108 protein-coding genes (2 of these 108 cut by a window edge) are annotated in these 110,645 nt (G+C 69.9%); 64 read left to right on the top strand and 44 right to left on the bottom strand.

Annotated elements, in window-relative coordinates; all coding sequences use genetic code 11:
* The 6 genes from ACOACQ_RS03245 to phaZ form a co-directional block, all read left to right on the top strand.
* Positions 1-249: the end of a long-chain-fatty-acid--CoA ligase gene (locus tag ACOACQ_RS03245; RefSeq protein ID WP_420287609.1), read on the top strand. 1,296 nt of this gene lie to the left of the window's left edge; the window shows 249 of its 1,545 coding nt (coding positions 1,297-1,545); its start codon lies beyond the left edge, outside the window; its stop codon occupies positions 247-249.
* Between the two features lie 154 nt (positions 250-403).
* The gene (locus ACOACQ_RS03240) at positions 404-1,162 is read left to right on the top strand and encodes an SDR family oxidoreductase (protein WP_378596954.1); all 759 of its coding nucleotides are present in this window, start codon (positions 404-406) and stop codon (positions 1,160-1,162) included.
* Positions 1,159-1,944, top strand: coding sequence for an SDR family oxidoreductase (locus ACOACQ_RS03235; RefSeq protein WP_378596953.1), 786 nt, complete (start codon positions 1,159-1,161; stop codon positions 1,942-1,944). The genes ACOACQ_RS03240 and ACOACQ_RS03235 overlap by 4 nt, the downstream gene beginning before the upstream one ends.
* Positions 1,941-2,927, top strand: coding sequence for an NADPH:quinone oxidoreductase family protein (locus ACOACQ_RS03230; protein ID WP_378596951.1), 987 nt, complete (start codon positions 1,941-1,943; stop codon positions 2,925-2,927). Before ACOACQ_RS03235 ends, ACOACQ_RS03230 begins: the two co-directional genes overlap by 4 nt.
* Positions 2,928-3,219: 292 nt before the next feature.
* Positions 3,220-4,911, top strand: coding sequence for a PHA/PHB synthase family protein (locus tag ACOACQ_RS03225; protein WP_378596949.1), 1,692 nt, complete (start codon positions 3,220-3,222; stop codon positions 4,909-4,911).
* A gap of 13 nt (positions 4,912-4,924) precedes the next feature.
* Positions 4,925-5,758, top strand: coding sequence for a poly(3-hydroxyalkanoate) depolymerase (gene phaZ, locus ACOACQ_RS03220; RefSeq protein ID WP_378596948.1), 834 nt, complete (start codon positions 4,925-4,927; stop codon positions 5,756-5,758).
* On the opposite strand, the gene ACOACQ_RS03215 is transcribed toward phaZ, so the two are convergent.
* Both ACOACQ_RS03215 and ACOACQ_RS03210 read right to left on the bottom strand, forming a co-directional pair.
* Positions 5,751-6,602, bottom strand: a complete 852-nt coding sequence (locus ACOACQ_RS03215; RefSeq protein WP_378596946.1) for an alpha/beta fold hydrolase — start codon at positions 6,600-6,602, stop codon at positions 5,751-5,753. The two genes, phaZ and ACOACQ_RS03215, sit on opposite strands and share 8 nt — an antisense overlap.
* Complete coding sequence (locus ACOACQ_RS03210; protein WP_378596945.1) at positions 6,599-7,609, bottom strand: NADP-dependent oxidoreductase; 1,011 nt, start codon at positions 7,607-7,609, stop codon at positions 6,599-6,601. Before ACOACQ_RS03210 ends, ACOACQ_RS03215 begins: the two co-directional genes overlap by 4 nt.
* A 53-nt stretch (positions 7,610-7,662) precedes the next feature.
* On the opposite strand from ACOACQ_RS03210, the gene ACOACQ_RS03205 reads away from it, so the two are divergent.
* A complete protein-coding gene (locus tag ACOACQ_RS03205) occupies positions 7,663-8,580 on the top strand; it encodes an SDR family oxidoreductase (RefSeq protein WP_378596944.1) in 918 nt (305 codons plus the stop codon).
* Here the strand turns inward: ACOACQ_RS03205 and ACOACQ_RS03200 are convergent.
* Positions 8,504-9,235, bottom strand: a complete 732-nt coding sequence (locus tag ACOACQ_RS03200; protein ID WP_378596943.1) for a TetR/AcrR family transcriptional regulator — start codon at positions 9,233-9,235, stop codon at positions 8,504-8,506. The genes ACOACQ_RS03205 and ACOACQ_RS03200 overlap by 77 nt on opposite strands.
* A 128-nt stretch (positions 9,236-9,363) precedes the next feature.
* On the opposite strand from ACOACQ_RS03200, the gene ACOACQ_RS03195 reads away from it, so the two are divergent.
* The 5 genes from ACOACQ_RS03195 to ACOACQ_RS03175 all read left to right on the top strand — a co-directional run bounded on the left by ACOACQ_RS03195 (position 9,364) and on the right by ACOACQ_RS03175 (position 14,009).
* Complete coding sequence (locus tag ACOACQ_RS03195; RefSeq protein ID WP_378596942.1) at positions 9,364-10,341, top strand: enoyl-CoA hydratase/isomerase family protein; 978 nt, start codon at positions 9,364-9,366, stop codon at positions 10,339-10,341.
* A complete protein-coding gene (locus ACOACQ_RS03190) occupies positions 10,341-11,246 on the top strand; it encodes an alpha/beta hydrolase (protein ID WP_378596941.1) in 906 nt (301 codons plus the stop codon). The genes ACOACQ_RS03195 and ACOACQ_RS03190 overlap by 1 nt, the downstream gene beginning before the upstream one ends.
* Before the next feature lie 48 nt (positions 11,247-11,294).
* On the top strand, positions 11,295-12,755 hold the full coding sequence (locus tag ACOACQ_RS03185) for a class I adenylate-forming enzyme family protein (RefSeq protein WP_378596940.1): 1,461 nt from the start codon (positions 11,295-11,297) through the stop codon (positions 12,753-12,755).
* Positions 12,745-13,413 carry a TetR/AcrR family transcriptional regulator gene (locus ACOACQ_RS03180; RefSeq protein WP_420287608.1) on the top strand — a complete coding sequence of 223 codons (669 nt, stop codon included), beginning with the start codon at positions 12,745-12,747 and terminating at the stop codon, positions 13,411-13,413. The genes ACOACQ_RS03185 and ACOACQ_RS03180 overlap by 11 nt, the downstream gene beginning before the upstream one ends.
* A gap of 248 nt (positions 13,414-13,661) precedes the next feature.
* Positions 13,662-14,009 (top strand): Rieske (2Fe-2S) protein, encoded by a 348-nt coding sequence (locus tag ACOACQ_RS03175; RefSeq protein WP_378596939.1) that lies wholly within the window; start codon positions 13,662-13,664, stop codon positions 14,007-14,009.
* 310 nt (positions 14,010-14,319) lie between these two features.
* On the opposite strand, the gene ACOACQ_RS03170 is transcribed toward ACOACQ_RS03175, so the two are convergent.
* Complete coding sequence (locus ACOACQ_RS03170; protein WP_378596938.1) at positions 14,320-17,301, bottom strand: ATP-binding protein; 2,982 nt, start codon at positions 17,299-17,301, stop codon at positions 14,320-14,322.
* Between the two features lie 29 nt (positions 17,302-17,330).
* Complete coding sequence (locus ACOACQ_RS03165) at positions 17,331-18,404, bottom strand: class I SAM-dependent methyltransferase (RefSeq protein ID WP_420287607.1); 1,074 nt, start codon at positions 18,402-18,404, stop codon at positions 17,331-17,333.
* Positions 18,405-18,543: 139 nt separating this feature from the next.
* Here ACOACQ_RS03165 and ACOACQ_RS03160 point away from each other — a divergent pair, with 139 nt between their 5' ends.
* Positions 18,544-18,969 carry a nuclear transport factor 2 family protein gene (locus tag ACOACQ_RS03160; RefSeq protein WP_378596936.1) on the top strand — a complete coding sequence of 142 codons (426 nt, stop codon included), beginning with the start codon at positions 18,544-18,546 and terminating at the stop codon, positions 18,967-18,969.
* Complete coding sequence (locus tag ACOACQ_RS03155) at positions 18,966-19,817, top strand: alpha/beta fold hydrolase (RefSeq protein WP_378596935.1); 852 nt, start codon at positions 18,966-18,968, stop codon at positions 19,815-19,817. Before ACOACQ_RS03160 ends, ACOACQ_RS03155 begins: the two co-directional genes overlap by 4 nt.
* 43 nt (positions 19,818-19,860) lie before the next feature.
* Here the strand turns inward: ACOACQ_RS03155 and ACOACQ_RS03150 are convergent, their stop codons facing one another.
* The gene (locus ACOACQ_RS03150) at positions 19,861-20,706 is read right to left on the bottom strand and encodes a LysR family transcriptional regulator (protein ID WP_378596934.1); all 846 of its coding nucleotides are present in this window, start codon (positions 20,704-20,706) and stop codon (positions 19,861-19,863) included.
* Between the two features lie 128 nt (positions 20,707-20,834).
* On the opposite strand from ACOACQ_RS03150, the gene ACOACQ_RS03145 reads away from it, so the two are divergent.
* From ACOACQ_RS03145 to ACOACQ_RS03090, 12 genes are all read left to right on the top strand, one after another.
* Positions 20,835-22,190 (top strand): LLM class flavin-dependent oxidoreductase, encoded by a 1,356-nt coding sequence (locus ACOACQ_RS03145; RefSeq protein WP_420287606.1) that lies wholly within the window; start codon positions 20,835-20,837, stop codon positions 22,188-22,190.
* Positions 22,191-22,267: 77 nt separating this feature from the next.
* Positions 22,268-23,818 carry an ABC transporter substrate-binding protein gene (locus ACOACQ_RS03140; RefSeq protein WP_378596932.1) on the top strand — a complete coding sequence of 517 codons (1,551 nt, stop codon included), beginning with the start codon at positions 22,268-22,270 and terminating at the stop codon, positions 23,816-23,818.
* Positions 23,815-24,870: an ABC transporter permease gene (locus ACOACQ_RS03135; RefSeq protein ID WP_378596931.1), complete on the top strand. Its 1,056-nt coding sequence runs from the start codon at positions 23,815-23,817 to the stop codon at positions 24,868-24,870. The genes ACOACQ_RS03140 and ACOACQ_RS03135 overlap by 4 nt, the downstream gene beginning before the upstream one ends.
* Positions 24,867-25,760 carry an ABC transporter permease gene (locus tag ACOACQ_RS03130; protein WP_378596930.1) on the top strand — a complete coding sequence of 298 codons (894 nt, stop codon included), beginning with the start codon at positions 24,867-24,869 and terminating at the stop codon, positions 25,758-25,760. The genes ACOACQ_RS03135 and ACOACQ_RS03130 overlap by 4 nt, the downstream gene beginning before the upstream one ends.
* Positions 25,744-26,784 carry an ABC transporter ATP-binding protein gene (locus tag ACOACQ_RS03125; protein ID WP_420287605.1) on the top strand — a complete coding sequence of 347 codons (1,041 nt, stop codon included), beginning with the start codon at positions 25,744-25,746 and terminating at the stop codon, positions 26,782-26,784. The genes ACOACQ_RS03130 and ACOACQ_RS03125 overlap by 17 nt, the downstream gene beginning before the upstream one ends.
* A complete protein-coding gene (locus tag ACOACQ_RS03120) occupies positions 26,781-27,857 on the top strand; it encodes an ABC transporter ATP-binding protein (RefSeq protein WP_420287604.1) in 1,077 nt (358 codons plus the stop codon). Before ACOACQ_RS03125 ends, ACOACQ_RS03120 begins: the two co-directional genes overlap by 4 nt.
* Positions 27,854-29,005 carry an LLM class flavin-dependent oxidoreductase gene (locus tag ACOACQ_RS03115; RefSeq protein ID WP_378596927.1) on the top strand — a complete coding sequence of 384 codons (1,152 nt, stop codon included), beginning with the start codon at positions 27,854-27,856 and terminating at the stop codon, positions 29,003-29,005. Before ACOACQ_RS03120 ends, ACOACQ_RS03115 begins: the two co-directional genes overlap by 4 nt.
* A 3-nt stretch (positions 29,006-29,008) precedes the next feature.
* Positions 29,009-30,157 (top strand): CaiB/BaiF CoA transferase family protein, encoded by a 1,149-nt coding sequence (locus tag ACOACQ_RS03110; protein ID WP_420287603.1) that lies wholly within the window; start codon positions 29,009-29,011, stop codon positions 30,155-30,157.
* Complete coding sequence (locus ACOACQ_RS03105) at positions 30,154-30,777, top strand: enoyl-CoA hydratase-related protein (protein ID WP_420287602.1); 624 nt, start codon at positions 30,154-30,156, stop codon at positions 30,775-30,777. Before ACOACQ_RS03110 ends, ACOACQ_RS03105 begins: the two co-directional genes overlap by 4 nt.
* Positions 30,774-31,367 carry a hypothetical protein gene (locus ACOACQ_RS03100; protein ID WP_420287601.1) on the top strand — a complete coding sequence of 198 codons (594 nt, stop codon included), beginning with the start codon at positions 30,774-30,776 and terminating at the stop codon, positions 31,365-31,367. The genes ACOACQ_RS03105 and ACOACQ_RS03100 overlap by 4 nt, the downstream gene beginning before the upstream one ends.
* A 13-nt stretch (positions 31,368-31,380) precedes the next feature.
* Positions 31,381-32,097, top strand: coding sequence for an alpha/beta hydrolase (locus ACOACQ_RS03095; RefSeq protein ID WP_420287600.1), 717 nt, complete (start codon positions 31,381-31,383; stop codon positions 32,095-32,097).
* Positions 32,094-32,630, top strand: a complete 537-nt coding sequence (locus tag ACOACQ_RS03090) for a flavin reductase family protein (RefSeq protein ID WP_420287599.1) — start codon at positions 32,094-32,096, stop codon at positions 32,628-32,630. Before ACOACQ_RS03095 ends, ACOACQ_RS03090 begins: the two co-directional genes overlap by 4 nt.
* A gap of 33 nt (positions 32,631-32,663) precedes the next feature.
* Here ACOACQ_RS03090 and ACOACQ_RS03085 read toward each other — a convergent pair whose 3' ends face one another.
* From ACOACQ_RS03085 to ACOACQ_RS03070, 4 genes are all read right to left on the bottom strand, one after another.
* Entirely contained in the window at positions 32,664-34,184 is a 1,521-nt protein-coding gene (locus tag ACOACQ_RS03085) for an FAD-dependent oxidoreductase (RefSeq protein ID WP_420287598.1), read from the bottom strand.
* Between the two features lie 143 nt (positions 34,185-34,327).
* Positions 34,328-34,516, bottom strand: coding sequence for a CsbD family protein (locus tag ACOACQ_RS03080; protein WP_378597066.1), 189 nt, complete (start codon positions 34,514-34,516; stop codon positions 34,328-34,330).
* A gap of 76 nt (positions 34,517-34,592) precedes the next feature.
* Complete coding sequence (locus ACOACQ_RS03075; protein WP_378597065.1) at positions 34,593-34,799, bottom strand: CDGSH iron-sulfur domain-containing protein; 207 nt, start codon at positions 34,797-34,799, stop codon at positions 34,593-34,595.
* A complete protein-coding gene (locus tag ACOACQ_RS03070; protein ID WP_420287597.1) occupies positions 34,796-35,752 on the bottom strand; it encodes an iron-containing redox enzyme family protein in 957 nt (318 codons plus the stop codon). The genes ACOACQ_RS03075 and ACOACQ_RS03070 overlap by 4 nt, the downstream gene beginning before the upstream one ends.
* A gap of 143 nt (positions 35,753-35,895) precedes the next feature.
* Between ACOACQ_RS03070 and ACOACQ_RS03065 the strand changes: the two genes are divergently transcribed.
* Positions 35,896-36,177 (top strand): hypothetical protein, encoded by a 282-nt coding sequence (locus ACOACQ_RS03065; protein ID WP_378597063.1) that lies wholly within the window; start codon positions 35,896-35,898, stop codon positions 36,175-36,177.
* Positions 36,178-36,186: 9 nt separating this feature from the next.
* Here the strand turns inward: ACOACQ_RS03065 and ACOACQ_RS03060 are convergent, their stop codons facing one another.
* The 5 genes from ACOACQ_RS03060 to ACOACQ_RS03040 all read right to left on the bottom strand — a co-directional run bounded on the left by ACOACQ_RS03060 (position 36,187) and on the right by ACOACQ_RS03040 (position 42,897).
* Positions 36,187-36,648, bottom strand: a complete 462-nt coding sequence (locus tag ACOACQ_RS03060) for a DUF6328 family protein (protein ID WP_420287596.1) — start codon at positions 36,646-36,648, stop codon at positions 36,187-36,189.
* Positions 36,649-36,691: 43 nt separating this feature from the next.
* Positions 36,692-37,912: an NAD(P)/FAD-dependent oxidoreductase gene (locus ACOACQ_RS03055; RefSeq protein WP_420287595.1), complete on the bottom strand. Its 1,221-nt coding sequence runs from the start codon at positions 37,910-37,912 to the stop codon at positions 36,692-36,694.
* A gap of 89 nt (positions 37,913-38,001) precedes the next feature.
* Complete coding sequence (locus ACOACQ_RS03050) at positions 38,002-39,612, bottom strand: LuxR C-terminal-related transcriptional regulator (protein ID WP_420287594.1); 1,611 nt, start codon at positions 39,610-39,612, stop codon at positions 38,002-38,004.
* A gap of 7 nt (positions 39,613-39,619) precedes the next feature.
* Complete coding sequence (locus ACOACQ_RS03045) at positions 39,620-42,211, bottom strand: DUF4153 domain-containing protein (RefSeq protein WP_420287593.1); 2,592 nt, start codon at positions 42,209-42,211, stop codon at positions 39,620-39,622.
* A gap of 2 nt (positions 42,212-42,213) precedes the next feature.
* Positions 42,214-42,897, bottom strand: coding sequence for a response regulator (locus tag ACOACQ_RS03040; RefSeq protein ID WP_378598023.1), 684 nt, complete (start codon positions 42,895-42,897; stop codon positions 42,214-42,216).
* Between the two features lie 128 nt (positions 42,898-43,025).
* Between ACOACQ_RS03040 and ACOACQ_RS03035 the strand changes: the two genes are divergently transcribed.
* Both ACOACQ_RS03035 and ACOACQ_RS03030 read left to right on the top strand, forming a co-directional pair.
* Positions 43,026-43,661: a phosphoribosyltransferase gene (locus ACOACQ_RS03035; RefSeq protein WP_420287592.1), complete on the top strand. Its 636-nt coding sequence runs from the start codon at positions 43,026-43,028 to the stop codon at positions 43,659-43,661.
* 23 nt (positions 43,662-43,684) lie between these two features.
* Entirely contained in the window at positions 43,685-44,833 is a 1,149-nt protein-coding gene (locus ACOACQ_RS03030; protein ID WP_420287591.1) for an AGE family epimerase/isomerase, read from the top strand.
* Here the strand turns inward: ACOACQ_RS03030 and ACOACQ_RS03025 are convergent.
* From ACOACQ_RS03025 to ACOACQ_RS03015, 3 genes are all read right to left on the bottom strand, one after another.
* Positions 44,815-45,171 (bottom strand): cupin domain-containing protein, encoded by a 357-nt coding sequence (locus ACOACQ_RS03025; protein ID WP_420287590.1) that lies wholly within the window; start codon positions 45,169-45,171, stop codon positions 44,815-44,817. The two genes, ACOACQ_RS03030 and ACOACQ_RS03025, sit on opposite strands and share 19 nt — an antisense overlap.
* Before the next feature lie 213 nt (positions 45,172-45,384).
* A complete protein-coding gene (locus ACOACQ_RS03020; protein WP_420287589.1) occupies positions 45,385-46,593 on the bottom strand; it encodes a serine hydrolase domain-containing protein in 1,209 nt (402 codons plus the stop codon).
* A 63-nt stretch (positions 46,594-46,656) separates the two neighbouring features.
* Entirely contained in the window at positions 46,657-47,697 is a 1,041-nt protein-coding gene (locus tag ACOACQ_RS03015) for a TIGR03617 family F420-dependent LLM class oxidoreductase (protein WP_420287588.1), read from the bottom strand.
* Positions 47,698-47,724: 27 nt separating this feature from the next.
* On the opposite strand from ACOACQ_RS03015, the gene ACOACQ_RS03010 reads away from it, so the two are divergent.
* The gene (locus tag ACOACQ_RS03010) at positions 47,725-48,321 is read left to right on the top strand and encodes a TetR/AcrR family transcriptional regulator (RefSeq protein WP_378606103.1); all 597 of its coding nucleotides are present in this window, start codon (positions 47,725-47,727) and stop codon (positions 48,319-48,321) included.
* On the opposite strand, the gene ACOACQ_RS03005 is transcribed toward ACOACQ_RS03010, so the two are convergent.
* The 7 genes from ACOACQ_RS03005 to ACOACQ_RS02975 form a co-directional block, all read right to left on the bottom strand.
* A complete protein-coding gene (locus tag ACOACQ_RS03005) occupies positions 48,311-49,321 on the bottom strand; it encodes an AraC family transcriptional regulator (RefSeq protein WP_420287587.1) in 1,011 nt (336 codons plus the stop codon). The two genes, ACOACQ_RS03010 and ACOACQ_RS03005, sit on opposite strands and share 11 nt — an antisense overlap.
* A 168-nt stretch (positions 49,322-49,489) precedes the next feature.
* Positions 49,490-50,362 (bottom strand): short-chain dehydrogenase/reductase, encoded by an 873-nt coding sequence (locus tag ACOACQ_RS03000; RefSeq protein WP_420287586.1) that lies wholly within the window; start codon positions 50,360-50,362, stop codon positions 49,490-49,492.
* Positions 50,359-51,297: an alpha/beta hydrolase gene (locus ACOACQ_RS02995; protein WP_378596055.1), complete on the bottom strand. Its 939-nt coding sequence runs from the start codon at positions 51,295-51,297 to the stop codon at positions 50,359-50,361. Before ACOACQ_RS02995 ends, ACOACQ_RS03000 begins: the two co-directional genes overlap by 4 nt.
* Before the next feature lies 1 nt (position 51,298).
* Positions 51,299-52,780: a flavin-containing monooxygenase gene (locus ACOACQ_RS02990; protein ID WP_420287585.1), complete on the bottom strand. Its 1,482-nt coding sequence runs from the start codon at positions 52,778-52,780 to the stop codon at positions 51,299-51,301.
* Between the two features lie 83 nt (positions 52,781-52,863).
* Complete coding sequence (locus tag ACOACQ_RS02985) at positions 52,864-53,136, bottom strand: DUF4242 domain-containing protein (RefSeq protein WP_378602733.1); 273 nt, start codon at positions 53,134-53,136, stop codon at positions 52,864-52,866.
* Positions 53,137-53,239: 103 nt separating this feature from the next.
* Positions 53,240-54,832 carry a LuxR C-terminal-related transcriptional regulator gene (locus tag ACOACQ_RS02980; RefSeq protein WP_420287584.1) on the bottom strand — a complete coding sequence of 531 codons (1,593 nt, stop codon included), beginning with the start codon at positions 54,830-54,832 and terminating at the stop codon, positions 53,240-53,242.
* Positions 54,833-54,917: 85 nt separating this feature from the next.
* Positions 54,918-55,499 (bottom strand): hypothetical protein, encoded by a 582-nt coding sequence (locus ACOACQ_RS02975; RefSeq protein ID WP_378602727.1) that lies wholly within the window; start codon positions 55,497-55,499, stop codon positions 54,918-54,920.
* A 307-nt stretch (positions 55,500-55,806) separates the two neighbouring features.
* Between ACOACQ_RS02975 and ACOACQ_RS02970 the strand changes: the two genes are divergently transcribed.
* Positions 55,807-57,870 carry a neutral/alkaline non-lysosomal ceramidase N-terminal domain-containing protein gene (locus ACOACQ_RS02970; protein WP_378602724.1) on the top strand — a complete coding sequence of 688 codons (2,064 nt, stop codon included), beginning with the start codon at positions 55,807-55,809 and terminating at the stop codon, positions 57,868-57,870.
* 65 nt (positions 57,871-57,935) lie between these two features.
* Here ACOACQ_RS02970 and ACOACQ_RS02965 read toward each other — a convergent pair whose 3' ends face one another.
* From ACOACQ_RS02965 to ACOACQ_RS02955, 3 genes are all read right to left on the bottom strand, one after another.
* A complete protein-coding gene (locus ACOACQ_RS02965; protein ID WP_378602721.1) occupies positions 57,936-59,570 on the bottom strand; it encodes a GMC oxidoreductase in 1,635 nt (544 codons plus the stop codon).
* 173 nt (positions 59,571-59,743) lie between these two features.
* Positions 59,744-60,370, bottom strand: coding sequence for a class I SAM-dependent methyltransferase (locus ACOACQ_RS02960; protein WP_378602718.1), 627 nt, complete (start codon positions 60,368-60,370; stop codon positions 59,744-59,746).
* Between the two features lies 1 nt (position 60,371).
* On the bottom strand, positions 60,372-62,546 hold the full coding sequence (locus ACOACQ_RS02955) for a molybdopterin-dependent oxidoreductase (RefSeq protein WP_378602715.1): 2,175 nt from the start codon (positions 62,544-62,546) through the stop codon (positions 60,372-60,374).
* Positions 62,547-62,628: 82 nt separating this feature from the next.
* On the opposite strand from ACOACQ_RS02955, the gene ACOACQ_RS02950 reads away from it, so the two are divergent.
* Entirely contained in the window at positions 62,629-63,027 is a 399-nt protein-coding gene (locus ACOACQ_RS02950) for a low affinity iron permease family protein (RefSeq protein WP_378602712.1), read from the top strand.
* Between the two features lie 3 nt (positions 63,028-63,030).
* On the opposite strand, the gene ACOACQ_RS02945 is transcribed toward ACOACQ_RS02950, so the two are convergent.
* Both ACOACQ_RS02945 and ACOACQ_RS02940 read right to left on the bottom strand, forming a co-directional pair.
* Positions 63,031-64,542, bottom strand: a complete 1,512-nt coding sequence (locus tag ACOACQ_RS02945) for a glycerol-3-phosphate dehydrogenase/oxidase (protein WP_378602709.1) — start codon at positions 64,540-64,542, stop codon at positions 63,031-63,033.
* Positions 64,539-65,132 (bottom strand): TetR/AcrR family transcriptional regulator, encoded by a 594-nt coding sequence (locus ACOACQ_RS02940; protein ID WP_378602706.1) that lies wholly within the window; start codon positions 65,130-65,132, stop codon positions 64,539-64,541. The genes ACOACQ_RS02945 and ACOACQ_RS02940 overlap by 4 nt, the downstream gene beginning before the upstream one ends.
* A 17-nt stretch (positions 65,133-65,149) precedes the next feature.
* On the opposite strand from ACOACQ_RS02940, the gene ACOACQ_RS02935 reads away from it, so the two are divergent.
* Genes ACOACQ_RS02935 through trhA form a run of 3 tightly spaced genes read left to right on the top strand, consistent with a single transcriptional unit; the run spans position 65,150 to position 68,315 of the window.
* Positions 65,150-66,712: an FAD-binding oxidoreductase gene (locus tag ACOACQ_RS02935; protein ID WP_378602703.1), complete on the top strand. Its 1,563-nt coding sequence runs from the start codon at positions 65,150-65,152 to the stop codon at positions 66,710-66,712.
* Positions 66,709-67,608 carry a diacylglycerol kinase family protein gene (locus ACOACQ_RS02930; RefSeq protein ID WP_420287583.1) on the top strand — a complete coding sequence of 300 codons (900 nt, stop codon included), beginning with the start codon at positions 66,709-66,711 and terminating at the stop codon, positions 67,606-67,608. Before ACOACQ_RS02935 ends, ACOACQ_RS02930 begins: the two co-directional genes overlap by 4 nt.
* Positions 67,605-68,315, top strand: coding sequence for a PAQR family membrane homeostasis protein TrhA (trhA, locus tag ACOACQ_RS02925; protein ID WP_378602697.1), 711 nt, complete (start codon positions 67,605-67,607; stop codon positions 68,313-68,315). The genes ACOACQ_RS02930 and trhA overlap by 4 nt, the downstream gene beginning before the upstream one ends.
* A 6-nt stretch (positions 68,316-68,321) precedes the next feature.
* Here the strand turns inward: trhA and ACOACQ_RS02920 are convergent, their stop codons facing one another.
* Positions 68,322-69,623: a lipase family protein gene (locus tag ACOACQ_RS02920; protein ID WP_420287582.1), complete on the bottom strand. Its 1,302-nt coding sequence runs from the start codon at positions 69,621-69,623 to the stop codon at positions 68,322-68,324.
* 161 nt (positions 69,624-69,784) lie between these two features.
* On the opposite strand from ACOACQ_RS02920, the gene ACOACQ_RS02915 reads away from it, so the two are divergent.
* Positions 69,785-70,285 (top strand): hypothetical protein, encoded by a 501-nt coding sequence (locus tag ACOACQ_RS02915; RefSeq protein WP_420287581.1) that lies wholly within the window; start codon positions 69,785-69,787, stop codon positions 70,283-70,285.
* A 21-nt stretch (positions 70,286-70,306) separates the two neighbouring features.
* On the opposite strand, the gene ACOACQ_RS02910 is transcribed toward ACOACQ_RS02915, so the two are convergent.
* Both ACOACQ_RS02910 and ACOACQ_RS02905 read right to left on the bottom strand, forming a co-directional pair.
* On the bottom strand, positions 70,307-70,930 hold the full coding sequence (locus ACOACQ_RS02910; protein ID WP_420287580.1) for a TetR/AcrR family transcriptional regulator: 624 nt from the start codon (positions 70,928-70,930) through the stop codon (positions 70,307-70,309).
* A gap of 15 nt (positions 70,931-70,945) precedes the next feature.
* Positions 70,946-71,803 (bottom strand): enoyl-CoA hydratase-related protein, encoded by an 858-nt coding sequence (locus ACOACQ_RS02905; protein ID WP_420287579.1) that lies wholly within the window; start codon positions 71,801-71,803, stop codon positions 70,946-70,948.
* A gap of 94 nt (positions 71,804-71,897) precedes the next feature.
* Between ACOACQ_RS02905 and ACOACQ_RS02900 the strand changes: the two genes are divergently transcribed.
* From ACOACQ_RS02900 to ACOACQ_RS02890, 3 genes are all read left to right on the top strand, one after another.
* Positions 71,898-73,025 carry an acyl-CoA dehydrogenase family protein gene (locus tag ACOACQ_RS02900; protein WP_378602237.1) on the top strand — a complete coding sequence of 376 codons (1,128 nt, stop codon included), beginning with the start codon at positions 71,898-71,900 and terminating at the stop codon, positions 73,023-73,025.
* Between the two features lie 62 nt (positions 73,026-73,087).
* Positions 73,088-74,620 (top strand): acyl-CoA synthetase, encoded by a 1,533-nt coding sequence (locus ACOACQ_RS02895; RefSeq protein ID WP_420287578.1) that lies wholly within the window; start codon positions 73,088-73,090, stop codon positions 74,618-74,620.
* Positions 74,617-76,083, top strand: coding sequence for an aldehyde dehydrogenase family protein (locus tag ACOACQ_RS02890; protein WP_420287577.1), 1,467 nt, complete (start codon positions 74,617-74,619; stop codon positions 76,081-76,083). The genes ACOACQ_RS02895 and ACOACQ_RS02890 overlap by 4 nt, the downstream gene beginning before the upstream one ends.
* Here ACOACQ_RS02890 and ACOACQ_RS02885 read toward each other — a convergent pair.
* On the bottom strand, positions 76,061-76,675 hold the full coding sequence (locus ACOACQ_RS02885; RefSeq protein ID WP_378602249.1) for a TetR/AcrR family transcriptional regulator: 615 nt from the start codon (positions 76,673-76,675) through the stop codon (positions 76,061-76,063). The genes ACOACQ_RS02890 and ACOACQ_RS02885 overlap by 23 nt on opposite strands.
* Before the next feature lie 83 nt (positions 76,676-76,758).
* On the opposite strand from ACOACQ_RS02885, the gene ACOACQ_RS02880 reads away from it, so the two are divergent.
* The 11 genes from ACOACQ_RS02880 (at position 76,759) to ACOACQ_RS02830 (ending at position 88,029) form a co-directional block, all read left to right on the top strand.
* Positions 76,759-77,649 carry a metal-dependent hydrolase gene (locus ACOACQ_RS02880; protein ID WP_378602252.1) on the top strand — a complete coding sequence of 297 codons (891 nt, stop codon included), beginning with the start codon at positions 76,759-76,761 and terminating at the stop codon, positions 77,647-77,649.
* Positions 77,646-78,713 (top strand): PDR/VanB family oxidoreductase, encoded by a 1,068-nt coding sequence (locus ACOACQ_RS02875; protein WP_420287576.1) that lies wholly within the window; start codon positions 77,646-77,648, stop codon positions 78,711-78,713. Before ACOACQ_RS02880 ends, ACOACQ_RS02875 begins: the two co-directional genes overlap by 4 nt.
* Positions 78,714-78,733: 20 nt before the next feature.
* The gene (locus ACOACQ_RS02870) at positions 78,734-80,221 is read left to right on the top strand and encodes a flavin-containing monooxygenase (RefSeq protein ID WP_420287575.1); all 1,488 of its coding nucleotides are present in this window, start codon (positions 78,734-78,736) and stop codon (positions 80,219-80,221) included.
* Positions 80,218-81,072 carry a short-chain dehydrogenase/reductase gene (locus tag ACOACQ_RS02865; protein WP_378602261.1) on the top strand — a complete coding sequence of 285 codons (855 nt, stop codon included), beginning with the start codon at positions 80,218-80,220 and terminating at the stop codon, positions 81,070-81,072. Before ACOACQ_RS02870 ends, ACOACQ_RS02865 begins: the two co-directional genes overlap by 4 nt.
* Positions 81,069-82,064 carry an alpha/beta hydrolase gene (locus ACOACQ_RS02860; protein WP_420287574.1) on the top strand — a complete coding sequence of 332 codons (996 nt, stop codon included), beginning with the start codon at positions 81,069-81,071 and terminating at the stop codon, positions 82,062-82,064. The genes ACOACQ_RS02865 and ACOACQ_RS02860 overlap by 4 nt, the downstream gene beginning before the upstream one ends.
* Positions 82,061-82,546: an SRPBCC family protein gene (locus ACOACQ_RS02855; RefSeq protein WP_378596784.1), complete on the top strand. Its 486-nt coding sequence runs from the start codon at positions 82,061-82,063 to the stop codon at positions 82,544-82,546. The genes ACOACQ_RS02860 and ACOACQ_RS02855 overlap by 4 nt, the downstream gene beginning before the upstream one ends.
* Before the next feature lie 19 nt (positions 82,547-82,565).
* Positions 82,566-83,591 carry an AraC family transcriptional regulator gene (locus ACOACQ_RS02850; RefSeq protein WP_420287573.1) on the top strand — a complete coding sequence of 342 codons (1,026 nt, stop codon included), beginning with the start codon at positions 82,566-82,568 and terminating at the stop codon, positions 83,589-83,591.
* 38 nt (positions 83,592-83,629) lie between these two features.
* Positions 83,630-84,772, top strand: coding sequence for a hypothetical protein (locus ACOACQ_RS02845; RefSeq protein ID WP_420287572.1), 1,143 nt, complete (start codon positions 83,630-83,632; stop codon positions 84,770-84,772).
* Complete coding sequence (locus ACOACQ_RS02840) at positions 84,769-85,602, top strand: SDR family oxidoreductase (RefSeq protein ID WP_420287571.1); 834 nt, start codon at positions 84,769-84,771, stop codon at positions 85,600-85,602. Before ACOACQ_RS02845 ends, ACOACQ_RS02840 begins: the two co-directional genes overlap by 4 nt.
* Positions 85,599-86,561 (top strand): NAD-dependent epimerase/dehydratase family protein, encoded by a 963-nt coding sequence (locus ACOACQ_RS02835; protein ID WP_420287570.1) that lies wholly within the window; start codon positions 85,599-85,601, stop codon positions 86,559-86,561. Before ACOACQ_RS02840 ends, ACOACQ_RS02835 begins: the two co-directional genes overlap by 4 nt.
* A 166-nt stretch (positions 86,562-86,727) precedes the next feature.
* Positions 86,728-88,029, top strand: coding sequence for an HNH endonuclease signature motif containing protein (locus tag ACOACQ_RS02830; RefSeq protein ID WP_420287864.1), 1,302 nt, complete (start codon positions 86,728-86,730; stop codon positions 88,027-88,029).
* A 22-nt stretch (positions 88,030-88,051) separates the two neighbouring features.
* Here ACOACQ_RS02830 and ACOACQ_RS02825 read toward each other — a convergent pair whose 3' ends face one another.
* The 3 genes from ACOACQ_RS02825 to ACOACQ_RS02815 all read right to left on the bottom strand — a co-directional run bounded on the left by ACOACQ_RS02825 (position 88,052) and on the right by ACOACQ_RS02815 (position 90,255).
* Positions 88,052-88,390 (bottom strand): hypothetical protein, encoded by a 339-nt coding sequence (locus tag ACOACQ_RS02825; protein ID WP_420287569.1) that lies wholly within the window; start codon positions 88,388-88,390, stop codon positions 88,052-88,054.
* 714 nt (positions 88,391-89,104) lie between these two features.
* Complete coding sequence (locus tag ACOACQ_RS02820; protein ID WP_420287568.1) at positions 89,105-89,644, bottom strand: DinB family protein; 540 nt, start codon at positions 89,642-89,644, stop codon at positions 89,105-89,107.
* Positions 89,645-89,679: 35 nt separating this feature from the next.
* The gene (locus ACOACQ_RS02815; RefSeq protein WP_420287567.1) at positions 89,680-90,255 is read right to left on the bottom strand and encodes a TetR/AcrR family transcriptional regulator; all 576 of its coding nucleotides are present in this window, start codon (positions 90,253-90,255) and stop codon (positions 89,680-89,682) included.
* A gap of 39 nt (positions 90,256-90,294) precedes the next feature.
* On the opposite strand from ACOACQ_RS02815, the gene ACOACQ_RS02810 reads away from it, so the two are divergent.
* The 6 genes from ACOACQ_RS02810 to ACOACQ_RS02785 are packed head-to-tail and all read left to right on the top strand — an operon-like array spanning position 90,295 to position 96,153.
* Positions 90,295-91,554, top strand: a complete 1,260-nt coding sequence (locus ACOACQ_RS02810) for an acyl-CoA dehydrogenase family protein (protein ID WP_420287566.1) — start codon at positions 90,295-90,297, stop codon at positions 91,552-91,554.
* Positions 91,551-92,882: a hypothetical protein gene (locus tag ACOACQ_RS02805; protein WP_420287565.1), complete on the top strand. Its 1,332-nt coding sequence runs from the start codon at positions 91,551-91,553 to the stop codon at positions 92,880-92,882. Before ACOACQ_RS02810 ends, ACOACQ_RS02805 begins: the two co-directional genes overlap by 4 nt.
* Positions 92,879-93,664: an SDR family NAD(P)-dependent oxidoreductase gene (locus tag ACOACQ_RS02800; RefSeq protein ID WP_420287564.1), complete on the top strand. Its 786-nt coding sequence runs from the start codon at positions 92,879-92,881 to the stop codon at positions 93,662-93,664. Before ACOACQ_RS02805 ends, ACOACQ_RS02800 begins: the two co-directional genes overlap by 4 nt.
* Positions 93,661-94,410: an SDR family oxidoreductase gene (locus ACOACQ_RS02795; RefSeq protein ID WP_420287563.1), complete on the top strand. Its 750-nt coding sequence runs from the start codon at positions 93,661-93,663 to the stop codon at positions 94,408-94,410. The genes ACOACQ_RS02800 and ACOACQ_RS02795 overlap by 4 nt, the downstream gene beginning before the upstream one ends.
* 7 nt (positions 94,411-94,417) lie before the next feature.
* Entirely contained in the window at positions 94,418-95,464 is a 1,047-nt protein-coding gene (locus ACOACQ_RS02790; RefSeq protein ID WP_378602795.1) for a phosphotransferase family protein, read from the top strand.
* Complete coding sequence (locus ACOACQ_RS02785; protein WP_420287562.1) at positions 95,464-96,153, top strand: histidine phosphatase family protein; 690 nt, start codon at positions 95,464-95,466, stop codon at positions 96,151-96,153. Before ACOACQ_RS02790 ends, ACOACQ_RS02785 begins: the two co-directional genes overlap by 1 nt.
* Here ACOACQ_RS02785 and ACOACQ_RS02780 read toward each other — a convergent pair.
* Positions 96,150-96,947: a hypothetical protein gene (locus ACOACQ_RS02780; protein ID WP_378602801.1), complete on the bottom strand. Its 798-nt coding sequence runs from the start codon at positions 96,945-96,947 to the stop codon at positions 96,150-96,152. The genes ACOACQ_RS02785 and ACOACQ_RS02780 overlap by 4 nt on opposite strands.
* A 78-nt stretch (positions 96,948-97,025) precedes the next feature.
* Between ACOACQ_RS02780 and ACOACQ_RS02775 the strand changes: the two genes are divergently transcribed.
* On the top strand, positions 97,026-98,315 hold the full coding sequence (locus ACOACQ_RS02775) for a serine hydrolase domain-containing protein (protein WP_420287561.1): 1,290 nt from the start codon (positions 97,026-97,028) through the stop codon (positions 98,313-98,315).
* Here the strand turns inward: ACOACQ_RS02775 and ACOACQ_RS02770 are convergent.
* Together ACOACQ_RS02770 and ACOACQ_RS02765 are read right to left on the bottom strand one after the other, a co-directional pair.
* Complete coding sequence (locus ACOACQ_RS02770; RefSeq protein WP_378602807.1) at positions 98,240-98,959, bottom strand: lysoplasmalogenase; 720 nt, start codon at positions 98,957-98,959, stop codon at positions 98,240-98,242. The genes ACOACQ_RS02775 and ACOACQ_RS02770 overlap by 76 nt on opposite strands.
* Positions 98,960-98,968: 9 nt before the next feature.
* On the bottom strand, positions 98,969-100,123 hold the full coding sequence (locus tag ACOACQ_RS02765; protein WP_420287560.1) for a PucR family transcriptional regulator: 1,155 nt from the start codon (positions 100,121-100,123) through the stop codon (positions 98,969-98,971).
* An 82-nt stretch (positions 100,124-100,205) separates the two neighbouring features.
* Here ACOACQ_RS02765 and ACOACQ_RS02760 point away from each other — a divergent pair, with 82 nt between their 5' ends.
* From ACOACQ_RS02760 to ACOACQ_RS02745, 4 genes are all read left to right on the top strand, one after another.
* Positions 100,206-101,132: a proline dehydrogenase family protein gene (locus tag ACOACQ_RS02760; RefSeq protein WP_420287559.1), complete on the top strand. Its 927-nt coding sequence runs from the start codon at positions 100,206-100,208 to the stop codon at positions 101,130-101,132.
* A 21-nt stretch (positions 101,133-101,153) separates the two neighbouring features.
* Positions 101,154-102,794 carry an L-glutamate gamma-semialdehyde dehydrogenase gene (gene pruA / locus ACOACQ_RS02755; protein WP_420287558.1) on the top strand — a complete coding sequence of 547 codons (1,641 nt, stop codon included), beginning with the start codon at positions 101,154-101,156 and terminating at the stop codon, positions 102,792-102,794.
* 22 nt (positions 102,795-102,816) lie between these two features.
* Positions 102,817-103,863 (top strand): alpha/beta fold hydrolase, encoded by a 1,047-nt coding sequence (locus ACOACQ_RS02750; protein ID WP_420287557.1) that lies wholly within the window; start codon positions 102,817-102,819, stop codon positions 103,861-103,863.
* A gap of 135 nt (positions 103,864-103,998) precedes the next feature.
* The gene (locus ACOACQ_RS02745) at positions 103,999-104,364 is read left to right on the top strand and encodes a hypothetical protein (RefSeq protein WP_378604997.1); all 366 of its coding nucleotides are present in this window, start codon (positions 103,999-104,001) and stop codon (positions 104,362-104,364) included.
* A gap of 2 nt (positions 104,365-104,366) precedes the next feature.
* Here ACOACQ_RS02745 and ACOACQ_RS02740 read toward each other — a convergent pair whose 3' ends face one another.
* Positions 104,367-105,704 (bottom strand): FAD-dependent oxidoreductase, encoded by a 1,338-nt coding sequence (locus ACOACQ_RS02740; protein ID WP_420287556.1) that lies wholly within the window; start codon positions 105,702-105,704, stop codon positions 104,367-104,369.
* Positions 105,705-105,780: 76 nt separating this feature from the next.
* Between ACOACQ_RS02740 and ACOACQ_RS02735 the strand changes: the two genes are divergently transcribed.
* Positions 105,781-106,707 (top strand): LysR family transcriptional regulator, encoded by a 927-nt coding sequence (locus tag ACOACQ_RS02735; RefSeq protein WP_420287555.1) that lies wholly within the window; start codon positions 105,781-105,783, stop codon positions 106,705-106,707.
* Positions 106,708-106,746: 39 nt separating this feature from the next.
* On the opposite strand, the gene ACOACQ_RS02730 is transcribed toward ACOACQ_RS02735, so the two are convergent.
* Both ACOACQ_RS02730 and ACOACQ_RS02725 read right to left on the bottom strand, forming a co-directional pair.
* On the bottom strand, positions 106,747-107,769 hold the full coding sequence (locus ACOACQ_RS02730) for a hypothetical protein (protein ID WP_420287554.1): 1,023 nt from the start codon (positions 107,767-107,769) through the stop codon (positions 106,747-106,749).
* A gap of 132 nt (positions 107,770-107,901) precedes the next feature.
* Positions 107,902-108,798, bottom strand: coding sequence for a phenylalanine 4-monooxygenase (locus ACOACQ_RS02725; protein ID WP_378604985.1), 897 nt, complete (start codon positions 108,796-108,798; stop codon positions 107,902-107,904).
* A 91-nt stretch (positions 108,799-108,889) separates the two neighbouring features.
* Here ACOACQ_RS02725 and ACOACQ_RS02720 point away from each other — a divergent pair, with 91 nt between their 5' ends.
* Both ACOACQ_RS02720 and ACOACQ_RS02715 read left to right on the top strand, forming a co-directional pair.
* Complete coding sequence (locus tag ACOACQ_RS02720; protein WP_420287553.1) at positions 108,890-109,321, top strand: Lrp/AsnC family transcriptional regulator; 432 nt, start codon at positions 108,890-108,892, stop codon at positions 109,319-109,321.
* A gap of 9 nt (positions 109,322-109,330) precedes the next feature.
* Positions 109,331-110,098 (top strand): SDR family NAD(P)-dependent oxidoreductase, encoded by a 768-nt coding sequence (locus ACOACQ_RS02715; RefSeq protein ID WP_420287552.1) that lies wholly within the window; start codon positions 109,331-109,333, stop codon positions 110,096-110,098.
* Here the strand turns inward: ACOACQ_RS02715 and ACOACQ_RS02710 are convergent.
* Positions 110,095-110,645, bottom strand: the 3' portion of a protein-coding gene (locus ACOACQ_RS02710) for an alpha/beta hydrolase (protein WP_420287551.1). The gene runs 499 nt beyond the window's last position; only the last 551 of its 1,050 coding nucleotides appear in the window; its start codon lies beyond the right edge, outside the window; the stop codon is at positions 110,095-110,097. The genes ACOACQ_RS02715 and ACOACQ_RS02710 overlap by 4 nt on opposite strands.

The following is a 110,645-nucleotide window of genomic DNA, read 5'->3' as shown; positions in this document are numbered from 1 at the left end:
ATCGAAGAGGTCCTGATGACCCACCCCGACGTCTCCCTTGCCGCCGTCATTGGCATCCCGCACGTCAGCCACGGCGAAGAGGTCAAGGCCGTCGTTATCCGCAGCGAGGGCGCAACCATCACCGAGGACGAACTCGTCGCCTGGGGGAGGGAGCAGATGGCCGGCTACAAGTACCCCCGCATCATCGACTTCGTCGACGCTCTCCCCATGACTGCGACCGGCAAGATCCTCAAACGCGAATTGGTGTGAAACCTGAGAACGGACCCGGGCGCGGCACACGGTCCGGGTTGAACGGGTCCGTGTCGGTTTCGGCATTGCTGGCCGAGCCAACCACTGACCGTGAGGGCGTGGCCATGGTCCTCGAGCGGCTCAGCTGATCCGAACACGATGAGAAGGAGAGACCATGAGCCAGAGGCTCCAGGGCAAGACCGCCATCGTCACCGGCGCCAGCCGGGGCATCGGCCTCGCGATCGCCGAACGACTGGTCGCCGAGGGCGCCAAGGTCGCCATCACAGCCCGCAACAAGGAGGCCCTCGATGAGGCCGTCGCCAACCTGGGCGGGCCCGAGCACGCCCTGGGCGTGGCCGGGAAGGCCGACGACGTCGAGCACCAGGCCGAGACGGTCCGCCAGGCCATCGAGATCTTCGGCAGCGCCGACCTGCTGGTGAACAACACCGGCATCAACTCCGCCTACGGCCCGATGGTCGAGCTCGACCTCGGCGCGGCGCGCAAGACCGTGGAGGTGAACTGCATCGCGGCCCTGTCGTGGGTGCAGCAGGTCCATCGGGCCTGGATGAAGGAGCACGGCGGCGCCGTCGTCAACGTCTCCTCGGTCGCCGGGATCCGGCCGGCACCGGGCATCGGGTTCTACGGTGCAAGCAAGGCGATGCTGATCTCGATCACCGAGCTACTGGCTGTCGAGCTGGGCCCGGACATCCGGGTCAACGCGGTGGCGCCGGCCGTGGTGAAGACGAAGTTCGCCACCGCGCTCTACGAAGGGCGCGAGGAGAAGCTCGCCACGCAATATCCGCTCAAGCGGCTCGGCGTGCCCGAGGACATCGGCAGCGTCGTGGCCTTCCTGCTCTCGCAGGACGCGGCCTGGATGACCGGCCAGACCGTCGTCGTCGACGGCGGCGTCACGCTCACCGGCGGCGTCGAATGAGCATCGTCGCGGGACGCGGGATCGTCGTCACCGGTGCCGAGGGCGGCATTGGTCGGGCGCTGGCCGCACGGCTGGTCGCGGAGGGCGCCCGGGTGGTCGTCAACGACCTCGACCCGGAGCGCACGAAGGCGACGGCCGACGAGATCGGAGCGCACCCGTTGCCCGGGGACGCTGCGTCCGAGGCGGGCGTCGCCACCCTCGTGGAGGGCGCCCGCGCACACCTCGGCCAGATCGACGCCTGGTTCGCCAACGCGGGGGTGGTCCACGGCCCAGGGCTGGAGGCCTCCGAGGACGAGTGGGCGTCGAGCTGGGAGATCAACACGATGGCGCACGTGCGGGCGGCCCGGCTGCTGGTGCCCGATTGGCTCGAGCGCGGTGGCGGACGCTTCGTTGCGACCGCGTCCGCGGCAGGGCTGCTCACGGCGCTGGGCAGCGCACCGTACTCAGTCACCAAGCACGGTGCGGTCGCGTTCGCGGAGTGGCTCTCAGCGACGTACCGACACCGCGGCATCGTCGTGCACGCGATCTGCCCCCAGGGGGTGCAGACCGACATGTTGAACAACAGCGGCGCGATGAGGGAACTGCTTGTCGCCAACGGTGCGCTCACGCCCGAGGACGTCGCCGAGGCGACCTGGCAGGCGATGCAGACGGACCGCTTCCTGGTGCTCCCGCACCCGGAGGTCGCCAACTACTACGCGGCCCGAGCCACCCAGCCCGACCGCTGGCTCGTAGGCATGAACAAGCTCCAGCAGCAGCTCGAGCAGACGGAGGTGCAGGTATGAGGGCCTGGCAGGTAACGGAGCTCGGTGAGCCCAAGGAGGCCATGCGACTGGTCGACGTCGACGATCCGCAGCCTGGTGCCGGACAACTGGTGGTGAAGGTGCTGGCGTCCCCGGCGAACTTCCCCGACGTCCTCATGTGCCGCGGGACCTACCAGGTCAAGCCGGATCTGCCGTTCACGCCTGGGGTCGAGCTGTGCGGGGAGGTGGTCGCGCTCGGTGACCGCGTCACAGGCTTCAATGTCGGCGACCGGGTGCTGGGCGGTGCGGTGCTGCCGTACGGCGGCTTCGGCGAGCTGGCCGTCATGGATGCGGCCACCACGTTCCCCGCGCCCGAGGCGCTCGACAACGCGCAGGCAGCCTCCCTCTACATCGGCTACCAGACCGGATGGTTCGGCCTTCACCGCCGGGCGGCACTCCAGCCGGGGGAGACACTGCTCGTGCACGCCGCTGCCGGCGGTGTCGGAAGTGCAGCCGTCCAGCTCGGCAAGGCAGCCGGCGCCAAGGTGATCGGCGTTGTCGGCGGTGCGGACAAGGCCAAGGTGGCCTACGCGCTCGGCGCGGACGTCGTGGTCGATCGACGCGAGCAGGACTTCATCGACGTGGTCAAGGCCGAGACCGGTGGCCGCGGGGTCGACGTGATCTACGACCCGGTCGGTGGTGACACCTACCAGCGCTCGACCAAGTGCATTGCGTTCGAGGGCCGGATCCTGGTGGTCGGGTTCGCCGGTGGCGAGATCCAGTCCGCCGCACTGAACCACGCACTGGTCAAGAACTACTCGATCGTGGGGCTGCACTGGGGCCTCTACAACCGGTTTGACCCTCCCGCGGTCACCGAGTGCCACCGCGACCTGACGCGGCTCGCCGCTGAGGGCGCCGTGGCCCCGCTTGTCAGCGAGCGGCTCGCGCTGGAGTCCGTCGCCGACGGCGTCCAGCGGCTTGCCGACGGCGCAACCGTTGGCCGCGTGGTCTACGACACGGAGTAGGGACATGACCGCGACCCGCCTGGTCGATGGCGTGGTCTTCGACTACCGGGGCGCTGACCATCCCCGTGCATGCACCGCCAGGGCTCGACCTCGAGCGGCTCGGATCGTGGTTCGCGGGGATCCCGGGCGGGCAACCGGCTGCAGGCGTCCCTGATCGCCGGCTGCGCTGTCAGCCGGATCCGCACCAACCTGCCGCGCACTCTGCTTGCGATTACAATAACGAAGTTATAGAATCGCTCGGGCGACGGTCTTCGCGAACGCGCACTTCATTCGGCTACGAGGGGATCATCCGATGACCGCAGAAACGTCCTCTTCTCTCACTGACGCTGGTCCACCGGTCGGCGCCCTGTTCGTCGACGCTGCGCTGGGTCCGGCCGCTGGTTTCACCCCGGACAGGTCAACTGCCAAGTGGGTGGGCTCCCTCGCCCGGCAACCGCGGGCCGTGGGGCGCAGGCTTGGCGGGCTGGGGGGAGAGGCGCGCCGGATCGTGGCCGGCACGTCGACGCTCTCGCCAGAGCGCGGGGACCGGAGGTTTCGGGACATCGCGTGGACCGAGAACCCCTTCCTGAAGCGGCTGGTCCAGCTCTACCTGGCTGGCGGGCAGACCCTGGACCAGCTCGTCGACGACGCCGACCTCGACCTGCGCGACAGCAAGAGGGTCCGGTTCCTGCTGGAAAACATCGTGGAGGCAGTCGCGCCGAGCAATTTGCCACTGGTCAACCCGGCGTCCGCGAAGGCAGCCATCGACACCGGCGGCCTAAGCCTGGTGCGCGGCGGCAAGCAGTTCTTGAAGGATCTCTCGAGCTCGCCGCGCATCCCAGAGATGGTGGACAGCAGCGGTTTCGTTGTCGGTGAGAACATCGCGGCAACGCCCGGTGCTGTGGTGTTCCGCAACGAGGTTCTCGAGCTCATCCAGTACCAGCCGCAGGCGGAACAGGTGTACGACGTACCCGTACTCGTCGTGCCCCCCACCATCAACAAGTTCTATGCAATCGACCTTGCGCCTGGACGCAGCCTTGTGGAGTTCGGAGCACAACAGGGCCGACAACTCTTCGTCATCTCCTGGCGCAACCCGGATTCCCGGCACGCCGGCTGGAACTTCGACACCTACGTCCGGGCCATCCTGGATGCGTTCGACGCCGTCGAGGAGATCACCGGCAGCACGAAGACAATGCTCGGCGGCATCTGTTCGGGAGGCATCCTGGCCACCATCACCGCCGCGTACCTCGCCGCGACCGACCAACAAGACCGGCTGGCCGGGTTGTGCCTGGCGGTCACGGTGATCGACAACGCCGGGACCGGCACCGTGGCAGCCTTGGTCGACCCAAGGATCGCCGCCAAGGCCAAGGCGAGATCGGCCAGCAAGGGCTACCTCGACGGGCGGGCCCTGGCCGAGGTCTTTGCCTGGCTGCGACCGGGGGACCTGGTCTGGAACTACTGGGTGAACAACTACCTCCTCGGAAACCGGCCGCCGGCCATGGATCTCTTGTTCTGGAACTCCGACACCACCCGCATGGCCGCGGGGCTGCATGCGGACTTCATCGACATGGCTGTCGACAATCAGCTGACCCAACCCGGCGCGGTCGCCGTCCTCGGGGTACCGATCGACCTTCGCGCGATCACGGTCGACTCCTACATCGTGGCCGGTGTCACCGACCACATCACGCCCTGGGAGAGCTGCTACCGCACCACACAGCTGCTCGGAGGAAAGACGAAGTTCGTGTTGTCGACCAGCGGGCACGTCGCGGCAATGGTGAATCCGCCGGGCAACCCCAAGTCGACGTACCGCACCAACGACGAGAACGTCGACGACTCAGACACGTGGCTGGCTCGGGCGGAGACCCATCAAGGCACGTGGTGGACCGATCTCTCCGTCTGGCTCGACGCTCGATGTGGCGAGCTGATGCCTGCGCCCGACCGGCTCGGAACAGCTGGGCTGCCGCCGCTGGCCGACGCGCCGGGCACCTACGTCCTCGAGAAGTAGGGGAGGGCTACGCGTGAGTGAGAACGCGTTTCAGGTAACGGTGCTGGGGCATTCAGTACGTGTGTCGGTGCGGCCCGGCACCGAGCCTGGTCGGCCGCCGCTGGTGCTGTGCAACGGCATCGGCGCCAGGCTCGAGCTCCTACAGCCCTTCGTCGACCAGATCGACCCCCGCATCGAGGTCGTCAGATTCGACGTACCCGGCGTCGGTGAATCTCCACCAGCACGTGTTCCCTACACCTTTGCCGGACTGGCCTGGCTGCTCGGGAGGGTGCTCAGCCGGATGGGATACGACACCTTCGACGTTCTCGGCATCTCCTGGGGCGGCGGGCTGGCCCAGCAGGTTGCATTCCAGCACCCGCACCGATGTCGGAGAGCTGTGCTGGTCAGCACCGCCACGGGTTCGCTGATGGTGCCCGCCAACCCCTGGGTGTTGCGCAAGATGATCACGCCTCGCCGTTACCGAGACCCGGAATACGCAACGTCCGTCGCGGCCGAGCTCTATGGCGGTCGGCTCAGGGACGAGCCCGCCTTGGCTCGGCTGCTGCTGCACGACCAAGCCGGCGTCTCGCGTCGCGGCTATCTGATGCAGCTGCTGGCGGGAGCGGGTTGGACCAGCCTGCCCGCTCTCCCGTTCATCCGTCAGCCGGTCCTGATCCTGGCCGGAAGCGACGACCCCATCATCCCGTTGGTCAATGCTCGCATCATGCATCGGCTACTGCCGCACAGCGTGCTGCATGTGTACGACGACGGTCACCTCGGCCTCGTCACCAAGGCCGACGAGCTTGCCCCGCTGGTCTCGGACTTCGTGATGCGCCTGCCGACTGACCAGCCTTCGTCCGTTAGCTGAGGAACTCCAGCACCTGTGAGACGAACTGCTCGTGGTACTGGAACACGCCGCCATGGCCGGAGTCGGGGTAGATCCTCAGCGAAGCGTTCGGCAGACGGTGGGCCAGGTCGAACGAAGCTCGCGTGGGGAGCATCCGGTCGTCCTCCCCGTTGGCAACGAGCACCGGATGTTCGATCGCAGCGAGGTCCATCGGAGCCTGGCGTCCCCAGCGGTGAATCGCAACGAGCTGCGCGGCGACTCCTCGCAGCGACGTCGGCCGGACGCGGTCTGCGGTGCGCTCGTTGAGCCGCTGCATGTATCCCGCCGCGGCTGCCTTGCCGTTGGCCGATCTGGTGAAGAAGAGGTACGGCTTCGGGTCGCTGAGGGTAATCGCGCCCTGGAGAGTGTCTGAAATCAGCCTTCGGGAGAACTTTCCGACGCGCGCGCTGCCTGCTGCGCCGGTGCCAGCGAGCACCATCCTGCGCACCACGGTGGGCTCCTCCGTGACGATCACCTGCGAGATGAATCCGCCCAGGGAGAACCCCATCAGGTCGACCTGCTCCAGGCCAAGGGCCCGAATGAACGCGATGGCATCGTCCGCCATCGCCGACACCGTTGTGGGCGTGCGGCCACCGGATCCACCGACACCGCGATTGTCGAAGACGATCACACGTCGCTCGGCGGCGATCCCGTCGATGACGCGCGGGTCCCAGTCGTCGATGACTGCCGTGAAGTGGTGCAGGAAGACCAGCGGCACGCCAGTGCTCGGCCCGAACTCGCGGTAGGCGAACGGAGTTCCGCCGACCGCGATCGTCAGGGTCGGCGACGTGACGGCATCTTTCACCTGCGTGGTGCTCCGGCTCATCGGGTGTCCCCGTCCATCGTGATGACGACCTTGCCGCGGGCCTTCCCCTGCTCGACGTAGGCGAGTGCCTCGACGGTCTGGTCAAAGGAGAAGGTCCGCTCGTCGAGGACCGGGCGGAGATGGCCGGCCTCGTACAGGGCGGCGAGTTCACTGAGCTGTGTGCCGCTCGCCTGCATGAAGAAGAACGAGTAGCGAACCCCGAGCTTCCGCGCCTGTTTGCGCACCTTGCGACTCATGACAGACATGACCGGGCGCAGGATGGGCTGGCCCAACTGCTGGGCGAACGTGGGATCGGGTGGGCCGACCACGCTGATCGCCAGGCCGCCGGGCCTAAGGACGGTCAGCGACTTCTCCAGGTTGGCACCGCCGAGGGAGTCGAGTACGACGTCGAAGCCGGACAGCACCTCGGCGAAGTCGGTCTGGGTGAAGTCGACGACCTCGTCGGCGCCGAGCTCGCGCACGCGGTCTACGTCGTTGGTGTGCGCCGTTGTGGCGACGTACGCGCCCAGGTGCTTGGCGAGCTGGACCACCGTCGACCCGAGACCGCCGGCACCCGCATGCACGAGCACCCTCTGACCGGGCTTGACCTGGGCGAGGTCGACGAGCGTCTGCCAGGCGGCGAGGGCGACCAGCGGGACAGCGGCGGCCTCGTGGAGGGTCAGCGAGGCCGGCTTGAGGGCGGCGTCGTCCTGGTCGATCGCGATGTACTCGGCGAAGGTTCCGATCCGGAGGTCGCGCGGCCTGGCGTAAACCTCGTCACCGGAGCTGAGGTTTCGGACACCGGCGCCGACCTTGGTCACCACGCCCGAGACGTCGTGACCCAGCACGAACGGTTTCTTGTACTTGATCAGCTGCTTGAACTCCCCGTTACGGACCATCTTGTCCAGGGGGTTGATGCTCGCCGCGCTCACCTTGACCAGCACGTCGTTGTCGCCCACGGTGGGGAGCGGGACGTCGGCGGCATGAAGGCCGTCCTTGCCGTACTTCTTGACCACGAATGCCTTCATGTCAGCCTGCTTTCTCGGATGCCCTACGGGAAGAGTGCGGCTCGGTGCCGCTCTTGTCCCTCAACTATAACCAAGTTATAGTCTATTCCATGAAACATGATTTGTCTGGTCACAAGCTTCTGGTCACGGGTGCGGCAAGAGGAATTGGCGCGGAGGTCGCGCGCCTTGCGGTTGCCCGCGGCGCACGGGTTGCGTTGATCGGGCTCGAGCCCGATCGGCTGAAGGCGCTTGCCGACGAGCTTGGTGCCGCAGCGACGTGGTGCGAGGCTGATGTCCGCGATGGGAAGTCGGTTCAGTTCGCGATCGATGAGAGCGCCGAGGCGATGGGCGGCATCGACCTCGTGGTGGCCAATGCTGGGGTGGTGGCCTACGGGACCGTGCGACAGGCCGATGACGCGGTGTTCGAGAGGGTCATCGACGTCAACCTCACCGGGACCTTCCGGACGCTGAAGTACGCGACGCCGCATCTCGAGAGCAGCGGTGGTCACGTGATGGTGGTCGCCTCAGCACTCTCGTTTCTGGCCCTGCCCTCGATGTCGTCGTACGCCGCAAGCAAGGCGGGCGTCGAGATGCTCACGCTGGCCTACCGCCAGGAAGTGGCGCACCTCGGTGTCACGGTCGGCCTGGTGCATCCGTCGTGGATTGAGACCGACCTGGTCAAGGGCGCGGAGCAAGACATCCCCTCCTTCGTTCAGCTACGGAAGGAACTGCCCTATCCGGGGAACGTCACGACCAGCGTCGACAAGGCTGCGGGTGCGATCGTCGACGGGCTGGTGAGTCGGCGAGCCCGGGTCTACGTCCCGCGTGCGGTCGGTGCCGCGAGTTGGGCGAAGGCTGCCATCAGCTCACCGGTGGCATGGCCCTGGGCGAAACGCTTCGCCGGCAAGTGGGTGCCTACCCTCGAGCGCGAGATCGCGGCCCTCGGGCGGAATGAGCAGCTCGTGCCGCCGGCCCCGAGCCCCGGCGACTGAGCACCAGGGCAGCCTCGTGCGACGCGCGGGCCCGTTCCTGATCGTCGCCGAGGCCCACACACAACGTCACTCCCATCGGGAGCATCACCTGCGTCACCGGGTCGTCGAAATCAGTGAAGTGGTCACCGAGCTCGAGCGTGACGTAACCGTGCACGAAGCTCCACAGCGCGGCGGCGACCACCTTGGGATCCAGCGCCTCGACCCGACCGGAATCCACGAGCCTGGAGCACGCTTCAGTCAGATGCGCGTAGGCGGCCTGGAACGCCGGCGAATGTCCACTTCGACGAACGTCCTTGTCGGGGGTGGGGCGGTACGTCGCGCGGGTCGACAGTCCGAACATCAGGTCGTACAAGTGCGGGTTCGTTCGGGCGAACTCGCGGGTGGTCAGGGCCATGGAGAACAGATCCGCGATCGGATCGTCTGTGATCGGCACCTTGGAGAGCGCCGTCTCCATCTCGAAGTAGCCGTGGTCGACGACGGCCCGGATCAGCTCGGGGACGCCGCCGAAGTGGCTGTAGACCACCATCGTCGACATGCCCGCCTCGGACGCGACGGTGCGTGCCTTGATGGCCGAGGGACCCTGCTCCGCGAGCAGCTTGATCGTGGCTTGCACGAGGCGTCCCGGTACGCCCCCCGGCGTCGGTTCTTCGGACATGGCTCCCATGCTTGCACCCGGCGTCGCGGATCACGTTGAGGCGGTGCAGGGGAGGGGGTTGCCAGATTGCGATAACTTCGTTATATTTGCCCGAAGGAACCATCCATACCTCACCCAAGGGACCAGTCATGGCACAGGAAGTCAGGGGAAACCTCGAGATCGAGGACCGCGGAGCCGTACTGGTTGCGCGAATCGACGGCGGCCCCCTTGGGCTGTTCGGCAACGACATCGCCGAGCAACTCGACGCGCTCGTGGACCGCGCCGACCGCGACCCGAACGTTCACGCAGTGGTCTTCACCGGCACACACCCGGAGCGCTTCGTCAGCCACGCCGAGGTTCGCTGGCTACAGGAGGGCGGGGCAAAGGTCCCCTCGGTCGGCCTGAAGGGCGCATCGGCGCTCGCGCACACGGCCAAGGGCATCAACCGCGCGGGTGGGCTGCAGTCCCTCCTCGGCAAGACCCCGCTGTGGCCCGCTGTCCAGCTCGAGCGCCTCCACAGGACGTTCCTGAAGATGAACCGCAGTGGCGTCATCTTCGTCGCAGCCCTCAACGGTTCGGCTCTGGGTTTGGGCGCGGAGTTCGCCTGGGCGAACGACCTACGAGTCATGGCCGACGGTGACTACTTCATCGGCCAGCCAGAGGTCCTCCTGGGCATCATGCCCGGGGGTGGCGGAACACAGCGGCTGACCCGATTGGTCGGCACGCACCAGTCCCTGGTCGCGATCCTCGAGGGCAAGCCGTTCACGCCGGAGCAGGCGCTGGCCAACGGTGCAGTCGACGACGTCGTCGCCCAGGACGAGGTGCTCGAGCGCGCTGTGGAGCTTGCGAGCCATTTCGGCCGGCGTACGAAGGAATCGGTCGGGGGCATCAAGCGGGCGGTCTACTTCGGCGGCTCGATGTCACTGACCGACGGCCTGCACGTCGAGAGCGCCGAGTTCCTCACCACCGCGCTGTCCAAAGTGGGCCAGCAATTGATGCTCGACTACATGGCCACCACCGAAGCGACGAGCGAACTGCCGCTCTATTCCCCAGGCATCTACGAAGAAGCGCTTGAAGCGGGCGCCGTGCCCGGCATGCGCGCGAGCAAGGAGAAGGTGAACCGCTGATGGCGAAGACCAAGCCCTACACACGTCACGATGTCTCATTCACCTCGGGCGACGCGACCTGCGCGGCCTGGCTCTACCTCCCGACAGGCGTGGCATCACCGCCCGTAGTCATCCTCGGCCATGGCCTTGGCGCCACTCGTGAGATGCGCCTCGACGCGTTCGCGGAGCGCTTTGCGAAGGCCGGCATCGCTGCCTTCGCGTTTACCTACCGGCACTTCGGTGACAGTGGCGGCCAGCCGCGCCAGCTGTTGTCGATCAAGCGTCAGCTCGCCGACTGGGACGCCGCAATCGCGCACGTCAAGGGTCGCGACGACCTGGACGGCCAGCGTGTTGCCGTGTGGGGCAGCTCCTTCGGCGGTGGCCACGCCATCACTGTCGCCTCACGCCACCCTGAGCTGCTCGCGGCCGTGTCCCAGTGCCCCTTCACCGACGGCCTCGCATCGGCACGAGTATTGGGTCCCAGAGCTTCCCTGAAGCTCCTGCCCTTCGTCGCCCGCGATCTGGCGGCCAAGGCACGAGGCGCGGATCCGGTCACTCTCCCGTTGGCGGGCACTCCCGGCTCGGTGGCCCTGATGAACGCGCCCGACGCCCTCCCCGGCTACCAGGCCTTGATCCCACCCGGCACGGACTTCGTCAACGCGGCGGCCGCGCGGGTGGTCCCGACGATCACGGCGTACCGCCCGGGCCGCTCGGCGAAGAAGGTGGCCATGCCGATCCTCTTCTGTGTCAGCAACCACGACACCGTCACGCCACCCGAGCAGACACTTCGCTACGCGCGCACCGCCCCCCGCGGGGAGATCAAGACCTACGAGGCCGGCCACTTCGCCTTCTACCTGGGCGAGCCGTTCGAGCAGCTGGTCACTGACCAGATCGAGTTCCTGACCCGCCACCTCCAGCTGCCCTGATCCGACTACCCCGATCCACCTACCTCCCGAAAGGCAGGTTTGCTTGCCATGGAGTTCGTCACTCTTCCGGACCGTCGTGCCGCTCTGGATCCATCCGGACCCGCCGTTGCGGACGGCTCCGGATCCCTCACGAACAGCGATCTGCTGGACGGAGTGCTTGCAGTCGCTCGTCGGCTCAACGAGTTCGGCATCGGCGCCGGTGACGTTGTCGCGCTCAAGCTCAACAATCGGATCGATTTCGTGCTGTTGCTCTTTGCGGCTTGGCGGTTGGGCGCGACCATCACGCCGATCAACCCGAGCCTGACTGCGGTCGAGGTCCAGCGGCAGCTCGATGACTCCGGTGCCCGACTCCTCATCGTTGAAGAGGAGGACACGACATCGAAGATGGACGTGCCTGTCCTCCCTGTGGGTGACATGTACGACCCCATCGGGGCCGATCCCACCCCTCACGTGGACCCCGCGGCCCTGGCGCTGCTGATCTACACCTCTGGCACGACCGGGGTTCCGAAGGGGGTCATGCTCGACCACGCCAATCTCGATGCCATGACGGAAATGGGCCGGCAGGCGCTCGAGGTCGGTCCCGAGGACCGGTGCCTGCTGATTCTGCCGTTGTTCCATGTCAACGGCATCGTGGTCAGCGTCCTCACTTCGCTCCTCGCCGGCGCCAGTGTCGTCATCGCCGACCGGTTCAGACCGGACACCTTCTTCGAGACCATCGAGCGCGAGCGGCCGACCTTCTTCAGTGCGGTGCCGACCATCTACAGTTTGCTGGCGGCGCTGCCGGAGGAGGTGAAGCGGGACACTTCGTCGGTTCGTTTCGGTGTCTGTGGCGCAGCGCCCGCCTCGGCAGAGCTCCTTGCCCGCTTCGAGAGCCGGTTCGGGTTTCCGCTCATCGAGGGCTATGGACTCTCCGAGGGCACCTGCGGATCAGCGATCAACCCCGTTTCAGGTGTGCGGAAGGCGGGCACCGTGGGCCTTCCGTTCCCGGGGCAGGAGCTCCGCATCTTCGACGGTGCCGGCAACGGGGTTCCGCAAGGCGAGAACGGGGAGGTGGTCGTCCGTGGGCCCAACGTCATGCGTGGCTACCTCGGACGTCCCGACGACACAGCCGCCGTGGTCATCGACGGATGGCTCCACACCGGGGACGTCGGGCACCTCGACACCGACGGCTACCTGACCCTCGTCGGACGATCCAAGGAAATGATCATCCGCGGTGGCGAGAACATCTACCCCAAGGAGATCGAGGACGTGCTCGCCTCGGATCCCGCGGTGCTCGAGGCTGCCGTCATCGGCGTACCCGACGAGACCTGGGGCGAGATCGTCGTGGCGTTCGTACAGGCCCGACCCGGTGCGACGATCGACCTCAAGGCACTCAAGGCGCGATGTGCCGAAAGCCTCAGCGGATACAAGCGACCCAAGACGATCAACATCCTCGAGACGCTTCCCAAGAACGCTGTCGGCAAGCTCGACAAGAAGTCGTTGCGGGACGCCCGTGCACTTGTCGACTGACGTTCCGACCCGGCTGGTCGACGCGACGATCCGCCTTCTAGCCGAGGAAGGCCCCTCGGCCATCAAGGCCAGAACGGTGGCGTCGGCAAGCGGCTTGTCGACCATGGTTGTCTACAGCCACTTCGGCGGCGTACCTGAGTTGCTCAATGCCGTCATCGACGACGGGTTCAGGCGGCTCGCGGAGGAGTTCTCACGCGTTGCGGTCACCGACGATCCGCTAGCCGACCTCTGCACGATGGCACTGACGACTCGACAGATCGCTCGCGCGAACCCGCACCTCTACGACCTCATGTTCGGGCTGTCGAAACGGGCGACCTATCGGCCGATCAAGGACCACTGCGCGTCACCCAGCGGGAGTTCGGCAGCCTTCCTCGGGGCCCACGACCACGTGGTGGCGGCGTGCGCTCGGCTGATCGAGGCAGAACGGGTTGACCACCACGACCCGAAGGTGTTGGCCGGGCAGCTCTGGAGCATGGTCCATGGCTTCGTGACGCTTGAGCTCTCCGACCACTTCGTGGCCTTCGACGACCCGGTTGGCTCGGTGCTTCTGCCCCTGGGCACGGGGCTCGCAGTCGGACTCGGCGACAACCCCGCACGCGCGCTTGCGTCGCACGAGCTGGCCGCGCGGCGTTTCGACGAGACCCAAGGAGAGAAGTGAAGGAAGCCGTCGTCGCGGAGCGTTACGGCAGGGGCCAAGGGAAAGTGGCCATCACTACGACCGAACCACCGACACCAGCGACCTGGTACTACTCGATGTCGGCACCCTCGACACAGTCGCCAACATCCACCTACCCACCCGCGGGCCGCACGGCTTCCAAGGGAACTGGGTTCCGTCCGCCTGACCGCTATCGGGCTGCCGCTTCGCAGCCAAGTCTTTGACCGACATCACGACGAGAAGAGGACATCATGACCAGAGTCGGACCCGCAGACGAGTTGATGCCGGGGAGTCTCACACGCGCTGGGAAGTACGCCGTAGGCAACAACGGCGACTACTTCGCCGTATCGCGCAAGTGCAGGCACCTGGGAGGGGACCTCGACGAAGGAAACATCGACGCCGACGGCTGCGTCGTCTGCCCGTGGCACGCGGCTAAGTACGACGTGCAGACCGGCCGGATGGTTCGAGGCCCCCAAGGCATCTTCGCCAAGATCCCCGGCCTCGGCGCGCTGTTCAAGGCCCTGACAAGGGTCGTGCCGCTCGGTCGGGCAACCGTCGAAGTCCGCGAAGGCGACCTCCACGTCGTCGAGAATGCCTGATAGCTACGCCCGTCGCCGGACTCGCCACGTCATCGAAAGTACATCGCCTGCGACCTTCCGGAGAATTGTCTTGTAGGCCAGTTGTAGGCAAAGTCGGCATGGATGCGCTGGGACGTCGGTGGACGTGCGTGGAACCGAAATGTGCCTCTGACCTGCGGGTATACTGAAAGTTCAGCGTGGAGCGAGGGCCGGAATCACCTGTAGGTATAACTCATAACCCAGAGGTCGCAGGTTCAAATCCTGCCCCCGCTACAAAGTTCAGGCCCGGAATCCACGGATTCCGGGCCTGAAAGCATTCACGAGGATCCGCTCAGCCGGGCCGGTAGGCGCACCACGCGCCGGTCTGCACCGCGCCGGCAAGGTGGTCACCGAGTTCGGGATCCAGGTCAGTGACGCGGCGTACGGCATCACGGATCCGGGACGTGACCGCCTTCCTGGCGCGCTCGGCGTCGTCACCGAGCCGCCGGTCACGACCGCCGAGGCCGACTGCGGCCGCGAGCTCGTCGACCAGCGCCGCCCGCTCGTCCCGGGCGCGCTCGGCGCGGCCGAGGTCGCCCGCGACAGCCGCGTCGTCGATCTCCTCTTCGAGCTCCTCGAGTCGTCGCCGGTAGGAGGCCTTCGCCTGGGCATCGAGGACCGGATCGGCCCCCGATGTCGGCCGCCCCGACATGAGCTCGGTGGCGGCGACGTCCTGGCCGCGCCGCCCGACCAGGCAGGCGAGGTCGCGGATGCCCTTGCTGTCCGGGAGGTGAGCGGACCGACCCTGCCAGGTCAGGGTCCACACCTCGCCGGAGCGGACGAACCGCGGGATGTCTGAGCTCGCGACCTCGATCGACTCGCGGAGGCCGGCGGCGTGCTGCTGCCAGCGAGGCGCGCCGAGCGCGGCCGCCATGGTTGCCGCGGCGTCGTAGTGGCGGCGCGCCGCGTCGGCATCGTCGAGCGCCAGCGCCAGGTGGCCGAGGTAGAGGTCGACCGGTCCCCAGAACGACGCGCACCCGCCGACGACGACGTTCGTTCCGGCGTACGGCAACAGCTGCAGATAGGAGCGTTCGGCCTCCGTGGTGTGCCCGCCGACCGCCAGCGCCTCGGCCGCGAGCGCCTCGAACTCGAGGTCGTACTTGTCCACGGGGAGGACGTCGAGGGACAGGGTCTGCGCGATCCGGCGCGCCTCCTCGGGATCGCCCTCGGTCCGCAGCACCGCCGCGGTGAAGGCGTCGCGCATCGGGATCAGGTCGATCTGGTTCATCGTCTCCAGGAGGGCCAGTCGTTCCCCGGTGAAGAGCGACAGGGGCCACTGCAGGGTGCCGTGGACACCGGCCGCGTCCGGGATCCCGATCCGCGTGCCGAGTGCGTACGCCGCCGCGCTCGCCTCACGCGCCTCGTCGACCGCGCCGGTGATCAGCCGTAGCGTCGCCGAGCGGCTCAGGGCCTCCCAGCGGCCGCGCGCGTGCCCGAGGTACTCCTCCTCGCGGCAGTAGTGCGCGAGCTCGACGAGGCCCCGCCGGTCGTTGGTCTCCAGCAGGCACGCGGCCCGAAGGACGCGTGCCTGGGCCGCCAGCTCGGTGTCGCCCGCCGCGACGGCGGCCTCGGCCATCTCGGCCACGACGGGCAGTCGGGCCCCCGCGGTGCCGGCGTTCCACATGGCGTCGTGCAGCGCGAGCAGGCAGGTCGCGAGCACCCGGGGGTTGTCGGTGAGCTCGCGCGCGGCGCGGACGGCCGCCTCGGCCGTGTGCTGCCACTCCTCGGCCGGCCCGTTCGCGTGCCTGTGCTCGCGGGCGAGGGCCGCGAGCAGGAGTGCCCGTTCGGGGGTCCCGCTCTCCACCGCCTCGGTGGCCTCCTCGAGGAGCCCCACCTGGGTGTCGTGGTCGCCGCGCGCGCCGACCTGGTGCAGCCCCAGCGCGGCGGCGGTCAGCGCGTCGACGTCACCCACGGCCCGCGCGCCCGCAGCCGCCGTCAGGAACGACCCGCGCGCGGCGGGGTCGCCCGCCCGCAGCTCCGCCTCCGCCACGGAGAGGAGCAACCGGGGGTCGGGGCCTGCAGAGAGCTCGAGCGCCCGACGGTGGAGCCGGACGGCCTCCTCGTGACCGAGCCGGGTCGTGGCTTCGGCAGCGGCGCGCGAGAGCCAGGCAACGGCGAGCTGCGCACGGTGATCGTCGTGGGCGGTCGGCGTCTCGGGCACCGCGGCAGCGAGGTGGGCCGCGATCCGCCCGGCCGGTGCGGCGCCGTCGGCGGCTGTCAGCTCGATCCACGCCTCGGCCACCGTGCCGTGCCGGGCGCGGCGGTCCTCCGCCGTCAGCTCCGCGAGCACCGCCTCCCGATAGAGGTCGTGGACGAACGGGCGGTCGGGCTCCGGGCCTTCCTCGACCAGCACCCGGGCCATTCGTGCCTCGGTGAGGAGCCTCGCGATCTCAGGTCCCGGCACGCCCGTCGCCCGATGGAGCAGAGCCGGATCGGTCGTGTCCGCCACCGCGACCACGCCGAGCAGCTCGCGGCAGGTTCCGGTCAGGGGCGTCAGCCGCTGGCGGAGTGTCTCGGTCACCGTGGCCGGGAGGGCGCGGCTGTCGGTCGCGCCGGTGCCACGCGCGACCATCAACCGCGCGAGCTCCCTCACGAAGAGCGGGTTGCCGGCCGTCCGCGACCGGAGGACATCGGCGTCGAGCTGCCCCGGGGCCGTCCCGGTGATCGTCGTGACGAGTCCGGTGACGGCCTCGGAGTCGAGGCCGCCGAGCGTGATGCCCTCGGCGTTCGCAGCAAGGCGATCGAGCGTCGCCGGGGCCTCGACGTCGCGGTAGGTGCCGATGATGAGCAAACGCTGCCCGCCGATCTGACGGGCCGCGACGTCGAGCAGCTCCAGCGACGGCTGGTCGGCCCAGTGGAGGTCGTCGAGGACCATGACCGCGCCGGTCTCACCGGCGAGGGTGGCGAGCGCGCCGATCACGCTTTCGTGCAGTTCGAACCGGGCTGTCGCGTCGTCGGCGGCGACGACTCCGCTGCCACCCTCGAGCAGGGTCAGGGCCCGGTGCGCGTCCTCGTCCAGCGCCCGCACCACCTGCGACCACGGCCAGTACGCCGGAGCGCCGCCGCCCGGGGGACAGGACGTCCAGATGACCCGCGCCCCGCGGCCGCGGGCGATCGCGCCCACCTCCCGGACCAGGGCGGTCTTGCCGATGCCCGGGTCACCGGTCACGAGCAGCAGCCGACCGGCACCGGCGAGCGCCTCGTCGAGAGCGCCGACGGCGACAGCCAGCGCCGGTTCGCGGCCGACCAGCCGACCACCCATGCTCGCGGCCATGTCACGCATTCTGCTCCGTTGCGGCCCGCTCAGGGGCGCAGTTGGAGGAGCAGGTTCATCGGCGCCTCGACGTCGAGCCGCGTCACCCTCGCGAAGCCCGCGGCGGCGGCTGTCTCGCGCAGCTTCACCTCGCCGGCCACGGTCCCCAGTGGGTGCCCTTCCTGCGCGACGCCATTGGGGGTGCAGACGGTGGTGGAGACCGAGTACCAGAGCCGGCCGACCGGCGTCAGGTTGTCCTCGAGCGAATCGCCGGCAGCAGGCTCGATCAGCAGGACGGAGCCCTCGGGGCTGAGTGCCTCGCGGGCGTGCACCAGGGCCCCGACGGGGTCGCCCAGGTCGTGCAGGCTGTCGACGAACGTGATCAGGTCGTACGCCGTACCGGGGTAGTCCTTCGCGGTCGCCACCTCGGCGTGGACCCGGTCGCCGACCCCCGCGTCGGTCGCGGTGCTCCTGGACCGGGCGATCGACGCGTCGTGGTAGTCGAAGCCGTAGACGGTCGCGCCGGGGTAGAGCCGGGCGAGCGCGGTGGCCATGCCGCCGTACCCGCAGCCGACGTCCGCGACCTTGCCGCCAGCAGCGAGGAGCGCGTCGCCGCCGTCCATCGCGGCCAGCCAGGCGGGCAGGAACGGGATGACGCTCGCGTCGCTGATGCCCGCCATCGCCTCCCAGTGCTCGGGAGACCGCTCGTGCCAGCCGAAGCCCTGCCCGGTGGCGAACCGGTCCCGGAACCTGGCCAGGTCTGCGCCCATCACGGCCATGCCCTCGCCGAACGCCGAGAACAGCGCCGTCGTGGCGTCGTCGGTGAGCACCGCAGCGACGGCGCCGGGCAGCGTGAAGGTCCCGGTGTTCGCGTCGTACTCGACATAGCCGGCCGCGGCCTGGGCGGCGAGCCACTCCCGGGTGTAGGGCTCGACCGTGCCCATCCGGTCCGCCAGCTCCGACGGCGTGACCGGCCCCGCCGCGGCCATCGCCTTCCAGGCGCCCGAGCTGATGCCGAGGAGCACCGTCGTCACGCCGATCGCGGCGGCGAAGTCACCCATCACCTTCTCCATCGCCTCTCCCACTGCCTCCTGGTCCACCTCGGGTCGTACGTCGGTCGTCATCAGCCTCTCCTGTCGTCCGGCGGTCGTGGTCGGCCGCTCGTCCCAGAGGCGCCAGATCGGATCTGGCGGGCGCCAGACGGCTTCTCGCGCCCAGGGAGTGAGGAATCAGAACCGATACCCAGGACCACCAGGAGGAGCCATGAAGACCCAGGTGACGATCCCGCCGCTCGTGCGACCGGGCACTGACGAGGAGGTGGCAGGCGCGTACGCCGCGGCGTACGCGAGCGCCGACTTCGAAGCGCTGCGAGAGATCCTCGCGCCGGACGTGGTGTCCCGGCTGCTGATGCCGGGAGACTTCCGCACGCTCCACGGCGCCGAGGCGTTCGTGGACGAGCTGGCCGGAGCGGTCTCGCAGGTGGATGGCTGGCGGCCGCATTCCTGGTCGGTGGTGGCGATCGGCGAGAAGTTCGCAACCCGGTCCCGGCTGGTGCTCGAAGTCGGCGGCGGCCGGTTCCAGCTGGAGCATCAGGAGGTGGTCGCGGTCCGGGACGGACGGGTCGTGGCGATCGACGGCGTGTGCAGCGGGTTCCGGCCGGTCGACACCCACCGGTCCGCGGTCCGATGAACGCGCTCACCGCCCGGTCGGCGCGGGTGTCGGGCCTCCAGGTCGAGGTGGTGGGCGAGGGGCCGCCGCTGCTGGTGGCGCACGGCGGGCCGGGGGCCAACCACGTTCTCTACCGGACGCTGGACGCGCTCGCCGTGGGGCGCCAGCTGGTCTTCTGGGACCACCGGGGCCACGGCCGGTCCGAGGCGCTGCCGGAGCGGCAGGTCGAGATCGCCGACTTCGCCGCCGACGTCGTAGCGGTCGCGGACGGTCTGGGGATCGAACGGTTCGCCCTGTTCGGCCACTCCTTCGGCGGCTGGGTCGCCCAGGAGGCTGCCCTGCGGCATGCGGACCGGATCGACGCGCTGGTGCTGGCGGGGACCACGCCCGGTCAGCTCGGGGCGAGCGAGTCGCCCGACGACGACCAGGGACCACCGCCGCCGGCGGAGATCGTCCGGCTGATGGGGACGATGCCGGCCACCGACGAAGAGGCGGCCGCACAGTATCGAGCCCTCGGCCCCTACTTCGCGCGTACGGCGGACCCGACCATCCTGGCCGCCGCGCTGGGGGAGACGCCGCCCTCGGCGGCGTCGATGGTGAGGGTGTTCGAGGCACTCGGCCGGTGGAGCTCGGTCGACCGGTTGGACCGGATCACCTGCCCGACCCTGGTCGTCGCCGGACGGTACGACGACTTCTGCTCGCTCGCCCAGCACGAGCGCATCGCCCGACGGATCACCGGCGCGGAGCTGGCGGTGTTCGAGCGGAGCGGGCACTTTCCCTGGCTGGAGGAGCCGGACGTGTTCTTCGAGCGGATCGGGGGATGGCTGGACGACAAGTTCGGGAGCGTCGGCGCCGCCACGGCAATCTGACCGCCACCGTCCCGAGCATCTCGGCGACCACCTCGTCGATGCTTCAGGACCGGTCAAGAAGTGGTCGGATGGCCTCGGCCGTGGCCCGGGCCACGCCGGTGGGCAGGCCGGGCCGCGCGCAGACGTAGAGCCGGATCGGCTCGGGTGCGGGCAGGTCCTCACGACGGACCAGGCCGGCGGGGGTCTGGCCGAGGGTGGCCATCAACGCGACGCCAACCCCGGCGCCGACGGCCGCCTGGACGCCGGCGAGCTGCGTCGCCTCCGACCCGATGATCGCGGGCACGCCATGGGCAGCAAGTGTCTCGAGGGCGCGGCTGCGCAGGGCGCAAGGGCTGTCGAAGGCCACCACGGGCAGCCGGTCCGGTGCGGCCGGTGGGGTCCAGGTGGGGGAGGAGTACCAGGCGAGCTCGAGGTCTCCCACGGGCAGCGCGTGCGGGTCGTTCGCGTTGAGCATCAGGGCGAGGTCGATCGATCCGGCGGCCAGTCCCTCACGGAGCCGGGTGCCGCGGTCGATGCGGAACCGGAAGCCGAAGGCCCCTTTCTCCTCGAGAGCGGCGGCGAGCGAGGGGAGGAGCTGGGCGGCGGCGTGCTCGGTCGACCCGATCGTGATCTGTTGGACCTGGTCGACCGCGAAGGCCCCCAGCGCGTCGTCATGGGCAGCGAGGATCTGGCGGGCATGGCCGACGAGCCGTTCGCCGCTGGACGTGAACCGCGATCCTCGGCCGTGCTTCTCGACGAGCTTGGCGCCCACGACGGCTTCGAGGCGTCGTACGTGCTGGCTCACGGCGCCCTGGCTGAGGTGCAGGTGCGTGGCCGCGTGCTGGAAGCCGCCGCGGTCCGCGATGGCGACCAGGCTGCGCAGCGGTCCAATGTCAAGAAACTTGGTCACCAAACAAGAGTAACCGCTACCGATCACGTCCCGTGATCGGTTCGGATCATGAACCCTCCTTGGACCGCCCTCGCTAACTCAAGTAGTTTGATAGACAAACATCAACTCGTGCGAGGGAGCAGATCGACATGGCGTCGAACCGGCAGATCCACCTGGGTGCGGTGCCGTACGGCACCGGCGGCCCGGGCAGCCACACGTTGTGGCTGGACCCGGAGATCCCCGGTGATGCAAGCGTCAACGTCGCGTGGTTCACCGAGATCGCCCAGCTGGCCGAGCGCGGCCGTTTCGACCTGCTCTTCATCGTGGACAGCCAGTTCATCACGCCGTACTCGCCACCCCACTACCTCAACCGACTCGAGCCGCTGACCCTGCTCAGTGCCCTCGCCACCCAGACCAGCCGCATCGGCCTGGTGGGTACGGCGACGACGAGCTTCAACAGCCCGTTCAACCTGGTCCGCCGGCTCGGTTCCCTCGACCTGATCAGTGGCGGCCGGGCGGGCTGGAACGTCGTGACCACCGGTGACGCAGGGACGGCGTCCAACTACGGGCTCGAGGAGCACTACGACTACGACACCCGCTACGGCAGGGCGCAGGAGTTCGTCGAGCTGGCCCGGGCGCTGTGGGACTCCTACGAGGACGACGCGTTCGTCCGGGACCGGGAGAGTGGGGTCTTCCTGGATCGCACCAAGCAGCACGTGCTGAACCACGAGGGCGAGCACTTCAAGGTCCGGGGCCCCCTCAACCTGGTGCGCTCCGCCCAGGGCCACCCGGTCGTGTTCCAGGCGGGTGACTCCGACCAGGGGCGTGACCTCGGAGCCAGCGTGGGGGAGGGCATCTTCACCCACGCGCCGGACATCCCCGCCGGCCAGGCCTTCTACGACGACATCAAGACCCGCGCCCGGACCAGGTTCGGTCGCAACCCGGACCACCTCGTGATCATGCCCGGCATCAAGGTCGTCGTCGGCGACACCGACGAAGAGGCCCGCGAGATCGAGGCGTTCAACAACGACCGCGACCACACCTTCTCCGCGGCTCTCGCCGAGTTCGGCCGTCCCTTCGGATGGCACGACTTCACGCAGTACGACCTCGACGCGCCGTTCCCGGCGGAGACCCTCGAGCTCGGCCGCCGGTCGTTCTTCACCCAGGCGAAGGCGGTCACCGAGCGCGCGATCGAGAACGGGTGGACCCTGCGCCAGACGGTCGAGGCCACCCGCTACTTCCGCAAGAGCGAGTTCGTCGGTTCGCCCACGACGGTCGCCGACAAGCTCATCGAATGGTGGGACGCCCGCGCCTGCGACGGCTTCAACATCGGCGTCGACCACCCGGCCAACTTCCGCCGCTTCGTCGACGACGTCGTGCCGATCCTCCAGGAGCGCGGTGTGTTCCGCGCCGACTACGAAGCAACGACCTTGCGTGGGCATCTCGGGTTGCCCGTCCCGGTCAACCGTCACGCTGCGGCCCGCGCGGCCAGCGAGACGGCCTGAACCCCGGGCGTCCGGCTGCACCCGCCGGGCGCCCGGTCCCACCACACCGAAACACCTCAACCCGAAAGCAGATCTCGATGTCCCTCCGTTCCCGTCCGCCTGCAACGAACCTGAACCGCCGTACCTTCCTGGGCGCCAGCCTGGGCGCGGGCCTGATCCTGGCGCTGGAAGCATGCGGCGGTACGTCGTCCGGTACTGGCTCCGGCAGCGGCTCGGGCACCATCAAGTGGGCCTGGCAGCTGCCGACGACGTGGGACCCGGTCACCTCGTCGGCAGGCTCGGACGTCCAGATGCTCGCCCTGGCCTACGACCCAATCACCGCGCTGGACCAGGAGGGCAACGCCATTCCGTGGTTGGCCGAGTCGTGGAAGTACGACGCCTCGGGCAAGCGGGTGACCTTCACCTTGCGCTCCGGCCTGAAGTTCAGCGACGGCAGCCCCCTCGACGCCACCGCCGTCGCGAAATCGATCGAACGCGGTCGCACCCAGGACGGCTCCCTCATCGCGCCGCAGATGAAGACGATCAAGAAGGTCTCGGCATCGGGCGCCCGTGACGTCGTGGTGGAGCTGAGCGAGGTCGACTACCAGTACCCCTTGCTGTTCGCAGGCAAGACCGGCATGGTCGTCAACCCCGCGGTCTTCGAGAAGGACGCGGCGTCGCTCGCCACGCAACCTGCGGGTTCGGGCCCGTTCCAGGTGACCAAGTACACCCAGAACGACCACGCCTCGGCGAAGAAGAACCCGAACTTCCTGGCCGCGGACGAGATCAAGGTCGACGCCTTCGAGCTCTACCCGCAGGCAGACCCGGCCACCGTCGTCGCGTCCGTCCAGTCGGGCCAGTACAACCTCGCCCGGATCGGCGGCGCACAGGTGCAGCAGGCCAAGGACGCCGGACTGGACGTCCAGATCCTGGAGTCGATGTTCGTCAGCGTCCTGGACGTCCACGCAGGCAAGGCCCCGTTCGACGACCCGGCCGTCGTGGAGGCGCTGAAGTTCGCGATCGACCGGGAGAAGATCAAGGAGGTCGCCAACTTCGGCATCGGCGACGTCAACTACCAGCCCTTCCCGCCGGGGTACGTCGGCTACAACCCCGCGCTTGCGGACGTCTACGCCCACAACCCGGACAAGGCGCGCCAGATCCTGGCCGATGCCGGCTACACCAAGCCGGTCCCGGCGGTGTTGACCAGCTCCGGGTTCGCGCCGGCCGCTGTCGAGCTGATCCAGGCGCAGCTCAAGGAGGTCGGGATCGAGGTCAGGATCGAGACCATCCCCCAGACACAGCACACCCAGCTCGTCTACATCGAGCACTCGAAGGCGCTGGCCTACGACGGGTTCGCGGGTCGCGAGTCCCCGGTGCAGGCCTTCCAGGTGCTGTTCGGCGCCGAAGGGCTGATGAACCCGAACCGTCAGTCCAACGCGGATCTCGAGGCCCAGCTCAAGAAGGTCAAGGAGACGCCGACCGACGACCCGGGCTACCCGGCACTGCTCCAGGAGGCCACCCGGATCGCGGTCACCACCTATCCGAACACCTTCCTGTACCTGACGCCGTCGATCATCGCCCGCAAGGGCGTCTCCGAGCTGCCGAAGTCCCCGAGCCTGCGCCGCTTCGAGGGGGTGTCCACGTCATGAGCGTGGCCGCTCCCGCCCGGCCGGTGACCATCACGGTCACCGGCCGCGGGACGGTGGCGGGCGTCGTACGACGCACCACGCCGTGGTTGCGGTCCCTGGCCGGTTCCCTCGCCATCACCATCACGGTGCTCCTCCTCGCCTCGGTGATCACCTTCGCGCTCGGCGCCCTCAGCGACAGCAACCCGGCGGCCGCGGCGCTGGGGGAGACCGCCACGCCGGAGGACATCGCCCGCCTCAACCACGAGTTCGGCCTCGACCGACCGCTGGTCGTGCAGTACTTCAGCTGGGTGGGCAACGGACTCACCGGAGACCTCGGCCGGTCGTGGTTCACGACCATCCCGGTCGCCGACAGCATCCGCGCCGCGCTGCCCGTGGACCTGTCGATCGCCGCCTTGGCCCTGGCCCTGGCGATCGTCATCGGCGGTGGTGCCGGCATCGGCGCCGCGCTCAGCAACGGCGGTGTGTTCGACCGCGCGGTCACGCTGGTGTGCTCCCTGCTGGGCACCCTGCCGCCCTTCGTCATCGGCATGGCCCTGATCGTCGTGTTCTCCGTCAAGCTCGAGCTGCTGCCCGCCGGCGGCTACGTCCCGATCGGGGTCGACCCCGTGCAGTGGCTGCGGTTCTCGATCCTGCCCGGCCTGGCCCTGAGCCTCGACGTGGCCGCTTCGATCGCACGCCAGCTGCGGACCTCGCTCACCGGCGAGCTGCGTGAGAACTATGCGGTCGGTGCGGAGATGCGCGGATTCGGGCGGCGCCGCGTGCTCTTCGGGCACGTCCTGCGCAACGCGGCCGGCCCGACGCTGGCCGTGATCGGTCTCGCCATCCCGCTGATCATCGGCGGCGCGGTGATGACGGAGAAGCTCTTCGGGCTTCCCGGTGTCGCCCAGCTCGCCCTGCAGTCCGCCGAGCGCGGTGACGTCCCGGTCGTTCTCGGGACCCTGCTGGTCACGGCCGTGGTGGTCGTCATCGCCAGCCTGGTGATCAACGTCCTGCAGACGCTGCTCAACCCGGTCGCCCGCCGTGGCGACGGCACGGCGGGGGTGGCCCGATGAGGACCCTCGCAGCCCTGTGGCGGGTGCCGAGCGCACGCCTTGCCCTCGTCATCCTGTTCGGTGTCGGTTTCCTTGCGCTCTTCGGCGGCGCCCTCGCCCCGCACGACCCGCTCCATCAGTACACCGACGAGGTCCTGCAGGGTCCCAGCGCGAGCCACCTCCTCGGGACCGACTACGTCGGCCGTGACGTGCTCAGTCGCCTGATGGAGGGGACCCGCCTCTCGGTGGTCGGTGCGGTCGAGGCGGTGCTCATCGGCGGACTCCTCGGGGTACCGGCCGGACTGGCATCGGCCTGGCTCGGGCCGCGCCTGGAGTGGATCACGCTCCGCACGAGCGACACCCTCGTGGTCCTGCCGTTCACGGTCTTCGCCATCGCGGTGGCCGGCACGCTCGGCAACGGGTTGCAGCAGGCCATGGTCGCGATCGGCGTCCTCATCAGCCCGGTCTTCTATCGCGTGACCCGTGCCGCGACGCTCGGCCTTCGCAAGGTGCAGTACGTCGAGGCCGCCGAGCTGATGGGTGCCACCGAGTGGTGGACCCTGCGTCGGCACATCTGGAGCAAGGTCCTGCCGAACGTCGCGGTGACAGCTGCCCATGCCACCGGATCTGCGCTGCTCGTGGTGGCCTCGCTGGCGTTCCTCGGCCTCGGCGTCACCCCGCCGGCGCCGACCTGGGGCGGGATGCTGTCGTCCGACCTGGGCTACCTCGCCCAGCAACCCTGGGCGCCCGTGTTCCCGGCGCTGCTCATGATGGCGACCGTCGGCTCCCTCAACCTGCTGGCCGACGCGATCCGCGATGCCACCGGAGCCACCGAGGCGCCCCGGCGCCGTACCCGAATCGTCTCGTCCGCCCCTGCCCGAAAGGAGCATTCCGATGTCGTCCCCGCATGAGGAGACCCGCGTGCAGAACACGCTGGAGGTCAACGAGCTCCAGGTCTCGGTCGCCGACGGGCTCGTCGCCGTCCACGACGTGTCCTTCGCGATCCGTCGGGGTGAGTCGGTCGGGCTGGTCGGTGAGTCGGGCAGTGGCAAGACGCTCACCTGCCGTGCCGTCCTCGGACTGCTCCCCGCCACCGGTCGGGTCGACGCCGGCCGCATCGTGCTCGGTGCGGGCACCGACGCGGTGGAGCTCACCGGGGCGCGACGATCGACGTGGGACCAGGTCCGGGCGGTGCGCATCGGCGCGGTGTTCCAGGACCCGGCGTCGTACCTCAACCCCTCCCTCACCGTCGGCCACCAGCTGGCCGAGCAGCTGCGGGTCAAGGGCGGCCTGTCGCGGCGGGCCGCGCAGCTTCGCTCGATCGAGCTCTTCGACGAGGTCGGCCTGCACGACCCGGCGAACGTGTTCCACCAGTACCCGCACCAGCTCTCGGGCGGCATGCTGCAGCGCGTCCTGATCGCCATCGCGGTGTCGTGCGAGCCGGAGCTGCTCATCGCCGACGAGGCGACCACTGCCCTGGACGTGGTGATCCAGGCCGAGATCCTGGCCCTGCTGCGCCGGCTGCGGGACACGCACGGCCTGTCCCTGCTCCTGGTCACCCACGACCTCGCCGTCGTCGCCGAGAGCTGCGACCGCATCCTCGTCATGTACGGCGGCCAGGTGGTGGAGAGCGGACCGACGGACCAGGTGCTGCGCGATCCCCAGCACCCGTACACCCAGGCACTCATGGGAGTCGCGACGATCGGCAGCTGGCACCGGCGCCGGCTCGACGTGATCCCCGGCCAGCCGCCGGCGGCCGGCGAGCAGATGCCGGGATGCCGGTTCGCGCCACGGTGCGCCCACGCCATGGCGGCCTGTGTGACCGGCCCGGTGCCGGTCGCCGATCTCGGGGGAGAGCGGACCAGCCGCTGCGTCCTCGCGGACCCGCTGGCACGGGACACAAGCACGACGACGGCACAGGCGGTGTCGGCATGACGACGACCCAGGAACGGCCCCTGGTCACGGCGACCACACCGGAGTCGGCGCCCCTGCTGAGCGTCCGCGGCCTGTCGGTCTCCTACGCGCCACCGCGCAAGGGCACCCACCTCGGCACCGGTGCCGCACTCGTCGAGGCAGACCTCGACATCCGGTCGGGCGAGATCGTCGGCATCGTGGGCGAGACCGGTTCGGGCAAGACCACCCTCGCCCGGGCAACGGTCGGCCTGGTCGCACCCGCCGCAGGCACGATCGAGTTCGCGGGACAGGACATCGGTGGCCTGCGTGGCCGCGCCCGCCGGGCGTTCCGGCGTTCCGGGCAGGTCCAGCTGGTGTTCCAGGACCCGCTGCGTTCACTGGACCCCGACCTGACGGTCGCCAGCATCGTGCGGGAGCCGCTCGACATCGCGGGCACCCTGCCCCGGGCCGAGCGCGACCAGCGGGTGCGCGAGTCGCTGCGCCTGGTCGGCCTCGAGCCGGACGAGGTGCTGCTCCGGCGGCCACGGCAGCTCTCGGGCGGCCAGCGCCAGCGGGTCTCCCTCGCCCGCGCCATCGCGACCCGACCCCGGCTCCTCTACTGCGACGAACCGGTGTCCGCGCTGGACGTGTCCAACCGCAACCTCGTGCTCAACCTCCTCGAGCAGCTGCGCACCGAGCTCGACCTGGCGGTCGTGATCATCGCGCACGACCTCAGCTCGCTGGCCGGCATCGCCGACCGCGTCGCGGTCTTCTACCGGGGCAGGCTCGTCGAGCAGGGCCCGATCCGCGCGGTGCTCGAGGACCCGGCACATCCGTACACCGCGTTGCTCACTGCTTCAGCGCCCAGCGTGGTCCAGGAGGACCGGCTCCGGCCCGATCAGCTGAAGCCGGCGCCCGACGCACCGGCCCGGCCGGTCGACGGTGGGTGCGTCTTCGCCCATCGCTGCCCGTTCGTCCACGACGCCTGCGCCGAACAGCCCGCACCCGCGCGCGTGCCCGACGCACCTGCCCGGCTCGCGTCGTGCCAGGACGCGGTCACCTGGCGTGACCGGCTCGACCAACCCCACCCCCCGCTACGAGAGGCCACCTCATGACCCACGACCCCCGCTACCACGACGTCGAGATCCTCGGCATGATCGGCACCGCGGATGCCTCCGAGATCCGGCCCGGCAACGCCGCGGTCGTCGATGCCGACTACACCGCGCGCTTCGCACGGGCGCACGAGGACGGCGGCTTCGACCGGGTCCTGATCGGCTACGGCTCCGGATGGGCCGAAGGCAGCCAGGTCGCCGCCTTCGCCGCCGCCCACACCGAGCGGCTCGGCCTGCTCGTCGCGCACCGGCCGGGCGTCGTACACCCGACCCTGGCGGCGCGCACCTTCAGCACGCTCGACCAGTTCAGCAAGGGGCGGGTGGCGCTGAACATCGTCACCGGCAGCACCGACACCGAGCAACGGCGGGAGGGCGACTACCTGCCGCACGACGAGCGGTACGACCGCACCGACGAGTACCTCCAGGTGCTCCGCACCACGTGGGACACCAAGGGACCACGGGACTTCGAGGGTCGCTACTACCGGTTCGAGGGCGCCACTCCGCAGGTGTTCCCCTACCAGGACCGTCATCTGGAGCTGTTCTTCGGCGGGAGCTCGCCCGCGGCGAACGTCGTCGGTGCGCGGCACGCCGACACCTACATGCTGTGGGGCGAGCCGTTGAAGGAGACGGGCGACCAGATCGCCGCCGTCACGCAGCGGGCTGCCGAGGCAGGACGTCCGCAGCGGCCGAGGATCTCGGTCTCCTTCCGGCCGATCCTCGGCGCGACCGACGAGGCCGCCTGGGAACGGGCGCACGGCATCGTGGACACCATCAACGGTGCCGCCGGAGCCCAGTTCCGGCAGAAGGTCGGGCTGCTGCACCCGCAGGGCCGGGCCCCGGAGAACACGGGCTCGCAGCGGTTGCTGGCCGTGGCCGAGAAGGGCGACCTGCACGACCGTTGCCTGTGGACCCCGACGACGAAGGCCGTGGGCGGCGGGGGCAACTCCACCGCCCTGGTCGGCTCGCCCGAGACCGTGGCTGCCGCGATGCTCGACTACGTCGAGATCGGCGTCGACACCGTGCTGATCCGCGGCTACGACCCGCTGCAGGACGCGATCGACTACGGCCGCGACCTCCTTCCGCTGGTCCGGCAGGAACTCGCGCACCGCGCCGCCACCCGCCGTACGGACACCGAAAGAGCGGCCGTCTGATCCATGAGGCCACTGGAAGGAGTGCGGGTCGTCGAGCTGGCGCACGTCGCCGCCGGACCGTTCACGGGCATGCTGCTCGCGGACCTCGGTGCCGACGTGGTCAAGGTCGAGCCGCCGAGCGGGGACCAGATGCGAGCCTGGCCGCCGTTCGCCGACGACGGCGAGGAGCGGTTCAGCCACAACTTCGCATCGGTGAACCGCAACAAGCGATCGGTCGTCGCCGACCTCAAGGACCCGGTCGACCTGGCCCGGGTGGGCGAGCTGGTCGCCGCAGCCGACGTGGTCGTGGAGAACTACCGGCCGGGCGTGCTCGATCGGCTCGGGCTCGGCTACGACACGGTGCGCGAGGGCCACCGCGGACTCGTCTACTGCTCGATCTCGGGGTACGGGCTGACCAGCCCGTACGTCGACCACGGCGCCTACGACGTCGTCATCCAGGGCATGTCGGGCCTGATGAGCGTCACCGGGGAACCGGACGGTGGCCCGGTCAAGGCGGGCGTGCCGGTCGGCGACTTCACCGCCGGTCTCTACGCGGCGTACACCATCGCGGCCCTGCTTCCCCAGGTCCGCAACAGCGGTACGTCGACGCGCATCGACTGCCCGATGCTCGATTGCCTCCTGGGCGTCTCCGCGCTCCAGACCAGCGAGTACTGGGGCTCCGGGATCGAGCCGCGCCGCCTCGGCACGGCCCACCCTCGCAACGCGCCGTACCAGGGCTTCGCTGCCGCCGACGCCGCCTTCACGGTCGCCGCCGGCAACGACCGGCTCTGGGCCGCGGTCGCCGAGGTCGTCGGCCTGCCCGAGCTCGCCGACGACCCGCGCTTTCGCCACCAGCTGGACCGGGTGCGCCACCAGCACGACCTCGAGGGGCTGCTCCAGGCCCGATTCGCCGAGGAGAAGCGGGACCACTGGATCACCGCACTACGGGCGCGGGGAGTCCCGTGCGGACCGATCAACACCTTCGGAGAGATCCTCGCCGACCCGCACGTCGAGGTCACCGGACTGGTCGCCACCGCGGACGTCCCGGTCGCGGGCCCGACGCCGACCGTCGTCTTCCCGGTCCGCGTCGAGGGCCTGACCGCGCGCCTCGACCGCGGCGCACCACGACTGGGCGCCGACGCCGACGTGTACGACGAGTGGGTGAACCGATGACGCTCCTGCTCGAACGGGGGGAGACCTGGACGGTCACCCTCGACCGGCCGACCCGCGCGAACGCGCTGAGCGCTGAGCTGGTCGAGGACCTGCTCGACGTCGTCGCGGAATCCGCTGCGGCCCGGCCCGCCGCTCTGGTGCTGCGCGGCAACGCCCGGCACTTCGCGGCCGGCTTCGACCTCGACGGGCTGGCACAGGAGACCGACGCGACCCTGGCGCACCGGTTCCTGCGGATCGGGCTCCTTCTCGAGCGGCTGCTCGCAGCACCGCACCTCACTGTCGCCGTCGCCGAGGGCGCCGCCGTCGGCGCCGGAGCCGACCTCGTCCTGGCCTGCGACCACCGGCTGGTGGACCCGGGGGTGACCTTGCGCTTCCCGGGCTCGGCCTTCGGCGTCGCGCTGGGCACCGTACGTCGCGCTGAGCTCGGCGACCGGCTGGTCACCGGCGCGCCGGTGTCGCTCGATAGCGCGCTCCGCGCCGATCGACCGCCACGACCTCGCCACGACGCGGACGCGGAGCTCGCGGCCCTGGCCCGCTCGGTCGCCGTACCCGGGTTGCGGGACCGGATCGCGGCCTACGCCGCGTCGACCCACCTGCCCAGAACGAAGGAATTCGCATGACCCAGCACCCCACCCCGACCCCGACCGTCCCGGTCACCAGCGACGTGCCCGAGATCGAGGCCTTTGCCTCCCGGGTGGCGGATCTGGTGGCCAGCGGCCTGGACGAGCACGCCCTCACGGCGGCGATCCGCGACGACCTCGCGGACACGCTTGCGGCAGGCTTCGACCTGCCGCTGGACAAGACACGTCCCGATCCCGAGCGCTACGTCATGTACCCGCTCCACGTCGCGGCGGACGGGTCCTTCTCCATCGCCAGCGCGGTGTGGAACGTCGGCCAGGGCACGCCCGTGCACGGCCACGAGACCTGGGGCGTCGTCGGGATCCACCGTGGCGTCGAGGTGGAGACCCGCTTCGAGAAGCCGACCAGGCCGGACCTGCCCCTCGTCGCAGAAGGCACCGAGGAGTGGGGCGCCGGCCAGGTGACCGTGTGCTGCACGACCGACGACGACGTGCACCAGGTCCGCTGCGGCGGCGACGAGCCCGTCGTCGGCATTCACGTCTACGGCGCCGACATCGGCACCCTGCCCCGTCGCTCGTACGACCCCGACACGGGAGCCGTGCACTGGTTCACATCCACGTGGGCCCGCTAGAGGAGAGAGAACGATGACCGTGACTTCCTGGAACGAACCCCACGGGGGGACCCCGCGCGGCACCCTGATCGTGTTGCCCGGCCGTGGTGAGACGGCGGCGTCGTACGAGCGCTTCGGCCGCCGGATCTCCGCCGATGCCTGGCGGGTGCGGCTGGTGCCCGTCGACCTCGACGACCTCGAGGGCACGCGGGTGCAGGTCGAGAAGCTGCTCGTCGACGAGTCGATGCCCGCGCCCAAGGTGCTGGTCGGCGCTGACTCCGGCGCGACCGTGGCCGTACTGCTTGCGCCGACGTTGCCGGTGGACGGGCTCGTCGTCGCCGGCATCGCATTGCCGGGCGCCCCCAGCGTCGACACCTGGGAAGCGGAGATCGAGGCGCGGAGCGCGTGCCCGGTGCACCGTCGCGTCATCGCGGAGGACAGCGGGTTCGCCCGCGGTGCCCTCAACCGCCCGCTGCCGTGGTCCTCGATCGAGCTGACAGCGCCCCGCAAGCCGGTGCTCGTGCTGCACGGGTCGTCCGATCCGGTCACCTCGTCCGACGAGGCCCTTTCGCTGTACGACGGTGTCCCGGAGGTGCGGGCACGACTGGTCAACGGGGGTCGGCACGACATCCTCAATGACGCATCGCACCGCTCGGTGGCCGCGACGATCGTGCTCTTCCTGGAGTCGCTCAAGCTGGGTCCCGAGCTGCCCGACATCGTCAGCGCGCCGGTCGCGAGTGGCGTCCGATGAGCACGCTTGCCACGAATCCGAAGCTGACGACCAACCAGGACCTCGACCCGGACCGGCTCCGCGAGGCCTTCGGATTCTTCCCGAGCGGCGTGGTGGCGGTGGCGGCCGAGATCGACGGGCGCCCGGTCGGGCTCGCCGCCAGCTCCTTCACGTCGGTGAGCCTGGACCCGCCCCTCGTCTCGGTGAACCTCGCCGTCGCGTCGAAGACCTGGCCCGCCCTGCGCACGGCCCCGCGTCTCGGCGTCACCGTCCTGGCCGACCACCACGCGGCCGTGTGCCGCCAGCTCGCCGGGCCCGTCGCCGCCCGGTTCGCCGGAGTCGCCTACACGGTGGCGGCCGGGGGCGGCATCACCATCGACGACGGCCTCGCCCGGTTCGACTGCACCGTCCATCGCGAGGTGGATGCAGGTGACCACGTGTTGATCCTGCTCGAGCTGCAGGCCGTCGACCACGTCGACCGGTCGAGCGGGCAAGGCCCGTTGGTCTTCCACCACAGTGGGTTCGAGCGACTCGAGCCCACCGTCCGCACCTGAGGACAACGCGCCCGCGACCGGTGTCCCAGCCCGTCAGGACCCTTCGTGATCCGGGTGCGGCTCCAGGGGAGTGGTCGCCGGACCCTGGAGGACGTCACCGTCCACCGAGAACCGGGAGCCGTGGCACGGGCACTCCCACGTCGTCTCCTCCTTGTTGAACGTCACCCGGCAGCCCTGGTGCGTGCAGTTGGCGGACACGACGTGTGCGTCGCCGACCTCGTCGCAGTACGCCGCCCAGATCCCTGCATCCCGCAGGTAGGCCGCCTCACCCGCCTCGAGCTCCGACGTCGTGGCGATGCTCGTCACGTGGGAGCGCACCCGGTCACCCAGCATGCCGTGGGCGAGGCGCGGGGAACCGCTGATCAGCGAGCGCGCCACGACCAGCGGCGCGAGACGTCGGGTGTGGAACAGCGAGGCGTGAGGAGACTCCCGGCCTTCGATGAGATCGCGGATCAGGATGCCCGCCAGCGCGCCGTTGCTCAGGCCCCAGCCGCCGAAGCCGGTGGCCGCCCACATGTTCTTCCCGAACCGGTGCAGGGGACCGATGAACGGCAACCCGTCGGGGGTGTCGTAGTCCTGGGCGGCCCACGACGCTGTCCAGCGCGGGTTGTGGAAGCGCTCGTCTGCCCACCGCTGGAGGTCTGCCAGCCGTCCGGGGGCGGCATCACCGCCGGGGGAGAAGGGTGCCCCGGTCACGATCAGCTGATCCGGGCTGCCGGGCCCGGAGATCCGCACCGAGCGCACGTCCTTGCCCACGCTGTTGTACATCGCAGGCACGGACCCCGGCGGTGCATCGGCCACCAGGACGAACTCGCGGCGCGGACGCAGGTGCGGGAACAGGAGCGCGCGATCGAAGATCGGGAACTGGGTGGTGACCACGACATGTCCGGCGCTGACCACCGGCCCGCCTTCGGTGCGGATGCGGTGCGGCGTGCCCTCGTCCAGGCCCGTCACGGTCGTGTCCTCGTAGATCCGGCCCCCGTTCTGGACCAGGTCGGCAGCGAGGGCGGCGACATAGCGTTGCGGGTCGAGGGCGATCTGCCCGGCAACGACCGCTGCGCCCGTGGTCGGGAAGGGCAGGCCGGTCTTGAGCGTGAGGCGCATGTCGATGCCGGCAGCCCGTGCTGCCTCCACCTCGGCCGTCAGCGCCGGCAGCGCGGCCTCGTCCTCCGCGAACAGGTAGGCGGGCTGGCGGGTGAGGGCACCGTCGATCTTGAGGCGATGCACGATCGCGGCGAGGTGCTGCAGGGCGAGCAGCTGGCTCTCGGCATACCTTGCGGACGCTCGCGCGCCGAGCCTGCGTTCGAGGGCTGAGTACCTGACGCCCTGTACGGCAGTGACCTTGCCGGTGGAGTGTCCGGTGACGCCGCAGCCGACCTGGGAGCTGTCGAGAAGGGCCACCTGGTGACCGGCACGGCTGAGCTCCCAGGCCACGCTCACCCCGGCGATGCCTGCGCCCACGACGACGACATCGACGACGAGGTCCTCGTCCAGTCTCGGATGGACCGGCCTGACAACGGGCATCCAGATGCTGGAAGCGATGTCGCTCGACATGGGTTCTCCTCCGGTGGGCGGCGCACCTCAGGTACCCCCTTCCGTGGGGGTCATCCGCCCTTGCTGCGGGGTACGACGCCTCGACACGCCAGCGCCGCACGACCGGGTGGTCGTGCGGCGCTGGCAGACGAGGTCAGGCGAGGTCAGATCTTGTCGACCTTCTCGCCGATCTTGTCCTTGAGGCTCTCGACCTTGTCCTTGAGTCCGGACTTGGCCTGGTCGTGCTCGCCTTCCGCCTTCAGCTCGTCATCACCGGTGACGGCGCCGGTGGCTTCCTTGGCCCGCCCCTTGAGGTCTTCGGCCTTGTTGCTGATCTTGTCGTCAAGTCCCACGATTCCTCCTTGTTGATGGGGTGTTTCTCTGTCCGTACCCGAATGCCCGCGGGGCATCCGGTCCGTTCGCGACCGCTCACGGTCGGGCGTCGGCCGGCAGGCTCTTGTGGGTGCCGTCGCACCAGGGCTGGATGGAGGACTTGCCGCACCGGCAGATGGCGCTGACGGGCCGGCGCGTCTCGTGCACGCCGCCGTCCGCAGCCTCCACGACGTGGGCGCCCCGCAGGAGCAGGGGGCCTCCGGGGCACAGGACCACGTCGGGCGCGGAGGACTCGGCGCTCATGCCGTTGCCTCCCAACGGTCCAGGAAGTGCTGGGCTGTACGGGCCTCGAGGTCGAGGCAGGTGAAGGCCCCGAAGAAGACGTCCTGGGTGGCGTGGGGCTCATCGCCGAGGAACGCCGCGCACACCGATCGCACGGCCAGTTGTTCGTGTACGGCGTCCGCCTCGACGTGCTCGTCGTAGTACTTCGCCATCTCGTCAGGCAGCTCGAGCCGACGCAGGCCCGCCGCCATCTGCTGCGACGGCAGCGAGCTCGAGGCCTCGAACCCGGCCAGGTGGCCCAGCGCTGCGCCGGCCAGCCGCCGCTGCATGCCGAAGAGCGACATCGCCGTGTTCTGCTCGAGCACCTCGGCGGGGACGTCGTTGATGTAGTGACCGGGTTCGGCGTTCAGCCCGCTGGCCTCCATGCCTGCCGCAAACACTTGGGAGTGCATCGCGTCGGGGTCGCCCGCCCCGTACTCGTCGTACTGCAGCTCGACCAGGGCGGCCTTGGCCCGCCCGGCCAGGTGGGGAATCACCCACGTCGTGGGGTCGGCTTCCTTGAGCTGATAGATCGAGCGGGCCTGCATGAGCTCCAGCGCCTGGTCCCTGTCGGCCTTGCGAAGGATGAAGCTGGCCAGCGAGGGCCCGTCATGAGCGGCCACGAAGTCGAAGAACTGTTCGGCGAAGTCGTCCTCGAGCTCGACGTCGGTCCACCGTGATCGCAGCCGCGCCTCCAGGGCTGACTCGAGCTGGTGTCGTTCGGCGAGCACGAACGGATCACCTTTGTGGTCGCCGTCGGTGTCCTCGAACCCGCGATAGCTCAGTTCCTGCAACGCCCACAGGGTGATGAGCTCGTCGTCCGTGCTGTCCGCCACCGGCGATGTGGGCCACCGTTCGCCGGGTGCTGGTTCCGGGGATCGCAGGTGCTCGAAGACTGCCGCGCTCATGGTTCCACGGGGCTTGGGCAGCAGCATCTTCTCTCCTCGGTCCACCTGACGGGTCGTCCACGCAGTACCCGGCCGGGGCGTCGCCATGCGCCGAGGCCACGAGGGGCGGATTCGATCGAGGCGTTCGGGTACGGCGCTGACAAGGACCCTTTCGACGAATGGAGAGAACGATGAGCGAGACCACCCCGGAACCCACGGACACCACGCGCGCCCCCGAGGAGGGGGACACGGTCGAGGAGTCCTTCGACCGCGACGACCTGGTCAACGGACCCGACGACGTGGTGCACAACAGCGACGCCCCGGAGCCGGGTGCCGAGCCGGATGCCGAGCCGGATGCCGAGTCGGACCCGGCCCTGGACGACGGCACGTCAGCCGACTGGACCGACGAGGGCGGGGCGACCGAGAACGGTCCTGCCACCGACACGCATGGCGAGGAGACCGCTGGTTCCTAGTCCTTGACCTCAGTCGTCGCCGCGGTGCCTGGACAGCAACGGCGTGCCGGCCCAGAGCAGGCAGAAGAACGCCGCGGAGAGGACGAACGCCGTACCTCCGGCCAGGTCCCCGGCGACGACGTCGAAGATCAGGAACATCGCGCCGCTGGTCGTCAGGGCCACCATGACCAGGCCGGCGCCGGCACACTTGTTGGCCGCCTCGACGAGCCAGGGCCGGGCATGCCTGCGGAACAGGGCCCGGTGGAAGGCCACGGGAGCCACTACCAGGGCCGTGGTGGTGACCGAACCGGCCAGCACCACGAGGTACAGGTCGCGCTGGAAGTCGTTGAGGTCGCTGAAGCGCTGGGTGAACGGAATCGTCAGGAGGAATCCGGTGAGGATCTGCACTCCGGTCTCGATGACCCGGATCTCCTGGAGGAGCTCGTCCCAGTTGCGGGTGAGCTGCTTCGGGCTGATCGTTGTCTCGTCCATGTCGTCGCTGTACCCAGAACCAGCCTCGGCATGAAGAAATGCCTCATCGGTCGCTCCCGGCCAGCGCCGGGTCGGCAGCGGCGGCCGATGCGGCGAAGATGCTCCCGACGTTCTCCTCGGAGAAGTAGTCGGCGGGCGACACCGCTCCCGAGATGACGCTGACGAAACCGTCCATCGCCTGCTGGTTGCCCTCCACCGCGCCGAGGAGCTGCAGCATCTCCGGAGGCGGCATTTCGAGGGTGGCGAGCTGCGCGGTGAACTCGTAGATCGGCATGTCCCTGGTGTCGCGCTCCTGGTGCCAGGCGCCCATCACCTCGTCGAAGTCCTCGCCCTGGCCGAGCCACCGGTGGACGGCGTCGGTGCATCGCTCGGCGTCGACGAAGGCGTCGCTGATGCCCTGGCCGGTGATCGGGTCCTTGTTGTAGCCGGCGTCGCCGACCAGCGCCCACCCGTCGCCGTACGGCTTGCGGAACCAGCTCGGAACGGCTCCGCCGAGGAACGGCGTCTCCCGCGTGGCCTTCGCCAAGCGTGCCGCGAACTCGGGCGCCAGCTGAAGGGTCCGGAGGAAGTTTGCCTCGACGTCGGCCTTGTAGGCCTGCGCCTCGGCGTACGGCCAGCCCGCGACGACCATGGTCTGGCCGTGGTTCGTCGGTGCGGCCGCAAAGCCCCGGTCGGGTCGGATGAAGATCTCGAACCCGTCGGTCGGCAGGCCACTGAAGTAGGCGTAGTAGGAGTACTGCAGGCGCGGCTTGGTGTTGTACTCCGCGGCATGGACGGCCCTGGCGACGTGGCTGTTGCGGCCGTCCGCCCCGATGACGATCCGGGCGCGGTCCTCGCGCCGGCCGCTGCGAATCCCGACGACCCTCCCGTCCTCGACGAGGAGGTCATCGACGTTGTGGTCCTCACGGACCTCGACACCCGCGGCCCGGGCGCCGGCCACTAGGACCGCGTCGAGCACGGTCCGACGTGGGCAGTAGGCCGTGGTCGTGCCTTCGACGGGTCGGCTGGTTCCGCTGATGATGACCGGACCGAAGTCCAGCCGGTAGCCGTCGATCGGCGGGCAGCCCGACTCGAGCAGTGCGTCGAGAAGGCCCCACCGCTTGAGTGCGGCCACGCCCGGAGCGTGCACGATGTGGGTCGAGAGGGTGTCGCTCGGGAATGTCGCGCGGTCGACGGCGAGCACGCGGTAGCCCTTGCGGGCCAGCAGCATGGCGGTCGGTGACCCCGCGGCGCGGGCTCCGATGACGATGGCGTCGTAACTCATGGCTTCTCCTCGGACGGGCGGTGGGGCACGGATTCGGGCCTTCACGCCACCGTCGCCGGTCGAGGAGGGACGGGTATCGGGGAACTCCCCTAGTTGCCGGCCGGTTCGTGTCGGACGGCGTAGGCGGTGGCCTCGGCGCGGTTGCGGAGACCGAGCTTGAGCAGCAGGTTGCCGACGTGGTGTTCGACGGTCTTGCGGCTGATGAAGAGCCGTTCGGCGATCTCGGGGTTGGACAGCCCGTCTCCCAACAACCGGAGAACCTCCGCCTCGCGCCTGGTGAGCACCTGGCCGGAGGATCGCGGGGGAGCGACCTTCTGGCCGAGCTCGCGCAGCACGGCGGAGGCGGCGTCGACGTACCGAGCGGCCTGGAGCTTCGTGAAGACGGCCAGCGCGGCGCGCGCCTCGGCAACGGCGACCTCGGGACTCTCCTGGCGACAGGCCCGGGCGAGGTCGAGGCGGCACAACGACATCTCGAACGGCAGCTGGGTCCGGGTGAAGCCGTCCAGCGCGTCCCGGAGCCACACCCGCGGATCGTCCTGTGCGGCGTGGGCGCGGGCGAGCGCCACCAGTGCTGTCGTGTACGGCGTCCGGTGGGTCTCGGCGCACGCAGCGAGATCCGCGATCGTCTGCTGCGGGTCCTCGCCGCAGGCCAGCTGCGCCTCGACGAGCTGCGCCAGCAGGGGGATGCACTCGCTGCTGCGCGGATCTGCCTTCCGTGCGGTGCGCTCGAGCAGGTCGAGGGCGATCGTCGACTCGCCGCGGGCGAGGTGCAGCGCCGCACGGGGGAGCACGGCCTCGCCGTCGTTCTGGTCCTCGAGCAGGCTCGCCGCCTCGTCGTACCGGCCCTGCTTGATCCTCAGGTCGGCCAGGCGGATCAAGGCACCGGCCTTGAGCGTGCGCTTGCCGAGGGCCCACAGCCGCACTGCCTCGGTGAGGGCCGCGTCCGCTTCGGGCCACCGGCCTGCGGCCGTGAGGATGCCGCCGTAGTGGGTGTGGCAGTAGGCGCTCACCGCAGGCAGCCCGCGCCGCTCGGCGATCTGCTCACCGACCCGGATCCACTGCTCGGCCCGGTGCACGTCCTGGGCGTGCTCGCACGCGGAGAACAGCTGGCAGAAGATCTCCTCGATGATGATGAAGTCCTCGACCTCGCCACCTGCCACCGCCGCGAGCGCCTCGTCGAGCAAGACCATGCCTTCCTCGGTGTGGTCGCCGTGGACGAGGCTTGCGCCGAGGTAGGACATGGTCGCGAACGTGAGGTTCTGGTCGTCGGTGTCGCGCCCGATCTCGATGGCGGTGTGGAAGGCGGCCTCCTTCGTGGCGCGCGCCTCGGCGAACATGCCCTCGGTCAGCGCCACCCATCCCCGTTCGCTCGAGTGCGGCAGCTGCCCCAGCAGGGTCTTGGCCCGCGCGATCCATCCGTTGGCCACTGCCCAGTCCCCGGCGGTCGTGCCGTACATGTAGCCCAGGGTCCGGGCCACGCGGGCCGCACCGGCGCCGTCACCCTGGAGGCGGTGGCCGGCGTAGGCACGCTCGAACTCCTCGATTGCCCGCGGGTACTCCGCCAGCACGTACGACGCCGCGGCCAGCCCCTCGAGCACCTCGGGCGTGGGTTCACCTCGTTCGAACGCCGCCCGTGCGGTGGCCGCATCCCCGACGCGGAGCGCGGCACGGCCCAACTCGACGTGCTCGTTGGCGGCCACGATCCGATCATTCCACCGCCGGGCACACCGCGTCGTCGCTGCGGGGGATGTCGGCGGACGCCAGGTTGGCCCGATCGCGGCCGAGGTTCCACTCCAGCCAGTCGTCGTCCCGCACCTCGCGGCCGAACAGGACGCAGGCCCGCTCGGCCGGCGGAAGGTCGTCGAGGACGGGGACGGCGTCCTCCGAGAGTCCCTGGAGGTAGGTCCAGTCGACCTTGCCGTCGTCGGCGTAGCGGTCGAGGTTGTGGCGGGCGATCCAGGCGTCGGGGTTGAGCGCCGCGATGCCGAGGACGGCGACGGCACCGCTCACGAGGGCGAAGCGCGCCACCCAGGCGCCGTTCAGGGCGATCCCGGCGACCATCACGGCGAGGACGACCAGCCCCAGCCAGCCCTCGAAGACATCGACCAGCAGGCGCAGCCGGGTGAAGCCGTAGGCCTCCTGGTAGAGCGCCATCCGGTGCAGCGCGGAGGCGACGACCACGAGGGTCAGGGCGCACAGCAGGCCCAGTGACCCGCGGAGCCAGGCGCGGTCGGCCACCGTCGCCCGCGGTGCCTTGCGTCCGGCCGCGGCGATGACGATCAGGGTCAGCGCCGTCGCCACGGTGAGCTGGCCGAAGCCCTGGTGCACGTAGTCGGCGTACGTCAGCCCCGTCGTACGACGCAGGTAGTCGTGCCCGCCGAAGACCACGGTCGCCTGGGCGGCGAGGAACGCCGCGAAGACGGCGATCACGACGGCGACCGGCGCCAGCCACTCGTAGCGGTGGGTGACCGGGCGGTGGCCGGTGGAGCGGTCCACGTGGGGTGGGTTCAGGGCGAGGTACGACGCCCCGAGCACCGCTGCCGTGACCGCGACTGCCACGAAGATCCGCGCCACGAAGAGGTCGACGGTGAGCTCGGGCAGGAGCGCGTCGACCCACTGCGCGAGGAGCGCGTCGGCAGAGGCGAAGAGCAGCCCGAAGACGATCAGCCCGAGGAAGGACCAGACCACCGTCCGCAGCAGGGCCGCGCCCTGTCCCAGCCCGGTCAGCCGCCCGATCGACCGGCCCAGCCACGGCAGGCCGCGCAGGCCGGCCAGTGGCCACGCGATCCCGGAGAGCAGGAACCCGCTCACCGAGCGGCCACCGGTCAGGGCGACCGTGCAGAGGGCGCCACCGACGAGCACGCAGAGCACGGCGATCCACTCGGCGTCGCGCACGGTCGGCACCACCGCCAGCAGGACGCACAACGCGCCGCAGGTCATCGTGAACGGCTCGCGGCGACGGGTGCTGGCGGTCATCACCACGGCACCTGCGGCCAGCAACACCAGGCTGGTGCCCAGTCCGAGGGAGCGCTCCGGGAACACGACGGCGGCGAACACGCCCACGCCGAGCGCCGCAGCGAGCAGCCCGAGTCGACCTGGTGTCCCGCGGTCGGTCCACAGCGCGCCGAAGAGGTCGTCGAGCAGGGAGGTGGGAGCGACCCGGGACGCGGTCCACGGCGCCGGCGGACCCGGCACGGCCGGGACGGCGCTGACGGGGGGCGGGGGCGGGTTGGGCATGGGGTCCTCCTGGGGACGGGCGGATGGGGCGGGCGAGGGGAGTACGTCGGCGCGGGGCCGGTCGGGCGGCGTCAGCGGCAGCTCCACCTGGACCCGGGCGCCGACGCCGTCCTCGGGGTCGACGAACCGGATGCGTCCGCCGTGCAGGTCGGTCACCCAGCGGGCGATGGCGAGGCCGAGTCCGGTGCCGCCACCGCCCTCGGTGTCCCGGAGGGTGCCGAACGGCTCGAAGACCCGGTCCCGGTCGGCGGCGGCGAGCCCCGGCCCCTGGTCGTGCACCTCCAGGCGCACCCGGTCGCCGTGCCGTGCGGCGACCACCCGGACGGTGCCCCCGGCGGGGCTGTGGCGCGACGCGTTGTCGAGCAGGTTCGCGACCAGCTGGCCCAGTCGCGCCGGGTCGGCGAGCACCGTCAGGTCCTCGGAGACGTCGACGTCGTACTCGACGGCACGACCGAGGACCCGGGCCTCCGCGGTGGCGTCGGCGAGCAGCGCGGACACGTCGACCGGCTCCGGGCTGAGGGGTGCCCGGCCGGCGTCGACGCGGGCGAGGTCGAGCAGGTCCTCGACCAGGTTGCTCATCCGCTCCGCCTGTCGCAGTGCGGCTTCCAGCGACGCGGGGTCGCGGGGTGCGATGCCGTCGACGAGGTTGTCGAGCAGCGCGATCAGTCCGGCCAGCGGGGTGCGGAGCTCGTGGGAGACGTTGGCGACCAGCTCGCGGCGCTGCCGGTCGACGTCGGCGAGGTCGCGGGCCATGGTGTTGAAGGCGCGCGCGAGCCGGCCGACCTCGTCGCTCGACCCGTCGTCCACCCGGACTGCGTAGTCGCCGGTCGCCATCCGTCCCGCCGCGGTGGTCATCTGGCGCAACGGTGACGTCATCCCGACGGCGAGCAGCTGGGTGACGGCGAGCGCGAGCACGACGGTGACCGGGACGCTGAGCCATGCCGAGACGCCGGCGGTGCGCCCCAGGCTGGCGATCACGGCGGCCACGGTGGCGCTCACCGCGACCAGCAGGCCGAGCTTGACCTTGAGCGACGCGATCGGGGCGAGCGGCTGCGTGGTCACGATCAGGTCCCGGTCTCGAGGGCGTAGCCGACCCCGTGGACGGTGCGCACGAGATCGGCGCCGACCTTGGCGCGCAGTCCCTTCACGTGGCTGTCGACGGTGCGCGTGCCGGAGGCCCCGGGCCACCCCCAGACCTCGGCCATCAGCTTGTCGCGGGTGACCACCGCCCCCGGGCTGGCCGCCAGGCAGACCAGGAGGTCGAACTCCGTCGGCGTCAGGTGGACCTCGTCGTCGTCGCGCCACACGCGCCGGGCTGCCGGATCGACGCGGAGCGCGCCGAGGAGGAGGGGACGCCGTCCGACCAGCTCGGCCGCGCGCTCGACGCGACGCAGGAGAGCACCGATCCGCGCGACCAGCTCGCGCATCCGGAACGGCTTCGTCAGGTAGTCGTCTGCCCCGACCCCGAGGCCCACCAGCACGTCGGACTCCTCCGCACGCGCGGTCAGCATGATCACCGGCACCGGGCGTTCGGCCTGGATCCGGCGGCACACCTCGTGGCCGTCGTACCCGGGGAGCATGACGTCGAGCACCACCAGGTCCGGCTCATGCTCGGCGAAGGCCGCGACCGCGCCCGGGCCGTCCCAGGCCCGGACCACGTCGTACCCCTCGGCCTCGAGCCGGTCCGAGAGGGCCTGGTTGATGACCGCGTCGTCCTCGACGACCAGCAGCCGGTGCTTCGAGCTCATGCTCCGAGGCTAGGAGGCCCGATGGCCGGATGGGGTGCACGACGTGTGCAGGTTCCGTGGAGATCGGGCTGTGCCCGGCTGCCGGACCTTCCGGTGCGATGCTGGAGGGCAGGCAGGAGGTGTCGTGGATGACGACCTTTGCGGATCGGTACGACGCCGGGCAGCGCCTGGTTCCGGTGTTGGAGGACCGGCACGAGCGCGACCAGGTCATCCTGGGGCTCCCGTGCGGCGGGGTGCCGGTCGCGTTCGAGATCGCCCGCGCCCTGCACGCACCGCTGGACGTGATCGTGGTCCGCAAGCTCGGGGTGCCGCGCCAGCCGGAGTACGCGATGGGGGCCATCGGAGAGGGTGGCGTGCGGGTCTTTGACCCGGACGTCGTCGCACGCGCTGGGGTCTCCGAGGGCGTCGCGCGTGAGGTGGAGCGGCGCGAGCGCAACGTGCTCGAGGCCAGGATCGAGTCGCTCCGCCGCGGCCGGCCGAGGGTGTCGCTGCGGGGCCGGGTCGCCCTGATCGTTGACGACGGCATCGCCACCGGGTCGACGGCCCATGCCGCATGCCTGGTCGCGCGCGACCAGGGCGCTGTCCACGTCGTCGTGGTCAGCCCGGCCGCGCCGGCCGGCATCACGGCCGACGATCTCACCGCGGACGAACTGATCTGTCACGAGATGCCATGGGCGTTCGGGGCCGTCGGGAACTTCTACCGTGACTTCTCGCCGACCACCGACGAGGAGGTTCGTACCCTCCTCGACGCGGCGACCTGGTGAGCCCCACCTGACAGGATCAGCCCATGCGACCTGGTGACCCTGGCTGGCTCGAGGCGGAGCAGAACCGCCTCCTGGACTTCGGGACCAGCGCTGCGCCGGGCTCGTGGCTCGACGACGTCGGGCTCGCCGATCCGGGGCAGCCGCGCCAGACCTGGCTCTGCGCCCGCACCTTGTACGTGCGCAGTCTCGGCGTCCTGCTCGGGCGCCCCGGTTCGGGGCTCCTTGCGGCAGGAGCCCTCGCGGCGCTGGACGGGGAGTTCCGCGACCACGAGCACGGTGGCTGGCTGCCGGTCGAGAAGTCCTGCTACCAGCACGCCTTCGTGCTGCTGGCCGCGGCCACCGCTCATCGGGCGGAGGTCCCTGGAGCGGAGCGACTGCTCGCCGATGCCGAGCCGGTGTTCGAGGGGCGGTTCTGGGACGAGCGCAGCGGCATGTGCATCGACGAGTGGTCCCGTGACTGGTCGACCCCGGCGTCGTACCGCGGGCTGAACGGCACGATGCACGCGGTCGAGGCGATGCTGGCCGTCGGCGGCGTGTGGACCGATCGCGCGGCCCGCATCTGCGAGCGGGTCGTCGGCATCGGCAGGGACTTCGGCTGGCGGTTGCCCGAGCACTACGACGAGCAGTGGGTGCCGCAACCCGACTTCAACCGCGAGCAGCCGAACGACCAGTTCAAGCCGTACGGCGCCACGGTCGGCCACGCCTTCGAGTGGGCACGCCTGCTGCTGCACCTCGATGCCGCGACCGGCCAGGACCACACGGCCGCGGCAGTTGCGTTGTACGAGCGCGCGGCAACCGACGGGTGGGCGGTCGACGGCGCGAAGGGGTTCGTCTACACGACCGACTGGGAAGGTCGCCCGGTCGTCCACGACCGGATGCACTGGGTGGTGGCCGAGGCGATCGCCGCCGCGACCGTTCTCCATGCCACGACGGGCGAGGAGCGTTACGACCGCGACGCCCGGACCTGGTGGGAGTACGCCGACCGGTACCTGCTCGATCGTGAACAGGGGTCGTGGCACCACCAGCTGGATCGCCACCAGCACCCGCTGCGCACGGTGTGGCCGGGCAAGCCCGACCTCTATCACGCGGTCCAGGCGACCCTCTTCGCGCGCTTCCCCGTCCGCGGCTCGCTCCCGGAAGCCATTGCCAGCGGTCAGCTGGGTTTGGCGTAGGCCGCGACGCCGGAGTCGAACATGACGCACGGCTCGTCGCCGACGGTCCAGGCATCGTGTCCCGGCTCGATGAGGGTGACGTCGCCCGCTTCCACGGTCATCTCGCTGCCGTCGTCGAACAGGACGGTCATCTGGCCGGAGACGCAGTATCCGTAGTGCCGGACCTGGCAGGAGTCGGTGCCGGCGATCGGCTTCACGTCGTTCGACCATCGCCAGCCGGGCTCGAAGGTGCCTCGGCCGAGGGTGAAGTCGCCGAGGGTGACGACGTCCATGTGCCCGTGCGCCTGGAAGGGCCGGGTCTCGTGCGGGTTGTTCATGCTCTGCTTCTCGGACGCCATGATGGAGCCTCTCGGGGATGTGGTGGCGTCAGGTGGGCCAACGGCTGCACCCCGAGGTCGACTGCCGGTTTCCGGACCCGACTGGACCTTTCGACAGTACGCCCGTTCCGCCCACAAAGCGCCAGGCCAAATGCCTGCGGAGCCTCCTCGGAGACGAAGCCGCCCGCACCGCTGGGATCAGCGATGCGGGCGGCTCGGGTTCCCCGGCTCGGGTCAGGGCTTGGCGTCGTACCAGGCCTTGAGCAGGACGCCGCACTGCGTGTTGCCGCTGAAGTCGGAGTTCACCAGGAGGGTGGCCTGCGTTCCGTCGTCGAAGGTCATGGCGCAGGTGTGCAGCTGGTTGGTGCCGAGCAGGTCACCGCCGTGCCAGTAGGCACCCGGCGAGCGCCAGTTGTCGATCTCGCCGTCGGCCGGGCCGGACTGGCCGCCGTCGCCACCGTTGGAGTCCTCGTTCCAGCCGGCACGCCACAGGTCCATCCAGTCGAGGTCGGCCTGCGGGATGATCGCGCCGCTGCGCAGCTTGCTGAGGTACTGCACGAGCTGGGTCGAGGACATGGCCAGGCCGCGGGCGCCGGCGCACTCCTCGTTTCCGGTGCCGAGCACGCTGCCGTTGCTGGCCTGCGTGGCGTTCAGCGGGTACGAACGGATCCCGGTCGTGGTGCCGGGCGTGATGCAGCCGATGCCGCCGATCTGGGCGGGCTTGAAGATGAACTCCCGCATGAACTCGAGGACGTACGACGTGTGGTTGGCCGCGGTGATGGTGATCTCCTCGGCGGCGTTGGTGTACTTCTTGCCACCGCTGCGGTTCCAGAGCTCGGCGTTGATGATCCGCAGGAGCGCGAAGTTCGCGTTCTTGTACTGGCGCTGCGAGTCGACGACGGTGCCGAGCTCGACGACGGTCTTCATTGCGTTCCAGCCGTTGTTGCTGGGCGGGTTGGCGAGGGCGGCGAGCGCCTGGTTGATGCCGGAGGTGTGGGTCAGCAGGTGGCGGAACCGGACCTGCTTGAACTTGCTGGTGTCCCAGGTCTTCGGCAGGTAGGGCCAGACCAGCGTCTCGGGGGTGAGGCCGTTGCGGCGCAGCAGCTTCATGGTGGCGACCGCGGTGACGTTCTTGGTGACGCTCGCGAGCTCCATCTGCATGCTGGCCTGCATCGGGACCGGGACGCCGTTGTTGTCGGCGGCGGAGACGGCGAAGCCGCCTTCATCGGCGACCTTGAGGGTGCCGTTCTGGGAGATGGCGAGCTGCCAGCCGAAGGCCTTGTTCTGCATCTGGGTGGCGACCGAGGCGCGCATCTCGGCGACGCTGGCCTGGGTGTTGGCGAGGACGGCGTCCTCGGCGTGGGCGGCGGACGCGTTGCCCAGAGCCAGCGGCAGTGCGGCAGCGGCGAGGGCAAAGGTGGCGGCGGTGCGGCGCAGGTTCATCGGAGTGCTCCTTCAGTCGGGTTGGTGTGCTGATGACTGTTGGAGCAGCGGGCGGGGAGTTCCTTACAACTTCTTCGGGCCCAGTTCCTTGACCAGCTGGCTGATCAGGTCCAGCGACGGGTCGGACCCGGGGAAGTAGCAGCAGACCCGTTCTGCGTGGCCGCCGAAGCGGTCGAGCAGCTGCCGGGCGCACTCCTGCGGCGTGCCGACGACCGCGAGCCTTGTGAGCAGGTCGTCGTCGATGAGGTGCGCGCTCGTGACGAGCTCGCCCCGTCGTACGGCGTCCGCGAACCGGGGTTGCAGGTCGGCTCGGCCCTCGACCTCGAGCACGGGGCGGTAGGCCGGCGTCGAGGAGTAGAACGCCAGCAGGCGGCGGACGCCCTCGATCGCCACGTCCAGCTCCGCCGGGTCCGACGCCATGGCGAGGATCGCCTGCGGGTGGATCGTGAAGCCGTCGGGGTCGCCCTCGCGTCGGCGCAGGCCCTCCTCGATCGCGGGCAGCGTGCGTTCGGTGAAGTGGCGTGCAGAGTTGAAGGGCATCACCAGCAGGCCGTCGGCCACCTCCGCCGCGGCTCGCGTCATGGCCGGTCCCAGCGCCCCCAACAGGACCGGCGGGACGCCGTACGGGTTGGGGCCGGGGTTGAACATCGGCGGCATCAGGTCCAGGTGGGTGTACTCGCCGGTGAAGTCGAGGCGGGTCCCGGATTGCCACGCGTCCAGCACCGCCTTGACGGCCTGCACCCGGTCCTTCATCTGTGCGACGGGCCGGTCCCAGGTGGCGCCGTACCGGCGCTCGACGTGTGCCTTCACCTGGGAGCCCAGTCCGAGCCGGAACCCGCCCCGGGACAGGGTCTGCAGGTCGTGGGCGAGGTGGGCGAGGTGCATCGGGCTGCGGGGGAGCGCGATCGCGACGTTGGTCATCAGGTCGATCGGACCGCAGGAGGAAGCCGCCACGGCGAGGGGCAGGAAGGCGTCGTGCGGGCCCTCGAAGGTGAAGAGTCCGGCGACCCCGGTCGAGGCCAGTTCCCGGGCGCGCACGGCCACCTCGTCGGGAGCAGCATCGAGCCGGATGTCGACCGCGAGGCCGGTCGCTGGTTGTTGCATGGGCAATACATTACGATCAGTAACGAAATGCAGGCAACGAATTCCGGAACCCGCACCGCGGGCCGCCCGCGCGACCACCGGATCGACGAGGCGGTGATCGCGGCGACCCGCGACCTCCTCGCGACCGAGGGGTACGCCGGCCTGTCCCTCGCGGCCGTGGCCGCCCGGTCGGGCACCAACACGCCGGCGATCTACCGGCGCTGGCAGTCCAAGGCCCATCTCGTCCATGAGGCCGTCTTCCCCGAGTCGCTCGCGACCGGCCTGCCCTCCACCGGCGACCTCCGTGCCGACGTGGAGGCCCTGGTTCGCGGCAGCGCCCTGCTGTTCTCGGATCCCGTGGCGCGCGCCGCCCTGCCCGGCCTGCTCAGCGACCTGGTGCCGCACCCCGACCTCCATCGCGAGCTGATCGACCGGCTGTGGTTGTCGCGGACCGGTGAGGTCCAGCAGCTCCTCGACCTGGCAGCCGACCAGGGGCAGGTACGACGCGGCGTACGCGCCGACCACCTGCTGAACGTCATCGGCGGCAGCGCGCTGCTCGCGGTGCTGACGCCGGGTCAGGCCGCGCTCGACGAAGCGTGGATCGCGTCGATCTGCACCCTGGCCCTGGACGGAATCACGAAGTAGCCGCGGCGGAACGGTACTCGCGCGGTGTCTTGTCGAACCAGCGTCGGCACGACCGGTTGAGGGTGCTCTGCTCGGCGTACCCGAGCATCGCTGCGATCTGGCCGAACTGGAGCCGCGGGTCCGCGAGGTACTTCTCGGCCAGGGTGCGACGCTCGTGGTCGATCACTTCCTGGCAACCCGTGCCCTCGGCGGTCAGCTGGCGGCGCAGGGTGCGCTCGTGGATCCCGAGCTGTTCGGCGATCGTCTCGGCGGTGCAGTGCCCGGTCGGGAGCAGCCGACGTGTCAGCTCGGCGACACGTTCGGACATCGGCGCCGTGGCAGGCACGTAGTTGGCCTCGAGGTACTTCGTGGCGATGCGCCGCGTCTCCGGGTCTGCGCTGTCGATCGACCGCGCGGCCAGGTCCGAAGGGATCTCGAACCCGCACCATTCCTGGGCGAAGTGGACTGGGCAGTCGAACGTCTCGGCGTACGCCGCTGTCGGACCCATCTGATCGTGCAGGAAGGACATGGTGTTGAGGCGCGCGTCCGGTCCGCCCAGCAGGCGCAGCATCAGTACGACGTTCGCCATGCTCAGCTCGTAGCCCTGACGTGGGTCGGGGGCGGACGGCTCGACCACCTCGTAGACGAACCGGATGCCGACACCGGCATCCCGGGGCTCCGCGGCGAGCTTCAGGCCGGGGGAGTGCACGTAGAGATAGCGGGCAATGGCCCCCAGCCCGTCCTGCACGGTGTCCGAGTTGCGCGCGATGACGGCAACCGGTCCGAGGATGCCCAGCCCCTGCCAGCGGACCATGCGCAGGCCGAAGTCGGGGCAGTCGAGCTCGTCGGCCGTGGTGGCCAGGATGCGCAGGACGGCGTCGAGGGGAACGAGGGCATCGTCCTCGCGTTCGACGCCGGGACGGAGGTGGAACCGTGCCAGGAGCGGCGTCGGGTCCCCGCCGAGCTCACGAACCAGGTCGGGATATCCCCACAGGCCGGTGGATCGGATCAGGCTTCCCACCGCGACTCCGCTCCTGTCCGGAAATGACAAGAGTATGGGCCTCCGCGCTGAGCCGCGCAACGTTCCTTCGGGCCTCACGCCACCGGTCGGACACGAAGCCGAGGGACGCTGCGACGAGAGGAATCCAGATCGGGATGAGCATGAACGCGAACAGGCTGACCATGGCCATCATGCGGAGACACCCACGATCGGGGCGACCTGCTGCACGGGCGCGATCTGGTCTGCGTCCCGGAGGACGGCCTGGATCGCGGCGTTCCGCTCGGTGCGTCGATCGAGTGCCGGGTTCAGGAGCCCGCGCAGCACGGAGTAGACGGTCCAGAACTTCGGCGCGATCGTCCGCGGCTTGCGGCGCTCGATGCCGTCGACGACGGACGCTGCCGCGCGCGCAGGGGTCATCTTCTTCATCAGGAGCTTCGGGAAGGTCGCCAGGAAGCGGTCGGCGATGTCGTCCGCGAATCCTTCCCGGGTCATCGTCGTGTCGATGAATCCGAAGTAGGCCACCCCGGCAGTTGCGCCATGCTGCGCGAGCTCGCCACGCAGCGAACGCCCGAACGACTCGACGCTCGACTTGGACATGGCGTACGGCGCGAGCAGGACGCCGTTGAGGAAGGCGTAGATCGACGCGGTGCAGACGACGTGCCCCTGGTTGGCAATGACGTGCGGCAGGGCCGGGAGGACCGTGCGGTAGACGCCGAGCTGGTTGACCTCGAGGACGCGTTCGAAGAGCGTGGGGTCCATGGTCCGCACCGTGGCGACCTTCGGTGCGATGCCCGCGTTGGCCACCACGACGTCCAGCCGGCCGAGAGTGGTGACGACCTGGTCGACGACGCCCTGCATGACGGCGGCGTCGGTGACGTCGGCGCCGATGCCGATCGCCCGATCACCGATCGTGGCGGCGGCAGCCGCGGTCGCGGCCGGGTCGAGATCGACCAGGGCCACCAGGGCGCCGCGCTCGGCGAGCTGCCGGGCGACCTCGAAGCCGATCCCGCGGGCGGCTCCGGTGACCAGGGCGACCTTGTTGTTGACGGAATAGCTGCTCATCGTGATGCCACCTTCTTTGTGGTGTGTCGGACCTGACCGGCGAGGTGCCGGCGGAGGAAGTCGATCTGGTCGGCCAGTGCGCGGTGCTGCTCCGGGCCGTCGTAGATGTCGAAGTGGTCGAGGGGATAGGCCTTCAGCTCGGAGGGGCCACCGGCGCGGGTCGCGGCCCGCTTCGAGGACGCAGGCGGGACGACCGAGTCGTTCTCCCCGACCTGGACGAGGAGCGGGGTCCGCAACCGCGAGGCCGAGCGGATCGGCCGGTTGAACGCGACCTCGAGGGCCACCCGGGCACACACCTCGTTGCGCCACGTCGGTCCGGCGAGTGCGGTGTAGCCCGCGAGGGCGCCGGGGCCGGTCAGGACGGCGGTCGAGCCGGGCTCGCCGACGAGCGCGATGTGGTGCGGCGCGCGACCGAGCAGGGCACGGGTGGCATCGCGGAGTCCGTTGACGACCAGGGGGGCCAGTCGTCGTACCCCACCGTGGCGGTACATCGCGATCAGGGCGGCGAGGCCGTCCATGGCTGGAGTCATCGCCACCACGGAGGCGATCCGTCCGTCCGCCACCGCGACGGGCACGACGTGCCCGCCCGAGTACGACGTCCCCCAGAGCACGATCCGCTCAGGGTCGACGCCGGGCAACGTCCGTGCCGCCGCGATGGCCGCGACGTAGTCGGCGCGCTGCTGGCGGAACGACACGAGCTGGCGGGGTGACCCGTCCGAGTCGCCGAACCCGCGGTAGTCGAACAGGAGCACGTCGAGACCGGCGGCGGCGAACCCCTCGGCGAACGCGAGGAGGCCGGTGTCGCGGGTGCCTCCGAAGCCGTGCGCCATCACGACGCAGGGTCGGCCGCCGGTTCCGACGAAGGCGTCACCCTGGCCGGGCAGGTGCCAGGCCGCGCACGCCACGTTCTTGCTGAAGAAGCTGACCGGGGACATGTCAGCCGACCTTCGCGAGAGCCGGGCGCTGCGTCTCGAAGTGCAGTGCGCCGTCGTCGATGGGGTCGTCCTGGAGGACCTTGCAGTCGTGGGCGTAGTCCATCGCGACCTTCCACGGTCCCGCGGCGCCCTGGCGGGGAATGATCGCCTTGCCACGCTGCAGGTAGCCCGATTGCAGGGAGCCGAAGATGCCCTCGTCCAGCGCCGAGTCGTCGCTGTCGTGAGGAGTCGCGGCGACGTACCCGTTCTCATCCATGTGCTGGAGCAGGCGGCAGAGGTACTCGCCGGCGATGTCGGACTTCAGCGTCCACGGGGCGTTGGTGTAGCCGAAGATCCAGGAGAAGTTCGGGACGTTCTCGACGAGCACGGCCTTGTAGGTCATGCCGTTGTGCAGTTCGCGGGGCACGCCGTCCACCGTCAGCTTCAGGCCGCCGAGCACCTGCAGCTGCAGGCCGGTGGCCGTCACGATGATGTCCGCCTCGAGCACCTGGCCCGACTTGAGCCTGATGCCGGTCTCGGTGAACGTCTCGATGTGGTCGGTCACGACGGATGCGTCGCCGGCCTTGAGCGCCTTGAACAGGTCGCCGTCCGGTACGGCGCACAGGCGCTCGTCCCACGGCATGTAGTTGGGCGTGAAGTGAGCCATGTCGACGTCTGCGCCGACCTGCTTCTGCACGTGCGACAGGAGGAACTTGCGCATCATCGCGGGCCAGCGCTTGCAGGCCAGGAAGATGTAGCGCTGGATGGCGATGTTGCGCTTGCGGGCCAGCTGGATCACCAGCTTCTCCGGCAGGAACTTGTTGAGGACCGCCGAGATCTTGTCGAAGGCCGGGACCGCGAAGATGTACGACGGCGAGCGCTGCAGCATCGTGACGTGGCCCGCCGTACCGGCCATCGATGGCACCAGGGTGACGGCGGTGGCGCCGCTGCCGATCACGACGACCTTCTTGCCGGCGTAGTCGAGGTCCTCGGGCCAGTGCTGGGGGTGGACCTGCTGGCCCTGGAAGTCCTCGGACCCCGGGAACGTCGGCAGGAAGCCGGCGTCGTGGTTGTAGTAGCCGGTGGCGCTGACCAGGAAGCCAGCTGTGTACTCGACGGTCTCGCCGGTCGCTTCCCGCTCGGCGGTGACGGTCCAGCGGGCGTCGTTGCTCGACCAGTCGGCCGACACGATCTTGAGGCCGTAGTGGATCTTCTCGTCGATGCCGTGTTCTGCAGCGGTGTCGGCGATGTAGTCACGGATCGCGGCGCCGGGGGCGAGCACCTTGTAGTCGACCCACGGCCGGAACTTGTAGCCGAAGGTGAACATGTCGGAGTCCGACCGGATCCCGGGATACTTGAACAGGTCCCAGGTGCCACCGAGTCGCTCGCGGCGCTCGAGGACGGCGATGGTCTTGCCGGGGTGCTGGCTGGTGATCTGACAGGCGGTGCCGATGCCGGACAGGCCGGCACCGATGACGACGACGTCGTAGTGGTGTGTGTTCATGCTCACAACGATGGGCGCCGGAGGCCGTCCAGGTCTTGACGGACGTGGACAGCCTTTTGGCTTTTCCGGACACCCCTCACTGGCTACTCCCCGGTGCCCGGGTCGATGACCGCGGACACCCGACTCACCGCGTTGGCGGGGAAGCCTCCGCACTCGGCGTGCTCGCGCACCGCTGCCTCGTCCTCGGCGAAGTAGACGCAGTAGACCTTGTCGTCGGTGACATAGCTCTGCTGCCACTGCGCCCGGCCGTTCATGGCGGAGAGGACGGAGTTGGACTTGGCCGAGATGGCGTGCAGCTCGTCGGCGGACAACAGGCCGGCACCCGGCAGCTCGCGTTCAATGACGTACTTCGGCATGACTACTCCCTGGATCGGGCGACCCCGGGGCGGGATCGCTACCGGAAACCTAGGAGCCCGAGGGCGGTCCGCTCATCGGGCAGGCGACCCATTTCCACGCTGGTCAGACGTGGGTGGTTCGACCCATCAGTCCGTGGTCGTAGGCGAACGCCGTCGCGGCGGATCGCGAGGTCGTGCCCGTCTTCGCGAAGATGTTGGACAGGTGCCGGGCCACGGTCTTGGGGCTCAGGACCAGCTCGTCCGCGATGGCCCGGTTGCTCTTCCCGGACGCCAGCAGGCGGATCACCTCCAGCTCGCGGGCCGTCAGCCCGGCCGTCGTGGCCTCGCGAGGAACCGTCACGCCGAGCTTGTCGAAGCACGCCTGTGCGGCCGCCTCCTCGCGGGCAGCGCCGTCCGCATCGCCCAGCTCGGCCAGGGCCCGTGCCAGCAGGAGGCGGGTACGCGCGGCCTCGAACGGTACGTCGAGCTCGCGCCATGCGTTGAACGCCAATCGCAAGGCCCCGAGTGACTCCACCGTTCGTCCCGCGGCGATGGCCACCGCGCCACGACAGCGGTGCGCTTCCGCGCGGAGACCGACGCTGTCGAACGTCTCGGCGATGGTGGTGAGCTCGTCGGCCGCGCTGTCAGCGGTGTCGACGTCGCCTGCTGCGAGCGCGATGTCGACCTGTGCAGCCATGAGCGGGGCGCGCTCCAGCCGGCTTCCGGTGTGCGAGGCGAGCGCGGCCGCGATCGATGCGGATGCCTGGGGGATGCGGCCCTGCGCCAGGCGCAGGAGCGGCATGCCCGGCTGCGGGTCCCGTCCGTAGTCGTGCGCCTGCGTGTAGGCCTGCTCCGCGCCGTCGAGGTCGCCGCGGAGCCGGCGTACCTCGCCGACCTCGTAGTAGGCGTCCGCGACGGCGAAGACGTCGATCCCGACCATGTCCTGACAGGCGCCGAGCGCTTCCTGCTCGGCTTCCTCCCACGCGCCGCGGCGTTGCAGGTTCTGTGCCCGGTGCACCCGGCAGATGCCCGGGAAGAGCGAGGCCAGTGGCAGCGGCTCCGACCAGCGGCGGGTGGCCTCGGTCCATTCCGAGGCACGACGCAGATCGCGCAGCTCGTTGCACGCGTCCATCAGTCCGCAGTAGATCGCGCCCGTCCACAGCGGACCGAGGTCGTCCGACAGGGCAGCAACCATGGCCTCGTCGAGCAGCGCCAGGCCCTCGGCGACCCGGGCCTGCCGGATCCGTACGCGACCTTCGAAGTAGACGCCCAGGGCCACGAGGGTGGGGTCATCGTGCCGGCGACCGAGGTCCTGCAGGCGGTGGGCCGAGGCCTCGGCATCGTGCAGGTCGCCGCCCATGAGTCCCGCTGTCCCGAGATACAGGGGGTACCCATGGGCGGCACTCTCCGGAAGCTGGTCCAGGATCCGCTGGGCGCGCCCGACCCAGCCAGCGCTCTGCGAGGCCTCGCCCAGCAGTCGCGTGTGGATGGAGAGGAGTACGGCGACGTGCGCGGCGCCCTCGGCCGGCTCGGGATACCCGCGATAGGCCTCGGTGTAGAGCCGGATCGACTCGTCCGTCCTGCCCAGCCACCAGGCCGCTTCCGCCTGGCCCTCGACGACCGATGGCGTGCGATCGGAGAGGGAGGCGAAGGCGTCGTACGCCGCCGACCAGTCCCGCCGTCGGCGGAACTCCTCGGCGTCCGCGAGCTCGGTCACCCTCTGACATTACGGCCGTTCATCGCGCGCGGACAGCCGTTCGGCTCACTCCGGAGCGAGTGACGCCCCGGGGAATCGACGTGCGTCAGCGGAGAACAGGGAACCGGTGGAGCAGTTCGGTCTTCTCGAGGCGGGCACCCAGCCCCCACGTGGTTCCGGCGCTGAGCAGGGCCAGCACGACGAGCGTGATCGCACCGAGCAGGTGGTCATCGAGCACCGGGTTGTTCTCGGGCGGCAGGACGACGGTCCACATCATCACGTAGAGCAGTGCGCCGGAGCCGGCGGCCAGGCGCATTGCGACGCCGAGAGTCAGTGCGAGGCCGATGCCGAGCAGGGCCAGCATGAAGAGCGTGTCGGCCCAGGCGGCACCGGCGATGCTGTTGTAGAAGCCCTTGAAGGGACCGTCGGCGCCGAACGCGAGGAACCCCTCGGTGGGGCTGCCGCCGTGGATCCAGGCCGCGTCGCCGAACCGGTCGAGCGTGCCGGTCTGGTCGTAGCCCGTGTGGAAGCCGAGTGCGAAGACCTTGTCGACGAAGGCCCACAGGAAGGTGAGCCCGAAGCCGATCCGGAGTACGGCGACCGCGCGGGCCGCCGTACCCGTCAGCCGGACGCCGCGGGAATCACCGGTCGTGGTGGTGGGGGTGATGTCGTGCTGGATGACCGCCATGGTCAGGACCTCCTCAGTTCTTCGTGCTCCCCAATCTGTCGCGCACGGCTGTCGGTGGTGAGGGCCAAAGGTCCTGTCACGGCCTGTCGATCGTCCCGGACCACTGCTGCCCCTGATCGACCCGGTCGTCAGGGCTCCGGCGGAACCACCAACGTGCCCCGAGGCGACAGGGAAGTCCGTCACAGCGGAAACCGGTGAATCCGGCACGGAAAGGGTGTTTCACATCGACGTGGTGCTGCTCCTACGGTCGCGGGACCGGCCATGTCGACCTGGTGGACGTGGCACCCCAACTCTTCTCGAGGTCTCCGTGTCGCACCGTCCCCTCTCGCGCAAAGCCCTGGCCGCACTCTGCGGGCTCATCGTCCTCGTCCTCGCGACGGCCGGCCTGGTGCCCGGCGCCGCTCCTGCGGCCAGCGGGGTCGCCGCAGCGAGCGAGCCGTACCTCGTGGGACGCGGCATCGCCGACGTCACCGGGCAGCCGGCCGAGAACGGCATGCTGGGCTACGCCGACTTCGCGCAGAACACGTCGGGGATCCACCTGCGGCAGCGCTCGCGCGCCTTCGTGATCGTGGACCGTGCGACGGGCGAGCGTGTCGTCCATGTCGTCGCCGACACGGGAATGATCTTCCAGAGCATCCGGGACGCCGTACTCACGCGCCTCGACCAGCGCCTGCCGGGGACCTATTCCGAGCGCAACGTCATGCTGACCGCCACTCACACCCACGCAGGGCCGGGCGGCGACTCGCACCACAATCTCTACAACCTGACGACCCTCGGCTATCAGGGCAAGACCTTCGAAGCCCTGGTCAACGGGATCGTCAGCTCCATCACCCGGGCCCACGCCGACCTGGCTCCGGCGGCACTGACGCTCTCGACGAGCCAGCTGAACAACGCCAGCGTGAATCGGGCCAGGACCGCCTTCGACCGGAACCCGGCTGCAGACAAGGCGATGTTCCCCAACGCCATCGACCCGCAGTCCACCACCTTGCAGGTGCGCCGGGGCGGCGTTCTCGACGGAGTCATCAACTGGTTCCCTGTCCACGCGACCAGCATGTCCACCCACAACACACTGATCAGCCCGGACAACAAGGGTTTCGCGTCCTACCGCTGGGAGCGGCAGGTCAAGCAGGTCGACTACGTCGGCCAGACGGATCCGGCCTTCATCTCGTCCTTCGCGCAGACCAACGCGGGCGACATGTCGCCGAACCTCAACCTGCATCCCACCGACGGACCCACCGCGGACGAGTTCGAGAACACGCGGATCATCGGCACGCGGATGTACGACTCCGCGTCCAAGGGCCTGGCCACCAACGTTCGCACCGTCACGGGCGGCGTCGACTCACGGATCGTGTACGTCGACATGGCGGACGTCGACGTGAGCGGCGCCTACACCCCCGACGGCAAGCCGCACAGCACCTGCAGCGCAGCTCTGGGGGCTGGGTTCATCGCTGGCAGCACGGAGGACGGTGGCGGGGGCCTGCCGATCCACAGCGGGCAGGCCGGCGGCGACCCGTTGTGGAGCGGAATCGCCGATCTCCTGTACACCGCCAGCCCGGAGCTCAAGGCCTGCCAGGCGCCGAAGGAGGTGCTGCTCCCCGCCGGCTCGCTCGACCTCGTGCAGCAGAAGCTGCCGGTGCAGCTGATGCGCATCGGCGGGCTCTACCTGATCGGGATGCCTGCCGAAGTCACCATCGTCTCGGGGCTGCGGCTGCGGCGCACGGTCGCCAGGATCGTCGGCGCCGACCTGAAGAACGTGCTGGTGCAGGGCTATGCCAATGCCTATGCCCACTACCTGACGACACCCGAGGAGTACGACTCCAAGGAGTACGAGGCAGCCAGCACGTTGTTCGGCCGCTACGAGCTCCCGGCCTTCATGCAGGTCACGGCAGGCCTGGCCACGGCGATGAAGGCCGGCTCCCCGGTCGAGCTCGGCACCAAGGAGCGCGACCGGAGCGGCGAGCAGATCCCCAGTCTCTCCGGCGCCGTCGTCATGGATGCCCCGTCCCTGGGGCACGGCTACGGCGACGTCCTCAAGGCCCCGTCCGCGTCGTACCCGATCGGCGACCAGGTCTCCGTGACCTTCGTCGGTGCGCACCCCAACAACAACCTCCATCTCGGCGGGACCTATCTCGCGGTGGAACGCAAGGTCGGTTCGGCCTGGGTGCGGGTGGCCGACGACGGCGACTGGTCCACGAAGTTCCGGTGGGCGCGTGAGGGCCTCGCGGCGTCCAGGGCCACGGTGACGTGGGACATCCCGGTCGGCACCCCGACGGGCAGCTACCGGATCCGCTACTTCGGGGACGCCCGGAACCTGTTCGGTGCGATCAGCCCGTTCACGGGCACCAGCCCGGCGTTCGTCGTCACGCAGTGAGCCGGTGGACCCCGACGGGCGAGGGCACCCAGCGTGCCCTCGCCCGTCGGCCCCACAGACGTCGCTCAGACGTCGTTCGCGAGGATGTTGTCGATGTTCCTCTCGGCCAGCGCGGTGATGGTGACGAACGGGTTCACCGTGGTGTTGCCGGGGATCAACGCACCGTCGATGACGTAGAGCCCGGTGTATCCGTGCAACCGGCCGTAGTTGTCGGTCGCCTTGTTGAGGACCGCGCCGCCGAGCGGGTGGTAGGTCAGGCCGTCCTGCCAGACCTTGTAGCCGCCGAAGAGGTCGGTGCGGTAGATCGTGCCTTCCTTGCTGTTGATCTTGTCGAAGATGGTCTTGGCCATGTTGATGGAGTCCTGCTTCCAGGCGGTCTGCCAGGACAGGTCGACCTTGTTGGCCGCGGCGTTCCAGGTGAACTCGGCACGCCGGGTCGTCCTGGTGATCGCCAGGTAGAGCGACGCATAGGTCTCGATGCCGGTCGGCAGGGGAGCGACCTCTGCGAAGGCACCGCCGGCGTCCCAGTTGTCGATGCCCGAGCAGGGAATCGTCGACTGCAGGGTGCCGGTCGCGTCCCACATGTGGTTGGCGCGACCGACCATCACGTTGCCGTTGTCGCCCCAGCCCTTGCCGACCTCGTTGTTGAGGGCAGGCAGGGCGCCGGTGGCCTTGAGCTTGACCAGCAGCTTGCTCGTGCCGACGCTGCCGGCCGCGAAGAAGACCTTCGCCGCCGTGACCGTCTTCGTCGTGACCACGTTGCCCGAGGTGTCGATCTGCTCGATCGTCACCGTGAAGCCGCCACCGGACGCCGGCGTCACCGAGGTGACCCGGTGCAGCGTCGAGACGTTCACCCGTCCGGTCGCCAGCGCCTGCGCGAGGTAGGTCTGGACGAGCGACTTCTTGCCGTGGTCGTTGCCGTACATGACCTGGCCGTCGAGCGCCGAACGGGTGACCGTCCCGGCCTGTTCGGCCTTCATGTAGTTCCAGTCGTAGATGTCCGGGACGAACGTCCACGCGAAGCCCGAGCGCTGTGCGTGCTTCCGTCCGACCCGGGCGTACTGGTAGCAGCTCGCGGTCTCGAACCATGCCGGGTCGATGGAAGAGACGCCGAGTGCGGTGTTGGCCCGCGGGTAGTAGGTGTCGTACATCTCCGTCGCGTCGACCGAGGGCAGGATCGAGTTGAAGCGCGACTGCTTCGGGGTCACCGCCATGCCACCGTTGACCAGCGAGCCGCCGCCCACGCCACGGCCCTGGTAGACCGTGATGCCGGCGAACTCCTCCGCGTCCAGGACGCCGGTGTACCTGGTGATGTCGGTGTCGATCGGGAACCCGAAGAAGTTGCTGACCGGTGCCTTGGTCTTGGTGCGCAGCCAGTAGGCCCGCTTGTCCGGGGAGGTCACCTTCGGGAAGATCTTCCCGTCAGCGCCGGGGGTGTCCCAGGACATGCCCATCTCGACCATCTCGACCTGTACGCCGGCCTGCGCGAGGCGCAACGCGGCCACCGCGCCGCCGTACCCGGTCCCGATGACCAGCGCCGGAACCGAGGCGCCGTTCCCGATCGCGGCCGCACTTGCCCGCCCCGGCATCGCGGCGGGCAGTCCTACCGCCGCGATGCCGAAGGCCGAGCCGGTGCCGGCCAGGAATCCGCGCCGGGAGACGCGGCTGCGTCCCTTGCCCGGCGTCGTTGTGTCCTGCATGTGATCTCCCTCACGTTGTCGGACGAAACAAGAACATGTTCTACATGTCCGACGGGTGAGGCGTCACCCCCTACCGGGTGGTAACCGTGGGGCGAATTCTTTGGACATCTGTCCAGTCGGGCGCCCAGAAATTGAGCGTTCTGGCGGGCCGTGGGTGGCGGCCGGAAGGTCGATCAGGTGCTGGCTTGAGCGATCCCGACGATGAGGGGCCGCACGATCGGCGGGGCCTTGAGCATCCGGTCGTGCTGCAGCTCGGACACCGTGAAGCCCGACTGCTCGATCGAGGCGAGCGTGTCGCGATTGCAGTGACAGCCGTGTCCGACGCGGACCTGCACGCCGTGCAGGCGGTCCTGCCAGCGAGCCAGCCCGGGGTCGTCGGAGCGGACGTGTTCGAGGAAGAGCAGCGTCCCGTCCGGCTTGAGCAGTCGCCGGATCTCGGCGAGTGACTTCGCCGGGTCATCGACCGTGCACAGGACCAGGGTGGAGACCGCGAAGTCGAAGCTCGCGTCCGCGAACGGCAGCTTCTCGGCCGGCGCCCGCGTGACCAGTGCCTGCAGGGTGGAGGCGGCCAGCTTGTGCTCCAGTCGGCGGGCCATCGGCTCCTCCGGCTCGGTGATGACGAGCTCGGTGATGCCGTCGCGGTAGTACGGAAGGTTCGCGCCGGTGCCGCCGCCGATCTCCAGCACCCGCCCGCTCGCGCGGCCGACCAGCGCCTCGCGGTGCGCCCCGAGCACGGACTTCTCGACACCGGCCATGATCCGGTCGTAGCCAGCCGCGAAGATCCGTCCCCACATGCTCATGTCAGACCGCCTCGAGCGCGATCGGCACGCCGTTGAGGTGCGCCATCCCGGCCAGCCGCTCGACATCGGCCACCTTGCTGGACGTGAGCTGGTTGACGTTGCTGCCGCCCGCCTTGTTGGCGCGCTCCCAGCCACCTCCGACGTGGCCCCAACCGTGGGGTACGGCGACCGTGCCGACCCTGACGTCGTCGGTGAGCAGCGCGGTCGTCTCGATGACGCCGTGCTCGGAGCGGATCCGGACCTGGGCACCGTCGGCGATCCCCGACGTGGCCGCGTCGGTCGGGTTGATCCGGGCCCGGTGCTCGCGCTTGCCCTTCATCAGCAACTCGCTGTTGTGCATCCACGAGTTCTGGGAGCGCAGCTCGCGCAGTCCGATCAGCCGCAGCGGGTACGCCGCGTCGTCGACGTGCCGGTCGCCCAGGCGGGCGAGCTCGGCTGCGATCTCCGGGGGATCGAGGCGGACCTTCCCGCCTCGGTGTCGCACCGCGTGCTTGAGCTGCCCGGTGGCGGCGTGGTCGCCCAGCACGATGCCGTGCGGGTTCTTGCGCAGCCTGGCGGCGTTGAGCCCGCCGCGTCGCAGGCCGAACCGGTCGCCGTACGGGCCGAGACGCAGGAGCGTCTCGATGAGGGCGCGCGGGGTCAGCCAGACGGGGGAGAGTCGATGGGCGAGGGCGACCGGCCTCCCCACGTGCCGCAGCGGCCCGAGCATGAACAGGGCGACGCCTGCCCGGCGGGCGATCTCGTCGACGATCTCCCACTCCTGGCGGGCTTCGCCGTACGGCGTCACGACCGCCTCGGTCGACTGGAAGAAGGGCGTCGGGGCCGCCGACGCAATGGCGATGGGGAAGTCCTCGCGTTCGAGGAAGGTCGTCGAGGGCAGGACGTAGTCGGCGTGCCGGTTGGTGTCGTTGACGTAGAGGTCCAGGGACACCAACAGGTCGAGCTCGGGCAGCGCCGCGGACAACGCCTCGCCGTTCGGGACCGAGAGGACCGGGTTGCCGGCGACGAGGAACATCGCCTTCATCTGGCCCTTGCCCGGGGTCGTGATCTCGTCGGCCATCAGGGCTGCGGGGAACGATCCGAGCACCTCGGGGAAGTCGCCGAGCCGCGAGCGCTTCGTGTCGTACGACGCCAGGCCGACCCGTTCCGCCATCTCCTCCAGGGGGATGGCGCCGAGGCTGAACAGCGTGCCGCCGGCGCGATCCAGGTTGCCGGTGACGATGGAGAGCACGTCGATCAGGAAGCTGACCAGCGTGGCGTGTCGGCCCAGGCACGCCCCTGTCCGGCCGTACGCCGACGCGCTCGGCGCCGTGGCGAAGTCCCGCGCCAGCTGCCGGACAGTGGCCGCGGGCACGCCGGTGATCGCTTCCGTGTCCTCGGGCGACTGTGCAGCCGCGGCCGTGCGGATCAGGTCGACACCGCGGGTCTGCCGCTGGAGCGCGGCCTCGTCGGCCAGGCCCTCCTCGAAGATCACGTGCAGCAGTGAGAGGAGCAGCCACGCGTCGGAGTCGGGGTTCACGGACACGTGCTCGAAGGCGCGGGCCGTCTCGGACCGACGCGGGTCGACCACGACGACACGGCCGCCGCGCGTGGTGATCGCCTTCAGGTGGTCCTTGATGCGCGGCGCGTTGATCGCGCTCCCGTGCGAAACGAGCGGATTGGCGCCGAGGACGAGCAGGAAGTCGGTGCGGGGGAGGTCCGGGAACGGCAGCTGCGTCAGGGCGCCGTACAACAGCTGGCTGGCGACGAAGCGGCTGTTGATGTCCTGCGAACCGGCCGAGTAGAGGTGGTCGGACCCGAGCCCCTTCATGAAGCCCGCGACCCAGAGGGTGGTCGAGTAGGAGAAGGCGCTCGGGTTGCCGAAGTACATCCCGACCGCCTTGCCGCCGTACGTCGACCGGATCTTCCTGAGCCGGGACGCGATGTCGGACAGGGCGTCGTCCCAGCTCACCTGCTCGAACTCGCCCGACGCGTTGCGACGGAGCGGATGCAGCACGCGGTCGGGGTCGTTCTGGACGTCGGTGAACGCGATCCCCTTCGGGCACGCCTGGCCGCGCGAGAGCGGGTGGTCCTGGTCGGGGCGCAGCGAGAGCAACCGACCGTCCTCGACCGTCGCGACCAGACCGCACAGGGGCTCACAGATCCGGCAGTAGGTGACCTTCTGTTCCACCGTCATTCGAGCAGTGTTGCGGATCGGGGGCCCGCGGGCCATGGTCACTCCGTGCACGCGGGGACGACCCAGCGACTAGCGTGGCCCGATGAACGACGACGAACATCGCAATCCGTCCGAGGTCTCGTCACGGCGCAACTGGTTCGACGAGTTCGCCGCCCGGGCCCAGGACGTCGCGTCCCGTGACCTGTTCTTCCTCGCGATCGTGGGTCTCACCCTGCTGTGGGCGCCGAGCTACTTCCTGCTGCACTCGCTCGACCACTGGTACATCGCCTTCGTGCTCCCCGCGGAGATCCTCACCCTGTTCCTCGTCGTGCTGCTCGAGAACCACAACCGCCGGTCCGAGCAGGCGTTGCACCGCAAGCTGGATGCCTTCGCCGCGGTGCTCGCTGCGATCGCAGCCGACTCCGACTCCGAGGAGGTCCAGAAGCACGCCAAGGAGCTGCGCGCCGCGGTCGGTCTGCAGGATCGCGAGAGCAGCGACTGAGCTTCAGTGCCGGCAGAGCTCGAACGCCCGCTCGGCCATCGGCAGCGCCAGCACCCGGTCCGCGGGCACCAGCCCCACCCGGGTACGACGATCGAGCAGGTCGTCCACGTCGGCAGCGCCTTCGTGGGTGATGCCGAAGACCAGCTCCGCGAGCGTGATGCCCTGCGGGCCGGGGGCCAGGAGCTCGTGCTCGGGCAACCCGGTCACATCGACCGCGTTGGACAGCACCAGTGCGGCCTCGGTGCCGAATCGTCGTACGAGACGGGCGGGGGCTTCGAGCTTCGCGAGCTCCTCGCGGGGCGCGGCGCCCAGCAGCGGCAGGTTGCGCGTGACGCAGGGTGCCGCAGTGAGGGCGACGGCGTCGACGGCGTCCTCGGCCATCTGCCGGTAGGTGGTCAGCTTGCCGCCGACGACGGTCACGACGCCGGTCGGTGAGGTGAGCACGGCGTGCTTGCGCGACAGGTCGGCCGTCGCGCCGTCGGAGTCGAGCAGCGGCCGGAGTCCGGCGTACGTGCCGATCACGTCCGAGCGCCGGAGCGGCTTCTCGAACGCGGCGCCGACGACGTCGAGCAGGAAACCGATCTCGGCCTCGGTGCCCTGGGGGACGTCGGGGATCTCGCCCTCGGTCTCCTCGTCGGTCAGGCCGACGTAGATCGTGCCGTCGGGCTGGGGGAGGGCGAACACGAACCGGCTGGTGGTCCCGGGGACGGGCACCGTGAGCGAGGCGGCCAGGCCGGGCAGCGTCGACTCCCGGAGCACCAGGTGCGTGCCGCGCGACGGCTTGAGCCTCACGTTCTCGACCAGGGTCCCGGCCCACACCCCGGTGGCGTTGATGACCGCTCGAGCGGTGACGCCGACGGTCTCGCCCGTCAGCTCGTCACGGAGCACGGCGCCCTTGCCCGTCGCGGACAGCACCCGCGCGCGGGTGCGCACCTCGGCCCCGAGCGAGGCTGCGGTCCGGGCGAGGCAGGTGACGAAGCGGGCGTCGTCCTCGAGCTGGCCGTCCCAGCTGAGCAGGCCGCCGCGCAGGCCGGACAGGCGCAAGCCAGGGGCGAGCCGGAGTGCCTCGTTGCGGGAGATCCGCCGCGGGCGGGGGAGCGTCTCGGCACTGGTGCCCGCGCTGATGCGCAGGGCGTCGCCGGCCCGGAAACCGGCCGAGGCGAGCGCGGCCTGCGCGAGGGAGACGCTGGTCATCAGCGGCAGCAGCATCGGCATCGGGTGGCTCAGGTGCGGAGCGGTCGACTCCATCAGGATGCCGCGTTCGACCGCGCTCTCGTGGGCCACGCCGACCTGGCCGTTGGCGAGATAGCGCAGGCCGCCGTGCACGAGCTTGCTCGACCACCGCGACGTGCCGAACGCGAAGTCGTGGGCGTCGACGGCCAGGACGGTCAGGCCGCGCGAGACGGCGTCGAGGGCGACCCCGGCGCCGGTGACGCCGAGCCCGATCACCAGCAGGTCGACCGAGGCGGGTGCGTCGGCCAGGCCGGGCCGGAGGCGGGTGGGTGACGACGTCATGGCGCGAGGTACCTCCGGACGAGAGTCGTGAGTTCGGTGTCGAAGTCGGCCTGGGTCAGGTCGTCGTCCTGCATCGTGTGCGCCGAGATCGCGAAGCCGTGGGCGGCGAGCATGAGGGAGCGGGCCAGCAGCAGCGGGTTCCCGGCCCGGACCTCGCCGACGGCCTGTGCTTGCGCGAGGCGGTCGGCAAGGGCGCCGATGATGACGTCCTGGGAGCGACCTCGCCGGTCGATCAGGTAAGGCAGCAGCTGCTCGGGGTCGACGTCGATGATCCGGCGGAACAGCTCGTTCTCGCGCAGCACGGACACCGCGGCAGCCAGCCGGCGCGCGATCACGTCGAGCACGCTGTCGCCGTCTTGCTCGACCTCGTTGACGACCTCGTTGACGACGCCGTCGATCTGCGCGACCCACTCGCGCGTCATCAGGTCGGCGAGGATCGACTGCATGTCCGGGTAGGCGCGGTAGACCGTCATCCGGGACACGTCGGCACGACGGGCCACGTCGGTGAGGGTGGCGCGCTTCCAGCCCACCGTGAGGATGACCTCGCGGGCTGCGTCGAGGAAGCGATCCTTGTTACGAACTGACGTCATGTGTCACACTGTAACGCATGACCCGAGAAATGCACCCCCAGCGCTGGGGCGACGCCAGCCACGCCGGTCCCCTCCCGGAGTCCACCCAAGGTCTCGTGGAGCTCGCGTTCGGCGCGCTCGACACCCCGGCCGTGGAGTCGGTCAGCGTTCCGGCCTCGGGCCTCCCGGACGACCTGCTCGCCGGCCTGCGCGACGTCATCGGCGCCGCCCATGTGCTCACCGACGACGAGACCCGCCGCCTGCGCACCCGCGGCAAGTCGACCCCCGACCTGCTCAAGGCCCGTGCCGGTGACCTCACCGACGCCCCGGACGTCGTCGCGCGACCCGGCAGCCACGACGAGGTCGTCCAGCTGCTCGCGTGGGCCGTCGACCACCACGTCGCCGTCGTCCCCTTCGGGGGCGGTACGTCGGTCACCGGCGGTCTCGTCGCGCGCCGTGAGGGCTACGCCGGCCTCGTCAGCCTGGACCTGATCCGGCTCAACCAGCTCGTCAGCGTCGACCCGATCTCGATGACGGCGAAGCTGCAGCCCGGCATGCGCGGCCCCGAGGCCGAGGCCGCCCTCGCCGAGTTCGGCGTCACCCTCGGGCACTTCCCGCAGTCCTTCGAATTCGCCACCATCGGTGGTTTCGCCGCGACGCGCAGCAGCGGCCAGAACAGCGCGAGCTTCGGCCGCTTCGACCAGCTGGTCGTCGGCCTCAAGGTCGCCACGCCCGTCGGTGAGCTAGTCGCCGGCTCCTCGCCGCAGAACGCCGCCGGCCCCGACCTGCGCCAGCTCCTGCTCGGCTCGGAGGGCACCTTCGGTGTCATCACCGAGGTCACGGTGCGGGTCCGCGCGATCGCCACCGAGACGGCGTACGAAGCCTGGCGCTTCGAGTCGTTCGCCGCCGGTCAGGCCGCGATGCGCCACCTCGCGCAGAACCAGCTGCTCCCGACCATCATCCGGCTCTCCGACGAGACCGAGACGGCCCTCAACCTGGCCAGCCAGACGGCCGTCGGTGCGGAAGCCGCCACCGGCTGCCTGATGATCGTCGGCCACGAAGGTGCCTCGATCGCCAACAAGCGGACCGTCGTCACCGAGGCGCTGACCGCCCTCGGCGGCGAGCCGCTCGGTGAGGAGCGCGGCAACGCCTGGCTCGCCGGGCGCTTCCACGCGCCGTACCTCCGCGACTCGATGCTCGACGTGGGTGTCCTGGTGGAGACGCTGGAGACGGCGACGTTCTGGTCCAACACCGACCGCCTCTACACCAGCGTGAAGGCCGCGCTCGAGGCCAGCCTCGGCGAGGGCACCCTGGTGCTCTGCCACGTCTCGCACGTCTACGAGACCGGTTGCTCGCTCTACTTCACGGTCGCGGCCAAGCAGGGCGACGACCCGCTTCCGCGCTGGCTCGCGGCCAAGGCGGCAGCGTCCGACGCCATGATCGAGTCCGGTGCCACGATCACGCACCACCACGCGGTCGGCACCGACCACAAGGCCTGGTTCGCGCGGGAGATCGGCCCGGTCGGCGTCGCTATGCTGCGCGGCGTGAAGGCCACCGTCGATCCCACCGGGATCCTCAATCCGGGGGTGCTGATCCCGTGAGGTCGTTCTCCTTCCTCGTCAACCCGCTGTCGGGTGGTGGCGCGGCTCCGGCCGCCGTCGTCCCCGTGGCGCGGCTGCTCCGCGACGCCGGCGCCGAGGTCGAGGTCACGTACTCACCCGGCCCCAAGGCCACGCTCGACCTGGTCCGGGCCGGGGTCGCGCGCGGTGACGTGATCGTCGCCGTCGGCGGCGACGGCATGCTGTCGTCGATCGCCGGCCAGGTCTCGCAGGACAACGGGGTGCTGGGCATGATCCCGGCCGGCCGCGGCAACGACTTCGCCCGGATGCTGAAGCTGTCCGAGGACTCCGAGGTCATCGCGAAGGTGCTCCTCGAGGGTGCCGAGACGCCGACCGACCTGATCTCCGTGACGCTGCCGGGCGCCGAACCGCGCCTGGTGGCCGGTTCGGTCTACTCAGGTGTCGATGCGCGCGCCGGCGAGATCGTCGACAAGGTCCGCTGGATGCCGGCGAAGCTGCAGTACCCCTACGCCGCGGTGCACTCCCTGGCGACGTACGTCCCCTCGACGTTCACGGTCGTCATCGACGGTACGACGCACTCCTTCGTCGCGGCCACCGTCGTCGTGGCCAACTCCGGCTACTACGGCAAGGGCATGCACATCGCCCCGGACGCGTCATTGACCGACGGACTCCTCGATGTGATCGTCATCGAAGCAGCCTCGCGTCGCGAGATGATGAAGGCGTTGCCGAAGGTGTACGACGGCGCGCACGTCCTGCTCGACCAGGTGACCGTGCTGCGGGGGGCAACAGTGGAGATCAGTGGGAGTCCTTCCGTGCCCATGGGTGGCGACGGCGAGCCGCTCGGGATGTTGCCGACGTCTCAGGAACAGCCGGCGGTTGTGCGTGTCCTGCCCGGTGCCCTGAAGATCCTCACGTGAAGTTCCTTGACCACGAGGCCGCCCTCACGGTGATGGCCGACAAGATGGCCGAGCTCAAGCCGAAGCTGCGCGGCTGGCTGCACGCGGGGTCGGTCCCGTTCGTGATCGCCGCCGGCGTCGTCCTGATCGTGCTGTCGCCGACCGGGGAGACCAAGGCCGGATCGGCGGTCTTCATCGCGTCGGCGCTGCTCCTGTTCGGCGTCTCCGCGATCTATCACCGCGGCACGTGGAAGCCGGCGATCTGGGCGATGCTGCGCCGCTTCGACCACGCCAACATCTTCGTGCTGATCGCCGGCACCTACACCGCGTTCGCGATGCTGCTGCTCGACGGCACGTCCCGGGTGGTGCTGTTGGTCGTCATCTGGGGAGCCGCGGTGCTCGGCGTGCTGTTCCGGGTGTTCTGGACCGGCGCCCCACGCTGGCTCTACACGCCGATCTACATCGGCATGGGCTGGGCCGCGGTGTTCTTCATCCCCGACTTCATCGACGGCAGCGAGAAGCTCGGTACGGCGGTCGCGATCGCCACGCTCGTCCTGGTCGCCTCGGGCGGCATCCTCTACACCCTCGGTGCGGTGATCTACGGCCTGAAGAAGCCGAACCCCAAGCCGGAGTGGTTCGGCTTCCACGAGGTGTTCCACACCTTCACGATCCTCGCCTTCGTCTGCCACTACGTGGCGGTGTCGCTGGCGACGTACGCGCTGAGGTGACTGGCGTCAGCGAGCGCTGAGCGGCCGACCCGTCACCGTGCGGATCGCGGCCGTCGCCATCCCGACGTACCCCCACAGCGACCGCAGTGACAGGGCGACCGAGAGCACCGTCCGGGTGCCGGTCGGAGCGGGCTTGCCGGCGAACCGGTCGGCCATCCAGCCGATCATCAGCGGCAGCGCCAGCGGGTGCAGGCTGAGGTGTTCGCTGAAGCGGTCCCGGACGTAGTGCACGGTCGCGCCGCCGTCGACGTACCGCTGTTGCTGACCGTCGACGTCCTCGATGTGGATGATCTGGTCATGGGTCGCCTGCGTCATCAGGACCGGACAGGCCGGGATCCGCTGGCCCAGGCGCAGGTCGTCGAAGACGTGCAGGACCTCGGGCGTGCCCAGCACGTCGGCCAGTGGCGCGTCGAGGTAGTCGTCGAAGTCGTGGTTGCGGTGGTGGACGACGGCCGCCAGCGTGCTGGACGTCTCGAGCCGCTGCAGGTGCCGCCTGCCCTCGAAGGAGGCGTGTTCCTGGATGACGCGGGCGAGCCCGGGGTAGCCGCTGCGCAGGCCCGCGACGACCATCGCCGGCAGCCCGGCGTGGAAGGTGCCGTTGAGCCGGATGAACGTCTCGGCCGGATCACCCACGGGCGCGCCGAGTGCGGCGCCGACGATGTTCAGCTCCGGTGCGTACTCGGGTGCCATCTCGGCGGCCCAGGACGAGGCCATGCCGCCGCCGGAGTAGCCCATGAGGCCGACGGGCGTGGAGGCCTGGAGTCCCAGCGGCTCGAAGTCGAGGGCGGCCCGGACGCCGTCGAGCACCCGGTACCCGGGCTCGCGTGCGGCGCCGAAACGGCCTAGAAGGCCCTCGTGGTCGCACAGCGACAGTGCCCAGCCCTTGCGCAGCACCCCGGCCAGCAGGGCGAATTCCAGTGGGGGAATGGAGCCCCATGAGCGGGCGCCCTGACGCAGGGCGTACGACGGGAAGGCCTTGCCCGAGATCGCGTCGATCGCGCACTGGTAGGCCAGCAGCGGTCGCGGTTCGTTCGGGTCGGCGCCCTCGGGGAGCACCACCGTGGTGACGGCCGCCTCGGGTGCGCCGTTCAGGTCGGTGCTCCGGTAGACCAGTTGCCAGGCCGACACCTGCTGGGGGATCAGGCCCAGGAACGCCAGCTCCACCTCGCGGGAGCGGATGATCGCGCCCGGGGCGAGGAGGCCGAGGCCGGTCGGTGCGACCAGGAACGGATCGTCCCGGGGGAGCAGCGGGCGGGCGGTCTTCGCATCGGCAGCGGGGGCCGGGGCCTGATCGGGCAGGGGTTGCACGACGTCATACAAGCATTTGCGCGACCGTAACGTGGGCGGATGCCACAGGGCGGTTGGTGGGGCGGTTGGTGGACGGCGACCGAGGTGCAGCTGCCCACCTGGCCGACCTCGGCAAAGTGAGTGATGCTGGTCACACCTGCTCCCGCTGAATCCGAGGCCCCATGCTCACGTTCGACGACCTGACCGCCCTCAGCCTCGACCAGCTGGCGGAGCTCTACGCCGGCGGCACGGTCCCCGACGACTTCGCCCTGGCGCTCGACGACAAGCCCAAGGGACGCATGGTCGCGGTCCGTGGCCTTGACAGCGTCCCGGTCGTCAACAAGGTGATCGACATCTTCGCCAGGCACCCGCTGTTCCCGTGGGACGGCAAGACGATGGACGCCACCAGCGAGCAGACCGCCGACGGCATCAACCGCATCCAGGCCGGAGCCAGGATGAACTGGTTCCCGTTCAAGACGAGCGTGCAGCCCTCATCGATCGACGGCGAGCCGACGATCGTCCTGGACTACGAGCAGAAGGGGAACCCGATCCTGATCAAGAAGATCCACGACGAGATCCGGGAGGTCGCCCCGGGCATGTACCTCGGCCCCGCCATGGCCAAGGTCGGCAAGGGGAAGCCGCCGGTGCTCGTGCTCTGGTTCGCGCTCGACACCAACAAGTAGTTCCAGCGGCCAGCAAGTGGTTCAGGCGCGGTCGCGGGCGATCGCCTCGGGGAGCACGTCCTCGACGATGGTCAGCAGGCTCTGTCGCAGCAGCAGGTGGACCTGCTCGCGGCTCAGCTTCTTCTTGATCAGCCACTCGCGCCCGGCGGTCTTGGCCAGCTGGCCGTAGGCGCGGACGAAGGCACGCAGCTCGTCGCGGTGGTCCGTCACGTTGGCCATGTCGATCGCCTCGAGGACCCGGTCGACGGCGTCGTCCTCGGCCTTGAGCAGGATCCGCTCGAGCTCGGGATCGCGCCCCAGGCCCGAGGCGCCGGCAGCGTTGATCCATGCCGCGTCCTGGCTGGACAGCGAGTCGAGGAACCAGTTCACCGCCGCGTCGATGCGCTCCTCCAGGGACCCTCCGGGGGCGTGGTCGATGGCGTTCCCGGGGACCGCCGCGGCCGCCCGCACCACTTCGAGGTACAGGTCGCGCTTCGTGCCGAAGTAGTGGTTGAGCAGGCCGCGGGCGACGCCGGCCTCATTCGCGATGTCGGTGGTCGAGACCTCGCCGTACGGGCGCAGCGCGAACAGGCGCTGCGCGCTGGAGAAGATCTCCTCGCGCCGCTGGTCGGGGCCGAGGCGACGCCATCGGGGCTCAGTGGTCACGGGACAACTCTTCCATCACTCCTCGTCGACCCAGGGGAGCCACCCGGGCAGGTCCTTCTCCACCGTGCCCGGGAAGGCGGGCGGGCGCTTCTCGAGGAAGGACATGACGCCCTCGATCGCGTCGGCGCTGGTCAGCAGCCCCGAGATGAGCCGTGAGTCGACCTCGTGCGCCGGGAACGGCGAGTCCAGTCCGCTGAGCCGGTTGAGCATCTGGCGGATCACCGCGATCGAGACCGGCGCGCTGTTGTCACGCAGGTCGCGGGCCAGTGCGTACGCCTCGTCCAGCACCTCTTCAGGCGCGTGCACCGACGTGATGAGCCCCGAGGTGAGCGCCTCGTCGGCACCGAAGACCCGGCCGCTGATCATCCAGTCCTGGGCCTTGGTCATGCCGACCAGCCGGGGGAGGTGCCAGACCGAGGCGGCCTCGGGGAAGATGCCGCGGCGGCCGAAGACGAAGCCGAACTTCGAGTCGGTCGAGCCGAGGCGGAAGTCGCACGCCAGCGTGATGGTCAGGCCGCCACCGACGGCCGCGCCGCGCATCGCTGCGATCACGGGCTTGTTCATGGTGAAGACCCGCTTGGAGCAGCGGCCCGCGGGCTCCTGCCAGGTGCTGGCGTCGGCGACGTCCTCGTTGGTGTCGAACTCGCCGCCGGACAGGTCGGCTCCGACGCAGAAGTGGTCACCGGCGCCGGTGAGGACGACGACGCGGACGTCCTCGTCCCGATCGGCGCGGTCCAGTGCGAGCACCAGCTCGTCGGCCATGGTGATCGTGTAGCCGTTGCGCGCTGCGGGCCGGTTGAGGGTGATGGTCGCGATCCGGTCGGCCACCGCGTAGGTGATGTCGGTGAAGGTGCTCGCGAGCGTGGAGTCCATGGTGGCCTGCTTCCGTACGTCTTCGATGCGCTTGTTGACCGGCTGCCAACAGTAGTGCACTATTGGCGCTGTGCCAACAACTACGCCGTCCTGGATGAACGAGGACCTCGCGGCGGTGCGTGAGCTCGCCGCGACGTACTTCGTCAAGGAGGTCCTCCCGCGTGCCGACGAGCACCGGGCGCAGGGCCACGCGAGCCGCGAGGCCTACCTGAAGGCCGGCGAGCTCGGCCTGGTGGGCATGTCCCTGCCCGAGGAGTACGGCGGCGGTGGGGCCTCGTTCGCTGCCGAGGCCGTGCTGATCGAGGAGCAGGTCCGCGCTGGCGACACGTCGATGGGCTTTGCCGTCTCCATCGGCATCGTCGCGCACTACCTCAACGCCTACGCCACCGAGGAGCAGAAGAAGCGGTGGCTGCCCAAGGTCTGTTCAGGGGAGTGGGTGCTCTCGATCGCGATGACGGAGCCCGGCACCGGGTCCGACCTGCAGGCGATCGCGACGCGAGCGGTCAAGGACGGCGACGACTACGTCATCAACGGCGCCAAGACCTTCATCTCCAACGGCCACGTCTGCGACCTCATCGTGATCGCCGCGAAGACCGGTGACGAAGCCGGGGCTGCCGGCATCTCGCTCATCGTGGCCGAGGTCGGCGACGACACGCCGGGCTTCACCCGCGGTCGCGTGCTCGACAAGATGGGCCAGCAGGACCAGGACACCGCGGAGCTGGCGTTCGAGGACCTCCGCGTCCCGCAGGCCAACCTGCTCGGCCCGAAGGAGGGCCACGGTTTCTACCAGATGATGGAGCAGCTCCCGCAGGAGCGACTCATCACCGCGATCCTGGCCCAGGCCCAGATCGAGAAGGCTGTCGAGCTCACGATCGGCTACACCAAGGACCGCCACGCGTTCGGCAAGCCGCTGATGGCGCTGCAGAACACCCGCTTCGAGCTGGCCGAGTGCGAGACCATCTCCCGCGTCAACCGGGCGTTCCTCGACCAGTCCATCGAGAAGCACCTCGCCGGGAAGCTCGACGCCACCGAGGCGTCGATGGCCAAGTACTGGATCTCCGACCGCGCCACCGAGGTCGCGGACCGCTGCCTGCAGCTGTTCGGTGGCTACGGCTACATGAACGAGTACCCGATCGCCCGCATCTACACCGACGTGCGCGTGCTGCGCATCCTTGCCGGCGCGAACGAAGTGATGAAGGAACTCATCGCGCGGTCCTTGTGACCAGCCGCTGATCCACCCCGCAGCGACCCCATCTCGGACCCACCCGCATCGAGGAGCAGATCGTGTACCTGACCCAAGGCCTCCACCGGTCGCTGCAGGCGACGCCCGACAAGACCGCCACCGTCCACGGCGACCGCAGCCACACGTTCGCCGAGATGGGCGATCGCGTCGCCCGCTTCGCGGCCGGCCTCCAGGGGCTGGGTGTGGCGGAGGGCGACGTGGTGGCGATCCTGTCGCTCAACAGCGACCGGTACGTCGAGTACTACTCGGCGATCCCGTGGGCCGACGCGGTGCTCAACCCGATCAACATCCGGTGGAGCCCGCAGGAGATCATCTACGCGCTCAACGACTCGGGCACCACGGTGCTGCTGATCGACGACGCGTTCGCGCCGATGGCACCGGCGATCACTGCGAGCTGTCCGTCCGTGACGACCCTGGTGCACTGCGGCGACGGCCCGACGCCGGAGGGCATGGTGTCCTACGAGGCGCTGGTCGCCGACAACGAGCCGGTCGCCGACGTACGGCGTTGCGACGACCAGCTGGCCGGGTTGTTCTACACCGGGGGCACGACCGGTTTCCCCAAGGGCGTCATGCTCTCCCACTGCAACCTGCTGACCTCCGCTCTGGGGGCGGTGGCCAGTGGGTACCTGCTCCAGCGCGACTCGACGTACCTGCACGCGGCGCCGATGTTCCACCTGGCCGACCTGGCCGGGAACCTGGGCGCGAACCTGCTCGGCTGCACCCACGTCACCATCCCGTTCTTCGAACCGAAGAACGTCCTGGTGACGATCGAGAAGCACCGGATCACCGACGTGCTGATGGTGCCGACGATGATCCAGATGGTCATCGACCACCCGGACGCCAAGGAGCACGACCTGTCGTCACTGCAGCGCCTGATGTACGGCGGATCGGTCATCTCCGAGGGTGTCCTGCTCCGCACGAAGGCGCTCCTGCCGCACCTCAGGCTGACCCAGGCCTACGGCATGACCGAGCTCGCCCCGGTCGCCACGCTGCTCGGCCCGGACGACCACGTCGACGGCCTGCTCACGGCCGCCGGCCAGGCCGCGCCGCACGCCGAGGTCCGGATCCTCGACGAGGAGGGGAACCCGGTCCCGACCGGCACCGTCGGCGAGATCTGCGTCTTCGGCGCCAACGTGATGCTCGGCTACTGGAACCGGCCCGAGGAGACCGCGGCGGTCCTCAAGGACGGCTGGATGCACACCGGCGACGGCGGCTACATCGATGAGCGCGGCTTCGTGTTCGTGGTCGACCGGATCAAGGACATGATCGTCACCGGCGGCGAGAACGTGTACTCCGCCGAGGTCGAGGGCGCCATCTCGAAGTTCCCCGGAGTCCTGCAGTCGGCCGTCATCGGCCTGCCCAGTGACCAGTGGGGTGAGACCGTCCACGCCTGTGTGGTGAAGGCACCCGACGCCGACTTCACGAGCGAGGACCTGATCGCCCACGTCAAGGGGCTGATCGCCAACTACAAGGTGCCGCGCAGCGTTGACTTCCTCGCGGAGCTGCCGATGAGCGGCGCCGGCAAGATCCTCAAGCGCGACCTGCGCGCGTCGTACGCCAAGGAGCAGGCATGACGTTCGACAGCCTCAACCCCGCCGACGGCACGCTCGTCTCGACCTTCCCGGTGATGGGGGAGGCGGAAGTGCGGCGGGTCGTCGGGGCGGCGCGCGAGGCCACCACCTGGTGGCGGGGGCTCGGCTTCGATGGCCGCGCCCAGCGCCTGGCCGCATGGCGCCGTGACATCTGGCACCGCGTCGACGAGATCGCCGAGCTGATCCACCGCGAGAACGGCAAGCCGGTCGAGGACGCCGTCCTCGAGGTCGTGCTGACGGTCGAGCATCTCCACTGGGCCGAGAAGAACGCCGCCAAGGTGCTCCGCACCCAGAAGGTGAACCCCGGCCCGCTCTTCGCGAACTACTCCGCCCGGGTCGGCTACGACCCGCTCGGGGTGGTGGGCGTCATCGGCCCCTGGAACTACCCGCTCTACTCACCGAACAGCGCCGTCGCCTTCGCGCTGGCCGTCGGCAACACGGTGGTGCTGAAGCCGAGCGAGTTCACCCCGGCCGTGAGCCAGTGGTACGTCGACGCGTTCGCCGCAGCGAACCCGGACGCCCCCGACGGTGTCCTGACGCTGGTCACCGGACTCGGCGAGACCGGCGCGGCGCTGTGCAAGGCCGGCGTCGACAAGATCGGCTTCACCGGTTCGACCGCGACGGGCAGGCGGGTGATGGCGCAGTGCGCCGAGACGCTGACGCCCGTCGTCCTCGAGTGCGGCGGCAAGGACCCGGTGGTCGTCGCCGAGGACGCCGACCTCAAGGCCGCGGCTCGCGCCGTGGCGTGGGGCGCCTTCGCGAACTCCGGCCAGACCTGCGTGGGCGTCGAGCGCGTGTACGTCGTCGAGGAGGTCGCCGACGAGTTCCAGGCCCTCCTGCTCGACCAGCTCGACGGCGTCCGCTCCGGCCAGGACGACAGGGCCAACTACGGCCCGATGACCATGCCCTCCCAGGTCGACGTCGTACGACGGCACGTGGCCGACGCGGTCGAGCGAGGCGCGACCTTCCTCAAGGGTGGACCCGCCTCGATCGGGCAGCGGTTCATCGAGCCGATCGTCATGGCCGACCTGCCCGAGGACGCCCTCGCCGTACGCGAGGAGACCTTCGGCCCGACCGTGACCCTGACCCGCGTCGCCGACGTGGACGAGGCGATCAAGTTCGCCAACGACCACGACTACGCGCTCAGCGCCTCGGTCTTCTCCCGCTCACGCGGTGACGAGATCGCCGATCAGCTGCGGGCCGGCCAGGTCAGCATCAACGCGGTGATCGCGTTCGCCGGCATGGGTGCCGTGCCGATGGGTGGCGTGGGCGCGAGCGGCTTCGGCCGGGTCCATGGTGCGGACGGCCTGCGCGAGTTCGCCCAGACGCGCGGCGTCGTACGCCAGAAGTTCGGCCTGCCCGGCTTCGAGCTGATCGCGATCAAGCGGGCCCGGCACGTCCTGCCGGTGATGCGGAAGGTCCTCAGCGTCCGGCACGGGCTCTGAGGACCATCGGCACCAGGTGGTCGCGGGCGAAGTCGCCCAGCTGTGCCGGGGTGTCGAGCTCGATCAGGGCACGGGGCGTCAGCAGGTAGGAGTGCACGACGCGCACGAGCAGCTCGGCGCTGGCCTCCATGTCGTCGGTGGAGTCCAGCAGGCCGTCCTCGACTGCTTCGTTGAAGAAGCCGAGCGTCGCGACGACCGCGCCGGTGACGAGCCGGCTGCCCTCGGTGGTGAGCTGCATGAGCACCGTCTCCGGCTCGACCTGGAGCATCCGGGCGAGCATCGCGTGGCCCCGGACCTGCTGCATCATCGCGGTGAAGCCGAGCTCGACCCGCTCCTCGATCGTGGTGCCGGTGCGAGCGGTCGTGGACACCTCCGTGAAGAGCCGCGTGGCCTCGCGGGTGACGACGGCCTGGATGACCTGCTCCTTGTTGCCGATCCGTCGGTAGACCGTGACCCGGTCGATCCCGGCACGCCGCGCGATGTCGCCGATGGTCGTGCGCTTCACGCCGAACTCGGCGCACAGCGAGAGCGCGGCGTCGAGAATCGCGTGCACCTCGGGCGCCATCTCAGGGGCATGGTCGTCGTCGGTCATGGGGGGAGCATACGAAAGCAGCATTGCAACAACAAGTGTTGCTTTGTTACAGTCGCGGTCTCGTCGATCCTGGAGGCAAGACCATGGCAAGGCAATCGAGCAGGAAGCCGCCCCGCGCGTACCGGAGCGAAGCGCTGGCGATCAACGCCCGCGACGTGTCCTTCGACTGGACCGGCGTGCCGACCGAGTACATCCCCGGCCACCCCTACGCCACGCACTTCTGGAACGTCATGCACCTGGTGCTGCCCGAGGGTGAGCGCGCCATGGCCGACGTCCTGGGCCGCGCGCTGCCGCTGATCGACGACCCCCGCCTGACCGAGGAGCTCCAGGGCTTCATCGGCCAGGAGGAGACGCACGCCAGCTCGCACGAGTCCTTCCGGATCCACCTGGAGGAGAACGGCGTCGACATCCCGAAGATCATGAAGCTGATGGAGTTCCTGATGGACCAGGTCTTCGGGGACCACGGCCTGACGGGCCGGGCCGGCGAGGCCTGGTTCCACGAGCGGCTCGGCCTCTACGCCGCCGCGGAGCACTTCACCGCGACCATCGGCGAGTGGCTGCTCGACAACGAGGAGTTCGACAGGCTCGGCGTCGACCCGACGATGCTCGACCTGCTGCGCTGGCACGGAGCGGAGGAGATGGAGCACCGCAACGTCGCCTACGACGTCTACCAGTACGTCGACGGCAGCTACGCCCGTCGCGTCCGCACCGCGTTCCTCGCCTCCGGCGGCCTGCTGGCGCTGTGGCTCTACACGTCGAGCTGGCTGTACGCCAACGATCCGACGGTCACCAGGCACCGCTGGACCTGGCCGGTCGAGTTCGTGAAGGACACCCGCAAGGGCCTGATGCCCGGCATCCAGTTCATCGTCAAGGAGATCCCGCAGTACCTCCGACCTGGTTTCCACCCCTCGCAGATGGGCCCGATCGACAAGGCTGTCCGCTATCTCGCGGTGTCCCCGGCGGCGCGAGCATGAGCACCGCCGCGCCGTCACTGAAGCTGCGCGCGCTGGCCAGGGGAGCGCAGGCGTACTCGACTGTGTTCGCGGCCAGCGCCGCGGCGCCGTACCTCTCGCGCTCCGCCCCGGTACGGATGACCGGTTTCGACATGGACCTGGTCGTTGCCTCCGTCACGACCGTTGTCGAGGACGTCATCAGCTTCGAGCTGCGCAACCCCGACGGCTCGGACCTGCCCGCCTGGGTGCCCGGCGCCCACCTCGACGTCTTCCTGCCTTCGGGCGCGCAGCGGCAGTACTCCCTGTGCGGTGACCCTGCGGACCTCGGCAGCTACCGGATCGCCGTACGACGGATCGACAAGGACAAGGGCGGTGGTGGCGGTTCGCTCGCCCTGCACGACGAGGTCGCCCAGGGCGACACGATCACGGTGCGCGGACCACGCAACGCGTTCACGTTCATCGATGCCGAGTCGTACCTCTTCATCGCCGGTGGCATCGGCATCACGCCGATCCTGCCGATGGTGCGTGAGGCCTCGCGCCGCGGCAAGGACTGGAAGCTGGTCTACGTCGGCCGTTCGCTCGCCACGATGCCCTTCGTCGACGAGCTGCAGGCGTTCGAGGGCGGCCAGCTCGTACTGCGTCCCGACGACGAGTACGGCGTCCCGGACGTCGCCGAGCTGCTGGGCCACGCCGGGCAGGGGGCCGCGATCTACGTCTGCGGTCCTCCGCAGCTGATCGACGCCGCGCGCGTCCTCCAACCGACGCTCAACCCGACCGGCTCGCTGCACAGCGAGCGGTTCTCCGCCCCTGCCGTCGTGGGCGGCCGCGCGTTCGACGTCCACCTGTCCCGCACGGGCGTGACCGTGAAGGTGGCGCCTGACGAGTCCGCCCTGGCCGCCATCCGTCGCGAGGTACCGGGCGTGCGCTACTCCTGCCAGCAGGGGTTCTGCGGCAGCTGCAAGCACGCCGTCCTCGAGGGCGCGGTCGAGCACCGCGACCACAAGCTGCGGGCCGAGGAGCGTGCGGACTCGATGTTGATCTGTGTCTCGCGCGCCGCCGGCGACAGCCTGACCCTGGATCTCTGATGCGAAGGAAGCGAGACGTCGTGGCACTCCCACACGTGAGGGTCGCGATCATCGGCGCCGGCTTCGGCGGCCTCGGTACGGCGATCCGCCTCAAGCAGACCGGCATCGACGACTTCGTCGTGCTCGAGCGCGCGGACGAGGTGGGCGGCACCTGGCAGGTCAACGACTACCCGGGCGCGCAGTGCGACGTGCCGTCGCTGATCTACTCGTTCTCGTTCGCGCCGAACCCGGACTGGAGCCGGCTCTACCCGTTGCAGGAGGAGCTGAAGACCTACCTGCACCAGTGCGCGGAGGACTTCGGGGTCCTGCCGCACATCCGTTTCGGCACCGAGGTGACCGACGCGTCCTGGGACGACACGGAGCAGTTGTGGCGCATCACGACGAGCGACGGTGACCTGACGGCCACCGTCGTGGTCGGCGCGATCGGCCCGTTCAGTGCGCCGTCGACGCCGGACCTCCCGGGTCTGGACACGTTCGAGGGCACGGTCTTCCACTCGCAGGGCTGGGACCACGACCACGACCTGACCGGTGAGCGCGTCGGCGTCATCGGTACGGGCGCCTCCGCGGTGCAGTTCATCCCGCGGGTCCAGCGCGTGGCCGGTCACCTGACCGTCTTCCAGCGCACGCCCACGTGGATCCTGCCGCACCCCGACCGGAAGGTCGGCGCGGCCACCCGCGCGCTCTACCGGCGCGTCCCCGGCGCCCAGGCAGCCGCCCGCAAGGCGTGGGAGCTGTCCTTCGAGGCACTCGTGCCCGGCTTCATCAGCGAGCCCAGGCTGCAGAAGCCGCTCGAACTGATGGCCCGCGGGCTGCTCAGGAAGCAGGTCAGGGATCCCGAGCTGCGCGCTCGTCTCACGCCGTCGTACGCCGTGGGCTGCAAGCGCCCGACGTTCTCCAACAAGTACTACCCGGCGCTCACGGCCGACAACGCGACCGTGGTCTCCGACGGCATCGTGGAGGTGACCCCGCGCGGCATCGTCACGGCGGACGGCGTGGAGCACGAGCTCGACACGATCATCTTCGGCACCGGCTTCAAGATGACCGACCACCCGGGTTTCGACGTCGTGCACGGCCGCGACGGTTCGAGCATCGGGGACGTGTGGCGGGCAGGGGAGATGGCGGCCTACCTCGGCACCTCGCTCCACAACTTCCCGAACTTCTTCATGATCCTGGGGCCCAACTCGGGCGTCTACACGTCGGCGGTGATCACGATCGAGAACCAGGTCCACTACATCGTCGAGGCGTTGCGCCAGATGGAGGAGCGCGACCTCGCGACCCTCGAGGTCACCGCCGAAGCGCAGCAGGACTTCTTCGAGTGGGCCAACGAAGGGTTGGCGAAGTCGGTGTTCATCACCGGCGGCTGCCACAGCTACTACCTCAGCCCGACCGGCAGGAACTTCACCCACTTCCCGGGCTTCTCGGCCACGTTCAAGAGCCGCACCAGCACGGTCGACCTCGACCACTACGCCGTCCGCCGATCCGCCGGAGCCAGGGAGATGTCCGCATGAGCACGTCGTACGACGTCCGCGACAAGGTCGTCCTGATCACCGGCGCCGGGCAGGGGATCGGCCTGGCCCTCGCGCGCCGGCTCCACAACCAGGGCGCACACGTCGCGCTGGTGGACGTCAATGAGCAGGGCCTCAAGGCTGCCGCGAAGGCGCTCGGCGACACCCGGGTGTTCACGGCCACCGCCGACGTCACGGACCGGGCCGCCATGGCCGAGGTGGTGGCGCGGGTCATCGACCACCACGGCCGCCTCGACGTCGTCGTCGCGAACGCCGGGGTCACCCCGCCGCCGGCGACGATCCGGACGATGGACCTCGCCGACTACGACCGCGTGGTCGCGATCAACCAGACGGGCGTGCTCAACACCGTGCAGCCGGCACTCGATGCCGTCATCGCCGTGAGGGGACACGTGGTCGTCGTGGCCTCGTGCGCCGCGTTCTCGCCGGGCATCGGGGGAGTCGCCTACATGTCGAGCAAGGCCGCGGCGGAGCAGATCGGCCGCGCCCTCAAGCTGGAGCTGGCACCGCACGGCGCCAGCGCCGGCGTGGCCTACTTCGGCTTCGTGGACACCCCGCTGGCCACCGCGACCCTCGACGACGACCCGCTGGGCCGCAAGCTCGACGAACTGCTCGGCTGGCCACTGAACCATCGCATCTCGGCAGACGACGCGGCCGACTCGATCGCGCGCGGCATCGCCCAGCGCTCTGGTACGACGATCGCGCCGGTGCGCTGGCTGCCGTACTCGCTCTTCCGTGGCGTGCTCAACGCCGGCGCGGACCGCGTCCTGGCCCGCGACAAGCGGGTGCACGAGATGATCCGGGACCTCGAGTCCCGTGCGGAGTCCGGTCAGTGATCGTCGGCGTTCTCAAGCTGCTCGGGCCCAGCCTGACCAGTCGGGTCGTCGCGACCGGCGGCCGTGTCGTCGTACGCCCGCAGGTCGAGCGGCTCCGCCCCCACGGCACCCAGTTGCACTACCTCCGCGGGCTGGTCGGCTTGGGCGGCATGCTCGCGGGATGGCCCACCACGGCTCGCGTCCAGCCGGTCACGACGCCGGCGTTCTCGGGTGAGTGGGTCAGGGCCCGCAACTTCGCCGACCAGTTCGGCGGGGTGATCCTCTACTTCCACGGTGGCGGCTATGTCGCGTCCTCTCCGCGCGCCTACCGCTGCGTCACGGAACCGCTCGCCGCGCTCAGTGGACTCCCGGTCCTCGCGGTGCGCTACCGCCGGGCCCCCGAGCATCCGTTCCCGGCGGCGCTCGACGACGCCCTGGCGGCGTACGAATGGCTGATCGAGCAGGGCCACGCGCCCGAGCAGATCGCGGTTGCCGGTGATTCTGCGGGCGGTCACCTGGCAGTCGGCCTGCTGACGACGCTGGCCCAGGCGGGTCGGCCGATGCCGGCGGCATGCGCGTTGTTCTCGCCGCTGCTCGACCCTGCGCTCACCGAAGCGGTGCACCGCGACGCGCTCAACCCCGACCCGGTGCTCACGCCGACGTTCGCGGCGCGCTGCGCGGAGGCGTTCTACCCGGGCGGCAACTTCCGCGACCCGCGCCTCTCGCCGCTGACCGCGAACCTCATCCTGCTGAGCACGTTCCCGCCGATCCACACACACGTGGGCGGCACCGAGTGCTTCGCCGGTGACGCCGAGCGGCTGCACGAACGGCTCGACCGCGCGGGTGTCGAGAACAAGCTGATCGTGTCGCGCGGACAGGTGCATTCGTACGTCACGCTGTACCGCGCCGTACCCGAGGCGCGACGAGCGCTGCGTCGAGCCGCTACCTTCATGCGGGCGTGCATCGACGACGACGCCCCGTTCCCTGCTTCGAACCTGAGGATGAGCTCATGACCTGGTACCCGCTTGCTCCCGCCGATGACGAGTTCCTGCGCACCGCGCCGGCGCGCACCGTGAAGGTGCTCGACGTGCCCGTTCCGGTCGAGACCCTGTGGGCCGCACTGACCGCTGACGACGCCGTGGTGTCGTGGGGGCCCGGCGCGACCAAGGTCCGCTGGATCGGTGAACGCCCCTTCGGTGTCGGCACCGTGCGTGAGCTCACCATCGCCGGTGCGGTCACTGTGCACGAGCAGTTCTACCGATGGGACGAGGGCAAGCGGAAGTCGTTCTTCATTGCCGAGTCGACCCGCCCCGGCATCAAGCGGATGGCAGAGGACTACCTCGTCGAGTCGACGCCGACCGGTTCGCGTCTGACGTGGACGGTCGCCGTCGAGGTCGCGAAGCTCGCCGGTCCGACCGGACCGCTCGTCACGCCCGGGCTGTCGCTGGCCATCGGCACGATGGTGAAGGGCCTGAAGAAGAAGCTCACCGCCTGATCCACCTAGGGTGAGGGCCGTGGGAGACCTGGTCCGGTCCGCGGCGCTGAGCGGCTTCACCGAGGTCGTCGCCGAGGCCGGCGGCGACCCGGCGGCCATGCTGCGCCGGTTCGGGATCGACCCCGCGGCGCTGCTGGACGACGCTTCGCTGATCCCGCACGACGGTGTCGTGCAGGTGTTGGAGCACGCCGCCGAATCCACCGGATTGCCTGACCTGGGCCTGCGCGTCGGTGAGCGCCAGGACGAGGGCATGCTCGGCCTGCTGTCCGTGGTGATGCAGCACTCGGCGACCGTGGGGGAGGCGCTCGACGCGGCCGGCCGCTTCATGTTCGTGCACAGCCCGGCGGTCAGCGTGACGGCCCATCCGGAGCCCGATCCGTCGGCGATCGCCCTGGTGTACGCGACGACCTCGCCGCCGCCGGTGCGGCAGTTGAACGAGATGGTGCTGCACTTCGCGAACCGCGTCGTGCGGCGGTACACCGCGGGCGCCTTCGCGCTGATCGCCGTGGACCTGCCGCACGCCCCGATCAATCCCCTCGCCCGCTACGAGGAGTGCTTCGGTGTGCCGGTCAGGTTCGAACGCGATCGTGCGGCGCTGGTGTTCCCGGCCGACATGCTGGCGATGTCGTTGCCCGACGCCAACCCGCACGTGCGGCAGATGGGGCTCGACTACCTGTCCGCCCGCTTCGGCGACGGCGGGCAGGACGTGCGGTCGCAGGTGCGGGGTTACCTCGAACGGATCCTCGGCAACGGCTCCACCGACGTCGCCTCGGTCGGCGAGGCGCTCGGGCTGCACGGGCGCACACTGCAGCGCAGGTTGGCGGCCGCCGGGACGACGTACGGCGACGTGCTGGACGGAGTACGGCGCGATGCTGCGCTGCGCCACCTCGCCCACTCGGACCTGCCGCTCGCGCAGGTCGCGGCGGCGTTGGGCCTGGCCGACCAGTCGACGCTGACGCGGTACGTCGTGCGGTGGTTCGGCAAGCCGCCGTCGCGGCTGCGGCGCGAAGGTGTGTCGCGATCGGTCAAGAAAGCGTCGCGGTAGCCCAAGACGGCGCCGCACTCAGGTGTCAGGATCGGGGCATGAGCACTGATGCCACGACGAACACCGCCGACGCGTTGGCCGCGATCGGCGCGCGCACCATCCCCGAGTTCGAGGGCGTCCATGACGTCTGGCCGCGCGGTGACCGGCTGCGGGCCGTCCGCGCCGCGGCCGAGGCGTACAAGCCGCGGTTCAAGGCCCAGGGGCAGGTGAAGGCGGTGCAGTCCGTCGACATCGCCGCGGCGCCGTACCCGGTCGGCTTTGCCTTCCACAACGCCGTCAGCATCCCGACACTGCCGTTGATCGCGATGATCAACCGGATGATCGTCGTGCAGTACGACGACTGGGACGGCAAGGCGCGCACCCTGGTGTTCGAGCCGACGATGCCGGAGGGCTCGGCCGAGGCGCCGTTCTATGCCCAGCTCAATGCGCTGGTGGACAAGATCCCCGGCGGTCAGAAGTTCGCGTCGGTCGCGATGTTGAAGTACTACGCCGAGCCGCTGGACGCGCTGGAGAAGCTCGGCCTGTCGCCCGACGACATCGACTTCTGCACGTTCGACCACCTGCACGTGCAGGACCCGCGGATGATCATGGGCTCCACGTCGCTGGTGCCCGGTGAGACCGAGCCGCGCAAGCCGTTGTTCGGCAACGCGAAGATGCTGGTGCACGACCGCGAGCTCGCGACGCTCGAGTCGCTGCACCCGATGCAGTGGGCGTGGTACGTCGAGGACGGGCTCGACGGCGTCGACCCCGACGCATTCGTGAGGTTCAGCGGCGACATCGAGCTCGGCCCGGGGCTCACGCTGCTGTGGACGCCCGGCCACACCGACGGCAACCACTCCCTGTGCATCAACACCCCCGACGGCGTGTGGGTCTCCTCGGAGAACGGCATCTCGATCGACAACTGGCAGCCGGAGCTGTCGAAGATCCCCGGCGTGAGGAAGTACCACGAGCACTACGGGCGCGAGATCTGCCCGAACGCCAACACCCTCGAGGACGCGCAGGACCAGTACGACTCCATGGTCAAGGAGAAGACGATGGCGGACGCCTGCAAGGACGACCCGCGCTTCCTGCAGATCCTGCCGTCGACCGAGCTCGCGGACTGGAAGCGGTTCTGGCCGGTGCGCCCGACGAAGTTCCAGGGCGGCATCTCGTACGGCACGATCACGCGGCCCGGTTCGTGACGGTGCGTGCGGCGGGGGACCGTCGGGGCGCGGTCGTCACCGGCGCCGGTCGCGGCCTGGGCAAGGAGATCGCCCGGCACCTGGTGGCCGAGGGGTACGCCGTGCTGGTCACGGACGTGGACCTCGCGCTGGCTCAGGCTGCTGCGGTGGAGCTGGGTTGTGAGGCCGCTGCGCTCGACGTGCGGGACGGTGCTCAGGTGGAGGCAGTTGCTTCCGGTGTCGTCGCCTCGGCTGGACGGTTGGACGTGTGGGTCAACAACGCGGGCGTGCTCGTCACCGGCCCCGCGTGGGAGCAGGACGAGGCCACCCGCCGGCTGATGGTCGAGGTCAACACGCTGGGCGTCATGAACGGGACCGTCGCCGCGATCCTGGCGATGAAGGACAACGGTGGCGGCCACATCGTCAACATCGTGTCCCTGGCCGGCCTGGTCGCCGTACCGGGTGAGGGTGTCTACTCCGGGTCCAAGCACGGCGCGATCGGCTTCAGCCTCTCGACCCAGTGCGACCTGAACCTCGCGGGCCACCAGGACATCAACATCTCCTGCGTGTGCCCCGACGGCATCTGGACTCCGATGCTGCACGACAAGCTCGACGACCCGGAGGCGGCGCTGTCCTTCTCGGGCAAGCTGCTCAAGCCGTCCGAGGTCGTCGACGCCGTGGCTGCCGTGCTGCGGAAGCCGCGGCAGGTCACGGCGGTTCCCCGGTGGCGGGGTGTCCAGGTGCGGTTGTTCGACGCGATTCCTGATCTGAGCCTCAAGGCACTGCCGGTTGCCGTCGGCATGGGCAAGCGGCAACAGGCGAAGTTCCGCAAGAACGGTGTGCCCGAGTGACGGTCTTCATCACCGGCGGGCGTGGGTTCATCGCCCGCGCGCTGGCCGATCACCTGCGTGGACAGCGGATTCACACCTCGGGCGTGGACCTCGTCGCCGATCCTGCGTACGACGTCGTGGCGGGTTCCACGTCGTCGGGGGACGGGTGGCAGGAGCATGTTGCCGGGGCCGAGGTCGTGGTGCACACGGCCGCCCTGGTGACGAACACCGCGACGCACGACGAGGCGTGGCAGGTGAACGTACTGGGCACGCGACGCGCGCTGGACGCCGCGATCGCCGGCGGGGCGCGGCGGTTCGTGCACGTGTCGTCGGTCCGCGCCTTCGGCGACCTCGGCTGGCCGGACCAGGTCACCGAGGACCACCCGGTCCGCAATGACGGCGGCTCCTATGTCGACTCGAAGATCGCCAGCGAACAGGTCGTCCTGCAGGCGCACGCCGCCGGCCAGATCGAGGTGGTCGTGGTGCGCCCGGGCGACGTGTACGGCCCCGGCTCACGGCCCTGGACGATCCAGCCGGTGGGGTTGATCCGTAGCGGTGCCTTCGTGCTGCCGGCGATGGGTCGCGGGATCTTCAGTCCCGTGTACGTCGACGACCTGGTCGCCGGCCTGCAGCTGGCCGTGTCCCACCCCGCTGCTGCGGGGCAGGTCTTCACGATCGGCGGGGGAGTCGGGGTGACCTGCGCCGAGTTCTTCGGCCACTACCACCGGATGCTCGGCAAACGCGGCCCTCGGGTGCTGCCCACCCCTGTCGCCGTAGGCCTGGGGACAGTGGCTTCCCTGGGTGCGAGGGCGGTGGGTCGTCGTACGGAGGCGAGCGCGGAGACGATGCACTACTTCACCCGCACCGGCACGTACTCGATCGAGAAGGCGGGGCGCCTGCTCGGCTATGCGCCTGAGGTCGACCTGGATGAAGGCATGCGTCGGACCGAAGCGTGGCTGCGCGAGCGCGCTCTCATCTAGTGCGCGATGCTCCGGTGGTTGAGGTGCGAGGCGCTCCAGCGCCGAGCCTCGAAACCCGGTGGCTGTGGAGAACTCGGGCCGATCTGGGTGAAGTGTCGGAGGGCTCTGGTCCAATACTCGTATGGCAATCGGGTGCGAGGGCGACGGGCAGGATCCGTTGGTGGAGATGTCCGCCGGCGAGGTCCTGGCGTTCGTCGAGGCCGAGCACGCGGCCCGGGTGGAGGCGGAGCGGAACATCCTGAAGGCCGCCTGTCAGTGGGCGGTCCTGCATTCGCCTGACCGGTTGCCGGCCTCGGACAGGCGGGGTCGGGAGCGGGCCAGGCCTGCGGGTGGTGTGGGGACGCCGTTGATCACCGAGTACGCCGCTGCGGCGTTCGGTGCCCGGATCCAGACCAGTCCTTATGGTGCGAAGAAGTTGATCGCGGACGCGGTCGACATCAAGCTGCGGCTGCCACGGATCCAGGCCGGGGTCGACGAAGGCCTGGTCCGGACGGGTCATGCCCGTCATGTGGCGGAGGCGACCCGGGAGCTGTCGGAGTCGGAGGCGGGGTGGGTCGATGCCGAGGTCGCGGAGTCGTGTGACGGCAGGTTGGCGTGGACCCGGTTCCAGGCGTTGGTGGAGGGCAAGGTCGCCGCCGCAGCCCCCGAGTTGGCGCGGTTGAAGGAAGAGGCCGCGGCCCGGGAGGTGTTCGCCCGGATGTCGCGGGTCAACAAGCACGGCATGGCCACCTACACGGTCCACGGTGATGCGATGACCATCGCTGGCATCAATGCTGCAGCCAACGAGGTCGCCGACTCCGAGGACTTGAAGGAAGCGATGCCCGACGCGTCGGCCAACCAGCGCCGGGTCGCGGCTGTCGCGTTGTTGGTCAACCCCGCCGCGCACGTGGACCCGACGGTTGGGCCGGTGAAGGTGCGGGTGAAGGTCTACCTGCACCTCTACGGTGACTCACCGATCGCCCGGTTGGAGGGCCATGGCCCGGTCACGACCGACTGGGTCCGCCACCAGGTTTCGAGGCTCGCTGACGCTCGCACCTCAACCACCGGAGCGATCCGGGTGACGCCGGTGATCGACCTGAACAATCAGACCCCGGTCGACGCGTACGAGATCCCCGCCCGGATGAGGGAGGCGGTGCACCTGATCCACCCCGGTGACGTGTTCCCCTACGCGGCGAACACCAGTCGGCGGATGGATCTGGACCACGCCATCCCGTACTCCGAGGGCGGGCCCACCGCGGTGGGGAACCTCGGACCGTTGACCAGGACGCACCACCGGATCAAGACGCATGCGGGGTGGGAAGTGCGACAACCCTTCCCCGGGATCGTGATCTGGCGAGATCCCTACGGGGCCCACTACCTGGTCGATCAGACCGGAACAAGGAGAGTCACCGGCACCCCCGGCGACCAGACCCTCACGCCCGCAGAACTCCACTTCAGCCAGACACTCATCAACTACCTCGCCGCCTGACCGCGGGCGAAGGCCCGTCGGGTCAGCGGCGAACCTTGCGCGCGACCTTCTTCAGGGCGCCCGCGCCTGCGCCGACACCACGATGGATCACGCGATGCGGCTTGCGGTTCGCCAGATCGACGACCGAGTCGGCGATCCCCCAGGTGAGCTTGCCCTCGGACAGCTCGACCAAGGTCTCCAGCGGAAGACCAACGGTGAGGTCCTCCAGCTCCTGGCGCTCCTTCTCGGTGGCCACCGGAGGGAGCTGGCGCACGATCAACGCCTTGAACGCGCGCCCGGGAACGGTCGAGGCCAGCTCGAGGACGGTGGACTTGCGGCTGAAGGGCCGGACGATCGTCGGCTGGTTCGGGTCGTGAGGCATGGGGTCTCCTGTCAGGGCATGGACCGCGAAGCGGCACCGCGCAACGTACCGCGGATCTGCCCGCTCGGTGCGCTCACGAAGAAGTCGGAAGCGAGATTCCATGGCCCTCGAACTCGACCCGCGGATGAGTGGCTATTGGGTGCATCCACTGCCACTGGGTGACAGCAAACGCGTCGGGCCGGAGCGCCCCACCATGCCGCGAGAGCATGAGTGTCGGTTTCCCTCCTCAGATTCCGATGGGCTGCAACACTGACGAGGTGGGTCACGAACACTCTTGGGCAGAGCGGCAAGGCATCGCACTTGGTGGACTCGTGGCGTGCGTCGCGTTCGTCGTTGGAGGTGGTCTCGGCTACTGGTTGGCGGAGGCGATCGGAGTGAACGGGCTCGTCGGGTATGTCCCTGGCGTTGTTCTCGGGTACCTCGCGTCACGCCAACTGCTTCGGTGGATCCTCGCTCGCCAAGGCGTGTAGGAACGCATTGTGCTGCCGTCTCTTTGACGAGGCGGGATGGAGTCAGTGCGAGGTGAGAGGCTCGGTGACTGCTGCCCGGACGGCCTCGACGAACAGGGGATGCGCGCGGGTGACGACAAGAACGCCAGCGCCGGCCAGTCCGACGACCCACCCCAGTCGTCTGTTGCTCGACCAGCGGTCGTGCACCGCGTGGGTGAAGGGAAGCGTCACGCGGTAGCGGCGGGCCTGCCGTTGTGGGTGAGGGCTACTCCCCGGTCGCCCCGTCAACGGACTCGCGCAGCAGGTCGGCATGGCCGTTGTGGCGTGCGTACTCCTCGATCAGGTGACACACGATCCAGCGCAGCGAGATCCGATTCCCGTCCTCCTCCTCGGCGGACAGGGTGGCCAGTCCATCAGGACCGGCCAGCGCATCGGCGATGACCCGGTCTGAGACGGCGATCGACTCGTCGAACCAGGCGAACAACTGGTCCGGTGCAGCACCGTCAGCAGAGGTGAACGACCAGTTCCGATCATCCCGGTCCAGGTCGTCGAACCAGGAGGGCTTGGCGACGCCACCTGCGAAGAACTGGTTGAGCCATCCCGCCTCGATCACCGCCAGATGCTTCAGGAGGCCGCCGAGGGTCATCGTCGTCGGCGCCAGGGAGGTCGAGAGCTGGGTGGGGGTCAAGCCTGCGCACTTCCAGCGCAGTGTGTCCCGCTGGTAGTTCAGGAACCCCAGCAGCGTCGCTGCTTCGTCGGATGCAAAGGGCGGGTCGGTGCGGTCCTCGGCGCGGAAGGTCGTCACCCGTCCGAGGGTACCCACGGCGGCGCCACCCTCGCCTAGATCCCGAGCAACGCGTCCAGCGCCCTGCAGCAGTGCGCCACATCCACCTCGAGGGCCACCCGGTCAGCCGGGTCCGAACCGGACCAGAGCAGGGCGCGGTCCTCGACGTACGCCGTCCAGGCGTGCACCACGGGAGCCGCGTTCTCGTCCAGTCCGAATGCCGCGATCAGCCGTCGCGCGACGGTCATCCGGTGGGACTCCAGCCGGTTGCCGCCGACCGCGATCGTGCCGTTGCCGAAGACCAGGGCGACGTAGAACTCCCGGCGGCGCTCGATCTGTGCGTAGACGCGGGACACGAACTGCTCGCAGGCGAGTTCAGGGGAGACGCCCTCGTCGGGGGCGGTGTTGCGCATGACCCGGCGGAGTGCGGCGCCGATGACGGCGTCGTAGTAGTCGGTCTTGGTGGGGAAGTAGTGGAAGAGCAGGCCGCGGGAGATGCCGGCCTCGGCGGCCACGGCGTCGATGGAGAGGTCCTGGATCGGCTTCTCGACGAGCATGCTCAGGCCGATGCCGAGCAGCTGACGGCGTCGATCGTCGGGGGACAGGCGACGTCGGGTGTGATCTGCATCCACGCTATTGAGCATTGCTCAACAGTGTGACAAGGTCAAGCCATGGACTTCTCACCCAGCCCCCGCGCCCAGGAGCTCACCGAGCTGGCGCGTGAGTTCCTCGCGACCGAGGTCGAGCCCGTCGAAGCGGCGTACCACCACGAGATCGCGGAGATCCGCAACCGTGGTGGCGACCCGTGGGCACCGCTCCCGATCATCAAGGAGCTCCAGGCCAAGGCGCGCGCCCAAGGGCTCTGGAACCTCTTCCTGCCCGCCGGCCACGAGGGCCCGTACGCCGAGAAGTACGGCACCCACGGCGGCGCCGGCCTCAGCAACGTCGACTACGCCCCGATCGCCGAGCTGACCGGCCGGTCCTTCCTCGGGCCGCTGATCTTCAACTGCAACGCACCGGACACCGGCAACATGGAGGTGCTCCTCAAGTACGGCAACCAGGCGCAGAAGGACGAGTGGCTCGACCCGCTGCTCGACGGCCGGATCCGCAGCGCCTTCGCGATGACCGAGCCCGGCGTCGCGTCCTCGGACGCGACCAACATGGAGCTGACCGCAGTCGTTGACGGCGACGAGATCGTGATCAACGGCCGCAAGTGGTTCATCACCGGCGTCGGCAACCCCGACTGCAAGGTCCTCATCGTCATGGGCCTCACGGACCCGGACGCCGATCGCCACCACCGGCACTCGATGGTGCTCGTGCCGCGCGACGCCCCGGGCGTCAGCGTCGCCCGGATGCTCCCCACGATGGGCATCTACGACGAGCCGATCGGCCACGGTGAGGTCGTGTTCGAGAACGTCCGCGTCCCCGTCGCCAACTTCATCGCCGGTCCCGGCGAGGCGTTCGCGATCGCCCAGGGCCGCCTCGGCCCCGGCCGCGTCCACCACTGCATGCGCCTGATCGGCCTCGCGGAGAAGGCCCTCGAGCTGGCCTGCCAGCGCGGCACCGACCGGATCGCCTTCGGCAAGCCGCTGGTCAACCTCGGCGGCAACCGCGAGCGGATCGCCGAAGCCCGGATCGCCATCGACTCCACCCGCCTCCTGGTGCTCAACGCCGCGTGGAAGCTGGACGTCGGCGGCCCGATGAACGCGATCAGCGAGGTCAGCCAGATCAAGGTCGCCGCGCCGCGGATGGCCCAACAGATCATCGACTTCGCCATGCAGATCCACGGCGGCGGTGGCATGTCCAACGACTTCCCGCTGGCCGGCGCGTGGACCAACGCCCGCGCGCTGCGGCTCGCCGACGGCCCCGACGAGGTCCACCTCGGCATGGTGGCCCGCCTCGAGCTGGGCAAGTACGGCGTCACCCGGTGACCGCAGCGCGCGTGCTCGGGAGCGCGTTGCTGCTGACCGGTCTGGGGCTGAGCGGCTGCGCGGGCGAGGACCCGGTCCAGCTCGACGAGCTCGACTCCGCCCTCGGCGGGCTGGCCGTTGCGAACCACGACGTGCACTGCTTCACGCACGAGTTCAGCAAGCGCTGTGACGTCGACGTGGAGATCGAGGGCGACGCGACGAGCGAGGAGATCACCGCGGTCGCCGGCGCGCTGGAGGACTTCGCCGGCGAGTCGAAGGTGACGATCCAGGTGACCCTGGCCGACACCGGTGCTGACACCGACACCGGTGTCGACACCGTCATCGGGGGCCGCATCGGTCCCCGCACCCACGCCATCAGCGTCGGTGCGTCGATGGCGCTGGCGCGTGAGCTCGAGGTCGAGAGGTTCGACGGACAGTTCGGCAAGGACGCGACGATCACTGTGGTTCCGGGGGAGAAGGGTCGCCCGGAGACCGTCGCCGTACAACTGGCCGACGCCGGCAACGCCAGCGTGAACGCCGTCGTCGCGGACTGGCGTTACCTCGCCGAGCCCGGCGACGACCTGGCCGACGAGGCCGCCCTCCTCTCGGCGGCCCTCTCGCACGAGGTCGACGGTGCCACCCTCAGCGACGGCAAGGTGGCGATCCGCCTCGACGGCGATGCCGATCTCGCAGCAGCCGAGAAGGACCTGCGAGCTGACCCGGCGTACGCCCGGGTCGCCTCCGTCGAGATCGGGTACGACGTCAAGGCCGGACTCCCGCGCAACGACCGGGCCGATGCCCTCGAGGTCGTCGAGGAAGCCCTCGCCGACGAACCCGGCCTGCTCAGCGTCACGAACGGCGGACGCTTCGAGTTCGAGGCGGCCAGCCCGACCGACGGCCAGCGGCTGGACCGGTTGCTGCGCGAGCGCGCGGCCGACGTCTACCTCGAGGTCGGGTCTGCGTGGACCCTCGGGGACGTCGACGGCCGGCACATCTCGGTGATCCAGCCGCAGGGCGGCGGCAAGGACTGGACCCTCGCCATCGCGCTGTGGGCAGACCCGCAGTGGGCGGGTGCGAACGTCGTCGTCTCCGGTGACGAGTTCGCCCATGTCAACCTGTACCCGGTCAAGGACGCGGCGCCGTACGACCTCGGCCTGGCCATGGCCGCGATGGAGGTCGACCAGGTCGGGGCGCCCGTGACGCTCCGGCTGCCGACCGCCACGGGAAGCGCCGACCACGACGTGAACTTCACCGGCAGTTCCCTCTCCCTGGACGGGGACGTTCCGGTGCCGGATGCAACGCTGCAGGACCTGAACGCCGGTTGGAGCAAGGGAGTGGAGACCCGATGAGCAAGAAGCGTGTCCTGATCACCGGTGGGGCCTCGGGCCTCGGCGCGGCCATGGCCGCTGCCTTCCGGGCGCGCGGGGACGACGTCCTCGTGGCCGACCTGACCGAGGTCCCCGACGGCATCAGGCTCGACGTCACCTCCGACGACGACTGGGCCGCGGCCCTGGCCTGGGTGGAGGAGAACTGGGGCGGCCTCGACATCCTGGTCAACAACGCCGGCATCGCCACCGGCGGGCGGATCGACGTCGTGAGCCTCGACGAGTGGCGCAAGGTCATCGACATCAACCTGCTCGGCGTGGTCCGCGGCTGCCGCACCTTCACGCCCATGCTCAAGGCGCAGGGGAGCGGCCACATCCTCAACACGGCGTCCCTCGCCGGCCTCGTGCACCCGCCGGCCATGTCGTCGTACACGGCGGTCAAGGCGGGCGTCGTGGCGCTCAGCGAGACGCTGTCCTACGAGCTGCACCCGCACGGCATCGACGTCACCGCACTGTGCCCCGGCTTCATCAAGACGCCGCTGGCCCAGTCGCTGGCCGGCAGCGACGCTGCCATGGATGCCATCGCTGCACGCCTGATCAACAAGTCGCCGTACACCGCTGAACAGGTGGCGGCGGCGGTCCTCAAGGGCCTCGACAGGAAGGCGATGGTGATCCTCCCGGACCCGGCGGCCCGCAAGGCCGTCTGGACCAAGCGTTTCGCCCGACCGTTGTACGACCGCGAGCAGCGCAAGTTCGGCGCCCGCATCAAATCCATCACCGAAGGCCAGTCAGGAGCAGGGGCATGAGCAAGGGAACGATCGTCATCACGGGTGCCAGTTCGGGACTCGGCGAGGAAATGGCCCGTCAGTTCGCCGATCTGGGCTACGACCTGGGCCTGTGTGCGCGTCGTACGGAACGACTCGAGGCACTTGCCGCCGAGATCTCCGCGACCCACCCGGACGCGCGCGTGGTCCTCAAGGCGCTCGACGTGAACGACGACGACGCGGTCTTCCGGGTCTTCCACGAGTTCGCCGCGGAGTTCGGCACCGTCGACCGCGTCGTCATCAACGCCGGCCTGGGCAAGGGCGCGCCGCTCGGCACCGGGCGCTACCAGGCGAACCGCCAGACCGCGATGACCAACTTCGTCGCCGCGCTCGCGCAGACCGAGGCGGCCATGGAGATCTTCCGTGCCCAGAAGAGCGGCCACCTCGTGATGATCTCGTCGATCTCCGCGATCCGCGGCATGCGCAAGACGATCACGACGTACGCCGCCACCAAGGCCGGTGTCGCGGCACTGGCCGAGGGACTGCAGAACGAGAACGTCCCCGGCGTCGACGTGTCGATCATCTATCCCGGCTACATCCGCTCGGAGATGAACGCGAAGGTCGAGCAGAAGACGAAGTTCATGGTCGACACGAAGACCGGCGTGCGTGCCATGGTGGACGCGATCGAGAAGCGCAAGGCCAAGGCGTACGTCCCCGCCTGGCCGTGGGTGCCGCTGGGCCACGCCATGAAGCACCTGCCCCTGTCCGTCGTACGAAAGCTGGTGTGAGCGCGCAGTGAGTGAAGAGATCGGCGCGGCCAGTGCGGTCCGCGAGGAGGACGCCTTCGACGTCGCGGCCGTGGCCGCCTGGCTGGGGCGCGACATCCGCGAGGTGCGGCAGTTCTCGGGCGGTGCGTCGAACCTGACGTACCTGCTGAAGACCGACGACAAGGACCTGATCCTGCGCCGTCCACCCGCCGGCACCAAGGCCAAGAGCGCGCACGACATGGGCCGCGAGTACCGGATCCAGTCCGCCCTCGCGCCGGTCTTCCCGTACGTCGCCCCGATGGTCGCCTTCTGCGAGGACGACTCGGTGATCGGGTCGGAGTTCTACGTCATGGAGCGCGTGGCCGGCCACATCCCGCGCAAGGAGCTGGGCCTCGACCTGACGCCCGAGCAGGTGCGCGCTCTGTGCACCAACGTGCTCGACCTGCTCGTCGACCTGCACGCGGTGGACCCCGAAGCAGCGGGTCTGACCACGCTCGGCAAGGGCGAGGGGTACGTCGCCCGCCAGGTCGGTGGCTGGATCGGCCGCTTCGGCAAGGCGAAGACGTGGAACGTGCCGTCGTACAAGAAGGTCATGAAGTGGCTGGACCAGAACCAGCCCGCTGATCGCGCGACCTGCCTGATCCACAACGACTTCCGGTTCGACAACGTCGTGCTCGACGAGGCCGACCCGACCAGGCCGATCGCCTTGCTGGACTGGGAGATGGCGACCCTCGGCGACCCGTTGATGGACCTGGGTGCCGTCACGTCCTACTGGGTGCAGGCCGACGACTCGAAGCTGTTCCGCCAATTCCGCCGCCAGCCGACGCACCTGCCCGGGATGCTGACCCGCAAGGAGGTCGTCGACTACTACCTGGCGAAGTCCGGGTTCGAGCTCACCGACAAGGAGTGGGCGTTCTACGAGGTCTTCGGGATGTTCCGGCTCGCCGTGATCCTGCAGCAGATCTACTACCGCTACCACCACAAGCAGACGAGCAACCCGGCGTTCAAGAGCTTCTGGATCGCCTCGCACGTCCTGCACCGCCGCTGCCTCACGATCATCAAGCAGGTCGGCTGATGCGGATCGGCTACCTCGTCCGGCACGGGCAGGCGTCCTTCGGCAAGAAGGACTACGACGCCCTGTCCGACCTCGGCCACCTGCAGTCGCGGGTGCTCGGGCGAGAGCTCGCCTACCGCGAGATCCGCCCCGACCTGATCATCCGCGGCGAGCTCCGCCGGCACCGCGAGACGGCCGAGGGCATCATCGAGGGACTCGAGCTCGACGTCCCGGTCGAGGTCGATCCGGGCTGGGACGAGTTCGACTTCCAGCACGTGGTCGAGGTGTTCAAGCCGCTCTACCGTTCGCGCACGCTGATGGTGGCCGACCTGGCGCGCACCCGCCACCCCAAGGCCGCGTTCCAGGCCGTCTTCGAGGACGCCACCGCCCGCTGGATCGGCGGCGGCTTCGACGGTGAGTACGCCGAGTCCTTCCCCGCCTTCACCAGCCGGGTCGAGGGCGCGTTGGGGCGGATGGCCGAGCGTGGCCCCGACAAGGGGACCGTGCTCGTGGTCAGCTCCGGTGGCCCGATCGGCCTGGCGGCGTCGCTGATGCTGGCCGGCGACGCGTCACTGTGGGGGTCGCTGAACCGGGTCGCGGTGAACACGGGGGTCACCAAGGTGATCAACGGGCGCAGCGGGCTGAACCTGTCGTCGTACAACAGCCACACCCACGTCGAGCACGACCGGGAACTGCTGACCTACCGCTAGCTGGCGTCCTCGGCGGGCGCGTCCTCGGCGGGCGCGTCCGTCGGCCCGTCGCCCGGGTCGTCGAAGCCGCAGATCCGGGACTCGTAGGCGATCTCCTTGGTCAAGCGGCTCTTGCCCGCTTCGTGCGCCTCGGCGACGGTGCCCGAGTAGATCTTGTTGTCCTTGGACTCACGCTGGAGGTCGGAGACCTCGGGGCACAGGTGGAAGACCTTGCCGGCCTCGGTCCAGTAGACGAGGTTGTCGCCGACGATGTCCTCGACCTGGTTGGTCTCCTCGGTGTACTGCTCGACCGACGGGGAGTCCCAGTCGACGCCGACCGCGGCGGCGGCGATCATCACGATCGCGCCGAGCCCACCGGCCAGGGCCTTCTGCTTGGGGCTCATGTCCTTGTTCATCAGGATCAGCACGATGAGCGGCAGGAACGCGATCACGGTGATGATCGCGCCGAGCTGGTTCTGCACGAAGAAACGGACGGTGTCGGCCTTCGACGCCGGGTCGAGGCGGTTCGCCTTCTTCCAGAGCAGCGATCCGCCGACGGCGAGCAGGCCGATGACGACGATCAGTCCGATCAGGAGCCCCATCTTCACGGGGTCCTGGCGCAGCAGGCCGAAGATGCCGTATCCCTCGGCGCCGATGGCCAACGCCCACAGGCCGCCGGCGACAAGGCGGAGCTTCGTGGCCTTGCCCTTCGCCTCCGGTGTGGGCGTCCAGGTGGGGCCGGCGTCGGCCCTGCCCGTGGTGGCGCCGCCCGTGTCCCTGGCATCGCTTTCGACGCGGACAACCTTCTTGGCCATGACATGTCCCCCGAGATCAGTTGGTGCTGGAAGCCCCAACCCTAGGGGCAATCAGCTCTCCGCCACTACGGTGAGCCCATGCGCCGTTCCGTGCTCCTCCATGACGTGGCCCGGGTCCCTGACCCCCTGCGGCGCGCCCGGATCCCTCGCCCGCTCTCGTCGGTGACGACGATCGGCGACGAGGCCGATCCCGCCTCGGTCGACATGACGGTCGAGGGGATCGAGACGATCTGGGACGGCGTCCGTGGCCTCTATCGCAGCGGCATCCACCCGGCGATCAGCCTGTGCGTACGCCGACGCGGGGTCGTCGTACTCAACCGGGCCATCGGGCACGCGCGCGGCAACGGACCGCTCGACGGGCCGGACGCCGAGAAGGAGCTGGCCACCCCGGAGACGCCGTTCTGCATCTTCTCCGCGGCCAAGGCCGTGACGGCGACCCTGATCCACCGCCTCGACGAGGAGGGCCTGCTCCACATCGCCGACCCGGTGGCGGAGTACCTCCCGGAGTTCGCCCGGCACGGCAAGGAAGGGATCACCATCGCGCACGTGCTGTCGCACCGTGCGGGGATTCCGGCGATGCCGAAGGGCGCGCTGGACATGGACCGGATCGATGACTGGGAGTACCACCGCGAGCTCATGTACGACTCCAGGGCCGTGATGCGGCCGGGGCGGCGGCAGGCGTACCACGCGGTGTCCGGTGGTGCCGTGCTCGGCGAGGTCGTCCGCGAGGTGACCGGGCAGAGCATCCGGGAGGTGCTGGCCGACCGGATCCTCGACCCGCTGGGCTTCCGCTGGACCAACTACGGCGTCGCCTCCGAGGACGTGGCGAAGGTGGGGCTGGCGTACCCGACCGGCCCGCCGCCGGTGCCGCCGGTGTCGACCTTCCTGACCCGCGCGCTGGGTGGTGTCGCGCCCGACGAGGCGACCCGGATCTCCAACGATCCCCGCTACCTGACCGGGATCCTGCCCGCCGCCAACGTCGTGAGCACGGCCGAAGAGCTCAGCCGGTTCTTCGAGATGTTGCGCTGTGGTGGCGAGCTGGACGGCGTCCGGGTGCTCGAGGAACGCACCATCCGCCGCGCCCTGCTCCCGCAGTCACGGCTGGAGGTCGACCTCAGCCTGGCCCTGCCGATCCCGTTCAGCTACGGCTTCATGCTGGGCACGCCCAAGGTCGGGCTGTTCGGCGACGCACCCGGCGCCTTCGGACACCTCGGCTACATCAACATCCTCGGCTGGGCCGACCCCGCGCGCGAGCTGTCGGTCGGGCTGATCACCTCCGGCAAGGCGGCGATCTATCCGGAAGTGACGCGGTGGCTCGACGTGCCGCGGCGGATCGGGAAGGCCGCGCCCTCGGCGATCAGGAACTGACCGGCGGTGTAGGTCGCCATCACGACCGACTCGAGCCGGTCGGGCGGGTTGGGGATGAGGAAGGTGCGTGCGCCGAGGATCGAGTCGGACGCCATGAACGTCGCGGCGCCGACAGCGGTCAGCACGCGCGCCCTGCGGGGGAGCGACGCGTCGAGGTGGTTGGCGTGCGCCACCATCGCGGCGAGGGTGGCGGAGTAGCCGAGCATCGTGGCGCCCAGCGCCTTGTCCTTGCGGTACGCCGCGAACGCCACGCCGGGCGCGGTGACCGCCCAGATGCCCGCGACACCGAGCGCGACCTTGTTGTCCTTCATCGCGCTGCCCCTGCTGTTGCGCAGGAAGCCCGCGATGTAGGCGAGATGGCCCACCCCGAACGACGTCGCGCCCGCGCCGAACGCCTTGTCGCTGTGCCCCAGCAGCAGCACGTCCCCGCCCCAGCCGGCCGCCTGTGCAGCGAGCGTGGTCGCGCGGAGCGGCGATCCGGCGGCCTTCTCGTTCGTCGCCAGTGATGCGCCGAGGACCGGCATGAGCAGGGGCTTGGTGACGTAGCGCGCCTTGTGCGCCGACGGCCGGCTCGAGCCGGCGAGCCAGGTGTCGGTGGCGGCAAGGGCCGCGAAGGCCAGCTTCAGCTTCGTTGAGGTGCGCACCTGCGCAATCTAGGGCCTCCGCGCTCCCAGATAGGGAGCAAGGTGGAGCGCGAGGTGCAACCGGAGCCGGTCCTGGCCGCGCGAGAGGTCCGATCCGGTGGCCTTCTCGACCTGGGCGAGCCGGTGGTAGACGGTCTGCCGGTGCACGGACAGTCGGGCCGCCGTACGCCCGGCACTGCCGGCCTCGTCGAGCCAGATCCGCACCGTTTCGAGTACGTCGACCGCGGCGTCTGCCAGGAAGGACTGCATCTGCTGGTCGATGACCGCCGCGGACAGGTCGTCGTCACGGGCGACGCCGAGCAGGGCGAGCGGGCCGAGGTCCTGCCACGCGACGACCTCTCCGGGTGCGCGGTTCCGGGCGACGCGCAGCGCGACCTCGGCGCCGCGGTAGGCGCGGGCCAGTTCGTCGATCCCTTCGACGGTGGGGCCGACGGCGACGCGGGTGGCCCGGTCGAGGGCGTCGACGCGGCGACCGAGGCCGATCGCGGTGAGGAGCCCGCCGATGTCGGTGGCGGCGGCCAGGAGGCTGGCGCGGACCACGGCTCCCGCGACGGCAGGTCCGGAGCGCACCCAGACCACGCCCGCGCGACTGGGGCGGCTGGCGATCTGATCGAGCAGGTCGGGACGTTCGACCAGCACACAGGTGAGCGGCTCGCGCAGGTCGAGACTGCCGGCGTGGGCGAAGTCGACGGCCGAGGCGCGCGCGGCGACGTGCCCGCCCTCCACGAGCTCACGGAAGAGCGCGTCGCGGTGGCCCTGGCGGCGTTCGGCGACGTTGAGTAGGCCGGCTGCGGCCTCGGCGATCCGCATCGCCTCGGGCCACGTGGACTCGTCGATGCGCTGGTCCGGGTCGATCAGCCAGAAGTACCCGTGGACCCGGCCGAGGTGGCGGGCCGGGACGCAGAGGCGGGCCACGATGCCGAGGTCCGGATCGGCGGGGGTGCGGAGCGGGCCGGGGGAGTCGGCGATGCCCTGCGCCTGGAACCAGGCGCGCACCTCGGTGCTGGAGCGCCGCTCCAGGATGGAGCGTTGCCGGATCACGTCGACGACGTCGTCGTTGCGGTGGTCGGAGAAGCCGATGAGCCGGAAGTCGGGGTCCTCGAGCGTGCAGGGCGCGTCGACGAGGCGGGCCAGGTCCTCGATCAGGTCGTCCAGCGTTGACATTGGACAAATGTCGCACATTCTTGGTCAATCGGTGTGACGGATGTCCGTTCCGTGTGACCCGCGCCGCTCCTAGCGTGGAGCCATGCTGAGCCAGACCCTGAACCGCGCCTCCCGCAGCGCCCGCGCCCGCCGCGCGGTCGAGTCGATCCCCGTGACCCGCAACGTCGTCGACCGGTTCGTCGCCGGCGAGACCACCGCCGACGCCGTCCACGCGGCGCAGCGACTGGTGGCGGCCGGTCGCGCGATCACCATCGACGTCCTCGGCGAGGACGTGACCGACATCGCCGGTGCCCGGGCGACGCGCGACGGCTACCTCGCGCTGCTCTCGGCCCTCGACTCGGCCGGTTCCTCGACGGGCGCGGACGTCTCGCTCAAGCTCTCCGCGCTCGGCCAGGCGCTGCCGTCGGGTGCCTCGATCGCCACGGACCACGCCCACGAGATCTGCGTCGCGGCCGCCGCCGTCGGCGCCACGGTCACCCTCGACATGGAGGACCACACCACCACCGAGGCGACCCTGCTGGCCGGTGTCGAGCTGCGCAAGGAGTTCGGCTGGGTGGGCAACGTGCTGCAGTCCAACCTGCTGCGCACGCCGGCCGACATCACCGCGCTCGCCGGCTCCGCCGCCCGGATCCGCCTGGTCAAGGGCGCCTACCGCGAGCCCGCCACCGTCGCGCTCCCGCGCAAGGCCGACGTGGACCGCGCCTACGGCCGCGCCATCGACGCGCTGATGATCTCCGACTGCTACCCGATGATCGCCACCCACGACGAGTCGATGCTGACCCGCGCCGCCTTCCAGGCGAACATCGCCGGCCGCGACGCCGACCAGTGGGAGACCCAGATGCTGTACGGCGTCCGGACCGACCTGCAGCAGGAGACCGTGGACGCCGATCTGCAGATGCGGGTCTATCTCCCGTTCGGCACCGACTGGTATGGCTATTTCATGCGCCGCCTCGCCGAACGCCCGGCCAACGTCGCCTTCTTCATCCGCGCGCTCACCCACCGCTCCTGATCCGGGACCAAGGAGAACACCATGGACGCCATCACGACCCCACCGGCTCCGATCAACGAGCCGAACCTGACCTACGCGCCCGGGAGTGCCGAGCGCGCGGCACTGAGTCTTGAGCTTGAGGCCCAGTCCGGTGCCGGCGCCCGCCAGCTCGATGCCTACATCGGCGGTGAATGGGTCGCGGGCGGCGGCGAGGAGATCCAGGTCGTCCAGCCGCACGCGCACCAGAAGGTGCTGGGCGTGCTCCGCAACAGCTCCATCGACGACACCGTCCGCGCGGTCGACGCGGCCCGGGCAGCGGCGCCTGAGTGGCGCGGGTTGTCCTTCGACGAGCGGGCCGCCGTACTGCTTCGGGCAGCGGAGCTGCTCGCCGGTCCGTGGCGCCAGCGGCTCAACGCCGCGACGGTGCTGGGGCAGTCGAAGACGTCGTTCCAGGCCGAGATCGACGCCGCCTGCGAGCTGATCGACTTCTGGCGGTTCAACGTGCACTTCGGCCGGCAGATCCTTGCCGAGCAGCCGATCGCGAACAGCCCCGGCATCTGGAACCGCACCGACCACCGCCCGCTCGAGGGCTTCGTCTACGCGATCTCGCCGTTCAACTTCACCGCGATCGCCGGCAACCTGCCGACCGCTCCGGCGCTGATGGGCAACACGGTGATCTGGAAGCCGTCGCCGACGCAGCAGCACGCGGCCTCGCTCACCATGGAACTGCTCGCCGAGGCGGGCATGCCGCCGGGCGTCATCAACATGCTGCCGGGCGACGGCCTCGCGGTCTCCGAGGTCGCGCTGACGCACCCCGACCTGGCCGGCATCCACTTCACCGGCTCGACCGGCACCTTCCAGAAGCTGTGGTCCTCGGTCGGCGCGAACCTCCCGAACTACCGCACCTATCCGCGTCTCGTCGGCGAGACCGGCGGCAAGGACTTCGTCATCGCGCACCCGTCGGCCGACCCCGACGTGCTCCGCACCGCCCTGATCCGTGGTGCCTTCGAGTACTCCGGCCAGAAGTGCTCGGCCGCCTCCCGCGCCTACGTCCCGCGCTCGCTGTGGGAGCGGATGGGCGACGACCTGGCCGCCCAGACCGACGCCCTGCCGATCGGCGACCCGGCGGACTTCGCGAACTTCACCGGCGCCGTGATCGACGCCCGCGCGTTCGCGAAGCACACCGACGCGATCGCCCGCGCTCGTGCCACGGAGGGCCTGTCGGTGATCGCCGGCGGTACGACGGACGACACCGTCGGCTGGTTCGTGCGACCCACGATCGTGCTCGCCGAGGACCCCACCGACGCGATGTTCTGGACCGAGTACTTCGGCCCCATCCTCGTGATCCACGTGTACGACGACCGCCAGCCCGGCGCGTTCGAGGCGACCGTGAAGCAGGCAGAGTCGGCGGCGCCGTACGCCCTGACCGGCTCGATCCTGGCGACCGACCGCCACGCCATCGACTGGGCGAGTCGCGAGCTGCGGTTCGCGGCCGGCAACTTCTACGTCAACGACAAGCCCACCGGTGCGGTCGTCGGGCAGCAGCCGTTCGGTGGTGGCCGGGCGTCGGGCACCAACGACAAGGCGGGCTCCGTCCTCAACCTGCTCCGCTGGACCTCCCCCCGCTCCATCAAGGAGACGCTCGTCCCGCCGAAGGATCACCGACACCCGCACATGGGCTGAGTCCGCGGCGTAGCCTGACGCCGTGACCAGCCAGGAGGTGCGCTTCTGCCGCGCTGACGACGGCGTGCGCATCGCGTGGGCACGGCACGGTTCCGGCCCGCCGCTGCTGATCGTGTCGTGCTGGTTGAGCCACCTGCAGCACGACTGGCAGAGCCCGGTGTGGCGGCACTTCCTCGACGACCTGGGGGACGTCGCCACCGTCGTGCGGTACGACGAGCGCGGGTTCGGGCTGTCGGACTGGGAGGTGGGCACCGAGGTGTCGGACTTCTCGCTGGAGCGGCGCCTCGCCGACCTCGAGACCCTGGTCGACGCGGCCGGGCTCGACCGCTTCGCGGTGCTCGGGATGTCGGGCGGCGCGCCGGTCGCGCTGGCCTACGCACACGCGCACCCCGAGCGCGTCACCCGGATGGTGTTGTACGGCGGCATGGCGGCCGGCGGCCTGCAGCAGGGTGACGACGCGGCGGAGGAGGCGTTCCTGGCGATGATCCGCGCGGGCTGGGCGCGGCCGGATCCGCTGTTCCGGCGGGTGTTCACGAACGCGTTCATCCCGGGCGCGACCGAGCAGCAGATGGAGTGGATGGACGAGCTGCAACGCACCTCGACCAACACCGAGAACGCCGTGTGCAGCCGGATCGCCCGCCACCAGGTGGATGTCGCGCCGCTGCTCCCCGAGGTCGTCGTACCCACTCTCGTGCTGCATGCCGAGCGGGACCGGGTCGCGCCGGACTGGGGGCCGAAGCTGGCCGCCGAGATCCCCGATGCGCGGCTGGTGATGCTCGACTCGGCCAACCACGTGTTGCTGGCCGACGAGCCGGCGTGGCCGGTGTTCCTGCAGGAGGTCGGGTCGTTCCTCAACGAGGACCGGGCGCAGGTCCCGGTGTCGAACCTGTCCGCACGCGAACGCGAGATCCTGCTGCTCGCTGCCGAAGGCCTCGACAACACGGCGATCGCCGACCAGCTGACCCTCAGTGTGCGCACCGTGGAGCGGCACTTCCAGAACGTCTACCTCAAGCTCGGCCTGTCCGGTCGTACGGCGCGCGCGGCGGCCGTCGCCCGCGTCCTGGCCTGAGCCACTACGTACGCGTCGGCGTACGACGACGCCACCGGCTACGCGCGAGCGCCGATGCTGCGGGGTGCCCTGAATTCCTACCTTCGAGGTGTCGGCGAAACCGCCGCAGGACACCTAGAAACCAGGGAGATCGCCATGTCGAACAAGGCCGTCATCAGCCTCGCCACCGGACTCGAAGACCCCGAGAAGGTCACCGTCGCCTTCCTCGTCGCACTCGGCGCGGCCGAGCAGGGCCGCCCCACGCTGATGTTCCTGACGAAGGAAGCCGTGCGGCTCGCCGTACCCGGGACTGCGGTGGGCCGGTCGTGCGAGGGCTGCCCGACGCTGCCGGAGCTGCTGGCCCGGTTCGAGGCCGCCGGCGGCACGTACCTCGTGTGCCCGCTCTGCTTCAACGCCAAGGCGCTGGACCCGGAGAACCTGATCGCCGGCGCCACCATCGGCGGCACCGTCCCGATGTGGCAGTGGATCGGCGACGAGGGCGCGACGAGCTTCAGCTACTGAGTTCAGCCGCGACCGACGCGCAGCATCTCCTCGCGGTCGCCGACCTTGATCCGGGTGCGGCCGGCGGCCTCGCCCAGCGCGATCTCGTGGGCGTCGAGCCGCTCCCATGCCTCGTCGGTCGCCACGTCGACCTGGCGCGAGCGGAGGTAGGCGTCGACGTCCTCGGGGGTCCGCGACCAGGCGGTCTCGGTGGTGTCGGCGAGCAGGTGGCCGACGGTCTCGGCGGCGTCGCTCTTGGTGTGGCCGATCAGGCCGACGGGGCCGCGCTTGATCCAGCCGGTGACGAACGTGCCGGGGATCGGGTTGCCGTCGAGGTCGAGGACCCGGCCGGCGTCGTTCGGGATGACTGCACGACGCTCGTCGAAGGGCAGATCGGGCAGGCCGGTGCTGCGGTACCCGACGGCGCGGTAAACGGCCTGGACGTCCCAGTCGGTCACCTCGCCGGTGCCTTCGACGTTGCCGTCCTCGTTGGGCGAGTGGGTGCGCTCGGTGCGGAGCGTGGTGACGCCGTCGCGGTCGCCGAGGATCTCGAGGGGGGCCTCGGCGAAGTGCAGGTGGATCCGGTGCGGCTTGCCCACCGGGTCCGCGCCGACCCAGCTGGTCAGCGTGTTGAGCACCATCTTCTGTGCCTTGTGCTGGGCGATGTGCTCCATGCCGTGGGCGTCGACGTCGAAGCCCTCGGGGTGCACGATCACCTCGACGTTGGGCGAGTGGTTGAGCTCGCGCAGCTCCAGCGGCGAGAACTTCGCGTACGCCGGCCCGCGGCGGGCGAACACGTGGACGTCGGTGATCGTCTTGGCCGCGAGGCCCTCGTAGACGTGCTGCGGGATGTCGGTGGTGAGCATCTCGTCGCCGGTCTTGGCGAGCACCCGCGCGACATCGAGCGCCACGTTGCCGACACCGATCACGGCGACGCTCCTGGCGTCCAGCGGCCAGCTCTGCGGCGCGTCCGGGTGGGCGTCGTACCAGGAGACGAAGTCGGCGGCGCCGTACGAACCGGGAAGGTCCTCGCCGGGGATGCCGAGGTCGCGGTCGGCCTTGGCGCCGGTGCTGATGACGACGGCGTCGTAGAACTCGCGCAGCTCCTCGAGCTTCACGTCGACGCCGAACTCGACGTTGCCGCGGAACCGGACGTCGGGGTGGGCCAGCACGCGCTGCAGCGCCTTGATGATCTCCTTGATCCGCGGGTGGTCCGGCGCGACGCCGTACCGGACCAGGCCGAAGGGTGCGGGCAGGCGCTCCAGGATGTCGATCGATACCGGGGTGCCCGACTTGATGAGGTTGTCGGCAGCGTAGATACCGGCGGGGCCACCGCCCACGATCGCAACGCGAAGAGTCATGTCCATGAGTCTGTCGATCGCGGCCGGGTCACAGAACGAGGTTGTGGTTGGGTACTCACAAGGTAACCTTGTGAGCGTGCTGAGTCCCCACGTCCCGGAGCTGCGGGCCCTCGAGCTGCTGGTCGTGGTTGCCCGGACGGGAAGCCTGGGTGCGGCGGCTGCCGAGCTCGGCATCAGTCAGCAGGCCGCGTCGTCACGTGTGCGGACCATGGAGTCGCTGGTGGGGGAGCCGCTGGTGACCCGCAGCAAGCGCGGCTCGGAGCTCACGCCGACCGGCGAGCTGCTCGTGCAGTGGGCCAGTCGCGTCCTCGACGCCGCGCACGAGCTCGACGCCGGTATCGCCGCCATGCGTGTCGACCGCCGCGGCCACCTCGCCATCGCGGCGAGCCTCACGATTGCCGAGCACCTGCTGCCCGGGTGGCTGGTGGGCCTGCGCACCCAGCAGGTCCAGCGCGGTCAGACGCCCGTCGACATCACCATGACCGCCACGAACACCGAACGCGTCACCGAGCTGGTCCTCGCCGGCGAGGTCGCCCTCGGCTTCGTCGAGGGGCCGGACGCACCGGACGGCCTGCAGCGTCGCCTGGTCGGCACCGACGAGCTGGTCGTGGTCGTCGGCCCCACCCACCCGTGGGCACAGCGATCCCGCCGCCGCGTGACTGCCGAGACGCTCGCGGCCACGCCCCTCGTCGTACGCGAGGCCGGTTCGGGTACGCGCACCGTGCTGGAACGCGCCCTGGCCGACCTGCCCCGCGCCCAACCCGTCCTCGAGCTGTCGAGTACGGCGTCCGTCCGTGCCGCTGTTGCAGCCGGCGCCGGCCCCGCCGCCGTGGGGGCGCACGCCGTCGGCGACGACCTGGCCACGGGCCGGCTGATCCGGATCACCGTGAGCGGCCTGGACCTGACCCGTCGGCTGCACGCCGTCTGGCAGGGCGGGCCGCACCCGCCCGAGGGCCCAGCGCGGGAGCTGGTCGCCTGGGCGGCCCGCGGTCATCGCACCTGACGAACGTGTCGTGAAATCGGCGGATTCGCAGCAGATTCGTCAGGTACGACGATGGCGGAGCCACCGTTCGGCCTGATCCGGCGTGAGGGCGAGTCGCCGGGCCACCGTGGAGGTGTCGACCCAGCGTTCGGGTTGGGCGACTGTCCAGGGTCGCGGCCCGTGGCGCTGGGCCGCGCGGGCGAGCGCGCCGTCGAGGCGGTACCGGAAGCGAGCGACCTCTCCGCGCCCCGACATCATCGTGACCACCTCGATCGCTAGCCGACGGGTGAGTTCCTCGCGCATCAGGTCGCGGCTGTGCCGTCCGCCCTCGAGGTGATCGGCGCCGTCATAGTCAGCGGCGACGCCGGCCACCGGGTCGAAGACGTCGGGCGTGAACTGGTGCCTTCCGTTGAGGTCGAAGATCGGTGCGTTGCACAACAACACGCCGGCGCGATGTCCGCGCCACGCCTCGCGCATCACTGTCTCCATCGGCGACCAGGAGTTCTCGTCCGCCACAGCGAGCGCCCGCAGGAGTCGGCGCTTGCCGGAGCGCCCGACCAGTCGCGCTGCGTAGGCGCCCAGTCCCTCGAGGTCGACCAGGTCGTCGTACGCCGCCATGTCGATGGCGCGCACCGCGGCGACGTCGTCGCGGGCAGTGCGGGCCTCGTAGGTCACCGAGCGTTCGGGGATCGTGATCGGGAGGCCGTCGATCACGATGACGTCGTCGGCGAAGAGCCAGTCCTCGGACAGCGCCACGCCGCGGCGGCTGCGGGCGCCGCGTTGGTCGCCCAGTGCGACGGGTACGGGCAGGAGCGAGCCGTCAGCAGCCGTTCCGTCGAACCACCTCGCCCCGAGCCAGTGCAGCGCTGCCCACCCGGTTGCTGCGGAACCGGGTGGCAAGGCGCCGACCGCTTCGACGATCCGTTGCTGCGTCGACGCCGGGGCATCGGCGGCGACGTAGTGGCGGGGTCCGGCGCTGCGCCAGTACGGACCGCGGGCCTGGCCGGCGGTCGGTCCGGTCAGGCCGGACGGGTCGATGCGCACCGGAGCCACGAGGCCCGAGCGGGTGATCTCGAGAAGCATGCCGGCGAGCATCGGCAATTTCTACGGGTCGTGCAGGCGTCATCCACAGGGTCCGGATGAGCGGGCCGTCGTACCTGACGAACGTGTCGTCAAAACCTGGAACTCGCAGCAGGTTCGTCAGGTGCGATGGAGTCAGGCGCGGGCGGGCGTCCTAGCCATCAGCCGGGCGATCGACTCATCGGTGCAGTCGGCCCAGAAGCCGCCCACGACGTCCTCGACCTGGGTGAACGAGTCCGCGACGTACAGGACGTTCTGGTAGTCGGTGATGTCGTAGGACGTGCTGCCCATGTCGGCGATGTCGAGCGGGCGGATGTCCATGCCGCGGAACGCCTCGATCTCGCCGGGGGAGGAGAGGATGCCGGCGCCGTACGTCTTGAGGTCGCTGCCCTCCCAGAGGATGCCGAACTCGAGGGTGAACCAGAAGACCTTGCTGACGAACTCGAGCGCCTCGGTGGTGCGCACGCGTCGGGAGGCCTGGCCGGCGAGCTCGTAGAGCGCGGTGAAGCGCGGGTTGGCGAGGGTGTTGCCGTGGCCGACGACCTCGTGCAGGACGTCGGGCTCGGGCGTGTAGAGCGGCACCGAGTGGTGGCGGACGTACTGGGTGGACCAGAAGGACTTGTCGGCGAGCGAGCCGTAGAACTCGCGCAGCGGGACGAGCCCGGCGGCGGGGGCGTAGCGCCAGCCGGTCAGCGGGGCGAGCCAGTCGCTGACCTCGGCCAGCTGCGGGATGCGGTCGATCGGCAGGCCGAGGGACTCCTTGCCGTCGAGGAACTCGCGGCAGGCGTAGGCGCGGTGCTTGGTGACGAGCGCTTCGCTCACGACGCGCCACACCTTGTGCTCGGCGTCGGTGTACTCGGCGGTGGGGCACGGGGTGCCCGGACGCCAGGCGTTGGCCAGCGTCGCGAGGGCGTCGCGGCGGGCGCGGTACTCCGCGTCGGCGAACCCGGGGTGGTCGGCGCCCAGGTGGACCTTGAGGGATCCGTCCTCGTCGGTCGTCACCGGGGCAAAGGTCTGCGCTTCCTCAAACATGCCTCCATTGTGTGACGCAGTCCACCAGATGACGAGCAGGGTCAGACGTTTGGCCCTCCACTCAGCCGCGCGGGGTGGCAGACTGTCCAGCATGGACGCCGTCGACCGCGAAATTCTGGACATCTTGCGCGCGGACTCGCGGACGTCTATCCGCGACGTCGCGTCACGGATCGGGCTCAGTCGCGCGACCGCCTACGCGCGGGTGAAGCGGCTCATCGACACCAAGGTGATCCGCGGGTTCACCATCGACGTGGACCACGCCGCGCTGGGCCTCGGGCTGCCGGCGTACGTGCACGTCCGGATCAAGCAGAACTCGTGGAAGTCGTTCCGCAAGAAGGCGTGGGCGCTCGACGAGGCCGCCCACGTCGCGCTGGTCGCCGGTGACTTCGACTGCGTGATCCTGGTCCGCGCCCGCGACGCCGAGCACCTGCGCGAGCTGGTCCTCGAGCGGATCCAGGCGTTGCCCGAGGTGGTCGCCACCCAGACGGTGCTGGTGTTCGAGGAACACGTCGGCCCCTCGTAGCCTGCATCCATGCACCAGCGCGCGTTCGTCTTCGGCGGCTCCGAGGGCATCGGCCTCGCGGTCGCCACCCAGCTCGTCGCCGCGGGCACCCAGGTCGTCGTCCTGTCCCGGTCCCAGGCCAAGCTCGACGCGGCCCTCGCCCAGCTCGGCCCCGGCGCGATCGCCCTGTCCGTCGACGTCACCGACGCGAGTACGACGACCGCAGTCGTGGACGCACTGGTCGCCGAGTTCGGCGTACCGGACCTGGTGGTCACCACCGCCGGGTATGCCCGCCCGGGCTACCTGGAGGACCTGCCGGACGAGGACGTCGCGGGCATGGTGGCCACGAACCTGGTCGGGACGATCAACGTCTGCCGGGCGGTGCTGCCGCATCTGCGCAAGGCCGGTACGGGCACGATCGTGACGACGTCGTCGATGGCCGGCCTGGCCGGTGTCTTCGGCTACACCGTCTACAGCGCGACGAAGTTCGGCGTGATCGGCTTCTCCGAGGCGCTGCGCCGCGAGGTGCGTCCGTACGGCATCGACGTCCGGGTGCTCTGCCCGCCGAACACCCTGACCCCGGGCTTCGACGAGGAGAACCGGTACAAGCCGGCGGAGGTGCTGGCCGCCGAGGAGAGCGTCGCGACCCTCACGCCCGAGCAGGTGGCGTCGGCGCTGGTCCGCGCGCTGCGCCGTCGCCGAGGGTTCCTCGTCGTCCCGCGCGGCAGCCGGTTGGCGGCTGCGGCGATCCGGTACGCACCGTCCGTCGTGGACAGGGCGCTGCGCCGCCCGTCCTAACGCTTCCGGTCGTGCTTCCCGATGAACTCGTTGATGTACGCCCACGTCGTCTCGGGCGCCTTCGTCCCGGTGAGGACGCCGAGGTGGCCACCGGGCGCGGACGGCATCCGGACGTCCGGCGAGTTCGGGAGGAGCGAGCCGACGTGGTGGGCCACCGGGGGCGGCACGAGTACGTCGGTGATGCCGGCGACGTTCATCACGGGGACCTTGATGTCGGCCAGGTCGACCATCTTGTTCGGCCCCTGGATGCGCCCGGTGGCGAGCTCGTTGCGCAGCGCCATCTTCTGGTAGACCTGAATGGTCGCCCGGCCGGGGTAGGTCAGCATGTTGTTCATCAGGCTGTCGATGGCCTGGATCTGGCCGAGGAACTCCCGGTCCTGACGCTTGTTCCACAGGGTGCGCGGCTTCTTGAGGTACACCGGGATCGCGGTCGCCTTGAACCCGATGCTCACGAGCGGCGCCGGCACCGACCCGGCGGCCTTGAGCGCCGTACCGACGATCTTGCCGCCGGTGACCTTCCCGATCGCCTGGACCGGCCGGAGCATCG

The sequence above is a fragment of the Nocardioides sp. CPCC 206347 genome (assembly GCF_048654605.1).
Lineage (GTDB): Bacteria > Actinomycetota > Actinomycetes > Propionibacteriales > Nocardioidaceae > Nocardioides.
Note: the sequence above shows the minus strand (reverse complement) of the source record. Positions and strands in the feature narration are given on the sequence as shown.

What these genes read in the sequence shown, in the direction of transcription:
- ACOACQ_RS03240 (WP_378596954.1), top strand. Translation starts at nt 404, where the DNA reads ATGAGCCAGAGGCTCCAGGGCAAGACCGCCATCGTCACCGGCGCCAGC.
- ACOACQ_RS03235 (WP_378596953.1), top strand. Translation starts at nt 1,159, where the DNA reads ATGAGCATCGTCGCGGGACGCGGGATCGTCGTCACCGGTGCCGAGGGC.
- ACOACQ_RS03230 (WP_378596951.1), top strand. Translation starts at nt 1,941, where the DNA reads ATGAGGGCCTGGCAGGTAACGGAGCTCGGTGAGCCCAAGGAGGCCATG.
- ACOACQ_RS03225 (WP_378596949.1), top strand. Translation starts at nt 3,220, where the DNA reads ATGACCGCAGAAACGTCCTCTTCTCTCACTGACGCTGGTCCACCGGTC.
- ACOACQ_RS03215 (WP_378596946.1), bottom strand. Translation starts at nt 6,602, where the DNA reads ATGAGCCGGAGCACCACGCAGGTGAAAGATGCCGTCACGTCGCCGACC.
- ACOACQ_RS03210 (WP_378596945.1), bottom strand. Translation starts at nt 7,609, where the DNA reads ATGAAGGCATTCGTGGTCAAGAAGTACGGCAAGGACGGCCTTCATGCC.
- ACOACQ_RS03200 (WP_378596943.1), bottom strand. Translation starts at nt 9,235, where the DNA reads ATGTCCGAAGAACCGACGCCGGGGGGCGTACCGGGACGCCTCGTGCAA.
- ACOACQ_RS03195 (WP_378596942.1), top strand. Translation starts at nt 9,364, where the DNA reads ATGGCACAGGAAGTCAGGGGAAACCTCGAGATCGAGGACCGCGGAGCC.
- ACOACQ_RS03190 (WP_378596941.1), top strand. Translation starts at nt 10,341, where the DNA reads ATGGCGAAGACCAAGCCCTACACACGTCACGATGTCTCATTCACCTCG.
- ACOACQ_RS03185 (WP_378596940.1), top strand. Translation starts at nt 11,295, where the DNA reads ATGGAGTTCGTCACTCTTCCGGACCGTCGTGCCGCTCTGGATCCATCC.
- ACOACQ_RS03175 (WP_378596939.1), top strand. Translation starts at nt 13,662, where the DNA reads ATGACCAGAGTCGGACCCGCAGACGAGTTGATGCCGGGGAGTCTCACA.
- ACOACQ_RS03170 (WP_378596938.1), bottom strand. Translation starts at nt 17,301, where the DNA reads ATGGCCGCGAGCATGGGTGGTCGGCTGGTCGGCCGCGAACCGGCGCTG.
- ACOACQ_RS03165 (WP_420287607.1), bottom strand. Translation starts at nt 18,404, where the DNA reads ATGACGACCGACGTACGACCCGAGGTGGACCAGGAGGCAGTGGGAGAG.
- ACOACQ_RS03160 (WP_378596936.1), top strand. Translation starts at nt 18,544, where the DNA reads ATGAAGACCCAGGTGACGATCCCGCCGCTCGTGCGACCGGGCACTGAC.
- ACOACQ_RS03155 (WP_378596935.1), top strand. Translation starts at nt 18,966, where the DNA reads ATGAACGCGCTCACCGCCCGGTCGGCGCGGGTGTCGGGCCTCCAGGTC.
- ACOACQ_RS03145 (WP_420287606.1), top strand. Translation starts at nt 20,835, where the DNA reads ATGGCGTCGAACCGGCAGATCCACCTGGGTGCGGTGCCGTACGGCACC.
- ACOACQ_RS03140 (WP_378596932.1), top strand. Translation starts at nt 22,268, where the DNA reads ATGTCCCTCCGTTCCCGTCCGCCTGCAACGAACCTGAACCGCCGTACC.
- ACOACQ_RS03135 (WP_378596931.1), top strand. Translation starts at nt 23,815, where the DNA reads ATGAGCGTGGCCGCTCCCGCCCGGCCGGTGACCATCACGGTCACCGGC.
- ACOACQ_RS03130 (WP_378596930.1), top strand. Translation starts at nt 24,867, where the DNA reads ATGAGGACCCTCGCAGCCCTGTGGCGGGTGCCGAGCGCACGCCTTGCC.
- ACOACQ_RS03125 (WP_420287605.1), top strand. Translation starts at nt 25,744, where the DNA reads ATGTCGTCCCCGCATGAGGAGACCCGCGTGCAGAACACGCTGGAGGTC.
- ACOACQ_RS03120 (WP_420287604.1), top strand. Translation starts at nt 26,781, where the DNA reads ATGACGACGACCCAGGAACGGCCCCTGGTCACGGCGACCACACCGGAG.
- ACOACQ_RS03115 (WP_378596927.1), top strand. Translation starts at nt 27,854, where the DNA reads ATGACCCACGACCCCCGCTACCACGACGTCGAGATCCTCGGCATGATC.
- ACOACQ_RS03110 (WP_420287603.1), top strand. Translation starts at nt 29,009, where the DNA reads ATGAGGCCACTGGAAGGAGTGCGGGTCGTCGAGCTGGCGCACGTCGCC.
- ACOACQ_RS03105 (WP_420287602.1), top strand. Translation starts at nt 30,154, where the DNA reads ATGACGCTCCTGCTCGAACGGGGGGAGACCTGGACGGTCACCCTCGAC.
- ACOACQ_RS03100 (WP_420287601.1), top strand. Translation starts at nt 30,774, where the DNA reads ATGACCCAGCACCCCACCCCGACCCCGACCGTCCCGGTCACCAGCGAC.
- ACOACQ_RS03095 (WP_420287600.1), top strand. Translation starts at nt 31,381, where the DNA reads ATGACCGTGACTTCCTGGAACGAACCCCACGGGGGGACCCCGCGCGGC.
- ACOACQ_RS03090 (WP_420287599.1), top strand. Translation starts at nt 32,094, where the DNA reads ATGAGCACGCTTGCCACGAATCCGAAGCTGACGACCAACCAGGACCTC.
- ACOACQ_RS03085 (WP_420287598.1), bottom strand. Translation starts at nt 34,184, where the DNA reads ATGTCGAGCGACATCGCTTCCAGCATCTGGATGCCCGTTGTCAGGCCG.
- ACOACQ_RS03075 (WP_378597065.1), bottom strand. Translation starts at nt 34,799, where the DNA reads ATGAGCGCCGAGTCCTCCGCGCCCGACGTGGTCCTGTGCCCCGGAGGC.
- ACOACQ_RS03070 (WP_420287597.1), bottom strand. Translation starts at nt 35,752, where the DNA reads ATGCTGCTGCCCAAGCCCCGTGGAACCATGAGCGCGGCAGTCTTCGAG.
- ACOACQ_RS03065 (WP_378597063.1), top strand. Translation starts at nt 35,896, where the DNA reads ATGAGCGAGACCACCCCGGAACCCACGGACACCACGCGCGCCCCCGAG.
- ACOACQ_RS03060 (WP_420287596.1), bottom strand. Translation starts at nt 36,648, where the DNA reads ATGGACGAGACAACGATCAGCCCGAAGCAGCTCACCCGCAACTGGGAC.
- ACOACQ_RS03055 (WP_420287595.1), bottom strand. Translation starts at nt 37,912, where the DNA reads ATGAGTTACGACGCCATCGTCATCGGAGCCCGCGCCGCGGGGTCACCG.
- ACOACQ_RS03040 (WP_378598023.1), bottom strand. Translation starts at nt 42,897, where the DNA reads ATGAGCTCGAAGCACCGGCTGCTGGTCGTCGAGGACGACGCGGTCATC.
- ACOACQ_RS03035 (WP_420287592.1), top strand. Translation starts at nt 43,026, where the DNA reads ATGACGACCTTTGCGGATCGGTACGACGCCGGGCAGCGCCTGGTTCCG.
- ACOACQ_RS03030 (WP_420287591.1), top strand. Translation starts at nt 43,685, where the DNA reads ATGCGACCTGGTGACCCTGGCTGGCTCGAGGCGGAGCAGAACCGCCTC.
- ACOACQ_RS03025 (WP_420287590.1), bottom strand. Translation starts at nt 45,171, where the DNA reads ATGGCGTCCGAGAAGCAGAGCATGAACAACCCGCACGAGACCCGGCCC.
- ACOACQ_RS03020 (WP_420287589.1), bottom strand. Translation starts at nt 46,593, where the DNA reads ATGAACCTGCGCCGCACCGCCGCCACCTTTGCCCTCGCCGCTGCCGCA.
- ACOACQ_RS03015 (WP_420287588.1), bottom strand. Translation starts at nt 47,697, where the DNA reads ATGCAACAACCAGCGACCGGCCTCGCGGTCGACATCCGGCTCGATGCT.
- ACOACQ_RS03010 (WP_378606103.1), top strand. Translation starts at nt 47,725, where the DNA reads ATGCAGGCAACGAATTCCGGAACCCGCACCGCGGGCCGCCCGCGCGAC.
- ACOACQ_RS03000 (WP_420287586.1), bottom strand. Translation starts at nt 50,362, where the DNA reads ATGAGCAGCTATTCCGTCAACAACAAGGTCGCCCTGGTCACCGGAGCC.
- ACOACQ_RS02995 (WP_378596055.1), bottom strand. Translation starts at nt 51,297, where the DNA reads ATGTCCCCGGTCAGCTTCTTCAGCAAGAACGTGGCGTGCGCGGCCTGG.
- ACOACQ_RS02990 (WP_420287585.1), bottom strand. Translation starts at nt 52,780, where the DNA reads ATGAACACACACCACTACGACGTCGTCGTCATCGGTGCCGGCCTGTCC.
- ACOACQ_RS02985 (WP_378602733.1), bottom strand. Translation starts at nt 53,136, where the DNA reads ATGCCGAAGTACGTCATTGAACGCGAGCTGCCGGGTGCCGGCCTGTTG.
- ACOACQ_RS02975 (WP_378602727.1), bottom strand. Translation starts at nt 55,499, where the DNA reads ATGGCGGTCATCCAGCACGACATCACCCCCACCACCACGACCGGTGAT.
- ACOACQ_RS02965 (WP_378602721.1), bottom strand. Translation starts at nt 59,570, where the DNA reads ATGCAGGACACAACGACGCCGGGCAAGGGACGCAGCCGCGTCTCCCGG.
- ACOACQ_RS02960 (WP_378602718.1), bottom strand. Translation starts at nt 60,370, where the DNA reads ATGAGCATGTGGGGACGGATCTTCGCGGCTGGCTACGACCGGATCATG.
- ACOACQ_RS02955 (WP_378602715.1), bottom strand. Translation starts at nt 62,546, where the DNA reads ATGACGGTGGAACAGAAGGTCACCTACTGCCGGATCTGTGAGCCCCTG.
- ACOACQ_RS02950 (WP_378602712.1), top strand. Translation starts at nt 62,629, where the DNA reads ATGAACGACGACGAACATCGCAATCCGTCCGAGGTCTCGTCACGGCGC.
- ACOACQ_RS02945 (WP_378602709.1), bottom strand. Translation starts at nt 64,542, where the DNA reads ATGACGTCGTCACCCACCCGCCTCCGGCCCGGCCTGGCCGACGCACCC.
- ACOACQ_RS02940 (WP_378602706.1), bottom strand. Translation starts at nt 65,132, where the DNA reads ATGACGTCAGTTCGTAACAAGGATCGCTTCCTCGACGCAGCCCGCGAG.
- ACOACQ_RS02935 (WP_378602703.1), top strand. Translation starts at nt 65,150, where the DNA reads ATGACCCGAGAAATGCACCCCCAGCGCTGGGGCGACGCCAGCCACGCC.
- ACOACQ_RS02915 (WP_420287581.1), top strand. Translation starts at nt 69,785, where the DNA reads ATGCTCACGTTCGACGACCTGACCGCCCTCAGCCTCGACCAGCTGGCG.
- ACOACQ_RS02905 (WP_420287579.1), bottom strand. Translation starts at nt 71,803, where the DNA reads ATGGACTCCACGCTCGCGAGCACCTTCACCGACATCACCTACGCGGTG.
- ACOACQ_RS02900 (WP_378602237.1), top strand. Translation starts at nt 71,898, where the DNA reads ATGAACGAGGACCTCGCGGCGGTGCGTGAGCTCGCCGCGACGTACTTC.
- ACOACQ_RS02890 (WP_420287577.1), top strand. Translation starts at nt 74,617, where the DNA reads ATGACGTTCGACAGCCTCAACCCCGCCGACGGCACGCTCGTCTCGACC.
- ACOACQ_RS02885 (WP_378602249.1), bottom strand. Translation starts at nt 76,675, where the DNA reads ATGACCGACGACGACCATGCCCCTGAGATGGCGCCCGAGGTGCACGCG.
- ACOACQ_RS02880 (WP_378602252.1), top strand. Translation starts at nt 76,759, where the DNA reads ATGGCAAGGCAATCGAGCAGGAAGCCGCCCCGCGCGTACCGGAGCGAA.
- ACOACQ_RS02875 (WP_420287576.1), top strand. Translation starts at nt 77,646, where the DNA reads ATGAGCACCGCCGCGCCGTCACTGAAGCTGCGCGCGCTGGCCAGGGGA.
- ACOACQ_RS02865 (WP_378602261.1), top strand. Translation starts at nt 80,218, where the DNA reads ATGAGCACGTCGTACGACGTCCGCGACAAGGTCGTCCTGATCACCGGC.
- ACOACQ_RS02855 (WP_378596784.1), top strand. Translation starts at nt 82,061, where the DNA reads ATGACCTGGTACCCGCTTGCTCCCGCCGATGACGAGTTCCTGCGCACC.
- ACOACQ_RS02845 (WP_420287572.1), top strand. Translation starts at nt 83,630, where the DNA reads ATGAGCACTGATGCCACGACGAACACCGCCGACGCGTTGGCCGCGATC.
- ACOACQ_RS02830 (WP_420287864.1), top strand. Translation starts at nt 86,728, where the DNA reads ATGTCCGCCGGCGAGGTCCTGGCGTTCGTCGAGGCCGAGCACGCGGCC.
- ACOACQ_RS02825 (WP_420287569.1), bottom strand. Translation starts at nt 88,390, where the DNA reads ATGCCTCACGACCCGAACCAGCCGACGATCGTCCGGCCCTTCAGCCGC.
- ACOACQ_RS02810 (WP_420287566.1), top strand. Translation starts at nt 90,295, where the DNA reads ATGGACTTCTCACCCAGCCCCCGCGCCCAGGAGCTCACCGAGCTGGCG.
- ACOACQ_RS02800 (WP_420287564.1), top strand. Translation starts at nt 92,879, where the DNA reads ATGAGCAAGAAGCGTGTCCTGATCACCGGTGGGGCCTCGGGCCTCGGC.
- ACOACQ_RS02795 (WP_420287563.1), top strand. Translation starts at nt 93,661, where the DNA reads ATGAGCAAGGGAACGATCGTCATCACGGGTGCCAGTTCGGGACTCGGC.
- ACOACQ_RS02785 (WP_420287562.1), top strand. Translation starts at nt 95,464, where the DNA reads ATGCGGATCGGCTACCTCGTCCGGCACGGGCAGGCGTCCTTCGGCAAG.
- ACOACQ_RS02780 (WP_378602801.1), bottom strand. Translation starts at nt 96,947, where the DNA reads ATGGCCAAGAAGGTTGTCCGCGTCGAAAGCGATGCCAGGGACACGGGC.
- ACOACQ_RS02775 (WP_420287561.1), top strand. Translation starts at nt 97,026, where the DNA reads ATGCGCCGTTCCGTGCTCCTCCATGACGTGGCCCGGGTCCCTGACCCC.
- ACOACQ_RS02765 (WP_420287560.1), bottom strand. Translation starts at nt 100,123, where the DNA reads ATGTCAACGCTGGACGACCTGATCGAGGACCTGGCCCGCCTCGTCGAC.
- ACOACQ_RS02760 (WP_420287559.1), top strand. Translation starts at nt 100,206, where the DNA reads ATGCTGAGCCAGACCCTGAACCGCGCCTCCCGCAGCGCCCGCGCCCGC.
- pruA (WP_420287558.1), top strand. Translation starts at nt 101,154, where the DNA reads ATGGACGCCATCACGACCCCACCGGCTCCGATCAACGAGCCGAACCTG.
- ACOACQ_RS02745 (WP_378604997.1), top strand. Translation starts at nt 103,999, where the DNA reads ATGTCGAACAAGGCCGTCATCAGCCTCGCCACCGGACTCGAAGACCCC.
- ACOACQ_RS02740 (WP_420287556.1), bottom strand. Translation starts at nt 105,704, where the DNA reads ATGACTCTTCGCGTTGCGATCGTGGGCGGTGGCCCCGCCGGTATCTAC.
- ACOACQ_RS02730 (WP_420287554.1), bottom strand. Translation starts at nt 107,769, where the DNA reads ATGCTTCTCGAGATCACCCGCTCGGGCCTCGTGGCTCCGGTGCGCATC.
- ACOACQ_RS02725 (WP_378604985.1), bottom strand. Translation starts at nt 108,798, where the DNA reads ATGTTTGAGGAAGCGCAGACCTTTGCCCCGGTGACGACCGACGAGGAC.
- ACOACQ_RS02720 (WP_420287553.1), top strand. Translation starts at nt 108,890, where the DNA reads ATGGACGCCGTCGACCGCGAAATTCTGGACATCTTGCGCGCGGACTCG.
- ACOACQ_RS02715 (WP_420287552.1), top strand. Translation starts at nt 109,331, where the DNA reads ATGCACCAGCGCGCGTTCGTCTTCGGCGGCTCCGAGGGCATCGGCCTC.